This window comes from Rhizobium leguminosarum bv. viciae USDA 2370, assembly GCF_002008365.1.
Taxonomy (GTDB): Bacteria; Pseudomonadota; Alphaproteobacteria; order Rhizobiales; family Rhizobiaceae; genus Rhizobium; species Rhizobium leguminosarum.
Genome location: NZ_MRDL01000036.1, coordinates 115,343 through 229,121, shown reverse-complemented (window position 1 = coordinate 229,121; position 113,779 = coordinate 115,343). Strand labels below are relative to the sequence as shown.

General features: G+C 59.4%; 114 protein-coding genes and 3 pseudogenes (2 of these 117 cut by a window edge). 61 read left to right on the top strand and 56 right to left on the bottom strand.

Features of this window, described 5'->3' with window-relative positions; genetic code table 11:
- The 4 genes in view from BS629_RS16115 to BS629_RS16100 are tightly spaced (at most 7 nt apart) and all read left to right on the top strand, a layout consistent with a single transcriptional unit that may run on beyond the window.
- Positions 1-1,290, top strand: the 3' end of a protein-coding gene (locus tag BS629_RS16115; protein WP_018517010.1) for a trifunctional glycosyltransferase/class I SAM-dependent methyltransferase/polysaccharide deacetylase. 1,713 nt of this gene lie to the left of the window's left edge; 1,290 of the gene's 3,003 nt are visible here — the last part of the coding sequence; its start codon lies beyond the left edge, outside the window; it ends in the stop codon at positions 1,288-1,290.
- A 7-nt stretch (positions 1,291-1,297) separates the two neighbouring features.
- Positions 1,298-2,374, top strand: coding sequence for a glycosyltransferase family 2 protein (locus BS629_RS16110; RefSeq protein WP_018243187.1), 1,077 nt, complete (start codon positions 1,298-1,300; stop codon positions 2,372-2,374).
- Positions 2,367-4,121: an ABC transporter ATP-binding protein gene (locus BS629_RS16105; RefSeq protein ID WP_018243188.1), complete on the top strand. Its 1,755-nt coding sequence runs from the start codon at positions 2,367-2,369 to the stop codon at positions 4,119-4,121. The genes BS629_RS16110 and BS629_RS16105 overlap by 8 nt, the downstream gene beginning before the upstream one ends.
- Positions 4,118-5,242: a glycosyltransferase family 2 protein gene (locus BS629_RS16100; RefSeq protein ID WP_018243189.1), complete on the top strand. Its 1,125-nt coding sequence runs from the start codon at positions 4,118-4,120 to the stop codon at positions 5,240-5,242. Before BS629_RS16105 ends, BS629_RS16100 begins: the two co-directional genes overlap by 4 nt.
- 368 nt (positions 5,243-5,610) lie before the next feature.
- Here the strand turns inward: BS629_RS16100 and BS629_RS38350 are convergent, their stop codons facing one another.
- Positions 5,611-5,931: a hypothetical protein gene (locus tag BS629_RS38350; RefSeq protein ID WP_128408352.1), complete on the bottom strand. Its 321-nt coding sequence runs from the start codon at positions 5,929-5,931 to the stop codon at positions 5,611-5,613.
- Between the two features lie 220 nt (positions 5,932-6,151).
- Here BS629_RS38350 and BS629_RS16095 point away from each other — a divergent pair, with 220 nt between their 5' ends.
- A complete protein-coding gene (locus BS629_RS16095; protein ID WP_032980530.1) occupies positions 6,152-6,358 on the top strand; it encodes a hypothetical protein in 207 nt (68 codons plus the stop codon).
- A 258-nt stretch (positions 6,359-6,616) separates the two neighbouring features.
- Here the strand turns inward: BS629_RS16095 and BS629_RS16090 are convergent, their stop codons facing one another.
- From BS629_RS16090 to BS629_RS16060, 7 genes are all read right to left on the bottom strand, one after another.
- Positions 6,617-6,865 carry a hypothetical protein gene (locus tag BS629_RS16090; protein WP_018243191.1) on the bottom strand — a complete coding sequence of 83 codons (249 nt, stop codon included), beginning with the start codon at positions 6,863-6,865 and terminating at the stop codon, positions 6,617-6,619.
- A 103-nt stretch (positions 6,866-6,968) separates the two neighbouring features.
- Positions 6,969-7,676: a TfuA-like protein gene (locus tag BS629_RS16085; RefSeq protein ID WP_018243192.1), complete on the bottom strand. Its 708-nt coding sequence runs from the start codon at positions 7,674-7,676 to the stop codon at positions 6,969-6,971.
- Positions 7,673-8,866, bottom strand: coding sequence for a YcaO-like family protein (locus BS629_RS16080; protein ID WP_018243193.1), 1,194 nt, complete (start codon positions 8,864-8,866; stop codon positions 7,673-7,675). The genes BS629_RS16085 and BS629_RS16080 overlap by 4 nt, the downstream gene beginning before the upstream one ends.
- A gap of 41 nt (positions 8,867-8,907) precedes the next feature.
- Complete coding sequence (locus tag BS629_RS16075) at positions 8,908-9,120, bottom strand: hypothetical protein (protein ID WP_018243194.1); 213 nt, start codon at positions 9,118-9,120, stop codon at positions 8,908-8,910.
- Positions 9,121-9,140: 20 nt separating this feature from the next.
- Positions 9,141-10,985 (bottom strand): peptide antibiotic resistance protein, encoded by a 1,845-nt coding sequence (locus BS629_RS16070; RefSeq protein ID WP_018243195.1) that lies wholly within the window; start codon positions 10,983-10,985, stop codon positions 9,141-9,143.
- Positions 10,986-10,994: 9 nt separating this feature from the next.
- Positions 10,995-11,420: a helix-turn-helix domain-containing protein gene (locus tag BS629_RS16065; RefSeq protein WP_018243196.1), complete on the bottom strand. Its 426-nt coding sequence runs from the start codon at positions 11,418-11,420 to the stop codon at positions 10,995-10,997.
- Between the two features lie 171 nt (positions 11,421-11,591).
- Positions 11,592-12,284, bottom strand: a complete 693-nt coding sequence (locus BS629_RS16060) for a class I SAM-dependent methyltransferase (RefSeq protein WP_018243197.1) — start codon at positions 12,282-12,284, stop codon at positions 11,592-11,594.
- Positions 12,285-13,021: 737 nt separating this feature from the next.
- Here BS629_RS16060 and BS629_RS16055 point away from each other — a divergent pair.
- On the top strand, positions 13,022-13,912 hold the full coding sequence (locus BS629_RS16055; protein ID WP_018243198.1) for a DUF6030 family protein: 891 nt from the start codon (positions 13,022-13,024) through the stop codon (positions 13,910-13,912).
- A 110-nt stretch (positions 13,913-14,022) separates the two neighbouring features.
- Here BS629_RS16055 and BS629_RS16050 read toward each other — a convergent pair whose 3' ends face one another.
- Positions 14,023-14,466, bottom strand: coding sequence for a hypothetical protein (locus BS629_RS16050; RefSeq protein ID WP_018243199.1), 444 nt, complete (start codon positions 14,464-14,466; stop codon positions 14,023-14,025).
- A gap of 139 nt (positions 14,467-14,605) precedes the next feature.
- On the opposite strand from BS629_RS16050, the gene BS629_RS16045 reads away from it, so the two are divergent.
- From BS629_RS16045 to BS629_RS15990, 13 genes are all read left to right on the top strand, one after another.
- Positions 14,606-15,679: an endo-1,4-beta-xylanase gene (locus tag BS629_RS16045; RefSeq protein ID WP_026188494.1), complete on the top strand. Its 1,074-nt coding sequence runs from the start codon at positions 14,606-14,608 to the stop codon at positions 15,677-15,679.
- Positions 15,680-15,710: 31 nt separating this feature from the next.
- Positions 15,711-16,862: a glycosyltransferase gene (locus tag BS629_RS16040; protein WP_018243201.1), complete on the top strand. Its 1,152-nt coding sequence runs from the start codon at positions 15,711-15,713 to the stop codon at positions 16,860-16,862.
- Complete coding sequence (locus tag BS629_RS16035) at positions 16,862-17,368, top strand: acyltransferase (protein ID WP_018243202.1); 507 nt, start codon at positions 16,862-16,864, stop codon at positions 17,366-17,368. Before BS629_RS16040 ends, BS629_RS16035 begins: the two co-directional genes overlap by 1 nt.
- Positions 17,365-18,267, top strand: coding sequence for an exopolysaccharide glucosyl ketal-pyruvate-transferase (gene pssM, locus BS629_RS16030; RefSeq protein ID WP_018243203.1), 903 nt, complete (start codon positions 17,365-17,367; stop codon positions 18,265-18,267). Before BS629_RS16035 ends, pssM begins: the two co-directional genes overlap by 4 nt.
- Positions 18,268-18,418: 151 nt before the next feature.
- Positions 18,419-19,921 carry a lipopolysaccharide biosynthesis protein gene (locus BS629_RS16025; RefSeq protein ID WP_026188495.1) on the top strand — a complete coding sequence of 501 codons (1,503 nt, stop codon included), beginning with the start codon at positions 18,419-18,421 and terminating at the stop codon, positions 19,919-19,921.
- Between the two features lie 30 nt (positions 19,922-19,951).
- A complete protein-coding gene (locus tag BS629_RS16020; protein WP_018243205.1) occupies positions 19,952-20,983 on the top strand; it encodes a polysaccharide pyruvyl transferase family protein in 1,032 nt (343 codons plus the stop codon).
- An 11-nt stretch (positions 20,984-20,994) separates the two neighbouring features.
- On the top strand, positions 20,995-21,816 hold the full coding sequence (locus BS629_RS16015) for a hypothetical protein (protein WP_018243206.1): 822 nt from the start codon (positions 20,995-20,997) through the stop codon (positions 21,814-21,816).
- A gap of 82 nt (positions 21,817-21,898) precedes the next feature.
- Entirely contained in the window at positions 21,899-22,843 is a 945-nt protein-coding gene (locus BS629_RS16010) for a glycosyltransferase family 2 protein (protein ID WP_018243207.1), read from the top strand.
- Between the two features lie 24 nt (positions 22,844-22,867).
- Complete coding sequence (locus BS629_RS16005) at positions 22,868-23,752, top strand: glycosyltransferase family 2 protein (RefSeq protein ID WP_018243208.1); 885 nt, start codon at positions 22,868-22,870, stop codon at positions 23,750-23,752.
- On the top strand, positions 23,749-24,729 hold the full coding sequence (locus BS629_RS16000; RefSeq protein ID WP_018243209.1) for a glycosyltransferase family A protein: 981 nt from the start codon (positions 23,749-23,751) through the stop codon (positions 24,727-24,729). The genes BS629_RS16005 and BS629_RS16000 overlap by 4 nt, the downstream gene beginning before the upstream one ends.
- Complete coding sequence (locus BS629_RS38345; protein WP_128408350.1) at positions 24,716-24,928, top strand: hypothetical protein; 213 nt, start codon at positions 24,716-24,718, stop codon at positions 24,926-24,928. The genes BS629_RS16000 and BS629_RS38345 overlap by 14 nt, the downstream gene beginning before the upstream one ends.
- 13 nt (positions 24,929-24,941) lie before the next feature.
- Complete coding sequence (locus BS629_RS15995; RefSeq protein WP_018243210.1) at positions 24,942-25,400, top strand: glycosyltransferase family protein; 459 nt, start codon at positions 24,942-24,944, stop codon at positions 25,398-25,400.
- Positions 25,397-25,873: a glycosyltransferase gene (locus tag BS629_RS15990; protein ID WP_018243211.1), complete on the top strand. Its 477-nt coding sequence runs from the start codon at positions 25,397-25,399 to the stop codon at positions 25,871-25,873. The genes BS629_RS15995 and BS629_RS15990 overlap by 4 nt, the downstream gene beginning before the upstream one ends.
- Positions 25,874-25,916: 43 nt before the next feature.
- Here the strand turns inward: BS629_RS15990 and BS629_RS15985 are convergent, their stop codons facing one another.
- The 4 genes from BS629_RS15985 to BS629_RS15970 all read right to left on the bottom strand — a co-directional run bounded on the left by BS629_RS15985 (position 25,917) and on the right by BS629_RS15970 (position 31,957).
- Complete coding sequence (locus tag BS629_RS15985) at positions 25,917-26,612, bottom strand: SGNH/GDSL hydrolase family protein (protein ID WP_018243212.1); 696 nt, start codon at positions 26,610-26,612, stop codon at positions 25,917-25,919.
- Between the two features lie 143 nt (positions 26,613-26,755).
- Positions 26,756-28,063, bottom strand: coding sequence for an HlyD family type I secretion periplasmic adaptor subunit (locus tag BS629_RS15980; protein WP_018243213.1), 1,308 nt, complete (start codon positions 28,061-28,063; stop codon positions 26,756-26,758).
- Between the two features lie 15 nt (positions 28,064-28,078).
- Positions 28,079-29,845, bottom strand: a complete 1,767-nt coding sequence (locus BS629_RS15975) for a type I secretion system permease/ATPase (RefSeq protein WP_018243214.1) — start codon at positions 29,843-29,845, stop codon at positions 28,079-28,081.
- 489 nt (positions 29,846-30,334) lie between these two features.
- Positions 30,335-31,957 carry a right-handed parallel beta-helix repeat-containing protein gene (locus tag BS629_RS15970; protein WP_018243215.1) on the bottom strand — a complete coding sequence of 541 codons (1,623 nt, stop codon included), beginning with the start codon at positions 31,955-31,957 and terminating at the stop codon, positions 30,335-30,337.
- A gap of 688 nt (positions 31,958-32,645) precedes the next feature.
- On the opposite strand from BS629_RS15970, the gene rapA2 reads away from it, so the two are divergent.
- A complete protein-coding gene (gene rapA2 / locus BS629_RS15965) occupies positions 32,646-33,344 on the top strand; it encodes a calcium-binding lectin RapA2 (protein ID WP_018243216.1) in 699 nt (232 codons plus the stop codon).
- 235 nt (positions 33,345-33,579) lie between these two features.
- Here the strand turns inward: rapA2 and BS629_RS15960 are convergent, their stop codons facing one another.
- The 5 genes from BS629_RS15960 to BS629_RS15940 all read right to left on the bottom strand — a co-directional run bounded on the left by BS629_RS15960 (position 33,580) and on the right by BS629_RS15940 (position 40,334).
- On the bottom strand, positions 33,580-34,284 hold the full coding sequence (locus BS629_RS15960; protein WP_018243217.1) for a hypothetical protein: 705 nt from the start codon (positions 34,282-34,284) through the stop codon (positions 33,580-33,582).
- Positions 34,284-36,560 (bottom strand): polysaccharide biosynthesis tyrosine autokinase, encoded by a 2,277-nt coding sequence (locus tag BS629_RS15955; protein ID WP_018243218.1) that lies wholly within the window; start codon positions 36,558-36,560, stop codon positions 34,284-34,286. The genes BS629_RS15960 and BS629_RS15955 overlap by 1 nt, the downstream gene beginning before the upstream one ends.
- Positions 36,561-36,611: 51 nt before the next feature.
- Positions 36,612-37,334 carry a hypothetical protein gene (locus tag BS629_RS15950; protein ID WP_018243219.1) on the bottom strand — a complete coding sequence of 241 codons (723 nt, stop codon included), beginning with the start codon at positions 37,332-37,334 and terminating at the stop codon, positions 36,612-36,614.
- A 74-nt stretch (positions 37,335-37,408) separates the two neighbouring features.
- Positions 37,409-38,620 (bottom strand): SLBB domain-containing protein, encoded by a 1,212-nt coding sequence (locus BS629_RS15945; protein ID WP_032980534.1) that lies wholly within the window; start codon positions 38,618-38,620, stop codon positions 37,409-37,411.
- A 289-nt stretch (positions 38,621-38,909) separates the two neighbouring features.
- Complete coding sequence (locus tag BS629_RS15940; RefSeq protein ID WP_018243221.1) at positions 38,910-40,334, bottom strand: O-antigen ligase family protein; 1,425 nt, start codon at positions 40,332-40,334, stop codon at positions 38,910-38,912.
- 309 nt (positions 40,335-40,643) lie between these two features.
- Here BS629_RS15940 and BS629_RS15935 point away from each other — a divergent pair, with 309 nt between their 5' ends.
- A complete protein-coding gene (locus BS629_RS15935) occupies positions 40,644-41,243 on the top strand; it encodes a transglutaminase-like cysteine peptidase (protein ID WP_026188496.1) in 600 nt (199 codons plus the stop codon).
- 268 nt (positions 41,244-41,511) lie between these two features.
- Entirely contained in the window at positions 41,512-42,840 is a 1,329-nt protein-coding gene (locus tag BS629_RS15930) for a UDP-glucose dehydrogenase family protein (RefSeq protein WP_018243223.1), read from the top strand.
- Positions 42,841-43,006: 166 nt separating this feature from the next.
- On the opposite strand, the gene BS629_RS15925 is transcribed toward BS629_RS15930, so the two are convergent.
- Positions 43,007-43,798: a metallophosphoesterase family protein gene (locus BS629_RS15925; RefSeq protein WP_018243224.1), complete on the bottom strand. Its 792-nt coding sequence runs from the start codon at positions 43,796-43,798 to the stop codon at positions 43,007-43,009.
- A pseudogene (locus BS629_RS40520) lies at positions 43,799-44,098 on the bottom strand (TolC family protein); the annotation flags it as partial.
- A 402-nt stretch (positions 44,099-44,500) separates the two neighbouring features.
- Between BS629_RS40520 and BS629_RS15915 the strand changes: the two are divergent.
- Positions 44,501-44,743 (top strand): KTSC domain-containing protein, encoded by a 243-nt coding sequence (locus BS629_RS15915; RefSeq protein ID WP_012758625.1) that lies wholly within the window; start codon positions 44,501-44,503, stop codon positions 44,741-44,743.
- A gap of 101 nt (positions 44,744-44,844) precedes the next feature.
- Here the strand turns inward: BS629_RS15915 and BS629_RS15910 are convergent, their stop codons facing one another.
- The 3 genes from BS629_RS15910 to ung all read right to left on the bottom strand — a co-directional run bounded on the left by BS629_RS15910 (position 44,845) and on the right by ung (position 47,336).
- Positions 44,845-45,450 carry an alpha/beta hydrolase gene (locus tag BS629_RS15910; protein WP_018243225.1) on the bottom strand — a complete coding sequence of 202 codons (606 nt, stop codon included), beginning with the start codon at positions 45,448-45,450 and terminating at the stop codon, positions 44,845-44,847.
- Between the two features lie 11 nt (positions 45,451-45,461).
- Entirely contained in the window at positions 45,462-46,394 is a 933-nt protein-coding gene (locus BS629_RS15905) for a VOC family protein (RefSeq protein ID WP_018243226.1), read from the bottom strand.
- Between the two features lie 240 nt (positions 46,395-46,634).
- Complete coding sequence (ung, locus tag BS629_RS15900; protein ID WP_018243227.1) at positions 46,635-47,336, bottom strand: uracil-DNA glycosylase; 702 nt, start codon at positions 47,334-47,336, stop codon at positions 46,635-46,637.
- A gap of 239 nt (positions 47,337-47,575) precedes the next feature.
- Between ung and BS629_RS39230 the strand changes: the two are divergent.
- From BS629_RS39230 to BS629_RS15890, 3 genes and pseudogenes are all read left to right on the top strand, one after another.
- Positions 47,576-48,997 (top strand): annotated as a pseudogene (locus tag BS629_RS39230) (phosphomannomutase); the annotation flags it as partial.
- Positions 48,998-49,039: 42 nt separating this feature from the next.
- The gene (locus BS629_RS39225; RefSeq protein WP_018245172.1) at positions 49,040-50,467 is read left to right on the top strand and encodes a mannose-1-phosphate guanylyltransferase/mannose-6-phosphate isomerase; all 1,428 of its coding nucleotides are present in this window, start codon (positions 49,040-49,042) and stop codon (positions 50,465-50,467) included.
- Positions 50,468-50,586: 119 nt separating this feature from the next.
- Complete coding sequence (locus tag BS629_RS15890; RefSeq protein WP_026188498.1) at positions 50,587-50,892, top strand: hypothetical protein; 306 nt, start codon at positions 50,587-50,589, stop codon at positions 50,890-50,892.
- A gap of 37 nt (positions 50,893-50,929) precedes the next feature.
- Here BS629_RS15890 and BS629_RS15885 read toward each other — a convergent pair whose 3' ends face one another.
- Positions 50,930-51,886 (bottom strand): endonuclease/exonuclease/phosphatase family protein, encoded by a 957-nt coding sequence (locus tag BS629_RS15885; protein WP_018243229.1) that lies wholly within the window; start codon positions 51,884-51,886, stop codon positions 50,930-50,932.
- Positions 51,887-52,167: 281 nt separating this feature from the next.
- On the opposite strand from BS629_RS15885, the gene BS629_RS15880 reads away from it, so the two are divergent.
- On the top strand, positions 52,168-53,184 hold the full coding sequence (locus tag BS629_RS15880; RefSeq protein WP_018243230.1) for an NAD-dependent epimerase/dehydratase family protein: 1,017 nt from the start codon (positions 52,168-52,170) through the stop codon (positions 53,182-53,184).
- Positions 53,185-53,317: 133 nt separating this feature from the next.
- On the opposite strand, the gene BS629_RS15875 is transcribed toward BS629_RS15880, so the two are convergent.
- The gene (locus BS629_RS15875) at positions 53,318-53,707 is read right to left on the bottom strand and encodes a hypothetical protein (RefSeq protein WP_018243231.1); all 390 of its coding nucleotides are present in this window, start codon (positions 53,705-53,707) and stop codon (positions 53,318-53,320) included.
- 193 nt (positions 53,708-53,900) lie between these two features.
- Positions 53,901-54,053 carry a hypothetical protein gene (locus tag BS629_RS39220; protein WP_018243232.1) on the bottom strand — a complete coding sequence of 51 codons (153 nt, stop codon included), beginning with the start codon at positions 54,051-54,053 and terminating at the stop codon, positions 53,901-53,903.
- Between the two features lie 518 nt (positions 54,054-54,571).
- On the opposite strand from BS629_RS39220, the gene BS629_RS15870 reads away from it, so the two are divergent.
- The 7 genes from BS629_RS15870 (at position 54,572) to BS629_RS15840 (ending at position 63,035) form a co-directional block, all read left to right on the top strand.
- A complete protein-coding gene (locus tag BS629_RS15870; RefSeq protein WP_018243233.1) occupies positions 54,572-56,662 on the top strand; it encodes a phospholipase D-like domain-containing protein in 2,091 nt (696 codons plus the stop codon).
- 158 nt (positions 56,663-56,820) lie between these two features.
- Positions 56,821-57,522 carry a CerR family C-terminal domain-containing protein gene (locus BS629_RS15865; RefSeq protein ID WP_018243234.1) on the top strand — a complete coding sequence of 234 codons (702 nt, stop codon included), beginning with the start codon at positions 56,821-56,823 and terminating at the stop codon, positions 57,520-57,522.
- Positions 57,519-58,532 carry a secretion protein HlyD gene (gene hlyD / locus BS629_RS15860; RefSeq protein ID WP_018243235.1) on the top strand — a complete coding sequence of 338 codons (1,014 nt, stop codon included), beginning with the start codon at positions 57,519-57,521 and terminating at the stop codon, positions 58,530-58,532. The genes BS629_RS15865 and hlyD overlap by 4 nt, the downstream gene beginning before the upstream one ends.
- Entirely contained in the window at positions 58,529-60,274 is a 1,746-nt protein-coding gene (locus tag BS629_RS15855) for an ATP-binding cassette domain-containing protein (RefSeq protein ID WP_018243236.1), read from the top strand. Before hlyD ends, BS629_RS15855 begins: the two co-directional genes overlap by 4 nt.
- Complete coding sequence (locus BS629_RS15850) at positions 60,271-61,398, top strand: ABC transporter permease (RefSeq protein ID WP_018243237.1); 1,128 nt, start codon at positions 60,271-60,273, stop codon at positions 61,396-61,398. The genes BS629_RS15855 and BS629_RS15850 overlap by 4 nt, the downstream gene beginning before the upstream one ends.
- 1 nt (position 61,399) lies before the next feature.
- Positions 61,400-62,509, top strand: a complete 1,110-nt coding sequence (locus BS629_RS15845) for an ABC transporter permease (RefSeq protein ID WP_018243238.1) — start codon at positions 61,400-61,402, stop codon at positions 62,507-62,509.
- 130 nt (positions 62,510-62,639) lie between these two features.
- Positions 62,640-63,035, top strand: a complete 396-nt coding sequence (locus BS629_RS15840; RefSeq protein WP_018243239.1) for a DUF1236 domain-containing protein — start codon at positions 62,640-62,642, stop codon at positions 63,033-63,035.
- On the opposite strand, the gene BS629_RS15835 is transcribed toward BS629_RS15840, so the two are convergent.
- The 6 genes from BS629_RS15835 to BS629_RS15810 all read right to left on the bottom strand — a co-directional run bounded on the left by BS629_RS15835 (position 63,036) and on the right by BS629_RS15810 (position 67,963).
- Positions 63,036-63,272 (bottom strand): hypothetical protein, encoded by a 237-nt coding sequence (locus BS629_RS15835; RefSeq protein WP_018243240.1) that lies wholly within the window; start codon positions 63,270-63,272, stop codon positions 63,036-63,038.
- A gap of 98 nt (positions 63,273-63,370) precedes the next feature.
- The gene (locus BS629_RS15830; RefSeq protein WP_018517012.1) at positions 63,371-64,906 is read right to left on the bottom strand and encodes a winged helix-turn-helix domain-containing tetratricopeptide repeat protein; all 1,536 of its coding nucleotides are present in this window, start codon (positions 64,904-64,906) and stop codon (positions 63,371-63,373) included.
- Positions 64,907-65,010: 104 nt separating this feature from the next.
- A complete protein-coding gene (locus BS629_RS15825) occupies positions 65,011-66,054 on the bottom strand; it encodes a Gfo/Idh/MocA family protein (protein ID WP_018073767.1) in 1,044 nt (347 codons plus the stop codon).
- Between the two features lie 9 nt (positions 66,055-66,063).
- Positions 66,064-66,849: a ThuA domain-containing protein gene (locus tag BS629_RS15820; protein ID WP_018243242.1), complete on the bottom strand. Its 786-nt coding sequence runs from the start codon at positions 66,847-66,849 to the stop codon at positions 66,064-66,066.
- 191 nt (positions 66,850-67,040) lie between these two features.
- Positions 67,041-67,382: an SMR family transporter gene (locus tag BS629_RS15815; RefSeq protein ID WP_018243243.1), complete on the bottom strand. Its 342-nt coding sequence runs from the start codon at positions 67,380-67,382 to the stop codon at positions 67,041-67,043.
- Between the two features lie 17 nt (positions 67,383-67,399).
- Positions 67,400-67,963, bottom strand: coding sequence for a TetR/AcrR family transcriptional regulator (locus BS629_RS15810; RefSeq protein WP_018243244.1), 564 nt, complete (start codon positions 67,961-67,963; stop codon positions 67,400-67,402).
- A gap of 166 nt (positions 67,964-68,129) precedes the next feature.
- Here BS629_RS15810 and BS629_RS15805 point away from each other — a divergent pair, with 166 nt between their 5' ends.
- Positions 68,130-68,540, top strand: coding sequence for a group II truncated hemoglobin (locus tag BS629_RS15805; RefSeq protein ID WP_026188500.1), 411 nt, complete (start codon positions 68,130-68,132; stop codon positions 68,538-68,540).
- On the top strand, positions 68,537-68,908 hold the full coding sequence (locus BS629_RS15800) for a DUF423 domain-containing protein (RefSeq protein ID WP_018243246.1): 372 nt from the start codon (positions 68,537-68,539) through the stop codon (positions 68,906-68,908). Before BS629_RS15805 ends, BS629_RS15800 begins: the two co-directional genes overlap by 4 nt.
- Positions 68,909-69,004: 96 nt before the next feature.
- Here BS629_RS15800 and BS629_RS15795 read toward each other — a convergent pair.
- From BS629_RS15795 to BS629_RS15770, 6 genes and pseudogenes are all read right to left on the bottom strand, one after another.
- Positions 69,005-69,375: pseudogene (locus BS629_RS15795) on the bottom strand (bleomycin resistance protein).
- Positions 69,372-69,686, bottom strand: coding sequence for a heme-degrading protein HmuQ (gene hmuQ / locus BS629_RS15790; protein ID WP_017994942.1), 315 nt, complete (start codon positions 69,684-69,686; stop codon positions 69,372-69,374). Before hmuQ ends, BS629_RS15795 begins: the two are co-directional and overlap by 4 nt.
- A 9-nt stretch (positions 69,687-69,695) precedes the next feature.
- Positions 69,696-69,968, bottom strand: a complete 273-nt coding sequence (locus BS629_RS15785) for a hypothetical protein (protein ID WP_018243247.1) — start codon at positions 69,966-69,968, stop codon at positions 69,696-69,698.
- A complete protein-coding gene (locus tag BS629_RS15780; RefSeq protein ID WP_018243248.1) occupies positions 69,965-70,372 on the bottom strand; it encodes a DUF2325 domain-containing protein in 408 nt (135 codons plus the stop codon). The genes BS629_RS15785 and BS629_RS15780 overlap by 4 nt, the downstream gene beginning before the upstream one ends.
- A 107-nt stretch (positions 70,373-70,479) precedes the next feature.
- Positions 70,480-71,802, bottom strand: coding sequence for a cell envelope integrity protein TolA (gene tolA / locus BS629_RS15775; protein WP_018517014.1), 1,323 nt, complete (start codon positions 71,800-71,802; stop codon positions 70,480-70,482).
- Between the two features lie 55 nt (positions 71,803-71,857).
- On the bottom strand, positions 71,858-72,280 hold the full coding sequence (locus BS629_RS15770; RefSeq protein WP_026188501.1) for a hypothetical protein: 423 nt from the start codon (positions 72,278-72,280) through the stop codon (positions 71,858-71,860).
- A 176-nt stretch (positions 72,281-72,456) separates the two neighbouring features.
- Between BS629_RS15770 and hemP the strand changes: the two genes are divergently transcribed.
- The 7 genes from hemP (at position 72,457) to BS629_RS15735 (ending at position 77,487) form a co-directional block, all read left to right on the top strand.
- On the top strand, positions 72,457-72,639 hold the full coding sequence (gene hemP, locus BS629_RS15765; RefSeq protein ID WP_012758649.1) for a hemin uptake protein HemP: 183 nt from the start codon (positions 72,457-72,459) through the stop codon (positions 72,637-72,639).
- Between the two features lie 8 nt (positions 72,640-72,647).
- Positions 72,648-73,697, top strand: a complete 1,050-nt coding sequence (locus BS629_RS15760) for a hemin-degrading factor (RefSeq protein ID WP_018243251.1) — start codon at positions 72,648-72,650, stop codon at positions 73,695-73,697.
- An 11-nt stretch (positions 73,698-73,708) separates the two neighbouring features.
- Positions 73,709-74,638, top strand: coding sequence for a heme/hemin ABC transporter substrate-binding protein (locus BS629_RS15755; RefSeq protein WP_018243252.1), 930 nt, complete (start codon positions 73,709-73,711; stop codon positions 74,636-74,638).
- Between the two features lie 2 nt (positions 74,639-74,640).
- Complete coding sequence (locus BS629_RS15750) at positions 74,641-75,753, top strand: FecCD family ABC transporter permease (protein WP_018243253.1); 1,113 nt, start codon at positions 74,641-74,643, stop codon at positions 75,751-75,753.
- 36 nt (positions 75,754-75,789) lie between these two features.
- Positions 75,790-76,584 (top strand): heme ABC transporter ATP-binding protein, encoded by a 795-nt coding sequence (locus BS629_RS15745; RefSeq protein WP_018243254.1) that lies wholly within the window; start codon positions 75,790-75,792, stop codon positions 76,582-76,584.
- A 147-nt stretch (positions 76,585-76,731) separates the two neighbouring features.
- On the top strand, positions 76,732-77,076 hold the full coding sequence (locus tag BS629_RS15740) for a DUF883 family protein (RefSeq protein WP_018243255.1): 345 nt from the start codon (positions 76,732-76,734) through the stop codon (positions 77,074-77,076).
- Positions 77,077-77,085: 9 nt separating this feature from the next.
- Positions 77,086-77,487 (top strand): hypothetical protein, encoded by a 402-nt coding sequence (locus BS629_RS15735; RefSeq protein WP_018243256.1) that lies wholly within the window; start codon positions 77,086-77,088, stop codon positions 77,485-77,487.
- A gap of 250 nt (positions 77,488-77,737) precedes the next feature.
- Here the strand turns inward: BS629_RS15735 and BS629_RS15730 are convergent, their stop codons facing one another.
- Both BS629_RS15730 and BS629_RS15725 read right to left on the bottom strand, forming a co-directional pair.
- A complete protein-coding gene (locus tag BS629_RS15730) occupies positions 77,738-78,295 on the bottom strand; it encodes an RNA polymerase sigma factor (RefSeq protein ID WP_003542247.1) in 558 nt (185 codons plus the stop codon).
- A gap of 10 nt (positions 78,296-78,305) precedes the next feature.
- The gene (locus BS629_RS15725) at positions 78,306-78,512 is read right to left on the bottom strand and encodes a NepR family anti-sigma factor (RefSeq protein ID WP_024319398.1); all 207 of its coding nucleotides are present in this window, start codon (positions 78,510-78,512) and stop codon (positions 78,306-78,308) included.
- Between the two features lie 256 nt (positions 78,513-78,768).
- Here BS629_RS15725 and BS629_RS15720 point away from each other — a divergent pair, with 256 nt between their 5' ends.
- From BS629_RS15720 to preA, 4 genes are all read left to right on the top strand, one after another.
- Positions 78,769-79,563: a response regulator gene (locus BS629_RS15720; RefSeq protein ID WP_018243259.1), complete on the top strand. Its 795-nt coding sequence runs from the start codon at positions 78,769-78,771 to the stop codon at positions 79,561-79,563.
- A 192-nt stretch (positions 79,564-79,755) separates the two neighbouring features.
- The gene (locus tag BS629_RS15715; RefSeq protein WP_018243260.1) at positions 79,756-80,751 is read left to right on the top strand and encodes a sensor histidine kinase; all 996 of its coding nucleotides are present in this window, start codon (positions 79,756-79,758) and stop codon (positions 80,749-80,751) included.
- Positions 80,752-81,158: 407 nt separating this feature from the next.
- Positions 81,159-82,520 (top strand): NAD(P)-dependent oxidoreductase, encoded by a 1,362-nt coding sequence (locus BS629_RS15710; RefSeq protein ID WP_018243261.1) that lies wholly within the window; start codon positions 81,159-81,161, stop codon positions 82,518-82,520.
- A gap of 15 nt (positions 82,521-82,535) precedes the next feature.
- Positions 82,536-83,849, top strand: a complete 1,314-nt coding sequence (gene preA, locus BS629_RS15705) for an NAD-dependent dihydropyrimidine dehydrogenase subunit PreA (protein WP_018243262.1) — start codon at positions 82,536-82,538, stop codon at positions 83,847-83,849.
- A gap of 77 nt (positions 83,850-83,926) precedes the next feature.
- Here the strand turns inward: preA and ftrA are convergent, their stop codons facing one another.
- The gene (gene ftrA, locus BS629_RS15700) at positions 83,927-84,928 is read right to left on the bottom strand and encodes a transcriptional regulator FtrA (RefSeq protein WP_018243263.1); all 1,002 of its coding nucleotides are present in this window, start codon (positions 84,926-84,928) and stop codon (positions 83,927-83,929) included.
- 70 nt (positions 84,929-84,998) lie between these two features.
- Between ftrA and BS629_RS15695 the strand changes: the two genes are divergently transcribed.
- Complete coding sequence (locus tag BS629_RS15695) at positions 84,999-85,409, top strand: rhodanese-like domain-containing protein (RefSeq protein WP_077988304.1); 411 nt, start codon at positions 84,999-85,001, stop codon at positions 85,407-85,409.
- A gap of 113 nt (positions 85,410-85,522) precedes the next feature.
- Here BS629_RS15695 and BS629_RS15690 read toward each other — a convergent pair whose 3' ends face one another.
- On the bottom strand, positions 85,523-86,545 hold the full coding sequence (locus BS629_RS15690) for a zinc-dependent alcohol dehydrogenase family protein (RefSeq protein WP_077988303.1): 1,023 nt from the start codon (positions 86,543-86,545) through the stop codon (positions 85,523-85,525).
- A gap of 102 nt (positions 86,546-86,647) precedes the next feature.
- Between BS629_RS15690 and BS629_RS15685 the strand changes: the two genes are divergently transcribed.
- The 3 genes from BS629_RS15685 (at position 86,648) to BS629_RS15675 (ending at position 90,789) form a co-directional block, all read left to right on the top strand.
- A complete protein-coding gene (locus BS629_RS15685) occupies positions 86,648-87,547 on the top strand; it encodes a LysR family transcriptional regulator (RefSeq protein ID WP_018243266.1) in 900 nt (299 codons plus the stop codon).
- A 141-nt stretch (positions 87,548-87,688) separates the two neighbouring features.
- Positions 87,689-88,225, top strand: coding sequence for a biliverdin-producing heme oxygenase (locus BS629_RS15680; protein WP_026188502.1), 537 nt, complete (start codon positions 87,689-87,691; stop codon positions 88,223-88,225).
- Entirely contained in the window at positions 88,222-90,789 is a 2,568-nt protein-coding gene (locus BS629_RS15675) for an HWE histidine kinase domain-containing protein (RefSeq protein ID WP_077988302.1), read from the top strand. Before BS629_RS15680 ends, BS629_RS15675 begins: the two co-directional genes overlap by 4 nt.
- Positions 90,790-90,794: 5 nt before the next feature.
- On the opposite strand, the gene BS629_RS15670 is transcribed toward BS629_RS15675, so the two are convergent.
- Positions 90,795-91,472 carry a TetR family transcriptional regulator C-terminal domain-containing protein gene (locus BS629_RS15670; RefSeq protein ID WP_018243269.1) on the bottom strand — a complete coding sequence of 226 codons (678 nt, stop codon included), beginning with the start codon at positions 91,470-91,472 and terminating at the stop codon, positions 90,795-90,797.
- 276 nt (positions 91,473-91,748) lie between these two features.
- On the opposite strand from BS629_RS15670, the gene BS629_RS15665 reads away from it, so the two are divergent.
- The 3 genes from BS629_RS15665 to hydA are packed head-to-tail and all read left to right on the top strand — an operon-like array spanning position 91,749 to position 94,731.
- Positions 91,749-93,002, top strand: coding sequence for a Zn-dependent hydrolase (locus tag BS629_RS15665; protein WP_018243270.1), 1,254 nt, complete (start codon positions 91,749-91,751; stop codon positions 93,000-93,002).
- Positions 92,999-93,280 carry a hypothetical protein gene (locus BS629_RS15660; protein ID WP_018243271.1) on the top strand — a complete coding sequence of 94 codons (282 nt, stop codon included), beginning with the start codon at positions 92,999-93,001 and terminating at the stop codon, positions 93,278-93,280. The genes BS629_RS15665 and BS629_RS15660 overlap by 4 nt, the downstream gene beginning before the upstream one ends.
- On the top strand, positions 93,277-94,731 hold the full coding sequence (gene hydA / locus BS629_RS15655; RefSeq protein WP_018243272.1) for a dihydropyrimidinase: 1,455 nt from the start codon (positions 93,277-93,279) through the stop codon (positions 94,729-94,731). The genes BS629_RS15660 and hydA overlap by 4 nt, the downstream gene beginning before the upstream one ends.
- A gap of 58 nt (positions 94,732-94,789) precedes the next feature.
- Here the strand turns inward: hydA and BS629_RS15650 are convergent, their stop codons facing one another.
- The gene (locus BS629_RS15650) at positions 94,790-95,203 is read right to left on the bottom strand and encodes a cupin domain-containing protein (RefSeq protein ID WP_018243273.1); all 414 of its coding nucleotides are present in this window, start codon (positions 95,201-95,203) and stop codon (positions 94,790-94,792) included.
- A gap of 94 nt (positions 95,204-95,297) precedes the next feature.
- Between BS629_RS15650 and BS629_RS15645 the strand changes: the two genes are divergently transcribed.
- From BS629_RS15645 to BS629_RS15615, 7 genes are all read left to right on the top strand, one after another.
- The gene (locus BS629_RS15645) at positions 95,298-96,074 is read left to right on the top strand and encodes an ABC transporter ATP-binding protein (RefSeq protein WP_018446866.1); all 777 of its coding nucleotides are present in this window, start codon (positions 95,298-95,300) and stop codon (positions 96,072-96,074) included.
- Positions 96,075-96,132: 58 nt separating this feature from the next.
- The gene (locus BS629_RS15640; protein ID WP_018243275.1) at positions 96,133-97,062 is read left to right on the top strand and encodes an ABC transporter permease; all 930 of its coding nucleotides are present in this window, start codon (positions 96,133-96,135) and stop codon (positions 97,060-97,062) included.
- Positions 97,059-98,186, top strand: coding sequence for an ABC transporter permease (locus BS629_RS15635; RefSeq protein WP_018243276.1), 1,128 nt, complete (start codon positions 97,059-97,061; stop codon positions 98,184-98,186). The genes BS629_RS15640 and BS629_RS15635 overlap by 4 nt, the downstream gene beginning before the upstream one ends.
- A gap of 59 nt (positions 98,187-98,245) precedes the next feature.
- Positions 98,246-99,217: an ABC transporter substrate-binding protein gene (locus tag BS629_RS15630; protein WP_018243277.1), complete on the top strand. Its 972-nt coding sequence runs from the start codon at positions 98,246-98,248 to the stop codon at positions 99,215-99,217.
- Between the two features lie 613 nt (positions 99,218-99,830).
- A complete protein-coding gene (locus BS629_RS15625) occupies positions 99,831-101,021 on the top strand; it encodes an efflux RND transporter periplasmic adaptor subunit (protein WP_018243278.1) in 1,191 nt (396 codons plus the stop codon).
- A gap of 12 nt (positions 101,022-101,033) precedes the next feature.
- Positions 101,034-104,360, top strand: a complete 3,327-nt coding sequence (locus BS629_RS15620; RefSeq protein WP_018446868.1) for an efflux RND transporter permease subunit — start codon at positions 101,034-101,036, stop codon at positions 104,358-104,360.
- A gap of 167 nt (positions 104,361-104,527) precedes the next feature.
- Positions 104,528-105,211: a Crp/Fnr family transcriptional regulator gene (locus tag BS629_RS15615; RefSeq protein WP_077988301.1), complete on the top strand. Its 684-nt coding sequence runs from the start codon at positions 104,528-104,530 to the stop codon at positions 105,209-105,211.
- 90 nt (positions 105,212-105,301) lie between these two features.
- On the opposite strand, the gene ureG is transcribed toward BS629_RS15615, so the two are convergent.
- From ureG to BS629_RS15555, 12 genes are all read right to left on the bottom strand, one after another.
- The gene (gene ureG / locus BS629_RS15610; RefSeq protein ID WP_003590582.1) at positions 105,302-105,913 is read right to left on the bottom strand and encodes an urease accessory protein UreG; all 612 of its coding nucleotides are present in this window, start codon (positions 105,911-105,913) and stop codon (positions 105,302-105,304) included.
- 90 nt (positions 105,914-106,003) lie between these two features.
- The gene (locus BS629_RS15605; protein WP_018243281.1) at positions 106,004-106,675 is read right to left on the bottom strand and encodes an urease accessory protein UreF; all 672 of its coding nucleotides are present in this window, start codon (positions 106,673-106,675) and stop codon (positions 106,004-106,006) included.
- A 6-nt stretch (positions 106,676-106,681) separates the two neighbouring features.
- Positions 106,682-107,278, bottom strand: coding sequence for an urease accessory protein UreE (gene ureE, locus BS629_RS15600; RefSeq protein ID WP_018243282.1), 597 nt, complete (start codon positions 107,276-107,278; stop codon positions 106,682-106,684).
- A gap of 86 nt (positions 107,279-107,364) precedes the next feature.
- Entirely contained in the window at positions 107,365-108,228 is an 864-nt protein-coding gene (locus BS629_RS15595) for a GGDEF domain-containing protein (protein ID WP_018243283.1), read from the bottom strand.
- Positions 108,229-108,559: 331 nt separating this feature from the next.
- Positions 108,560-109,231 (bottom strand): TIGR02117 family protein, encoded by a 672-nt coding sequence (locus BS629_RS15590; RefSeq protein WP_018243284.1) that lies wholly within the window; start codon positions 109,229-109,231, stop codon positions 108,560-108,562.
- Positions 109,232-109,262: 31 nt separating this feature from the next.
- On the bottom strand, positions 109,263-110,975 hold the full coding sequence (ureC, locus tag BS629_RS15585) for an urease subunit alpha (RefSeq protein ID WP_018243285.1): 1,713 nt from the start codon (positions 110,973-110,975) through the stop codon (positions 109,263-109,265).
- A 3-nt stretch (positions 110,976-110,978) separates the two neighbouring features.
- Entirely contained in the window at positions 110,979-111,602 is a 624-nt protein-coding gene (locus tag BS629_RS15580) for a hypothetical protein (protein ID WP_018243286.1), read from the bottom strand.
- 16 nt (positions 111,603-111,618) lie between these two features.
- Positions 111,619-112,026, bottom strand: coding sequence for a lysozyme inhibitor LprI family protein (locus BS629_RS15575; RefSeq protein ID WP_018243287.1), 408 nt, complete (start codon positions 112,024-112,026; stop codon positions 111,619-111,621).
- 22 nt (positions 112,027-112,048) lie between these two features.
- Complete coding sequence (locus BS629_RS15570) at positions 112,049-112,354, bottom strand: urease subunit beta (protein WP_018243288.1); 306 nt, start codon at positions 112,352-112,354, stop codon at positions 112,049-112,051.
- Positions 112,355-112,364: 10 nt separating this feature from the next.
- Positions 112,365-112,616: a DUF1272 domain-containing protein gene (locus BS629_RS15565; protein WP_018243289.1), complete on the bottom strand. Its 252-nt coding sequence runs from the start codon at positions 112,614-112,616 to the stop codon at positions 112,365-112,367.
- 10 nt (positions 112,617-112,626) lie between these two features.
- On the bottom strand, positions 112,627-112,929 hold the full coding sequence (locus tag BS629_RS15560) for an urease subunit gamma (RefSeq protein WP_018243290.1): 303 nt from the start codon (positions 112,927-112,929) through the stop codon (positions 112,627-112,629).
- Positions 112,930-113,041: 112 nt separating this feature from the next.
- Positions 113,042-113,779 carry the 3' portion of an urease accessory protein UreD gene (locus BS629_RS15555; RefSeq protein ID WP_018517017.1) on the bottom strand. Its footprint extends 84 nt past the window's final position, so 738 of the gene's 822 nt are visible here — the last part of the coding sequence; the start codon falls outside the window, past its right edge — the gene reads right to left on this strand; the stop codon is at positions 113,042-113,044.

Below are 113,779 nucleotides of genomic sequence, written 5' to 3'. Positions count from 1 at the left end.
CTCGCCTGCGCCGAGGGGATCTTTACCGAGAAGCTGGCGCAAAAGGTCGGCCAGCTGACGGCCACGGATATTTCCCAGCGGGCAATCGACCGGGCTGTCGAGCGCTGCCGCGACCATCGCAACGTCGAGCTTCGCGTGCTTGACTTCGTCAAGAGCGACGTTCCGCCCGAACAGGACCTCCTCGTCTGCTCCGAAGTCCTTTACTACATGAAAGACGAGGAGATGCTTGCGGCGGTCTGTCAGAAGATGGCCGCAGCGGTGAAGCCGAACGGCTACCTGATCACTGCCCACGCACATATCCGCCGGGACGAACCCAACCGGACCGGCTTCGATTGGGACAATCCTTTCGGTGTCGGGACGATCAAACAGCTGTTAGCCGCACAAGCTGATCTGGCCTTGGAAGAGACGATCGAAACCGAACTTTACGCCATCCACCGGTTTAGGAAAGGTCCGGTGGCAGATCCTGTCCTGCGGGTCGAGCGGCATGGAACTCCGCTGGACGCGGATGTGGCAAAGCACATCATCTGGGGCCCGGCGGGTACTGAGCGTGGGGCGGCATGGACGACGGAGGTCACGACCTCGGTTCCCATCCTTATGTATCACAGGATCGCAGAGGAAGGACCGGCGGCACTCCAGCGCTTCCGCACGCCGCCGGAGATCTTCCGCAAGCAGATGCAGTTCCTTCGGCGACAGGGTTATTACACGGTGACGGCGCAGACCCTGGCGGGGCTTCTGCGCAGCGGCAAGCCGATCCAGGGCCGGCCCGTCATGCTGACTTTCGACGATGCCTACTCGGATTTCCTGGAGGAGGCCTTCCCGATCCTTGCCGAGAATGATTTCAGCGCTGACGTATTCGTCGTGACCGATAAAGTCGGCGGTCGGTCAGATTGGGATGCTGCCTATGGAGAGCCTGCACCGCTGATGTCGTGGTCGCATATTCAGGAGTTGCACCAGAAGGGCATCAGCTTCGGCTCCCACCTCGCATCCCACACACCAGCCAGTGCGATGGACAACGAAGCCCTGCTGGACGAAGCCATGCGATCGCGCAATGCGCTGCAAAGCCGGCTGGGCAGCTCCGCAGAATCGATCGCACTTCCCTATGGCGGGACAGACTTCAGGGTCCCGGGCATTCTGGCGCTTGCCGGCTACGGGATCGGCTTCACGACACGACCGGCAAAAGCCACATTTTCCGATAATCTCTTCGGTCTGCCACGCCTCGAAGTCCGCGGCGATCGTCCTCTTGAAGCGTTCCCTGAACTGATGGGCCTGCCGGGAGCTTATATCGGATGACTATACCATGACTGGCGTTGCGGCCCCTCTCATCACCGTCGTCATACCGGCTTACAACGCCGAAAAGACGCTTGCCGAAACATTGCAAAGCGTCTCCAGCCAGTCCTATGACAAGCTCGAAATCCTTGTGGTCGACGACGGATCGCGGGACCGTACCTTCGATCTTGCTCGCGACTACAGCCTGACCGATCACCGTGTCCGTGTTCTCCGCCAGGAGAATGGCGGCGTTGCCCGCGCGCGCAACCACGGCATCGAGGACGCGCGCGGCCTTTATATAGCCCCCGTCGATGCCGATGATTTATGGCACCCTCGCAAAATCGAACTCCAGCTCGAGGCGCTAGGGAAATTTCCGGACGGACGCGGAGTCGCTTACAATTGGTATGCGGCGATCGACGAGAACGGCATCATTTTCGGTCATTCGCGACCAGTCCTGCATCAAGGGACTATCTTCGAACCGCTGTTGCGGGAAAATTTCATCGGCAATGGCAGCACACCCTTGATGCCGCGGGCGGACATTCTTCGCTGCGGCGGCTATGACGCCAGCCTGCGCGACAACGGCGCCGAGGGATGTGAGGATCTGAAACTTTATCTGTCCTTGGCCGAAACCTTGCCCTTCGTGTTGGTTCCCGATTTCCTGACCGGTTATCGCTTTACCAAGGGAAATATGTCCAGCAACGCCTACAGGATGCTGAAATCCCACGCCCTGGTCATGGCCCCGATCATCACGCGCTATCCGCAGTTTACGCGCGACATCCAGACAGCCGAGTTCAACACCGCACGCTGGTATTTCAAAAAGGCGTTTCTGGGCAATGACTTTGCCCAGGTCAAACAGCTGGCGCCGATGATGGTCAGAAAATATTCCTCGCGCCTCGTCGTCCATGGAGTACAGCAGGGCTGGCGCCAAGCAAAACGCGTCCTGCGGACGGCAAAGCGCGCCCTCGGCAAGTCTTCGGCGCGGCCGAAAATCCGCCTTGGGAGCGCCCCCCTGCCGCAACCAGGAACAGCATTCAGCGATCGTTTCGCGGCCACGCCTGCCAGGGAGACAATAAGCCTGACCTCTTCGCGGATGGTCGACAATGAATAGGTTTCGAAAGCCACCTTCCGCTATGCCCGCAAGAGCCTACAACCTGGTCGTTGCATCTCGGTTTCGCGAGCTTCGGCAACTCGTACCGGCGCTGCGGCTCAAGATGACGGTGATGATCATCCTGGGAATTCTCACAGGGTTCTCGGAAATGGTCGGCATCACCTTTCTGGTCAGCCTCGTCTTTCTTCTCGGGCAGCAAGGTCCCGTTTCCGGCTCCGCCGTCGCATGGCTTCCAGCGATTTTCGGCGGCATCGACCTCAGTCTTTCGAAGCCTGTCCTGATCGGCATCCTCATCGGCTCCATCCTGTTCCGGATTTTATTGGGATGCGCCAATTCGCTGATTGCAAGCGCAGTGAACCACCGAATTAGCGACCGCATGCGAGACCGCCTCTACGCCAAGGTCTTGACCATACCCTTCCAGCGCTTTCAAGACTATGAGCGCAGCGACCTGATCAACGTCATCGCGACCGAATCCTATGCGGTGTCGTCGGCGCATGCCAGCCTGGTACGTCTGGGGGTGAATTTCGGGACGATTGTGATTTTCGGCGTCGGCATGCTGGTCATGGCCTGGCCGATCGCGTTGCTGGCTCTCGCCTTCGGCTTCATCCATAATTTTGTATTGGGTTTCTTTGCCGGTGCCTACCGCCGTCTCGGTGCCTCTGCACTGGCTGCGGTGGAAGCCTTGACACAGTTGAGCTGGACAACGCTGCAGACTTTGAAGGCCGTCAAAAGCTTCGGCATGGAAAAGCGCCATCAACAACTCTTCGAGGCGCTTTCCAACGACGTCGGCCAGACCTGGCGCCGGTCGGATGGGATGGGAGCGATAACCTCGCTTCTCAGCGAAATGCTGACCTTCGGGGTCATCCTGACGATCATTCTGTCCTCCGAATTCCTGCCGGTCGATTTCAAGGCGGCGCTCTCGGCCACGATCCTTCTCTACAGGCTTCAGCCGCATATCAAGGGATTTGATTCCCAGATTCTCAGCCTTTACGAGATGGAAGCGTCCCTGCAAAACGTCCTGGCCCTGCTTGCAGAGAAGGATGACATCAAGCAGGCATCGCGAGGGGAGAAGGTAAGCCGCCTGGCGGAGGCGATTGTCTTCCACAACGTCTCGTTCGCCTATGAGCGATCGAACGCCCCGGCGGTTGACGACCTCAGCTTCGCAATCAGAGCAGGCGAGACGACGGCTCTGACGGGGCCGAGTGGCTCCGGCAAAACCACCATCCTCAACATGATTCTCGATCTCAACCCGCCGACCCGGGGCCTGATCACGGTCGACGGCAGGGATCTGACAACCATCGACCGGTCCAGCTGGCTGCAACTGCTCTCCGTGTCGGGCCAGGATGTTGAACTGATGGAAGGCACGGTCCTCGACAACATCCGGTTTCGTCGCGATATCTCGGAGCAGGATATCCGCTGGGCGGCCGATGTGGCCTGCGCAACGGAATTCATCAAAGATCTGCCGTATGGCTTTGATGAATGGCTGGGCGACGAGGCGATCCGGCTTTCGGGCGGACAAAGGCAGCGCATAGGTCTGGCGCGTGCGCTCGCCGGCCGGCCTCAGATCCTGCTGCTGGACGAAGCAACAAGCGCACTCGACGAAGAGACCGAGATGCGGGTGTTTTCGGCAATGAAAGAAGACGCCGGCAGAACGCTGATCGTCGTTAGCCATCGGCCCGCTGTGGCCAGGCTGATGAAGAACCGGATCGATCTCCGCCCCCCCACCCCCACATCCAAGCTCGGGTGACAGCCATGGAGATGCCAACCACATCCCGCATTCAAGTGGCCGTTATTATCCCTGCTTATAACGCCAGCCGCTACCTTGCCCACACGCTCCAGTCGGTCAGCAACCAGACCCACAAGGCGCTGGAGATCGTCATCATCGACGACGGTTCGACGGACGACACGGTCTCGATCTGTCGCCGTTTCGCCGCGGGCGACCCAAGGATCCGGATTCTGTCGACCGAAAACCGTGGCGTCGCTGCGGCTCGCAATAGCGGAATAAAAGCATCGAAATCCGCCTATATCGCCTTCCTCGATGCGGACGACATATGGCATCCGACCTATGTCGAAAGAATGCTTGCGGCGCTCCATCCCCTGCCGGACGCCTGGGGCGCGGTGTATGCCCTTCACCGCTTCATCGATACCGAAGGATATTGCACGAGATCCGGTTCGTCGCTGAACGCCCGGGACAGCATTCTCAACCGTCATCTCGTATTCCGCTTCGTCGGCAATGGCAGCGGCTTCATGGTTCGCCGCGCTGTCGTCGACAAGATCGGCGGCTACGATTCAAGCTATGCCAGAAAGGGGATTGGAGGATGCGAGGATTTCGATTTCGAACTCCGCACCGCTGAACATTTCAAGATCGAGACGGTGCCGTTGGGTCTGGTGGGCTATCGCTCGCATTCCGCAGCCATGTCTTCAGACAGGTCGCGGATGGCGCGATCGCTTCTGGCGGTGACCGAGCGATGTATCGCTCGCAATCCCCAGCTTCCGGCTTTTGTCGTCAGCTGCGCCCGCGCGTCGGCGCATCTTTATGCATTTTCAAAATTTGCCGCTCTGAAAGATTGGCCCAGCGCTGCGACCTCGCTCAAACACATTTATCATCATAGCCCTATGGTCGCCTCCGGCGTCCTCGCCAGATTGATCTTTACAAAATCTGACAGAGCCGCACGCAGGGCGTTGTCGAAAATCTGGCCAGCGAGGGAGCAAAAGCAAAAGAATCTGAGGAAATTCGAAGAGATAGACCCGCTTCTGCCCTTGGTCGGCGGTTGGTCTCGCTTCAGAACGAAGACATTGCTCAGCCGCTTATCCGAGATCGATCGGTCTGACGAATGCGCTGCGGCGACCTCATTGCAGGAGGCTTGAATCTGTCGGCTGAACGGCTGTCGACGGCGTTTTCCGCTCGGCCGCTATTGTCGCGCCGAAGAGATCGAGCGCCGTCAAACATCCAAAGGTTTGACACCCCTTCCTTTCCATCAGCCTGGTGACTATCTCACTATTTTGTACTATGAAATTTTATATTGATGTAGAATAGTAATTGCTAAAAAAGAGAGTAATCTAAAGAAAAAAAGAACTACCCCAATAATGATCTTCGACAACGTCGAATTTAACTGAAATCATACCTACGTACAGTGCAGGCATTCCGACTGAATTTCAATCGTCTTATAATTGATGTTTAAATACAACCATTATCTGAAAACAATAAATTTACCTTTTGATAAATTTTATTTCTTCTACTCAATTATCGTTATTGGTTTTATTAGCTCCTTCATTTCACGAGAATCGGCGTTTAGCTTTCGGAGAAATCTCCCGAAAGTTATTTCCCTCCCCCGGTTCTCAACGGTCCGACAACCTGCCGGCACACTGGTGATGTTGTTACGGCCGATGGTCCAATAATCCTGGGCTGGCCGGGCGTGAAAAAGTTGCCGATGCAATTCAACACCGCAGCACGAAACATTAACAACCTGATAAATAAAGTTATTATATAATTCAATACGATCTGGACTGGCCGATTCAGCCAACAGCATTCGGTCTGCCATATCAAGCGTCGGCATATGAGCCTGTCCTTGCGGCGTCAGAAATTCCTATCCTCTTGGCGAGATATGCTTGGGCAAAGTTGGACAGTCGTGATTCAATACATCGGAGGCCCCGACATGTCCCGACCTGTGTCGAAATGGTCGCACCTCGCCAGCGAATTAACCCTTCATAAAGCATTTGCTTGCTCAACTTATAATTTGTGTCATGGTCACTGTAAGTAGCGAGGGAGCCGACCTGATGAGTGATATGGCATCGCAGATTCCGGAATTTGGTTACGATGAGCGCGTGATGATCTGCCGGAAGCAGATCGAAAAGGCGGTCTATCAGTTCATTACAAATACGAAGGTCGAGGGATGCGATCCGGCGGAAGTCGCCATGGCCATCGCAGACATTGCCGACGATTACATTTTGCTGCTGGCCCAGAAGCGCAATTTGACCCATTGAGGTCAATGGATCGGCCGCCGATCGTCCGCACGATGTGTGAGACCCAAAATCGCCGCCGCTTCCGCGTGCGCCCGGCCCAGAACGAGGCGGGCTTCTCCCAACCTACAATTGGCGCCAGCTCACAGATGGATTTCGATTGACCGCTCACTTGCACAGCAACACATGCATAACCCCGAAAATCGATGCCGATTTTCGGGGTTATGCATGTGTTTGAAGTGGTAGTGCGTTCCCAGCGCGTCCGGTCGGACGCATGCCGGCCTAATGGCTTCTCACGCTCACTTGCGGAACCGGGGAGCTCAATTCGGCCAATTCCTTGGTCAAGCCCTCCCCGACCTCCTGCTTCACCGCCTCAAGCGCAAGGTCGAGGCAATTGGTCGCAAACGGCAGTTTGACATCCTGAGAGACCTGTCGCGCATAGGCGATCATCCGCGCCAATGCGACGAGTTCTTCCAGTCCGTCTTCTGCCCCTTGGTCTGCTTTTATCTTGACAACCGATGTCACGCCCATGCCCCATTTCTCCAATGAATTGAAGGAATGATACGCCTGTGGACGTGATCCAGCCCGTGAAAAAAGCGTGACACAACCCTCGGTGACAAATGCCGACTTCAATTCACAATGCAGGGCGCGTGGGGAATGCGGTTTTGTGCAGTTTCCACGGCAAATCTGCATTCGAGCGAATGTCGCGGGCGTCCTGCACGGCTTTCAACAATTCCAAGGCATCGCTGCGTTTTTGATCGACGGCATTCGACAAAAGTGCCGCCAGCAGCCGCGGACGATCCGGCTCGGCCAGCCCTGCACATTGCTCGACGACCGCCCGCCACGTTCGCTTCTTGAAGAATATCACGCTTGCGGCATCTTCGAGCTCTTGACGCAACCCACTGGCCAGCTGCCCGCTATCCTGCATCACATCGAGCGTTGCGCTGACATTGACAAGCGGAACCGTCAGCGGCTTGCTGCCCAGCGCGCTCGGCGCGTGAGTGAGTGCGACGGCGGCATCGTCGACCAGCCGGCCGGTGCGATAGTCTTCGAAAATGCGGCCGATCCCGATCATGCCGAACGAATGGCATTCGGCAGCGCGCAGCGCGCCCATGCTTGCCGCCCCGAGAACCGCGACGCCCAGCGAAAGAGCACGGAGAATTTCCTTGTGCCAGACCGGTGCGGCATATTCGAAGCCGCCGTCGATCAGGCCGATGACATTGGCGCCCTGTTCCACCGCAGCCAAGACATCGCCCTGCGTCGCAGGCGGCAGGACGCCTATGCCCTCGCCGGCAAGCGACGCCGCATCGGGAAGACTGGGCCCTGCGAAAATGATCTTCAAAACCCTATTGCCCTGGCAAGCGCCCTCGTTCCGAACCGCCGGGCGCGCTCCCCCTCCGGATTTTCAAGCTCGGGAATGACAATCTTGACGACACTGAAGGGAAGCGTGTCGTCGCTGAGGCGCACGGCGATCACCGAAGCGATCTGCCTGTTGCGTAGCCGGTCGAGCACATGCTGCAGCAAGTGGGCCAGATCCTGCTGCCCATGTCCTGCCACCCCGTCACGGCCGATGGCGGCAGTGGGCGGTGCCGCAACCGCAGCGAAGGCCTGCCGCATCAGCGGCGGCAAGCATCGTGAGAACGTTGCAGAAGAAATATCGTCCCTGGCTCCGCTGATATAGGTCAGTCGGGATTGCACGGCTTCCGTCACCGCCCGAATGGCCGCGCGCACGGGAAACGGATGCGCGCCGGTGCCGCCGGTTACCTCGACGAGGCGAATCTCCCTGTCGCCGTGAAGAGCCCGACGGCCCGGAATGAGATCCCCAGGGCCCAGCATGGCGGTGAAACAGGGGATCCCGATGTCGCTGGTGATATCGAAGAGCCTGAGCGCCAATCCTGATGTTTCGATCTTGTCGATCAGGCCGCCCAAAGCACCGTCCTTAAAGCCGCGGGGATCGACGCAACCAGCGTAACGATCCGCTTCCGCGCCCACCTGCCACAGCACATGGGCGTCACGCTCGATGCGCTCCAGGACGCCATGAAAGATCGCCTCCTCGGCATTGTTACCCGACGCCAGGCCGTCCGAAGACATCCAGTATCGCGCGTCACGGGTGCGGTCGAGCACCACCGCTTCAAAGGGGACATAAACCTCGTCGCCGGTGAGGATATTGACGCCGGCAACCCATTCCGTCTCCTCGTCCGGTCCGAGATCGGGTTTATGAAGAGCGGTCAGGCAGTTCAGCATGTCGGTCTTGCGTCCCATCGCCTGCAGACGGGAAGAGGTGCCGTGGACGAGATCGACGGAGGGTTCGCCGGCAACCGCCCGTTCGAGGGCTTCCATAACAGTGGATACTTTGGCGTCGATATCGGTCAGGCCCTTTCCCTGGGCAATCACGATCGAACGGGAATTCGGGGCGTATGCGCACCAGACCGGGATTCCGATGTCGTCCAGTCCGGTATGTCGCGCAACCCTGGTAATGCCGAACCCGGCCAAAAGAGGTTCGACGCGGGAAAGGGTTTCCCGCGGCGACATAACCCTCTCGGAATATACGGACCAGTCCGTCAGAAGCCGGCTCAGCCGTCGACGTGACCGGAAAGGGCAACCTGCGCCGACGAAACGGCGACGGCGAGGTCGACGCCCTTCACAAATGTGCCGCCGGCTTTGCGCAGGTCGTTCGCAGTCCCCAAATCCCCCGTCGGATTGAGAGGCTTGACCGTACCCGCACCGAGATCGGCAAGCCAGAGACCCGCCTCGCCGGGTATACCTATAATGACAACTTTGGCCATGTAATGCCCCTAAGTTATTGTTAAAAACCGGCCTTCAATAGGCCCTCCCGATATAGCTCTTTTTGCCAATGTTCCTTGAAGGGGACGATGGCGAGCCACTTCTCGACGTCGAAGACCGGGTTGATGCTTTCGGCCCGTTGCCGATGGAAGAGCGCCCGTTTTCGATCGCCGATCATTGCGCAACTGGCCGCGGCGATGCGATGGGCCGGCGCTTTGTCTTTCATCGCCTCGACATAGGCGATGGCCTCCTCGTACTGTTCCAGGAAAAAACTCGCTCCCGCAGCACACCAGAGATAGGCGTCAGGCGCTATCGGATTGAGCGAAATCGCCTTTTTGATCTTGGCGAGCGCATCGCCGGGGCGGGATGCATGCACGAGCGTGTCGGCATGGCTATAGATGACATCGGCAAAATGCGGGCTGAGTTCTTCCGCCAGATGAAGTGCGGCGACACTGGCATCGACATCGCCGAGATAGAGTTTGGTGACGCCAAGCTCGCGATGGCCCGCCGCCGATGCCGGGTCCCGCTCGATGGCCCGAAGTGCATTCTGTTCCGCCAGATGCAGCAGCTCATTGTTTCCCTGCGCCGTCACGAGCCACTCGCTGGTGAAGGTCCTCGCCAGCCCGGTAAATGACGGAGAAAAATCCGCCTTATGCGACAATGACTGCTTGAACGCCTTCCGTGCCCGGCGGATATGCGGCAATGTCAACTTGCTCATCAGGCTCGAGCCGACCAGATAGGCGTGATAGGCCTCAGGATTGGCCTCGAAACGTAAGCGCTCTTCCTCGTTTTCAGCCAGCTCGCGGGCCACCGACATGGTCAGCTGCTGCGCGATCAGCCGTCTCTGACGCGGCAATATATGGGGCGTCATCGCAAAGCGATTGGCCCAGATAATCTCGTCCGTGGGAAAATAAACCAGCTGGGCGAATAATCCCTCTTCGGAAAGCTTTGTATCCAGAAGATAGGCGATCGAATGACGGGCGACCACGGCAGCCTTCTCGGAGTCGCGGCGGATCTGGCCGGCCGTATGTGGCGCGACGATGGAAATGTTTCTGAGCGCGCAGAGTTCGATAGTGACGTCTTCGATCAGGGCGTTGGCAAGCGCAAGTCCGGCATCGGCATGTTTCGACGTCGGGGGAAGCAGCACCAGGCGAGGCAAGATCAGCGGCATCGGCGATATGCGTTCGATGTCGGCAGGTGTCTCACCGGCCTCTGACCGCTTCACCTGTACCCGGGCATGATCGTCGCCGTTCGGCAATCTCTCATTGAGGGACGAACCGCCAGATAGCCGGTGCAGTAAGGCTCTGACCTGCTCGTCTTTCGGATCCCGTTCGAGGATCTGCAGGGCGGCGCTGGAAATGGTGCGCGTCGCGCCGGGCTTTTGCGCATCCGGCAGCGCATCCAGCAATGCCTGCCGCAATTGCAGCGCCTGCGCGTCCCGTTGCGCCCTGATCCACGCATCTATCAACTTTGTCGCTGGTTTGATATTTCCGATGAACCCGCGCTGGGTCAGTTCGGCGATCGCGTTCAACCGCTCCAGCGGCGAACCGCCGGCGCGAAAAATATCCAGATCGCTGGAAACTACCTGCGTGTTGAGACGAACCGTGGTGGCGGTGAAATCGAAGGGCATTTCGGCGCGTCCGCCGTCTGTCTCGCGGATGCGGGAAAGCAGTTTGCGCAGATTGAGCCGCGCCAGATCAGCTTCGACGTCATTCCATAGAAACTGAGCCAATTCATAGCGGCTGAGTTCATGGCTCGCGCCGGCATAGAGATGGGCCATCATCAACAGGCCCTTGATCGGATAGCGAACCGGATCGCCATTCGTCTCGATCAACCGCAGATCGCCGAATGTCTGCAGATGGAGCACGATACGTCCTCAGCTGTTCATAACCGAATCGTGCAACTCAATGTCGCTTTCAGGCAATCCCGCGGCTGCCAGGCTTTTGGCCAACGCCACCAGCTTTTGCCTGATATTCGGGTCCTCGATGGCGATGAATGCCTTGTTGAGCGCCAGTCCCTCTTTCGAGGACAAAAAGCTGTTCAATTCACTCGTCTCGCCATCGATCGGCCCGGCGCCGCCGTTCTCGAAGAAAAAGCCGACGGGCACGCGAAGAATCTCGGATATGCGCTGAAGACGGCTGGCCCCTATTCTATTCGTTCCTTTTTCGTATTTCTGGATCTGCTGGAAGGTAATGCCCAGAAGTTCGGCCAAGCCGTTCTGGGTCATCCCGAGCGTCTTCCGCCGAACTCTCACGCGATTGCCAACATAGACGTCGATCGAATTCGGCGATTTAGCCTTCATGTGAATAAGTCTCCCGCGTTATCAGCACGCCCAGCTGTATAATGGAGAGTTTAAGCAAGAATGCAACTAAAAGTAAATATTTCGTAAGGGTTTTTTTCAGCAGTGCAGACAGTAAAAGCAACCTGTGGATTATTGCAACGGGCGGCATTTGGCGCGGGTGCGCGCCGTGCTTTATCGCGCACGTCGCAGCGGACGAATGCCGTCCGAAATCAGTGCAGCTCCGACGCCGTGTCTAAGAGGCTTTTGCGCAACAGCGATCATCGACTTGGCGAAAACGGGAATCCTTCCGACATATTCAAAACGAATATTGTCGAAGCCGGCATCCAGCAACAGCGTACGCAGCGTGTTTTTCGACCAGAACTTGATATGCCCATGATCCGTCAACGGCATGAAATGGTCGTCCATTTTCCCCACCGCAGCCAGGGCAAGGTTCTTCAGATAACCATGATAGGGCGTCGAAATCACGGCGATACCGCCCGGCTTGACGAGATCGTACATCGTCGAGGTGAAAGCCTTCGGATCGTAGACATGCTCGACGACCTCCAGGCTGATGACGGCATTGAATGTGCCATATTCCCTGGAAAGCTTGTCATACGCCGAGCCGACATTCAGCGGCAGTTCGGGATAATTGACATTGGCCTTCGCGATGCCATCGCTGGAAGGATCTACGCCGACGACATAATATCCCTTTCCCGCAAGAGCCGCAGCTGCCCCGCCGGTACCGCATCCCAAGTCAAAAACGTCGTTCTCAAGAGCACCGTCGAAATGGCTCTCCAGCACATCGAGCACGGCGGGCAAGATGTAGGAATGCGCGGTGGTCGGTTTGGCGTGAACATAGGTGGTTGCGTCTAGCTCGACGGACATATCCCTTCCCCTCGGCGATTGCGCGGCAAACCCTATCGAAGAATACGTCGAAAATTTGATGAAAATCGCCAAAACCCGTCCGATTCCAAGGATATCCAAAATATAATCTATGGTTTTATAATAAAAATAAAAACTTTTGCGCGAAAATATACAGAGAGTATAATATATACTTATATATCGATAGTTATAATATTGATGATTCAGAAATTATCTAGAATATCCTATCTTAATTATAATAGTAACAAGAATAATCCGTCGAAATCACGCGGAAGCCGAGCTAACGCTGATCGATTCATAGACCGAATGGTGAGATCATTCGCCATCTGCCACCGCGATTGCCCCTAGCTATATTGGAGATTCCCAATCGACATAGGGTTGAAGCGCCTCCGCCGAAATCTGCAGCGCTCCCTTCCTGATGACACACAAAGGTGCCCAATTGCCGACACGAAGCCAAAGATATTTAACGGCTGAATGTATATGGTTGATCTAAAGCGCGTCGCGATCTTTTAGATTCGCTCCTCGCGCTTTCGGTCTTTGATTTTACGCATGTCGTTGTCGCAAAACCGCTGCACACTTTTGCGCGACATGCTTTGGTGCAATTCCAGCAAAAGTGCGCGGCGGTTTGCGTCCGGAATTGCGCAAAAACAAAAAGATAGAGGGTTCCGTGGCTTGGAGAAAAACGGAAATGCTCTAGACCGCCCGATCGAAACCCTTCTCGCACGCCGGAGAAGACAAGCTTGCCCGATACTTCGTCGTCCGCATATGCGAAACAGCCGGTGAGAAAACCGCGGATTCCCGTTGTCTTCTGGTTGCTGCTGACGATTTCCCTCTCGCTGGTTATGGGAACGGTGCTGCTTTCCAACGACATGAAACACTTAAAGACGGTCAGCCACTATTTTGGCTTCGATCTATTTCCCCCTGAGGTTAGGCCGCCGCCGCCCAAAGCTCTTCCCCGTCCGGCGCCTCCAGCCACCTTCGCGCTTCCCTTGCATGTCATTGAACCGCCGGCCGCACAGACCGCGTCGACTTTTCTACGGACATGGCGGATATCCGGCGCCGCAATGTGTGCCGCGCTGCGCAATGCCGGCATCGAAACCACCGATTGGGCGGCGACGAGCTTCAACGCCGATACGTTCGAATGCTTTTTCGAGCAGAGTGGCAAGCGGGAAAAGGATCAGCTCCCGAACTCCATCTTCGTCATCGTTCGCGGCGACGCCGCCGGCACGATCAACAATATGCGCGTGAAGATCGTCAATCCCGAGACCGATCAAAATGGCCAGCTCGATCCCGGCATTCTGCGAATTTTCCAAATCATGCTGCGGCAACCGCAATGGCTCGATTTTCACGAGACCCTGAACGCCATCAAGAACCTGAGGGATATCAAGGAAGACGGCTTCGGAGCCAGTATCAGCTTCACCCGCGAGGTGCTCAATCCCGGGAATTACAATTTCACACTCTCGCTGGACGCGACTTCAGGACCGCAGAAAAGAACGAGAAATTACTTTTCCGGCAGAATATGGCTGCCATTGCCCGACCATGCGGTCGACATCAACAGCGCGCAACCGGAATCAGTCTCCGAGCCTTCCGATGCCGAGGCCCCGGCAGAAAGTCCGGAGCATCGGCATTAGAGCAATTCCAAAGGTGCGCAGCGGCTTCACAGAAATTGTGCAAAAACAAAGAGATAGAGCACTAAAAGGCGGTCATCTTCTAGATTTCTGGCTTCCCGCCGCGCGCCGACTTATCTCGCCATGTAACTTGCATCGTCGTGATCTCTGGCCAGAATCTTGTAAAGCTCTTTCAAACTGTCCGCACTCGGCCGTTCGGTGCTGTCCCCACCCGCCAGGCGCCAGACACGCTCGACATTGAGGTCCTGCGTGACTTGCGCAAGGTCTTCGTTCAGCGAGCGAATGACGATCTCCGATTGACGCAGCCGCCGCGACATTCTGACGAGCGCTGCGAACGGGAGGAAAATGACGCCGATGATGCCGAGAACAAGGGCTGCGAACTGCCGGTCATCGAGGAGCGATAGATCGTTTCGAACGGGCGCCATAAAAAAAACGGCATTTTGAAATGCCATATAAAAATAGCTCATGAGATAGCTGGACCAATCTTCCATCACGAGCGCCCTCCCCGAGCGGTTTATATCTTGGAATATGCTGAAAAGTCTAGCAGACACCAACAATATCCCCTGCGGCGAAAGTATATTTGAGGTTGCATTACTCTGCTGAATTGAACGCGAATCCCGTGATGGATCGGTGCCGACGAGCCTGGCCCTTCAAATTCCACCGCGGACATGAAAAAAGCTAACAGTGAGAGATAGAATGAATAGAAGACGTTTCCTCGCCTCGGTTCCGCTCGCTCTGTTGTATGTTCGTGCGGGCCAGGCCCTAGCGCAGGTGCCTGCCTCTGCAGGGCTGCGCGCCCTCGCCGATAGGAAGTCGTTCCGATTCGGATCGGCAATCGACCTGCAAAACATCAACGATCCAATCGCTTCCGAGATTTACATCGACAACGTCAATTCAATAACGCCGCGAAACGAGCTGAAGTGGAATGCGACGGAAAAGAGACCGGGTGTTTTCAGCTTCGGTAGCGCCGACCGCATGGTTGCATTTGCACGTAAAAACAACATGAGGGTTTATGGCCATACGCTGATTTGGTATCGCGTCCCGGGCTGGGTGTCTGATATCACGGACGCAAAGACCATTCAGGCGGCCATGAACCGTCATATAAAACAGGTTGTCACTCGCTATAAGAACTCGATCGATGCTTGGGATGTGGTGAACGAGCCGTTGGAGTATGATGCAGCGGATCTGCGGGATTGTGTTTTCCGACGCCTTCTTGGCGACGATTATATCCGTATGAGTTTCGACATGGCGCACCAAGCTAATCCCGGCGCGACGCTGGTCCTCAACGAAACGCATCTGGAGAAAAAATCCGACGTGTTCGAACAGAAGCGTGCGCGCGTCCTGAAAATCGTCGAGGATCTCGTCGCCAAAAAAACGCCGATCAATGCGGTAGGGCTGCAGGCGCATTTCCGCCCCGGCCTCGACCGGATCGATCCGGAAGGAATGGGACGCTTCTGCGCGGCGCTGAAGGACATGGGTGTCGGCGTTTTCATCACCGAACTGGATGCGTCCTGCCACTTCCTGAACCGCGACAAAGCCTTCACGCCGGCATCCTACGCCGATATTTTCAGTGACGTGATCACCGTGGCGGCCGAACATGGCGACTTGAAAGGCGTGACAGTATGGGGCATGTCGGAAAAATACGGCGAGCGCGATGAGAAAGCGGCCGATCCCGCTGCGGCTTGCACGAAGCGCGTTAATCTTTACGACGAAAATAATGCGCCAAGAAGTGCGATCGACGGTATCCGGCGGGCAATAGAGGCGATGTGATGCACAAGACAACGGAGACGCGAACAGATTCATGAAAAAAGCCGTTATTTATGTGGAAAAATTTTTGCCTGCCAGCCAGGCGTTTGTTCTCAACCAGGCGGTAGCGTTTCGTTCTTTCGAAGCTGAAATTCTTGCCGGCTCGCGAATTTCTTCGGCGCATACAAAAAAATCCACTGTTCCGGTTCATGACATCCGTCGCTCTCCCATTGCGCGGGCCGGTGAACTGCTACTGAAAATCCCGCAGATCGGCCTTCCCTTCCTCTTTCCTGCGATCGGCAAAGCCGATCTCGTTCACGCCCATTTTGGAAAGAACGGCTATGTCATCGGCCCGCTGGCCCGGGCCGCCGGCAAGCCGCTGATCACGACGTTTCACGGCTTTGACGCCACCTATGGCGGCGATCCGAAAAAGCCGGGCGGCTTCAATCAGGTGCGTTTCTTCGCCAAGGGCCGGAGTGAGATGGCCAGATGGAACAGTTGGAACATCGCCGTTTCCGATTTCATCCGAGACCGGTTGCTGGCACTCGGCTTTCCAGCCGATCGCGTCTATCGCCATCATATCGGCATCGATCTCGATCTCTTCAAAATGGAACCCCGTCCCCGAAAAAAAGGGCGCGTGGTTTCAATTGCCCGCTTCGTCGACTATAAGGGCCATCGTTTCATGATCGATGCGCTTTCGCGTGTGGCTGCCGCCGGCACCCCGGTCGAATTCGTCATGGTCGGCCAGGGTCCCTTGAAGGAGGAAATCGAAGCACTGGCGCGTCGTTCCTTGCCAAGCGTCACGATCCATGAAAATCTGTCGCAGACGGAGATAAGAGATCTGCTCGCCAGTGCGGAGCTTTATCTCCATGGAAGCGTGACCCTCGACAATGGTCACGCCGAAGCTTTCGGCCTCGCAAATCTCGAGGCGGAAGCCGTCGGTACTCCGGTCGTCGCATTTCGCTCGGGAGGCGTCGGCGAAGCGATTGAAGAGGGGAAAACTGGTTATCTCGTGGAGGAGCGGGATGTCGCAGGAATGGCGGACGCGGTCGGAAGACTGCTCAACGACCAGACCCTGTGGACAGCCTTTAGCGCGCGGGCACCGCTTCTGGTGGCCGAGCGCTTCGACTTACGTCGTCAGACGGGGACGCTCGAGGACTATTACAGTTCCGTGCTAGACGAATTTTCCAGCCGGGGTCGGACTTGATGGTGCAGACAGGAAAAAAGCCGAAGTGGGGACTGAACGTATTTCGGCCACTGCGGAACGGATTTGTGAAGGCCAAGTGGCTCTACTATACGAAATTCTGGGGAATGGACATCGATCCGACGGCCAGCTTTTCCTTGAGCGTGCGGTTCGACAAGACCAACCCTAGGGGATTGCATATCGGCGCGGAAACTTACGTCGCCTTTGAGGCGGCGATTCTGACCCACGATCTCACGCGCGGGCTCTATCTTCACACGAGGATCGGCAAGCGCTGCTTCATCGGCGCCCGCAGCATCGTTCTGCCCGGCGTCGAGATCGGCGACGAATGCGTCATCGGCTCGGGCTCGGTAGTGACCAAGAGCGTGCCGCCGCGCTCGCTTGTCGCTGGCAACCCGGCAAAGATAATCCGCAGCGACATCAAGATCATTTCGCGTTACGGACGCATGGCTCGCGAAGAGGACACGGTCTCGCAGATCGTGACGCATTTGCCGACTGGAGAAGCACGATGAAGATGTTTGCCTACCGGGGGAAACACGAGAATTTTGGCGACGAACTGAACCATTGGCTTTGGGAGCGTTTGCTGCCCGGCTTCTTCGACGAGGACGAAAGCCAGCTCTTTCTCGGCATCGGCTCGATCCTCTACGACAATTTCGACCCGAACATGCAGAAGATCGTCTTCGGCTCGGGCTATGGCGGATACACCAACCCGCCGAAGGTCGACGGCAACTGGACGTTCTATTTCGTGCGCGGAAAGAAGACCGCGGAAATCCTCGGCATCGATCCGAGCTACGCCATCGGCGATTCAGGCATCCTCACGCGCAGCTGCTGGGATGCCAAAAGCATCGAGAAGCGTTATCCCGTCTCCTTCATGCCGCATTATGAAAGCGCGATGTACGGCAGCTGGGATAAAGTCTGCGATCTCGCCGGCATCCACTATATCGATCCCCGCTGGTCGGTGGAAAAGGTTCTGACCGAGATCAGCGCATCACATAAGGTCGTCTCCGAGGCGATGCATGGCTGCATCATATCCGATGCGCTGCGCGTTCCTTGGCGGGCGATCCGGCCGATCGCGCCGGGCAATCGCGCCAAGTGGTATGATTGGGCGAGTGCGCTCGATCTGGAGATCGATTTCGATCCGATCGGCCCATCGAACCTTGTTGAAGCCGGAGCGTCGCTGGTCCGGAAAAATACCTACCTGTTGAAGAACATAACGTTCCGCCACCGCCGCATCCGACAGCTAACTGGCAACTATGTCTTCGGGTCGACGGTCAAGACGTTGCAGCGGGTAGCAGAGAAGCCGGGCCAGCTCAGCACAGATGAGTCTATCGTGAAAGCGCACGACAGAATGCTGCTTGAGCTAAACCGACTGAAGCAAGATTTTTCCAAGAAAACGGCAAGCGTTCTGTGAGGTCGCAAACCGGGTTCGTGACGAGGCAACAAGGCATGATGCTTTCTAACTCCATCAACCCCTTCTGCACCAGCAAAAGGGAAATGCATTTTGGTTGGGCGTGCAGTCCAATTAAATGGTCAATGTCCTCGACGTGCGGAGCCGTTCATCTATGAGCAGTGTCACCGACCGACTGATTCAGGGCAGCATGTGGCTGAGTCTGTCCCGCGCCATCGTCAACGGACTTTCGGCACTCAGCACCTTTGTGCTCGCCTGGTATCTCGTGCCGGCTGATTTTGGTCTCGTCGCCATTGCAACGACGATCCAGGTCATCTTGAGTTCGGTGACCGAACTCTCGCTCAATCAGGCGCTTATCCGCCACGAGTCTCCCAGCGAAACGCACTTCAGCGCGGTGTGGACGTTGAGCGTGACGCGAAGCGCTGTTTTGGCGCTGTTGTTTGCCGCCGCGTCCTATCCGATTGCCGAATTTTATAACGAGCCGCGGCTGACGAGCGTGATGCTTGCCTTGAGTTTCAGCCTGCTCTTGAGTGGTCTCGCCAATCCACGCCGCGTCATGCTGCAGCGTGATCTGATCTTCTGGCAGGAGTTCGTACTCAACGTCTCGCAAAAGCTGGTCGGCTTCGTCGTGACGGTGGCAATTGCTGCCATCTACCAGAGTTATTGGGCGCTCGTTATCGGCACCCTCGCCTATCAGGTCACGAATATCATCGTTTCCTACACCGTCCTGCCGTTCTGGCCTCGCATCACCTTTCGTCATGCACGCGAATTGTTTTCGTTCTCGGTGTGGCTGACGGCGGGCCAGATCGTCAACACGCTGAACTGGCGCATCGAATACCTGCTGATCGGCAAGATGCTGGGCGCCACGCAGCTTGGTCATTATACCGTCGGCAACACCCTTTCGACGCTGCCGACGCGCGAGGCGACGGCGCCATTGAACCAGACGATTTACCCGGGCTTTTCGAAGGTCCGCAACGACCCGGTCCGGCTGATCGCAGCCTATCAGCGTGCACAGGCGCTTCTGGCGGCGGTGGCGCTTCCGGCCGGTATCGGCATGGCTGTTGTGGCTGATCCGATGATGCGGCTTGCCTTGGGAGAAAAGTGGGTTCCCGCGATCTTCATCGTACAGGCACTCGCATCGGTCTTTGCCCTGCAGACCCTCGGTTCGCTCGTCCAACCGCTCGGCATGGCAAAGGGCCATACCAAGATGCTGTTCATCCGCGACACGCAGATGCTGGTGGTCCGCGTACCCATCATCATCGCTGGTCTCATGATGGCCGGGCTTCCGGGCGTCGTTTATGCCCGCGTGTTGACGGGCCTGATTTCCACCGTAGTCAATATGCTTCTCGTCAAGCGCTTGATCAATCTGCCATTCTTCCAGCAGCTCGCGGCAAATTTCCGCGCGCTTGCCAGTGTCGCAGTGATGGCTGCCGGCGTCTGGGGATTGTCGCATGTCCTGAACACCCCCACCGACAAATTGGCGCTGGCCCTTCACCTGGCCATCCTCGTCGTCACCGGCGGTATCCTCTATGTCGGTTCCAGCTGTGTCCTTTGGCTCGCAATGAAGAAGCCAAACGGCCCGGAAACCGAAGTTCAGCGTATCGTTGTCAAGTTCCTGTCAAAAGCCAAACGTATTGCCGTACCCAAGTCGGCCTGAAGTTAAACGAACATCAACAAGAGAGGCAGAATGACCAGCCAATCCAGATCGGAGCTGATCTCAAAACTCAACGGCATGATCCATGATTGCCTGAAGGACTATGTCTCGCGCGACGAGCCGCTTGCGATTCTCGACTTTCCCGACATCCGCAATTGCGGCGACTCGGCAATCTGGCTGGGTGAGATGGCCTATCTCAAGGATCGCTTCGGCAAGCGCCCGGACTATGTTTCCAGGCTGTACGACTTCTCCGCCGACGAACTGAAACGGCGAGTACCGACCGGCCCGATTTTCATTCACGGAGGCGGCAATTTCGGCGATATCTGGGTTGCCCACCAGGATTTCCGCGAATCGATCATGGAACGTTTCCCGGATCGGCAGATCATCCAGTTCCCGCAGTCGATCCACTACAGCTCGCCTGAGCGCATCGAGCAATCCAAACGGGCAATCGGGCGCCACAAGAATTTCGTGTTGCTCGTGCGCGACGAAGAATCGAAGGAGTTTTCCGAAAAACACTTCGACTGCACCGTACGACTATGCCCCGACATGGCTTTTGCCATCGGTCCGCTTCCGGAAAGGGCGACACAGATTCCCGTCCTCGCCATGTTGCGGGAGGATGCAGAACGGGTTGGCGGTACCGATCGCACAATTCCTTCCGATATTCCTGTGGAAGACTGGATTACCGAGTCGAAACGGAAGGTCGATATCGCCAAGAAGTTGGGGGTAGCTTCGGCTTATCTCGCATTGAAGCCGAGCGAAGTTGCCTTGCGCAGACTGGACGCTGCGGCACACAACCGTTTCGAGCGCGGCATCAGTCAGATTTCGCGTGCCCGCGCAATCGTGACCGATCGCCTGCACGTCCATATCTGCTCGCTGCTGCTCGGCCGCCCGCATGCCGTGTTGGACAACAGCTATGGAAAGATCCGCCGCTTCATGAATGCTTTCTCCGGCGGAACCGACCTTTCATACAAGGCAACCTCGCTCGAGGACGGAATAGAGTGGGCGCGTCGTCAGGCGGCAAAGGGGCGTGTCGATGCAAAAGAAGCTGTGAGCTTGCGGGCTTAAGGGGGCATTCGATGACACTTGTCACCTTCATTATCCCGGTCCGACATCAGGACAATGCCCGCGATTGGAGCAGGCTGAAGGCAAACCTGACCCAGACCGTGGCCTCCATTTCCAACCAGACCAATGGAGACTGGCGCGGCATCATCGTGGCAAACGAAGGCGCCGATCTGCCTGACCTGCCGGAAAAATTCTCCGCCGTGCGTGTCACCTTTCCGCCGAACGACCTGCATGAGCTCGGAAAGGGCAGCAAGGAAGACTTCCTTGATGCCTTCCGGGCAGACAAAGGCCGTCGCGTTCTGAGCGGCATGCTGAATGCCACCGACAGTCGCTTCTTCATGATTGTCGATGACGACGATTTCGTCAGCTCTCGGATCGTTCAACACGTATCCGACAATCGGGACGCCAACGGATGGACGATCGATCATGGTTATATCTGGGACGATGGCGGCAACTTCCTGTTTGGCCACGACGACTTCAGCCATCTCTGCGGTACCTCGTTGATCATTCGTGCCGATCTCTATGAACTGCCGGAACGTTTCGAGGAGGCTTCGCTCGACTGGATCAAGTCGATGCTGGGCAGCCATGTCCGCATAGCAAGCATCCTTGCCCAGCGGGGCGCGCCGCTAACGAAACTGCCGTTTCGCGGGGCGGTCTATCGGGTCGCCCATGGCGGATCGCATAGTCAGGCACCGAGCCTGCTGCGGCAGTATTTCCTCAACCGCGGTGTGCTCACCAAACCGCGGCGGTGGTTACGCAATCTTCGCAAGCTGAGAGTACTCGGCGAGGGTCACAGGCGCGAGTTTTTCGGCAAGACACGATCAAACCCCGCGTAGGCGCCGAACCGCTCGGACATCGCACAGGCAGTCAAAACATGAAGATCTTCTCTTACGACTTCACCAAGAGGGTTGGTAACTGATGTCGGATCTCTTCGTCAGCGTGCTCTTTTCATCTTACAATGGCGCCAGCCGCCGGCTGCGCCATACTTTGGATTCCTTGGTGCGTCAGGAGCTTCCCCATGATCGATGGGAATTGGTTGCTGTCGACAATAATAGCAATGACGATACGTTTGAGCTTTTGAAATCCTACAGCGAGAAGCTTCCCATCACCATCCTGCAGCAGCGCAAGCCGGGAAAGTCTGGCGCGCTGAATCTGGCTTTGGATCAAATAAAGGGAGATCTCATTGTCTTTACGGACGACGACATACGCGCCGAACCGAACTGGCTGAAAGCGATTGTCGACTGCGCTATCGCCCATCCGGGCTATGGCGTGTTCGGCGGCAGAATCGTCCCCGATTGGGAAAAGGAGCCGAAGGGCCGCTTTATCGATTGGATTCCAATGGGCTCGACTTTCGCGATCGTCGATGAAACGCAAAGCGGACCTTGTGACCCGACGAAAGTCTGGGGTCCCAACACAATCATCCGGCGAGAGTTGCTCGGAACGAGCGTGCGCTACCGGGAAGATATCGGCCCTCTTCCAGGGAAGATATTTGCCATGGGTGAAGATGCGGAAATCATCATTCGACTGGCGGCAAATGGCGCCAAGTCCTATCGATGCGCAGAGGCCGTGGTTCATCACTGGATACCGGCATCAAGTGTCACTGAGGATTGGGTACAGAAACGCGGCGAACGGCTTGGCTATGGCATGCCGGCGCTCTTCCCTGACGAGGTACCTGGAGGGGTGAGACTCAGCGGAGTTCCACTACCGATCTGGATCGAAAGCGCGCAATGGGCATTTCGGGCAGCCATGCTTTATCTCTTGCCGCAATCGAAGAAGCGTTTCTGGGCTATCTGGAAATATTACTACATGCGTGGATATCGTGCTGGAATTCGCCGATATGCGCCCCAGACGCTCGCGCGGTGATCGATTGGCCCAGGAGGCAGTAAATTGAAACTCTCGGTGCTCATCAACAATTTCAATTATGGTCGCTTTTTGCGCCCATGCATCGACAGTGTTTTGTCACAGGCCTACCCCGACTTCGAAGTGGTGGTGGTCGACGACGGATCGACGGACGATTCCCAAGAGATCCTTGCCTCCTACGGTGAACAGATCCTGACGGTATTGAAGGAAAACGGTGGCCAGGCCTCGAGCTTCAACGCGGGTTTTGCGGCCGCAAGCGGTGATGTGCTCTTTCTCCTCGATGCCGATGATGCATTCTTGCCGGGCAAGCTCGCTCGTATAGCCGAAATCTACGACCGCAGCGAGATCGACTGGTGCTTCGACCGGGTGACGACTGAGGAAAGCGACCAGCCTCCAACAGAGCTGCAGGTGACGCTGTTCGACAAGCGGGATACGCTGCGCAGGGGCGGCTTTCCCTCGCTTCCTGTGCCGACATCCGGCTTGAGCTTCCGCCGCGATCTGCTGTCTCAGATCCTGCCAATGTCTGTCGCGAAAGACGTCGTCCTCAGCGACAATTACATCAAGTTTGCAGCCGCCTATCTGGGTCGCGGCGCCATCGTCGAAACACCGCTGACGTTTCAGCGCATTCATGAGTCGAACCGGTACACGGGCACAAGCAGGGCAAAGACGCTGCGCCCACGGATCATGATCGCGACTGGGCTCGAACTGGCACGCCGCTATGACGGGCTGCAGGCACTCGGCAAGAGCCTCGTGGCCGGCGGAATTGCCGAAACGACATCGCTTCTGAAGCTCCGGGGTGAAGCTCGCAACACGGTGGCCGGCGGTCCGTTCGGCGATGCTGCCGCGACCGAAGTGGCCTTGATGGCGGCGCGCAAGCGTTTGGGAAATATGCTGCGGAGAGGACAGTCATGAATCAGCAAAAGACTTTTCCGCATTCATCCGTCGGCACAGAAGTCGGCGCCGCGCCGCTGAGGATCGCCGTCGGCGTGCTGACCTATCGCCGCCTCGACGGGATCGCCAAGCTTCTTGACGTCATGACGCGCCAGGTCAGGCAGCCGGCTCGTCCCTATCATCTCACTATGGTGATCGTCGATAATGATGCGGCCGGCAGCGCAAGGGCCACGGTAGAGAGCTTTGGCCAAACAGGTGCCTACGACCTGATCTACGTCATCGAACAAAATCAGGGCATACCCTTTGCACGCAATCGCGCATTGGATTCAGCGCCTCCCGGCACTGACCTCTTCTGCTTTCTCGACGATGACGAATGGCCGGTCGATGGCTGGCTGGACGCGATGCTGGAGACACGGGAGAAAAACCGCGCCGATTGCGTCTACGGCCCCGTCCAACCGGTCTATCCCGAAAACCCGCCGGAATATTTCATCAAGGCAAGGGTGTTCGAGCGCAAGAAGAACAAGGACGGTCAACGCATTTCTTATGCGGCCTCGAACAACGTCATGTTCGACTATCCCCTAATCCGCTCATGGAATCTGCGTTTTGAAGAGAAGATGCGCTTCACCGGGGGCACGGATTACCTTTTCTTCAACCAAGCCATCCGCCGTGGCATGCAGGTCTTCTGGGCTGACAAGGCGCTTGTCCATGATATCGTTCCGGCCAGCCGGATGACCTGGAAATGGGTATTGCAAAGACAATACCGGCTCGGCAATACCTTCGCAGTCAGCGAGGTCCTGCATGGCAACCTCAAGCGCCGGATCTATCGCGCGGCCTATGGTGCCACGAGAGTCATCCTTGGGCTGGTCATGCTGCCGGCGATCTTGATTTCACCCTATTGGGGCATGCGAGCCCTCACCCATGTTCTGCGCGGCGCGGGCATGGTTAATGGGATTCTCGGCCATGCATACCAGGAATACAAGCCCAATGCCGCGCTCTGATATTTGTTTGCGCGAGCGCCCTTGGAAGAGTTTTGACCCTTATTATGTTCCAGTTGAAAATATCATGAGTGATTGGCTGTCCATGAACTTCAAGGCTTCAATCAACCGGGCCAAAAATGGTACACTTCTATTGAACTATCGTGAGACAATCGCTGTTCGTACAGAACGGTTTTTCGCCCCTATCATCGGTCAAATATAGGAGATGCCTGTCTATGACTGAGAAAAAATTGAAGGTTCTCGCTGCCTCGTCAGGAGGCGGCCACTGGGAGCAACTGATGGCCATGCGCGGCGCATTCGAGGGCTGCGATATCGTCTTTGCAACGACCATCCCGGGACTGCTTGCAAAATACGACATTCGGGACGGACTAGTGCTTCCCGATTGCAGCCGCGACTCGATACCCATGTCGATCAGGTGCTTTTTCAGCGCCTTTTCCATCGTCATCAAGCAGAGGCCCGACGTCGTCATCTCGACCGGTGCCGCGCCCGGGCTTTTTTGCCTGCTTGCCGGCAAATTGACGGGCAAGCGGACGATCTGGATCGATAGCGTCGCCAATGTCGAGAAGCTGTCGCTATCGGGTAAATTGGCCGGCCATATTGCGACGCTCTGGCTCACGCAGTGGCAGCATCTTTCACGGCCGGATGGCCCCCACTACGCAGGAGCTGTCCTTTGATCCTTGTCACCGTCGGAACGCAGCTGCCGTTTGATCGCCTCGTCAAATCTGTCGACACCTTCGCAAAGGAACTGTCCAAACCGGTTCTGGCGCAGATCGGCAAGGGCACCTACACGCCACAGAACATGAAATGGATCAAGAATATCGAGCCCGCGGACTTCGATAGAGTCTTTTTCGATGCAAGTGTCATCGTCTCTCACGCGGGAATTGGCACTGTGCTTACCGCGAAACGTTTTGGAAAGCCGATCATTCTCGTCCCCCGGCAGGCATCCCTCGGCGAGCATAGAAACGATCATCAGCTTGCCACGGTAGGCCAGCTCGCAGGCCGACCGGGTATCTATGTTGCACATACCGATGACGATCTCAGGAGCTATCTGCTCGAAGACCTGGATAGCCCGTCTCACGAAGATTCGTCGGAGGCCGGTCGGGCTTCACTGGTCACCTACCTGAAAAACTATATTGCGGCGGTCTGAACCCTGAGAGCCGTCAGGGACTGTGACGGGCATGAGAGAATTTTCATTCTCCGCAATTGTTGCCGGCGATACGTTTGACGAGTTCGGGCGCGATGATTTTGGAGGCCATGTCAGGCAGAGGATGCACACCATCAGGAATTTCCGTGGCCAGATCATCCGGCGTAAGACGCTCCCAATGCGGCCGGTGGTCGACAAACTCCAGACCACGTTTTTCCGCCTCTGCCTGATGGGCAGAGACATAGCTGTCGACAAAGGGGCGGATTAGCCCCCGCAGCCCCGAAAACGGATTCATGGCCATGACGATGATCCGCGCTTGCGGCAGGCGCTGCCGGAGCTGGTCGAGGATGTCGCCGATATTCTTTCGGCTTTGCGCAAGCGACACGAACCGATGCAATGTCGCATCGTTAGCATAGAGTTCAATCAGGATGATATCCGGCTGCGCGGCAACGACGCGATCAACTTGGGTAAGGGCCCATTGTGACGTCTCGCCGCTCTTTGCAACGCTCTCGACTTTCACGGGCCTTTGCAGGCAGGCTGAAAGCCCTGTCTCGAGAGCGGGCTGCCATCCCCCGCGGGCCGTCAAGGATGTTCCGAAAGCCACTATTTTCAGCGGCTGAGGACTATCGGCATGGCCGTTTTTGACCGCGGAAAACATCACCAGACACGCCAGAAACAGAACCAGTCCACAAGCCGGTCGCCTCGCAGTCGGCGCCGCTCGCCAAAGCAGCAAACACATCATCGGGAGACCTTGCCGCAGACTTGAGACAATTTCGTGAAATGGCCGCTCATGCCCGTTCGAGCAACGTGAAACAATCCAACCTCACCCTGGCGGATGGCTGCTTTGAGACGTCCGGACTTTCAACCACGCGAAACAGCCGCCAATCACTCCTGACGAAATACGTGCTGCATCTGATCGGTCAGCGGCTTCGTCAGATAGGATATGACGGTCCGGTCGCCGATCTTGATAAAGACCTCGGCCGGCATGCCGGGATAGAGCTTTATCGTCTTCATCCTGGCAATGCTTTCAGCTTTCGGCTTGACGCGCAGGGGATAGTAGCTGATGCCCGTGCGCTCATCCTTGACGATATCAGGGGCGATTGAGGTAATCTCACCGCTCACATCAGGCGTCGTGCGTTGATCGAAAGCACTGAAGCGCACATCGACGGACTGACCGACGTGAACCTGGTCAATATCGCGGGTGGCGACTTTCGCCTCGACCGTAAGTTCGTTATTTTCGGGAACGACGAGCATCAACGTCTGACCGGGATCGATGACACCATTGACGGTGTGAACCGAAAGTTCGTGAACTCGCCCAGTCAGCGGCGCGGTAATGTCGAGACGGTGCAGCTGATCGAGTGCGGTTCCGCGGCGCTCTTCATATTCGGCGATCTGTGCCTCGACGTCGGTCAGGTCCTTTGCGATCTCCGAACGACGATCCTCATCCAGCTGGATCGACTGGCGATCGATCTCGATTGCCTTACCCTCGGCCTCGGCCTTTGATGCGATTTCCTGGCCGCTGTTGCCCTGGAGATCGGCGCGTGCGCGCTTGAGCGTATTCAAACGCTGAAGCGTGACGAGACCCTTCTTGTAGAGCGTATCAATGCCCTCAAGCTCCTGTTCGATCAAACCCAAGGCATCGCTGGTGGCGTTGATCTGAACGACCAACCCCTTTACCTGCTCGGCCAGCTGGTCCTTGCGCGATGCCAACTGGCTCTTCATTCCGATAAGCGCCGTCCTGCGACTGTCGAACAATTTCTGCTCACCATCGAGAAGCTTCGCCGCGGAGGTGCTGGATGTCAGATCAGTGATGTTTTCCTCGACCTCGAACGAATCGGCGCCGATCCGTTCCGCCTTCAGACGGGCGCGGCGCGCATAAAGCTGAGCGAGCGTGCTTTCGACAATCGAGAGGTTCGCTCTTGTCGTCGTCCCATCGAGCCGTATCAGCACCTGCCCTGCCGTCACATGGTCGTTTTCGGCGACCAGCAGTTCCGACACGATACCACCTGTCAGGTGCTGGACCTTCTTGACATCGCCGTCAACAACGATCACGCCCTCGCCGATGACTGCGCTCGAAAGCTCTGTCGTCGCCGCCCAACCGCCGATGCCGCAAACGAGGGCTATCGACAACGCACCGACAACGGCAACATGCCGATTGAGGGAGCGTTTCGATTCACTGATAACTTTATTCACAATCTTCCCTCTGGCCTATTCGGCCGCATTGATGCCGTCGACCACGACTTTAAGCTGAGCCACGCGCTCGGCAATCGGCGTGCGCGCCGCTTCCGGCCGGCTGACCCTTGCCAGAACTTCCTCTTTCGGACCGAACGCGATCATCCGGCCATCCTGCATCATCAGCACGAAGTCACAGACCGCCAGAACGCCGGACCGATGTGCGATGACAACGACAATGCCGCCGCGCGCCCGCACGCTCATGATCGCAGCACTCAGCGCCCGCTCGCCTTCTTCATCAAGATTGGAGTTCGGTTCATCGAGCACGACGAGGAATGGTTCGCCGTAAAGCGCTCTTGCAAGCGCGATCCGCTGTCTCTGGCCGGCCGAAAGCGCCGCACCGCCTTCGCCGATTTCGGTTTCGTAACCGTTCGGCAGACGAAGGATAAGATCGTGAACACGCGCCGCCCTCGCTGCGGCAACCACTGCCTCGGGCGACATCTCCTTCGCGAAACGGCAGATATTCTGCGCGACGGTCCCCGAAAAAAGCTCCACATCCTGCGGGAGATAACCGATATGCCGGCCAAGTGCGTCACCGTCCCACTGGTCGAGTGCCGCACCATCAAGGCGAATGGATCCTCTGACGGTCGGCCAGATGCCCATCATCGCCCGCGCCAGCGACGACTTACCCGAGGCACTGTAACCAATGACCCCAAGCGCGCTCCCTGCCCTTAAGCCGAAGCTGACATCGGAGATGACCAGGCGCTGGCCAGCCGGTGGTCCGCTCGCCAGGCCCTCAACAGTGACTTGCTTGGTAGGAGCCGCGAGCGCAAGCGGGGCTGGAATCTCAGGAATGGTTTTCAGCAGGCTCGAAAGCCGCGCCCAGCTCTGCTGAGCAGAAACGAAGCCACGCCAATTTCCGATCGCTGCTTCGACAGGCGCCAGGGCGCGCGAGGTCAATATCGAGCCCGCGATGATAATTCCCGAAGAGGCCTGCCCTTGAATGACCAGGATTGCGCCGGTCGCAAGCGTCCCCGATTGCAGAGCAATACGGAAAATCTTCGACAAGGTCGCATATCCGTTGCCGACATCCGATGCCTGCCGAGTGATCGTCCGGTATTCACTGTTCTTGCGGTCCCAGATTTCGGCCATCGTGCCTGCCATGCCCATGGCGTGGATGACCTCGGAGTTGCGGATCGAGGTCTGCGCGAAGGCATTCCGCATATTTGCGGAGTCAGACTGCTTTTTTGATAGCGTCCGCGTTCCCTGATTGGTCATGAACGTCAGGATGGCGAGAACCAGCGATCCACCGATCGCGATATATCCGATCGCCGGATGAAAGAGGAAACAGATCACGATATAGAACGGCAACCACGGCAGATCGAACATCGCTGTCGGGCCCATACCGGACAGGAAGGTTCTGATCTGGTCGAAGTCGCGCAACGGCTGAAGCCCGTCGCCGCCGATTTTGACCTTCAGCGGAGCCTTGATAAGCGCCCGGAACACACGTCCGTTCACCATCTCGTCAAGTGAACCGGCAACACGCACGAGCATCCTGCTTCGCAGAACCTCGAACGCTCCTTGAAAGGCGTAAAGCATCAACGCAAGTATTGCCAGGGCAGCCAGCGAGGGTATGCTTTTGCTGGGGATGACCCGGTCATACACCTCAAGCATAAAAAATGAACTTGTAAGATAGAGGATATTGATAAGCGCACTTGCTATTCCAATGAAAACAAGCCCCCCCTTGCATTTCCTCAAGGCTTTGGATGGCTCGCTCGCATCCGCTGTTGAACTCTGAAACACGAAAGTAATCCCTCTCTTACCGCATAACCCACAGGCATACATGCCAGCGCACTGCAGCTACGGGTCCATCAAGCCCGATCAATAACACAGCCGCATCTGGATTGTCGGCACCGGTGCCGATCTTCCGCTTGCAAGCTCACACCTATTATATGAATCCCACCGAAAAATGGCCAAGAAATTCCAATTTATAGCGCGCGCGATTTCAGGGGTTCTAACTTGACGCTACGCTAAATATACCGGCCCAAGCAAGTGAAAATCGCAAACCGCCCAATAACGAGCCAAAGGGATAGCCGTGCCGCGTGCATAAACACGATGTTTACTCGGGCATTAACTATATATTCAGTCCATATTTTACTATGAAGATGAACGGCTGAAATATTAGGTCAGCGACCATTCCCCGACTCGACCGCCAGCGAGCACTCATCATCGAGCTTTAATGTCGAGATAAAGCGGCTGGCAAGGCGGCCCCGCCGACCCGTCCCGTCTGACTCAGACCAGCAGATGTGAGCCATGAAATGCATCCACGTTGATGGAGACGCTCAACGAGTCCGTATCGATGTGTGAAGCACCGTCGGAGATCTTGTACTGGAAGGATTCGCTGACGTTACCGCTAATGCCGGCGAGTTTGGCCGCATCGACCGTATAGGTGTAGTCACCATCGCTGTCGACATGGATGACGCCGTATTTCCCGGTCAGCGTCAGCCCATGCTTGTCCACCGCACTGTCACCGAAGCGGCGGAGCAGCACAGTCCCGTTAGAGGCACTGTCGTTTTCGAGGAGATTGCCGTGATAGGCGCTGCCGGTGTCACTCGCGATCTTCAGGTTGTCATGGACGGCGGCGATTCTTGGCGTCACAGCCAGCGGCGCGGTGGATACAAGCTTTTCTGTCACCGCCGCGATAGTCTGCTGCTGTGACGAAACTTCCACATGCACTTCGGAAGCCGCAGCGGTAGCCACGTGCTCGGCAGTCGACGCCGAACTGACATTTGTATCGCCAGCAACGAGACTGTCCTGGCTTTCCAACGCGGCCTGGGCTTGCTCGAGCGTCTGGTTGTCGCTGACGGGAAAGGTATTCGCAGCGATGATGGCAGGCGATATACTGTACGGCGTGACATCGCTGTCTATGATATTGTCATGAAACGAGCCCGATGCAGGCCTGTCGACCTTCAGCGCCGCCGAGGACAGGTCCTCGAACACGTTGTCGTGGACGTCGATATTTTCACGAACGTAAATTGGAGTGCCGGCGGCGCTGATCGACACGCCCCATACGCCATCATGGATGTAATTGCCTGAGATGTCGTAGTTCTTCGTGTCGCCCTGGTCGCCGAGACCGATAGCATAGGACCAGCTATAGCCGCCGTAACCGGAAATATCGTTGTCATGGATGGCAATATTGGTGCCCGCCTGCGCGCTCACCCCGAAGCCGCCCCCAACCAGCGTATTGTCCTCAATCACGGCATTCACCGCCCGCACCAGCGCTATGACGCCCTTTGGAGTAACGGCATCCGTCTGGTCGAGATGATTGCCGCTGATCAGGATATTGCTGCTGTCATTCAACTGGATGGCATCTGCCGTGGTGCCGTGGCTGTTGGTGACGGTGTTGTTGAGAAGGGTGACACCTTTAACCTTTTCCATCCAGATGCCGTCGCCAGTCACGCCGGTGATCGTGCTGTTTTCGATCGTGATGTTCTGGCTGCTCTTGAAATTGACCGAACCGGCCTTGGTGGAACTTCCCGTATTTTCCACTTCGACGTTGCGGACCGTCCAGTTCCAGACGTTTGCTGCGTATATCGCCGCGCCTGATGTGTCCGATATCTTGATGTTTTCGATAACGATATTCGACGCATTTGAAGTGTGGATGCCGTCACCGCTGCTATGGATAACGGGCGCATCGCCAACGCCATAACTGCCGATCGTAATCGGAGCGGCGATGCTGCCAGAGTACTTCAAATCGAACTGTTCGTTGAAAACGCTTCCGGCAGCCAGGAGCACGCTATCGCCGGGATTGAGCTTGAGCGCCTCGACAGCGGAAAGCGTCGCGAAAGGCGACTGTTCGCTCACTCCACTGTTCTGGTTGGATCCTGTTGCCGAATTTACATAGTAGACGGTCACGCCGTGATCTCCCAAAGATACTGGAAAATCTTTTAACCGCGGACCTCTCTCTGCCTGCTAAAATGGAACACTAAAATGCATTCTATCCCGCGATAATTCTTACGCTCCCTAAAAAATACCTTGGTATCCTGAATATTTTGCATTGCAAAAAAAGTTGCGCTGCACAATTATGGAATCTGTTACCTAATCCCGCAGTGGAAATAAGACTATCCTCCAGGCTAGACATATTAATTTTTGAAAATTGCGGCCGGAAAGAAATATTACTTGATAAACATATATGACAAGAACGCGACATCAGTTACTCCGGCAAAAAGCAGGCGCTAGAGCACGCAACGAAACAAAACGGCGATGTCACGCTATAGCCCGTAGTGGTTATATGAAAATCTCATCTGCACATAAGCACCTCCGGGTATTCTTATAAATTGCCCCTGAATAAACATTCTTCCCTCCTGAAGAAATATGAATTCGTATCTGTCGTTTGGCAATTTCACTTATTATTAACGTAATAATCCCCAAGCGTTTCATTGTCTTATGCGAGTTGTAGGTGTGTCATTATTGTACAATACACCCGAAAATGTTCACTTGCTGTTAATTACACCCTTGACTCTCTGTATTAAGATATCCTTAATCGGGCAGCTCGCTAAAGGTCAGAATTGACCTAGCAAAGAACAATTCAAGGAGAGAACTGATGGCTGTTCACGCAACCGACGATAGTGCAACATTCCTGGAAACAGACGCCATTTCAGGAAATCTGCTTTCCAACGATTCATCCGATAATGGACACCTGTTCCTGCGTGCCTTCGATGGCGCAAGCGTTGGCGCCAAGAGCGGCAACAGCCAGATCACCGAGATCCAGGGCGACTACGGCACCTTCTTCGTCAAGCCCGATGGCAGCTACACCTATGTGCTAAGCGATGCTGCCAAGGTCAACTTCACCAATGGTGAGTTGCTCCAGGAGAAGGTTTCGTACAAGATTTCCGACGGCAGCGGTCACACCGATGTCGGCCTGTTCACCCTGAACATCCAGGGCGTAACCCAGGTCAAGCCGATCGCGGTCGACGACCACTACAGCTTCACCGAAGGCGACGCCATCGGTGGCAACGCCTTGGACAACGACATTGCCGGCGACAATGGTCATCTCTTCCTCCGACAGTTCGGCACCACGACCGTAAACGGCGACCCGAGCGCAACCACCGATGTCGCCGGCACGTATGGTACGTTCCATGTCAAGGCCGATGGAACATTCACCTATGATCTGGCAGTAGATGTTGCTCCGGGCGATCACGTCACGGAAACCATCCAGTTCTACAAGATCTCCGACGGCGAAGGCCACACCGACGCCGGTGTCCTGACGCTCAACATCACTGGCGCGGACGCAGAAGTCTGATCGTCAACAGCCAATACAGAACAACGCCCGCCGCATAAGCAGCGGGCGTTGTTTTATGCAAGTTGAGCTCCGGTCAAGAGAATGAGCCGTAGTGTGCAGCTGCCGGCAACCAGATGGACCGCTAACTTCAGCGGTGCTCGGAACTGCCTCCAGAACAGCGCGACGATATTCCAGCGGGCATTGGTTCAGTGCCGTTTTGGAGCTTGGAATTGTCTTTGAAAACCGCCTCGGTGATTTACTTGCTGCAACGCTGCCGGAACCGCGCCGTTGCAGCGTCTCCAACGCTCGTCCAGGTTCGATCGAAGATTGGACGAAGCTGCGGGCTGATCTCTTTTATCGTGGCATTCACCCTGCAACGATCGCCCAGTTTCAGCATGGTCATGAGATCACTGTCGAGCGCGTTCCTTGCCGCGGCAAGTGTTGCATCAGTGAAATCATTCCAGAAATAAAATCGCGTCAGGATCATCACCTGGTCGTGGGGCGCGAGCACGACCGAACGCTTCATCATTCCCGCAACCGCAGCCGGCTCCTCCGCAATTATCGACTGCACGGCCGCAAGGCGAAGCCAAAAATTGCTGTTCGTCGGCATGCACGAAAGCGCATACCGCAAATACTGGCGCGCTCTCGACGCCGCAGCGGCCCAGGCGTCGTAGTTGACATTGACATTCTGCCGATCGAGTTGCGCCAGAACGAGGGTTACGCCAGCAGCCACAATGTCGGATCGGCAATAATGACCGTCAACAACGTCGACACTACGCGACGCGTATTTGGTCACGACATCGTCCGCGACGGTCTCCCCACGCTCGATCCTTTCGGCGACGATCGAGATGCTGGCCGTTCTTATCGAAGCGTACAGCTCGCGACCGGCCAGCACCACAAAGACGACGGTGACGATAACGAAAGCGATCCTGGTAACCGAAACGAACTGACCGCGGAACATCAGCTTTCGGTATAGTATCGCGAATAACGCTTATAATAATACTCGCTCGAACCGAATGTCCGGTAAAGTTTCATCTGCGACGGATCGACCTTGGTCAATATAGTACCGACGCATTTCGCATAGAGTTCGGGCTCGGACAGCAGGGTCGACTGCACGACCTTGCGCGATGTCTTTCCCCACTCGATAACGAAAACCACCGCATCGAGCTTCGAATTGATGGCGCGCGCATCCACAACCGGCGCCAAGGGCGGCAGGTCGACGATAATATAATCGAAGCTTTGACGCGCCGTTTGAAGAAGCTGATCCATGCCGCGCGACGCAAGCAGCTCCGACGAATGTGGAACACGATACCGTGCCACCGTCGGCAAAAATGCGAGCTTTGTTTTGGGATCGAGAAGGATCAGATCCTTGAGCGGACGGCTGTCGACGATCGCCTCGAGCAAGCCGGCCTCGGCATGGCGGCCGATCGCCCGGGTGGCACCGGGATTGCGCATGTCGCCGTCGATAAGCAGGCAACGCGCGCCCTGCATTGCCAGGAGCTTGGCAAAATTGATGGATGTCGTCGACTTCCCCTCGCCGGGCAAGCTCGACACGACGCCGATGACCTTGCAGCGCTGATCGGCAGCACTGAGGTCGATGGCAATCTTGGCGCTTCGAAGCGTCTCGGCAAATGCCGAGAGCGGATGCTCTTCGACATAGGTCGTGGTCTTCCCGCCCCTGGCGATGCTTCGCGGATTGCTGGGATCAACGAGCGTCGGATCGTCGACGTTATTTTCAATCAGCGGCATGACACCGAGAGACTCGACATCGAGCACGTCCCGAACATCATCACCGGTGCGGAAGAACCGATCCCGGAATTCGCGGAAGGCCGCAATACCACTTCCAAATGCACATCCCACGAACATCGCGAAAGCAACGACGAGAGCTCTCTTCGGAGCGCTCGGCTTCGTCGGCTTCTCCGCCGTCGTGATGATGCGCGCAGCGGTAATCGGAAAGCTCTGCTGTTGAATTGCTTCCTGATAGCGTGTCAAGAAGCTCTGATAGAGATTCTTATAGGTATCGCGCGTGCGCTCGAGTTCGCGAAGCTGCACCTGCGTTTCGCCAGCCGATGCGGCAACGCCCGTCGCCTGTGTGACACTGTCGCGCAAAGAATTTTCCCGCGATTTCGCCACCTGCAGCTCGCTTTGGTAGCTCTCGGCGATGCGGTTCAACTCATCGAACATGAGCCTTTTATATTCTTCCATTTCCGCACGAAGCCGAACCGCCTGGACGTGATCGGGACCGAGCCGCGCCTCAATTTCGGTCTCGAGCTTGGAAGCCTCCAGATATTTCTTGCGCAGGTCGTTCGAAATGGAACTGTCGAGCACATCCGTGACGATCGCATCGGTCTGCTTGGCGTCGATGATCGACTTGACGCGTGCATATCTTGCCTCGGCCTTCGCCGTCTCGGCCTGCGCATTGATCAATTGGGTGTTGATCTCGGAAAGCTGCTGCTCGCTAATCAGCGTACCGGATCCGGCCTCAACGAGCCCATGCTCGCTGCGGAATTTCTGAACCGCAAGGTCGGTGTCCAGCGCCTGCTGCCGGAGCTCTTCGATACGCTCCTGCAGCCATTGGCCGGCCCGGCGCGTCGCCTCATATTTCGAATTGAGCTTGTCGACCAGATAAACGTCGGCGATAGCTGCCGCGATATCACGCGCCAGATCGGGTGACTGCGCGGTATAGCTGACATCGAGGACGTAGGACCGGCCGACGCGTTCGACATCGATATTGCCCGCCACAGTCTCGGCAGCGCCTCGCCGCCTCATTTCCGGATCAGGTGCGACGGCTGCGTCATCGGCAAACCACGACCGAAAATTCATGAAGGATTTCATAGTTGAGACAGAAAAAAGCGAGCTTTTCGGTCCCATGAACTCCGGATTGTCGACGAGTTTCAGCTTGTCGACGACGGCATAGGCGATGGTGTCAGACTTCAAAAGCTCGACCTGACTGAGGACAGTACCTTCGTCATCGTCCATCTGGCCGAAAGCCGCCAGCTGGTTGATCACCTGGCTATCGCTGCGGTCGATCAGCACGCTTGTGTCGGCGGTGTAAACAGGCACTGAGGTCAGGACATACACAATGCCCAGAATGGCGAAGGCGAAACCGCACGCCGCAACCATCCGCCACTGTCGGCGGGCGATTGCGATGAGCTTGTCGAAATCGATGAAGTCAGCTTCGTTTCCCGTATCGCGGGAGGGGTCGATACGTGGCGTAAGTTTATCTGGCGATAGCAATTTCGATCTCCAACAAAGGCGTCAAGTGCTAAGATCTACGGGCAATTCCAGCTATTGTATGACCGGGACACTCTGACTCGTCGACTGCGTCGGGTCAGTGGACGACTGTCCTCCCGCTCCTGTGCTAACGATGATCGTAGTCGTGGTCGTGGAACTCGAAGATGAACTATCTGCGCCGGCATTCGAAACCTTCAGCGTGCCGGCGGTCGTCGCGCTGCCGTCAAACGGCGTGCCGTCGTCTGCCCCAGGCCCCGTCTGGCCAATTGACCCATCGTTGCCGATGCCGGATGCGGCGGCTGCAGCACTTCCACCCGGGCCGAGCGCCGCGGTCCCGCCTTCGGCAAGGACCTTTGCAAAGGCGGCAAGCAGCGGCGCGAGATTGGGATCGGCAATCGCCGCGTCGGCAACGGCTTTTTCGATCGCCAGCTTGAACTGCGGATCCGGCACCTGACAGCTGTTTGCGGCCCGCGCCAGACCGGAGCCGATAGCCGCCATCTGTGCGGCACTGGCCTTCTTGGCCTGCTCGATCACCGGCGACAGCGCGTCATTGCTGCTCCCGACCAGAGCGCGAACACGCGATGACAAAACCAACGGATCGGACATGTCGAGCAGAACGGCGGGATTAGCTGAAAATCCACTGATATCGCCGGAAGTCAGACTTGCCGGACCCAAGCAAGCTGCCGCAAAAGCGCTTGAATTCATGCCGGCAAACATCGCGACGACAATTCCGCTATACGCAAGCTTACGATAAACACCAGACCTTGCCATAACCATAGTCCTTCATCAAATCCGCTATATAGGCCGCCGTCATTGATCATTCGAGATCGATGACGGCCCGCCTATTTCAATCAATTTCCAAGATCGTTTACCGCGTTGCGGGTATCATTCGCATCGTCAGCCACGCCGGAAACAGTGGACGATACCGAGTTTACGATGTCAAGGAACTTGACCAATTCAACAGAGTCCGAATTGGAAATATAGATAATATCCTTGTCTTCCATCTTGAATTGCTGAACAGCAAACAGGGTTGCCGGATCGCGAAGATTCGCGCGGATGATCACCGGAACCGTTTCACCCGTAAATCTCGTCGCGTCCACGTGCATCGCTGCAACCGTTTTCTTGGGGACAAGGCGGTAGAGCAGGACCTGAGCCGGATCAGCGCGGTCGTCGCGCAGGCCGCCCGCCTTGGCGATTGCCTCTCCAAGGGTCAGGTCGGATTCTTCGAAATCGAAGCGGCCACTGGTGCCTGCGGCGCCGAGCATAAGATAGGTACGGCGCTCATGATCGATCGAGATCGTATCATCCGGTGCGACATAGATATTTTCGGCCGGGTTCTTCAATAGCGTCGTGTAGGCGACGGTTGCCGTCTTGCCGCGACGCTGCAGCGTCACATTCGTTTCGATATTGTTGGTCGTCAAACCGCCCGCGGCGGAAATGACATCGAGAACACGCTCACCGGCCGGGCTGATCTCGATGCGCTGGGGATTGTTGACATCACCGAGCACGGCAACCTGACTGGAGCGACTTGTCGTGGTCGTAATAACCACCTGCGGCTCGATCGCGCGGCTCGCCAGGCGATCTTCGACGTCCTGCTCCACGGTCTCCTTGAGGCGACCGGCAGCCGGAACCCGACCCGCATAGGGAATTGTGATCGTCCCGTTTCTATCGATGGTCTGCTCTGGCAACGAGATGTAATTGCCAGGTCGGCTACCAGCATCGGACGGAATGAACAGACCGCCGGACTGAGCTTCGAAGATGGCGACCTGAACGACGTCACCGAAACCGAGCGGAATTTCGGGCGCCCCGCCTCGACCACCGCCAAACCCCTTGAAGGAGGTCGGCTGGGGAGCGGAAAAATACGACAGGACGTTCTTGCTGAGATCAATCAGGGCGTAGTCGATACCGACGCGACGCTCCTTCGTTGTCACTTTCACCGAAGCATCCCGATCAACATCTTTGTGATCGGGGCCGGATCTTGGCAACGATGTGCAGCTTGCCAATATAGTCGTTAGCGCTACAACAATGGCGACGCGTGTACTACCGATACGAGAACAACCCATAGAATACCCTGTGTTGACGCCCCTGAAGCTACTGCTCCGCAATCTGACAAAATACAAGACGATCCCCGATCAATAACACTGAAAGCCGATTAACATTCCCCTAACTGTGGCAGGCTGGCAACGCCGAGCCCTTAGCAAGCGAAAAACGACTTCGGTCCGACTTTTCTGGCGTCGCAACAAATCCGAAGGCTGCACCCGCTATAAAATTTCTTGGGTTTCAGAGTCAACCGTTCGCACCTGCACAATCAATCTTTTCCGAAAATCTTATTAAAATCCATCCATTTAAACTTTAAGTGGTTAACGGCTGCTCATATGCCGTGTCCGCCTCTCCGTTGCTGCGCCCGAGGCTTATCGCGACAACCGCACTGAGGAAGGCGGCGTAAAACACCGCAAAACCCGGTATCTGCAGCGAAAAATCGACCGCCGCATGAAGGGCGACCAAAACCGTCGCCGCCAGGCCAAGAAGAACATAGTGCCTCAGACGCCGTCTTTGAGCGAGCCCGCGCCAGAACACCCTGGCAAGCACCGAGAAGGTAAGGACCGCCGTAATCGGGAACAATATTCCGAGGCCCAGAAATCCTTCGAGATAGAAATTGTGTGCGCGGTCGAAGATCCCGAAAATTCCGCAGGCCGGATCGCGGTAGGCAGAAAACACCGTCCGAAAAGTTCCGAGCCCCGTCCCCGTCCACCAATGATCCGAAATGGCACGCCATATGCCCGGCAGGATGCAGAATCGATCATCATCCTCGAGCCGCCGCTCTTGCGCGCGCAAAATCGCCTGGCCTGCAAACATCGTCAGTAACACTACGATGAAAGCAATCGCCGAGAGGAGCTTCAGCATCGAACGCCATCTTGGCGCCGGTCTCAAATGACGCCTCGAGCCGTTCCAATTGATGACGAGCCATGGAAAATAGATGAGAGCGGCAACAAAGGTCGCAAATATCCCGGCGCGAGAGCGGCTCAGCATCAGTGCGGTGAAGCATGCGCATAACAGCAGGATATAGATCCACGATCTCAAGAGAAGCGCGTTTCGGCCCGGCTCGCCGGGCGGATGGTTCGAATAGGCACGGGCAACGTCCCTGACCAGGGTTAGCATGAGCAGCGTTCCAAGCCCGAGGAAGGTCGCTGCGGTATTACGGTTGACGAAGACCGCGGTCAGGCTGTCGAGGTAGGCGTGTTTCTCGACGACGATCAGGATGTTGGGAAACAGCAAAAACTGCAGCAGGCCGAAAACAGCGATGATGCCCGCCGAAAGCCCGAGGCCGGCAAGCACTTTCCTCGCGCGCTGATCGGTATCGCATAAGAGCAGCCCGGTCAGGAACGTGACAAAAGGCAGAGCGACCCAGAGGATCGACGCGAACGTGTCGGCCGGTTCGACGGAGATCGCTGCGTAATTGACACCCGCTAGGTGACGCGCGGCATCCCAAGCGGGATTTGCCAGCCACCGCGAAGGCAGTTCGATCGTCTGAATAAACGTCCATCCTGTCAAAACGATCAATAGAAACAGAGCGATGCCGAACACCCATCTGCTCTGTCTCGGCTCTCCGAACAGCAGTCCCGAGATAATGGCGAGAGCAAACATTCCGATCGCCGCGAAGGCGAAAGCCAGGGGTGTAACACTCCCGAACGGTATGAGCGTCAATATAACGAGGCCGATGAAGGCGAAAAGCAAAACCTCTCGCAAGACCCGCCTATTAATGAGGTGGGAGAACATGTGAATTAATTTACCAGAGTAGGCAGCGACCAAAGCCATTACAACCGAAGAGTTTAATTTACTCGTACAAACATAAGTTGAACATCAAGCACCTGCGTGCTAAAGTGTAACAGAATTCCACATCGTTTAAAATTGTCGCGATAGGTTTAAGCCAATCGAGACAAGGCCCGGCTATGCTCCTTCCAAGCAGCAGAAACGGGACAGATATTCTGCGCCCAATACTTGGCAGATCATCAGATCGCCATGCCATTGACCGAGAAAAAAGGCAAGCCTGATCTCAATCGGTTGCCCTGAACGGGGATTTAACAGATGAAGAAAACATTCGTTACACTTCTGGCGCTGGCCTTTACAGCAGGCAATGCCTGCTCGGCATTTGCCGCCGGTCCCGCAGGTTTCGCCCGCGGCCTGAACGGTAGTTCGGCGGTCAGCTATATCTCCGAAAAAGGCAAGATCATCCCACCCTTCGCCCAGGTATTGTTCTGCGCCCAGAACCCGGCCGAATGCCGTGACAACAATGGGCTCTCGGTCGTTTCGCTCACCGACGAGCAGATGTTGCAGTTGAAAAATGTGAACAGCACGGTTAATCGGACGATGATCGGACGCAACGACTCCAGCAGCGAACTGAACGGCGACGTCTGGAAGGTGAATGTGCGCAGCGGCGACTGCGAAGATTTCGCATTGACCAAACGCAGCCGGCTGATTGCGATGGGCTGGTCGTCGCGCGCGTTGCGGATCGCGACGGCATATACGCCCTCCGGTGAAGGACATGCGGTCCTCGTCGTCAGAACCGACAGGGGCGATCTCGTCCTCGACAACAGGAAAAGCAGCATCAAGAACTGGCGCGATACCGATCTGCGCTGGGACAAGATCCAATCGGGAACAGACCCCTATGTCTGGTACCGGCTATAACAGCCGAGGCACCGACATAGACAGATTGATCCTGTTTCCGGATTGAAGTCGAGCCTGCTCTGACGAGCCGCTCGACTTGTCATATCGCCCACACAAACCTATGTTTTGGCTATCGACGGGGCAGCGTGCGGCAAGCTGCGGTGCCCGGAGTTCGATTTCCGATGTGGGTTTCAGGCGATCTTCGGTATTGTCTTTTCGTCCAGATTAACTATGACGAACTCATGCTGCGACGCAGCATGACGTTCTACTCTAATGATTTGAGGGAAATATGCGCATCACGATGATTGGATCAGGCTATGTCGGCCTCGTTTCAGGCGTTTGCTTTGCGGATTTCGGCCACGACGTCATCTGCGTCGACAAGGATCTGAGTAAGATCGAAGCGCTTCGCGAAGGCCGCATTCCGATCTACGAGCCGGGTCTGGAGCAATTGGTCGCTGAAAACACCAGCACCGGCCGGCTGTCATTTTCGACGGATGTCGGCGAAAGTGTCCGCAGTGCTGACGTCGTGTTCATCGCCGTCGGCACGCCCTCCAGGCGCGGCGACGGCCATGCGGATCTCTCCTATGTCTACGCCGCTGCCCGCGAGATTGCCACCTATGTGGAAGGCTTCACTGTTATCGTCACCAAGTCGACGGTGCCGGTCGGCACGGGAGACGAAGTCGAGCGCATCATGCGCGAAACCAATCCCACGGCGGATGTCGCCGTCGTTTCCAATCCCGAATTCCTGCGCGAAGGCGCCGCCATCGAGGATTTCAAGCGTCCTGACCGTATCGTCGTCGGGCTGAACGACGACCGGGCACGCGAAACCATGACCGAGGTCTATCGCCCGCTTTACCTCAACCAGGCACCCCTGGTCTTCACCACCCGCCGCACCTCGGAACTGATCAAATATGCGGCCAATGCTTTTCTCGCGATGAAGATCACCTTCATCAACGAGATCGCCGATCTCTGCGAACGGGTCGACGCAAACGTTCAGGACGTTTCGCGCGGGATCGGTCTCGATGGCCGTATCGGCTCCAAGTTCCTGCATGCCGGTCCGGGTTACGGCGGCTCGTGCTTCCCCAAAGATACGCTAGCTCTTGCCAAGACGGCGCAGGATTACGATGCGCCGATGCGTCTCATCGAGACGACGATCTCGATCAATGACAACCGCAAGCGGGCGATGGGACGCAAAGTCATTTCGGCCGTCGGCGGAGACATTCGCGGCAAGAAGATCGCAATCCTCGGGCTGACCTTCAAGCCGAACACCGATGACATGCGCGACAGCCCGGCAATCGCAGTCATCCAGACTCTGCAGGACAACGGCGCGCAAGTGGTCGGCTACGACCCCGAGGGCATGGAAAACGCCCGCAAGGTGATCGAGAACATCGAATATGCGAGCGGACCCTACGAAGCGGCGGCTGGTGCGGATGCGCTTGTCATCGTCACCGAATGGAACCAGTTCCGCGCGCTCGATTTCAACCGCCTGAAGCAGTCGATGCGCGCTCCGATCCTGGTCGATCTGCGCAATATCTACCGCAGCGACGAGGTCCGCAAATACGGGTTTACCTATACTGGCATCGGCACCAATCTCTATCAGGATGTGACCAACACCTGAAATAGCCTGCTGAAGAGCTGATCTTCCTGACGCCGCGGAACACAATCCGCGGCGTTTGGTTTTACAGCACCGTCGTCGTTCAGACGCGCAAAGGACGCTCTAACTCTTTCAATCTTCGCATCCTGCTTCCCCAAAAATCGATTCCGATTTTTGGGAAGCAGGATCGCTAGAGGATCCCGACCCGTGTTCCCTTTATCGTCAGCACGGTCAGCCGGCCCGTCGCCGAAACCGCAGTGTCGATACCGATGCGTTGCGGCCCGAATGTCGGTGTTCGCGCCGGGGTATGCCCGTGGATCACGAGGACAGGAAGCTGCGGTCCTTCATCCAGGAAGGGCTGACGGATCCACATGAGGTCGCTGTCTTTCTGCTTTTTGAGGTCGATGCCCGGCTTGATGCCCGCATGAACAAAGAGGACCCTTCCTATCCGCAGCATGATCGGCAGCGATTCCAGGAATTGGATATGTCGTTCGGGTATCATGTTGCGAATGACGCGGGCAATTGTTTCGTTTCCAGCCGCCGACTGCAGCAGATGCTCGATATCGATACCGTATGAGTGCAGCGTCTCCGGTCCGGCAAAGCCGAGCCATTCGAGAATGCGCGCCGGTTTGCGATAGAGCTTCACCAGCTCCGCGTCGTGATTGCCGCACAGGACGAAACGTTGAAATCCCGGCGGCGGGGTCTTGCTCAGGAACTCCAGCACCGCGCTCGAATCAGGCCCGCGATCGACATAATCGCCGAGCATGACGATGAGTTTCGGTCCCGGAATGCGCGCGGCATCCTCCTCGATGCGGCGTTGCGCCTTGACGAGCTCATTATAACATCCGTGAACATCGCTCATCGCGTAGACCGCAGCGAATTCGCCTTCGGCAAACGTCAACCGAGCGCGTCCTTTGCGGTTGCCAGCCAGTATCGGTATCTGTTGTCGCCACGGCCCTAGATAGTTAAACATGTAACCCATTTATGAGACCCGACCGAATGGCGGGTTGTCTGAAATAATCCATCTCTTATCCATCGCTGCAACGGCATGAGGCTCAGTATTCATAAGAAGTTGGCCTGATCGCGGCTCCACCGAAGTTGTAACCGGAACCACCACTTTGGAGGCGACATAGTTCTTCGCCATATGCTGCGCCGCTTGCGCCAAGTTCGCCTGGCCGGTCGCCACCGAACGCTGCACATCAAGCAAGGATGATTGTCCATCCTTGTAGCTCCCGATTGAAAGCGCAAGAGTCTCCTGCGTGGTCTTCACCTGAGCGCGCAGCCGTCCGCCATCGAAAATCGGCAGGTGGGCCCGAACCACCAGGTGGTCAGGCCCGCTCACGCAACTCGCCAACGATAGTAAAGCGACTGTCGCGAGAAACGGCAATTTGTATTCATTCATACTTGGGAGGGTGCTGCGGTTAATATTATGCTATAGTTTGCTATTTAATGGTTAATCCGGCGTTAAAACGGCGATTATTGCGTTTCTCGCGACATTATCGGCTAATATTCCCCAAATGGAGGAGCCGCAGGTATCGGATTTCCACAGGCAAGGCGTCCGAAAAGCTGTGAAAATCAACTATAACGAGAGCCATTACGAAAAAATGAACGTTAAAGAAGATCATGCTTGACGCCCCTGCGGCGCAGCATAATGATGACGCGTTGCGAGTGTGAATGACATTTCTTGATCAGGAATCTCAGATCCAAAACTGCGGGGTGCAAAGTGGAAACTGCGGTTGATTCGAAACTTATCGAGGCGATCACCTACGACGAAGACAGCCGGCATCTACGGGTCTATCTGACCAACGGTCAGAGGCGAGAATATGAAGGCGTTCCCAAGGGCGTCGTCGTCGGGTTGACGATGGCGGAATCACCGGGAAATTTCTACATGAAGGCAATCAGGGGCAAATATCCTCCTCGCCCCTAATGTCCTATCGATCACGATGATAGGATCCTTGTTTCAGCAAAGATGCGGGACCGGCATTTCCGGTCCCGCAATCGTTTTCCCGCCGAGCGGCGGTGCACGCGTCAATAACCGCCGAGGAAATCGCGAACCGCATCGATCTCGAGCGGCGCAATCTCGTGACCGCCGGGATGCCAGACCGTTCTGACCTCCGCCCCTCGGTTTTTCAGATGTTCGGACAGCGCCTCGGTCATGGAAACAGGCGCGATCGGGTCTCGCTGCCCGGCCGTCATCAGCACCTTTCTTCCCGCCAGCGTCGACTGGGCTTCGGGTTGAAACGGAATGAGCGGGTGCATCAGAACCGCGGCATCGAAGATACCCTTCTCGATCAGCACATTGGCAAGAATGTTTGCGCCATTCGAAAAACCCAGGCCGAGAATATCGGAAGCCTGGTACTCGTCCGCGAATGCCTTGACGTAGGCCGCCATCTTCTCCGTCGCCCGGGAAAGGTCGGCCATGTCGTAGACCCCCTCCCCGGTCCGGCGGAAGAACCGCGCCGCGCCATGTTCAGAAACGTCGCCGCGCGGCGAGAGAATCGTCGCTTCGGGCAGCAGGCGCCGACCGAAGTCGAAAAACTGGTTCTCGTCGCCACCGGTGCCGTGCAGTAGAAGCAGGATGGGTTTATCAGGTGCGCCGGCATGCAGCCGGTGCACATATCCAGTTTCGGTCATATCGCCTCTCCCTATGCTTCGAGCGGCTGCAGGTGCTGTTCGAGCAGCGCGCGAAGATGGGCGTGTTGCTGCGGCAATTTCAGTGCTTCGCCGAGATGGGCCGTATCCTCGTCACGGTCGAAGCCGGGCTCATTGGTCGCGACCTCGAACAGCACGCCGCCCGGCGTGCGGAAATAGATCGCCCAGAAATAATCGCGGTCGATCACCGGCGTGACCTGATAGCCGGTGTCCATCAGCGCCTTGCGCACTTCGAGCTGCTTCTCGCGGTTTTCGACGGCAAAGGCGACATGGTGGACCGAGCCGGCGCCGGGAAGCGCGCGGGCAATGTTCGGCATCGTCTCGAGATCGATGCGATGCGCCCCATTGCCGGAGGGCATGATCAGCCGCTTGACGCCGTCCCTTTCCTCGGCAACTTCATAGCCCATGAACTTCAGGAGTTCGGCCGTGGCGCCCTCGTCCCTCAGCCGCATGGCGACGGAGTGGAAGCCGCGAATGGCATGGTCTTCGCTGATGCCGCCATGTGTCCAGGCCTGGCGGGCATCATCCTTGACCTCGACGAGCGCAAAGCCGTCGCCATCAGGCCCGGAGAAGTTCAGCCGCTTTTCGCCGAAACTCTCCTCGACCTTCAGGCCGCCGACACCAAGGGTGGCGAACCGATCGCTCCAGAAGCCGATCGAGCCTTGCGGAACGGAAAACACCGTCGTGCCGACTTCGCCGGTACCGGGGCGGCCCTGCGCCATCTTCGGGAACGGGAAATAGGTCATGACCGTGCCGGGCGCACCGGTCTCGTCACCATAATAGAGGTGATAGACATCAGGCGCGTCGAAGTTCACCGTCTTCTTGACGCGGCGCAGGCCGAGCGCATTGGTGAAAAACTGGTTGTTGGTGCGGGCGTCCTCCGCCATCGACGTGACGTGGTGCAGACCCTTGATCTGATCGAGCATGTGAAACCCCTTTCATGCCCGCCATTGCGGGCTTTCGATGAGGCTAAGATGCGCGCTGAAGCGCCCACAGAACAGACCCGCAGACCAAAACGCATTGTCTTCTTTTAGTGAACGAACACCGACTTGCGTTCACATCTAAAGCATGTCGCGCAAAACTGTGCCGCGGTTTATGCGATAACGACATGCGTAAAAACAAAGAGCTAAAGCGCGTGGAGCGAATCTGAACGATTGCGACGCGCTTTAAGCATCATGGGGATTGGCCGGCAATTGCCAGTCGATCGGCGCGCGCCCGCGCGATTGCAGGAAGGCATTCGCCTTCGAAAAATGCCCGCAGCCGAAAAAGCCGTTATGGGCCGAAAGCGGCGAGGGATGCGGCGCCCTGAGCACAAGATGGCGCGTCGTATCGACGAAGGCGGCCTTGCGCTGAGCATAGGAGCCCCAGAGCATGAAGACGACGGATTCGCATTCATCGTTGACCTTGCGGATGACGGCGTCGGTGAAGCGTTCCCACCCCTTGCCCTGATGGGCAGCCGCCTGCCCTTCCTCGACGGTCAGCACGCTGTTCAGCAGAAGGACGCCCTGTCTTGCCCAATGTTCGAGAAAACCGTGACGTGCCGGTGCTATCCCGAGATCCGTCTCCATTTCCTTGTAGATATTGACGAGGGAGGGCGGTATGCGCACGCCCGGCCGGACACTGAAGCACAGCCCATGGGCTTGCCCGAGTCCATGATAGGGATCCTGGCCGAGGATGACGGCCTTGACGTTGGAGATTGGCGTCAGATCAAGAGCGCGGAAATATTCGCTGCCCTTGGGGAATATCCGCTTGCCGACCTGCTTCTGCGCGATGAGGAAGGATTTGAGCTGTTGCATGTAGGGGCTTGAAAACTCCCCCTCCAGCGCAGCCTTCCAGCTCTCCTCGAGACTGACGGATGTATCGCTCATCTAGGAAAATCCTTCGCATAGGACGAAACAACGGACACACGGTTCTAACAAAATCGATCTACGCTGCAATGCCTGCCGGCTCGGCGATAGGTTTACACCTTGAGAATTCGGTGAGCGAGGATTGCGAGAGGCTGTCCGAGGCACCGTCCTCCGTGTTTAACTATATGATGGCTTCGGTATTTACGCCGGCAGGCGGCCTGAGTAGAACCTTGATTGTGAAATCGGAGTCATGTCTTCCTATGAAATTCGGCACGAGCGGCCTTCGCGGACTTTCAGTGGATCTAAAGGGACATGCCTCCGCCCTTTATGCCACAGCGTTCGGCAAATATCTGATCGGAACTGGTAGGGCCAAAGCTGGCGATGCCATTCTGATCGGCCGCGATTTTCGCGATTCTAGCCCTGAAATCTCGGGAAATTGCGCCGATGCACTCGCTGCGCTCGGCTTCCGGATATTCGACTGCGGCAATGTACCGACACCCGCACTCGCCCTCTATGGTCTCGAGAGCAACGCCGCATGCCTGATGATTACGGGCTCGCATATTCCGGCCGACCGCAACGGCATCAAGTTTTATCGCCCGGACGGCGAGATCGACAAATCGGACGAGGCGGCAATTACCGCATTGGCGACAGAGATCGAGCGGACCGGCGAAGCGGTGGTTCAGGCGCCGGCCGGGACGGAGGAGCATGAAGCGATCTGTCGGCAGCTCTTTTTCGAACGCAATGCCGCCCTGCTTCCGCAAGGCGCGCTGTCCGGCCTGAAGATTGGCGTCTACCAGCACAGCACCGTCGCCCGCGACCTGCTGGTTGACGTTCTCGCCCATTACGGCGCCGAGATCACCGCTCTCGGGCGTTCGGAGAGCTTCATTCCCGTCGACACCGAAGCCGTTTCTGACGAGACGATCACGCTGATGAAGCGCTGGGTGTCCGAGCACAGGTTCGATGCGATCGTCTCGACTGATGGCGACGGCGACCGCCCGCTGGTCGCAGACGAAACCGGCACACCGCTGCGCGGTGACCTACTCGGTCTTGTGGCAGCCAATTTCCTCGGCGCCGGCACGGTGGTGACACCGGTTACCTCCAATTCGGGCATCGAGGCCGCGGGCTCTTTCGCCGTCAGGCGCACCCGCGTCGGCTCGCCCTTCGTCATCGCTGGCATGGAAGAGGCCGTAGCGGCCGGCGAAGATCATGTCATGGGCTTTGAAGCCAATGGCGGGCTGCTGACTGCAACCCCATTCGACATCAACGACAGAGCCGTGCGAGCCCTGCCGACGCGCGATTGTTTTATCCCGATGCTCGCGATCCTCTCGCTCGCTGCCATTCGCAGGCAGCCGCTTTCTGCCGTTGCCGCGTCCTATCACCTGCCCTTTGCCGCGGCCGATCGCCTGGAGAATTTTCCGTTGGAGACGAGTGCCGCGCTGATGGCGCATCTGCGCGCTTCGGAAGAAAATCTCTCGGCTTTCCTGCAGCCGATCGGCGAGGTAGCGACAAAATCCGACATCGACGGACTTCGCGTGACGCTAAGGGATGGCGGGATCATTCATTTCCGCCCGTCCGGCAATGCGCCGGAAATGCGCTGCTACACGGAGGCCGGCAGCGAAGCTGCAGCCCGGGACCTGCTGAATGCAGGGCTCAATCGAATAGGAGACTGGGCAGGCGCCCGGCAACATGCGACGAACAAGCCGTTTATTTCAAGGAACCCGCCTATGACGCAGAAAATCATTCCAGTGATCATGGCCGGCGGCAAAGGCACGCGGCTCTGGCCGCTTTCCCGTGCCACCGCACCGAAACAATTCATCCAGTTTGTCGGCGACAAGACGTTGTTTCAGGAAACTCTCGAACGCGTTTCCGATCCCGAACTCTATGAAGCCCCGATCGTCGTCACCAATGAGGAATTCCGCTTCCTGGTCGCCGAACAGGCTCGCGAGCGCGCCATCCCGCTCGCAGCGATCCTGCTCGAACCGGTCGCCCGCAACACAGCCGCAGCGGTGGCCGCCGCGGCAACGCTTGCCGCCGACCTGTTCGGCAAGCACACCATCATCCAGATGCTCGCCTCGGATCACGAGATTCTTGCCGACAAGAGCTATTTCGATTGCATCCGCATCGCCCGCGATGCCGCTGCCGACGGCAAGCTCGTAACCTTCGGCATCACCCCGACGGAGCCGGCGACGGGTTACGGCTATATCGAGATCGGCGATGCCCTCGAAAACGGTGCACACAAGGTCAAGCGGTTTGTCGAAAAGCCGGCACTTGAGAAGGCCGAGCAGATGCTCGCCGACGGCGGCTTCTACTGGAACTCAGGCATCTTCATGTTCCCGGTGCCGGAACTCATCGCCGAACTCCAGGAATATGCGCCCGATGTGCTGAAGGCGGCCAGCAAGGCCGTTTCGAAAGCAAGCCGCGACCTCGATTTCACCCGCCTCGACGCCGACCATTTCGCCAAGAGCCCCGATATCTCCATCGACTATGCGATCATGGAAAAAACGTCCAAGGCCGCAATCGTCCCCTCGCCGTTCAAATGGTCGGACATGGGTAGCTGGGATGCCGTCTGGAAATCAGGCGCACGCGACGAAAACGGCAACGTCGCCGCCGCCAACACCACCGTCGTCAATACCCGCAACTCGCTCGTCATGACCCATGGCGTTCATCTTGCCGTCCAGGGCATGGATGATGTCGCCGTCATCGCCAGCGAAGACGCCGTCTATGTCGGACCGCTCAAAGACAGCCAGAATGTCGGCCAATTGGTCAAGATGCTGGCCTCTACGTCCGCCACGGCGAAATTCGCCGAAACCCATCCGACATCCTATCGCCCTTGGGGCGGCTATACCTCCATCTTCAACGGCGATCGTTTCCAGGTGAAGCGCATCTTCGTCACGCCGGGCAAGAAGCTGTCGCTTCAAAAACACCACCATCGCTCCGAACACTGGGTCGTCGTCAAGGGAACGGCTGAGGTGACGGTCGGCGAGACCGTGCGGATGCTGCGCGAGAACGAAAGCGTCTATATTCCGCTTGGAGAAGTCCACCGCCTCGCCAACCCCGGCAAGATTCTTCTCGAGCTCATCGAGGTTCAGACGGGCTCCTATCTCGGCGAGGACGACATCATCCGCATCGTCGATGAGTTCGGAAGAACGTAAAATCGCAGCCGGAGCGATGGTCGGGCCTTTTCCGGCGCAACCATCCTCACTGTTGAATTTCCTCTTGGGGTTCTCGTAGAATGGATGTACCGACAGACATGACCGGAGATATCCCCCTGATGCGTACCTTGCCCGTCCTCGCCGGATTTCTTGCAATCATGGTGCCGGGAATGGCGTTTGCCGAAACGGCAAGCATGCGAACCGCAAGCGAGTCGGAAATTCGCCAACACCTGCCCGGTACGTCCGAATTGAAAGAAGGCAAGAACGGCTACGAATATCGCGACGGCAATAAGAATGGCTACAAGATAACCAATGGCCAAGTGTGCGTCCTGTTCCCCAGCAAGAAGACCGATTGCGTCAACGTGAAGACCGACGGCAAGACGTTTCAGATGATCGACAAAAAGGGCGGCCGAACCAGATTCTGATTTGTAGCCGCGGCAAGATTTCCTTGCCCAGGCAATGTCATTTTGCCGGTGAAGTTTCGCCGTCCTTGTCGAGAACGAAGTCGGCGACCAGGCCCGAATGGTTCGAGCCGAGATTATCATTGAGACGTTTCAGCGATGTCAGATGAAGCGGCGCGCGCGCAAATATGTGGTCGATGGCGATCCCGAGCGCGCTGGCGCCGATCGGCCATGTTGCCGGTTCTGGCGTGATCGTTTTCAGCTTCTGCTCACGCAGGAAAGCTTGGATGCTCGGGGCGATCGCCGAGGAGTTGAAATCACCTGACAGCACCAGAGGGCCGTCGATCGAGCCGAGCGCTTTGGCGAGATCTTCCAATTCAGCCATCTGGAAATCGTCGAAATATGGTTTGGTCAGGTGCGCTGAAACCAGATTGATAGTCTCGCCGCCGAAATCGACGCTTGCTATAACAAGCCTGTTTTTTCGCAGACTGCCCATACTTGCGACCTGCCGGCTGACGAACGGTCGTTTGGAGAGCACCAGCGTATCGCATGTATCCTTCCCGGCATCGCAACCGATATGGTAGGGATAGGCCTTGAACAATTGCTGCAGGTGGAACGTCAGCGGCTTGGCTTCGAGCAGATTGACGACATCGGCATTCGACGCGATCACCATGTCGGTGATTTCAGTCGAGTTTTTCCAGTTATCGATCGCGATGTTGAACGACATCAGACGAAAAAGTGGCGGCTTTTTCATCGCTCTGTCGTCCTGCGAGAACTCGCCCAGCATGATGACGCCGTGAGCGGCGAGAAAAAGCGAGGCAAGCAGAAGGATAAAGCCGTAAATCTGCCTTTTGATGCCCAGAACGACGAGACTGGCGGCGACGAACACGACGCCGAGGTGAACCTGAAAGCTGTAGACGAAGGACAGAAGCCAGAAGTTCGTGACATAGCGTAACGACACGATCGCGATGGCAACGGTCAGAAACGCGCAGAGAATCCAATAAATTATATCTCTCATCGATCCTGACCTGCTTCCAGACGACCGGCCGGCCATAACATGCAAGCAATCATGTTGCAATGCAGCATAGCGGCCGAGAGCCGCGGCTGATCGGCAGACGATATCGATGGTCTCGCCCTCATCCGGCAAGGCAGCGGCCGACAGGCCGCCGACAGTAGAGACAGCGCTGTGACCTTCTCTTTCAAAGACCTATCGACTCGGCCTCTTTTTATCTTGTAAGTGGGGTCACTTGATACGGAATCGGCTCTTTGCCGCCGGCAGGGAGCCGAGAAAAGGTGGGAATGCGCTACTTCATTACAGGGACTGCCGGCTTTATCGGTTTTCATCTGGCGAGGCGCCTGCTGCAAGAAGGGCATGACGTCACAGGCTTCGATGGCCTCACTCCCTATTACAACGTCAAGCTCAAGGAGATGCGCCATGCGGCACTCTCCCAGTTTCCGACCTTCAAACCCGTCATCGCGATGCTCGAGGACCGCCCAGCCCTGGAAGCGGCCGTTCTGGAAGCCAAGCCCGACATTCTGATCCACCTCGCCGCACAGGCCGGCGTGCGCTACAGCCTGGAAAATCCAGAGGCCTATCTTCGTTCGAACGTCGAAGGCTCGTGGAACATCATGGAAATCGCGCGGCGCGTCGAAATCCGCCATCTGATGCTGGCCTCGACATCATCGATCTATGGCGCCAATGCGACCGTCCCCTTTCGCGAGACCGATCGCGCCGACGAGCCGCTGACCATCTATGCTGCGACCAAGAAATCGATGGAGCTGATGGCGCATAGCTATGCCCATCTTCACAAGATTCCAACTACGGCATTTCGTTTCTTCACCGTGTATGGTCCGTGGGGCCGGCCCGACATGGCGCTGTTCAAATTCACCAAGAACATGCTTGAAGGCCTACCGATCGAGATCTACGGCGAAGGCAAGATGAGCCGTGACTTCACCTATATCGACGATCTTATTGAAGCGATCGTCAGACTGTCGGCAATCGGCCCGAGTGAGGAAAACCGTCTCGACGACGCGGCTGTCGAAACGCTTTCGCGCCAGGCGCCCTTTCGCGTCGTCAATATTGGCGGAGGCCAGCCGGTCAGCCTGATGGATTTCGTCGAAACGGTAGAAAAGGCGCTCGGCCGTCCTGCCATCCGCAAGATGCTGGCGATGCAAAAGGGTGATGTGCCGCGTACCTTCGCCGCCCCCGATCTGCTCGTCGCACTGACGGGCTACAAGCCCGATACGACCTTGGAGGTCGGCGTCAAGGCCTTCGTCGACTGGTATCTCGACGTGCGCGGTGAGCTCGACACCTAGAGCATTTCCGTTTTTCTTCGAATCACGGAAATGCTCTATCTCTCTGTTTTCACGCAACCGCTGCGCACTTTTGCTGAAATTGCTCTAGGTGCGGACGATCGTAGGTCGGATCGGCCTAAGTTCTGGCTAAGTGTCAGCGAAGAAACGCAACTGCCTGCACGGCCTCGACCGCCGTCGAAAACACGTAACCGACGACGACAACGGTGAGGCTCTGCGAATAGGTCTTGAGCCGGGAGCCCTCGCCCTCGACGATCGCGGGGCTGCGCAGGACGAAAGGAACGCCAGGGCGCACGAAACCGGCGCGTGTCGTCAACGGAACCTCGGGTGAATGGCCGATGGCGGAGGTGTACATCAGATCGCGGGCAAGGCTGGCTGGACCGATGGCGAAGGCCGGCTCGGCAGCGGCGGCGATGGTCAGAGTCAAGGCGATGGCGGCAAGAGTTCTGTGCATGTCGAAGTCCCCGTTTGCTGATCGGCGGGCTTTCGGTTTGCCCGGCTCCAAACGATCGATGCGTCTGTCCACGCCTCGGTCGCTTTCATGAGGCCACTCTACACATCAGTATTTTCAGGGCTTTTAAGCGGATCGGTCAAATTTTACGAAATTTGACTTTCTGTCCGGAAGGGCTCGGGACGCACAAGGAAAAATGTCTGCTGGCCTGCAGGCCAACAACGCAACATCAGAAAACGTGTTGATGACCTGGACGCTGCATCGCAGTCTACAGAATGCGATCCAGCTTCTTGTTGAGGTGCAGGTTCGGCATCAATCCTGCGCTTTGCGCGGCATGATAGGATTCTCGCGCCGCATCGAACGAGATCGACCACATGATGGCGCTGAGCAGCAGCGCGATGATATAAATCTGAATACGCATCGAACCGGCGATACGGAAAGAGCAAGGCAGTTTTGTGTCAAAACATAGCCACAGGAATCACAAAAAGTGGCACTTCTTTTATTTCGCAGTCGGCAGGCAGCAGACATATTAGTGTCGTGAAAATTAGCGATATTGTATCGCTACCTGTTAGCAGCCGACCCCGAGGCTTGGTTCCTCTTCCCACCCCGAGAACCCTGAGAGGTCCGTTCTCCACGGGCCTCTTTGCCTTCTTTCCGGAACAGCTGAGATCGCCAGATCCGATAGACGCTGAACCGCGCATCTCGATCCCAATCAGGCACGCGTCCCGCCATGAGCGATGTCACGTTACTTTAGTATCGTTAGCCTATATGTGTTGAAATGGACTCAACCGACGATAGAGTTGGTTCACTCGAGATCTGGGGTGCGCATGCCTGCAGAGCCAATTGCCCCGGCAACGGGTGGCATGGCAGGCGCATGCGATCTTCATCGTCATGGCGGATGCAATCGTGGTCTGAGCAAACAACGGGCGGGAGGCAGGCATGGGAAGGATTACCAAGGCAGGCGCATGGTGCAACGGCGAGGTCGCCTACCTCGCCTGGATGGCTGACGGCCCGATTGCCGATTGCCTCGGCTTCATGATCACCCGCGTACACGAGACCGGGCCGGAGGCCGGAGCCCGGCGCATCCTGCCGACCTGGATCGCTTTTACCGACCAGTCGAATCCAGACTGGCTGGAGCAGGACAGTTCGGTCTGGCCGATCCAGCAATATCAATGGCGCGACCTGACGCTGCGCCGCTCCCGCGACGAGGCGACCGTTCGGCCGATCGATTTCAGGATTCACTATGAAATTACGCCGCTCGGCCTTGCGGGCCCCGGCCGGAAACCGGTTCCCGCCTCCGACACCGCCCCCTATCGCGATGAAAACGGCAAGCCGCGTTATGTCGGGCCGCCACGGCCGCTCTTTTTTCTGGACGAACCCTTCAAGACCGAGAGCATCGACGTCACCCATGATTTCCCGGGCGGCGGCGCCATCAAGGCGACCTATACCAACGGCATCCTTTCGACGCAGAACCTGCTGCGCCAGCTGGAAAAGGTCCAGGGCGTCAAGCCGGAGAATATTGCCCCCGGCCCGGCGATGCGCATTACCGAAGGCCTGCTGAAGACGCTGAAGGCCCACATCCCGAAAAAGGGCGATCCAATCCGCCTGTTCCTGACCGCCGATGTGCTGAGCTTCCTGACGATGCTGATCGACCGCGCCGAGACGGGCAACGGCGAGCTCTATCTCGCGCTCTACGAGCTGCACGATCCCGAACTGATCGAGCGGCTGACGGCACTGGTCAAGGCCGGCAAGGCGCATGTGATCCTTTCCACCTCGGGCTCGACCGATCTCAACAAGAAGGGCGACCCGCTGCCGAGGAAACTGGTCGTCTGGGACACCGGCAACCATGATGCACGCATCGGCCTCCATGCCGCCGCTCCCGCGGCAGAGCGCATGCAGGATCGCCTCTTCAACAACAACAGCCATATCGGCCACAACAAGTTCGCCGTCTATGTCGAGGGTGGCGTCGCGCGAGCCGTGATGACCGGCAGCACCAACTGGACCGAAACCGGCCTCTGCACCCAGTCGAACAACGTCATCCTGATCGAGGACAAGAATGTCGCCGCCCGTTTCCTCGCCTATTGGAAGCTTCTGCGGGACGATCCGCAACCTGTGGGCGTTCCGCTGACCGTTTCCAACCATGGTGAGACCGCCGAGGGCTTTGCCCCGAGCAAGGGCGTGCAGGGCCCCGCCCTGCGCTTGGCGAATGCCGCGCCGACCGGGCCGGTGACGCTGAAGGACGGAAAGACCACCGTCGAAATCCTGTTTTCACCCAACACCAAGGCGCCGAGCAAGAACAAGACTTCACCGACACCCGTCGATCTCAGCCGCGTCTATTCGCTGATGGAGCATGCCGACAGCGCCATCCTGTTCCTCACCTTCTATCCCGGTGTGCGCGGCGAACAGAACGTCATCGGCCAGGCAGCGGAGCTTGCCGTCAAGCGACCGGACCTGCTCGTCCAGGGCGCGATCAGCAATCCGGCAGCACTGCCGCCGGCAAAACCCGGTGAACCCACAACCTATGTCCATCAGCCGGGTGGCGAGGTCAGGGACCTGCCGCAGCGGGCGATCTGGTGGCCGGACGGCGATACCGGCCGTGTCGTCATGGTGCGCGCAGCGGCCATCTCCGCCCAGTTCGGCGATCTTCGTCCCGAATTGCTGAGCGCCGGCCACGCGATCATCCACGACAAGATCGTCGTCATCGACCCGCTCCATCCTGACAATTGCACTGTCATCACCGGCAGCCACAACTTGGGTTACAAGGCCTCCTACCAGAACGACGAGAACCTGCTGATCGTCCGCGGCAACCAGTCGCTTGCCGTCGCCTATGCGATCCACATTCTCGACGTCTATGACCACTATGTCCTGCGCGCCAAGCTGCAGGAGGAATTGCGCCAGTCGTTGATTGCCACAGGCCGGCCGCCCAAGGCGGAATCGGGTGGCTTCCTCAACGCCAAGGCAAGCTGGCAGGGGCGTTGGTTTGCCCCTGCCAAGGCTCCGTCGAGCCGGGATTACTTCCTAGGCCTCTGATCGCCACCCAAGCATTGCGTCCATCGAATTGAAGACATCCGGATAGCGGATGCCTTCTTCTGGTTCTTGCCTTCGCATCAGCGAAGGCAAGAGTGATAGCGCCGCCTAAAATATATCAATCGATTGACTTATTTCCCTGCCAATGCTATAAAATTGTCATGACCCAAGAACACGACAACCAGCCACCGGCCTCCGCCCGTGCAGAGATCGCACGCCAGAAGATGCTGTCCGCTGCCCTCGACGTCTTCGGCCGCTATGGCTTCGACGGCGCCTCGACGCGCCAGCTCACGGAAGCGGCCGGCGTCAACCTGCAGGCCATCCCCTATTACTTCGGCAGCAAGGAAGGCCTCTACATCGCCACGGCCGAATATCTGATGATGCGGATCAATACGCATGTCGGTGACATGAGGGCGCGCGTCGGCGCGCATCTGTTGGCGCTCGATGCTGCAGGCAAACCGCTTGGTGAAGCTGAGGCCCGCCATTTCCTGACCGAGATTTTGCAGACCATGGTGACGCTGTTTGTCGGCAGGGAATCCGAATCCTGGGCGCGCTTCCTGATCCGCGAGCAGATGGAACCGACGGAAGCCTTCACACGGGTCTATCAGGGCCTCATGCGGCCGATGATTGAGATGGGCCGGCGGCTGATCGGCGCCATCCTTCATGAGGATCCCGCCTCGGAACATGTGCGCCTGCGCACCTTCACCCTTCTCGGCAGCATCCTCGTCTTTCGCGTTGCCCATGCAGCCGTGCTCGCCCAGATGGAGTGGGATGGCGTCGGCCCCGAACAGGTGGAAACCGTGCGCGGCCTGGCCGCAGAGCTGGTCGATGCCATCGGCCCGCTGAATGGAAGTGCAGCATGAAACGCATCCTTCCCATCGCCATCCTTCTTCTCGTTGCGGCAGGGGCCGCCGCCTGGTGGTACGCCCTGCCCCAAAAGCTCGGCTGGTTGCCAGAGGCCAGCCGCGAATTCGTCCTTTACGGCAATGTCGATATCCGTCAGGTCTCGCTCGGCTTCCGTGTCAGCGGCCGCCTCGCCGAACTCCACGCCGACGAAGGCGACGTCATCAAGAGCGGAGACGTTCTCGCAAAGCTCGATGCAGCTCCTTATGAATTCGCGGTCCGCTCGGGCGAGGCCAATGCCGCAGCCCTTCAGGCGACGCTCGACAAGCTGAAGGCCGGTCCGCGGCCGACCGAGATCGCCCAAGCGCGCGCCGCCTATGACGAAAGTCTCGCCGATCTCCGCAATGCCAACCTCGCCTATGACCGCGCCCGCCAGTTGCGCCCGCAGGGCACAATCTCTGAGGCGAGCCTCGACCAGGCGACTGCCGCAAGGGCGATGGCCGCCGCACGCTCCGATTCCGCCAACGAAGCACTGAAACTGCTGCTGGAAGGCTCCCGTGTTGAGGATATCGCCTCCGCCGACGCCCAGTTGAAGGCGGCTCAGGCAACACTCGCCTCCGCCCGCACTTCGCTCGATGATACCGAGCTGCGCGCCCCGAACGACGGCGTCATCCTCTCGCGCGTGCGGGAAAATGGCGCGATCGTTTCGCCGGCGGACACGGTCTTCGTGTTATCTCTGACCGAACCTGTCTGGGTGCGCAGCTATGTCGCCGAGCCTGATCTCGGCCGCATCCATCCCGGCATGAAGGTTTCTGTCGCCTCCGATACGTCGCCCGACAAGCCCTATGAAGGCACGATCGGCTTCATCTCGCCGGTCGCCGAGTTCACCCCGAAATCGGTGGAGACGCCGGAGCTCCGGACCGACCTCGTCTATCGCCTGAGGATCGTCATCGACAAGCCCGGCCCGGATCTGCGCCAAGGCATGCCGGTCACCGTTCGCTTTCCCACGCCGACAGCGGGCGGACAATGAGCGCCGCCGAGACCGGCCGGGACGACAAGCCGCTCGTCCGGATCGACGGCGTCACCAAGCGCTTCGGCACCGCGCCGGCCGCCCTTGACGCCGTCTCCGGCGCGATCGGCGGCGGCGCAATCACCGGCCTCGTCGGCCCTGATGGCGCCGGCAAGACAACGCTGATCCGCCTGATGACCGGTCTGATGTTGCCCGACGTGGGAACGATGGAGGTTCTCGGCTTCGATACGCGCAAAAACGCTGCCGGCATCCAGGCGGCGATCGGCTACATGCCGCAGCGCTTCGGTCTCTATGAGGACCTCTCGGTGCAGGAAAACCTCGATCTCTATGCCGATCTGCGCGGCCTGCCGAAGAGCGAACGAGCAGGCGCCTTCGACGAATTGCTCACCTTCACCGACCTCAAACGCTTCACCGGCAGGCTGGCCGGAAAACTCTCCGGCGGCATGAAGCAGAAGCTCGGCCTTGCCTGCGCGCTTCTGAAGAAGCCGCGCCTGCTGCTGCTCGACGAGCCGGGCGTCGGCGTCGATCCGATCTCGCGCCGCGACCTTTGGAAGATGGTCGAGAACCTGACGAAGGAAGGCATCGGCGTGCTCTGGTCAACCGCTTATCTGGATGAGGCGGAAGCCTGCGATCACGTGCTGCTTTTGAACCAGGGCAAGCTGCTCTTTTCGGGAAAACCGATGGAAATGACCGAGCGCGTCAAGGACCGGGTCTTCAGGGTATCCGATGTCAGCGGCCGCCGCCGGCAGGTGCTCGCCGAACTCCTGCAGGCCGATGGCGTCATCGACGGCGTGATCCAGGGCGAGGCGATCCGCATCGTCGCGGCGAAGGGCAAGAAGCCCGATATCGGCAAGGCGGGCGATGGCGCAACGCTCGCCCCTGCCCCGCCGCGCTTCGAGGATGCCTTCATCGACATGCTGGGCGGCGGTCCCGGCGGCCGCTCGCGGCTGGCAGAGGCGCAGGAGCCAGTGAAGGATGATGGCGATCGGCCGGTGATCGAGGCCAAGGGACTGACCAAGCGCTTCGGTGATTTCACCGCTGCCGATGACATCAGCTTCGATATCCGCCGTGGCGAGATCTTCGGCCTGCTCGGTCCGAACGGCGCCGGCAAGTCCACCACCTTCAAGATGCTCTGTGGCCTGCTGAAGCCGACCGGCGGCGAAGGCCGTGTTGCTGGTTTCGATCTTCGCCGCGATGCCGCCGAAGCCCGCAACCAGCTCGGCTACATGGCGCAGAAGTTCTCGCTCTACGGTGATCTCACAGTCATGCAGAACCTCGAATTCTTCTCTGGTGTCTATGGGCTTCGCGGAAAACACCGGCGCGAGCGCATCGATCTCATGGCCGGCATCTTCGATTTCGGCCGCCATATCGGCCAACCGGCCAAGGACCTACCACTCGGCCTGAAGCAGCGGTTGGCGCTAGCCTGCGCCGTCATGCACGAGCCGCGCGCCCTCTTCCTCGACGAACCGACTTCCGGAGTCGATCCGATTACCCGGCGCGAATTCTGGACGCATATCAATGCGCTGGTCGAAAAGGGCGTCACCGTGCTCGTCACCACCCATTTCATGGACGAGGCGGAATATTGCGACCGCATCTCGCTGATCTACCGCGGCCGCTCGATTGCGCTCGGCTCGCCCGATGAATTGAAGGCCCGGATCGCGACCAAGGAGCAGCCGGACCCGACGATGGAGGATGCCTTCATCGCCCTCGTCCAGCAATCGGAAGCGGAGGATGCCGCATGAGCGCCTCTTCCGGCAGGCTTCGGCGTCTTTCAGCTCTGGTGCGCAAGGAAAGCTTCCAGGCGATCCGCGATCCGAGCAGCATCCTCATCGCCTTCGTGCTGCCGCTGATCCTGCTCTTTCTTTTCGGCTACGGCGTCTCGCTCGATACCACCCGCACGCGCATCGGCCTCGTGACCGAGGAGATGACGCCGCTGACACAGGATCTGTCGGCCAGTTTCCAGGCCTCGCGCTATTTTGATGTCGCCATGGGACGCGACCGGCGTCTGTTCGAGGAAGACCTCGTGCTCGGCAAGGTGCGCGGCATCGTCGTCATTCCGGCCGACTTCACCACGCGCTACACCGCCGGCAACCGCCCCGGTATCCAGGTGATCGTCGACGGCTCCGATCCGAACACCGCGAATTTCGTGCAGAATTATGCCCAGGGCGCCGTCGCCAACTGGGAGCGGCAGAGGCAGGCGGACGTCGCCGTGCAGAGTCCTGCCATCTCGGTCGAGCAACGCTTCTGGTTCAATCCCGAACTGACCAGCCGCAATTTCCTTGTGCCGGGCTCGATCGCAATCGTCATGACGCTGGTCGGCACGCTCCTGACCTCGCTCGTCGTCGCTCGCGAATGGGAGCGCGGCACAATGGAGGCGATGATGGCGACGCCGGTGACGGCGGTCGAGCTGCTCGCAGGCAAGATCCTGCCCTATTTCCTGCTCGGCCTCACCTCGATGACGCTCTGCGTGCTGCTTGCGGTCTTCCTCTTCGGCGTGCCGTTCCGCGGCTCCGTCGCTGCTCTTTACGCATTGTCGGCCGCCTTCCTGATCCCGGCGCTCGGCCAGGGCCTGTTGATCTCGACGGCAACGAAGAACCAGTTCCTCGCCTCGCAGCTGGCGCTGATTACCGCCTTTCTACCGGCCTTTCTGCTGTCTGGCTTCCTCTTCGAGATCAATTCCATGCCGGTGGTGATCCAGTGGATCACCTTCATCGTGCCGGCGCGTTACCTGATCCCCAGCCTGCAGACGGTGTTCCTCGCCGGCGACATCTGGCCGATGTTCCTGCAGGCGATATCGGTCATGCTGACGATCGGCGCCATCATGTTCATGCTTGCCGCCCGCAGCACCAGAAAAAGGATCGGCTGAGATGTGGACAAGGCTTTACGCCCTGATCGTCAAGGAATTGCTTGCCGTCCTGCGCGACCCCAAGGGCCGCGCCATCCTGATCGGCCCGCCGATCGTCCAGCTTCTCGTTTTCTCCTATGCGGCGACGCTCGAGGTCCGCAATGTCGACGTCCTGATCCTCAACCGCGACAGCGGCCACTGGGGCCAGGAACTGATCGAGCGCATCGATGGCTCGCCGACTTTCCGGAAGATCGAGATCGCCTCCAGCCAAGCGGAGGTCCGCGTGGCGATCGACAACCAGACGGCCATTGCCGCCGTCGAGATCGGCCCTGACTTTTCGCGCAATATCGAGGCGGGAGCGCCGGCCGACCTGCAGATGGTGCTTGATGGCCGCCGCTCCAACGCCTCGCAGATCGTCGCGGGCTATCTCTCGCAGATCGGTGCAGCGCTCGCTGCCGAGACCCCGGCCGGCAAACGCGCCGGCGCCGATATCGTGTCGACCGTGCCGCGCAACTGGTTCAATCCGAACCTCACCTACCAATGGTTCATGGTGCCGAACCTGATCGCCAGCATCGCGCTGCTGATCGGCCTGATCGTCACCGCGCTGTCGATCGCCCGCGAACGCGAACTCGGCACCTTCGACCAGCTGATGGTCTCGCCGCTGCGCATCCACGAGATCCTGATCGGCAAGCTGATCCCGCCGATGATGATCGGCCTCTTCCACATCACCGTCTATATCCTGGCCGCAGTCTTCCTCTTCGAAGTGCCGCTGCGCGGCTCGCTCTTCCTGCTTTACGGCAGCGCGATCTTCTATCTCGGCTCGGTCGCCGGCCTTGGCCTCTTCATCTCGGCACTGTCGATGACGCAGCAGCAGGCGATCCTCGGCGCCTTCCTTTTCATGGTTCCGGCCATGCTGCTCTCAGGCTTTGCGACGCCGATCGAGAACATGCCGGGGTGGTTGCAGCCGGTGACCCTGATCAACCCGCTGCGCTATTTCCTGGTGATCGTCAAAGGCGTCTTCCTCAAGGATATTCCGCTGAGCGAGGTGGTGAACCAGACGATCCCGCTGGCGCTGATCGCCACCGTTACGCTCAGCGCCGCCGCCTGGCTCTTCCGCCGGCGGCTGGAATAACGCCTCCCAACCCCGGCTTCAGCCGCCTCACATAATGTGAACCGGCCTTCCAAAGCGTGACTCTCTCCTGCTGGAACCTCGGATTGGCGTGGTCGTTACCCAAACGCAACCCCAGCAAAGGAGAAGCAAAATGTACAAGGTCCTACTTGTCTCCAGCGCCCTTGCGCTGTCGTCACTTGCAACCAATGCGCTCGCTGATGGAGCCGTGACCGGTGCAGCCGGTGGTGCCATCACCGGCGCAATCGTCGGCGGCCCCGTGGGTGCTGCCATTGGCGGCGTGGCCGGTGGTGTCGCCGGTGCCGTTGTCGATCCGCCGCCGCGCGAGGTCGTTACCTATGTCCAGCAGCAGCCGGCCCCGACCGCCTCCGTGGTAGTCCAGGAACCGATCGTCGTCGGCAAGCCGCTTCCGGCAGACGTCGTCGTGACGCCGGTGCCTGACAATCCGAAATATGCCTACACGGTCATCAACAATCAACGCGTGATTGTCGAACCCCGCAGCCACCGTGTGGTGCAGGTCATAGAATAATCAGGCAACCGAAGCCGCCTGTTGCGGCTCGGCAACTTCCGGCCCCGCTTCGGCGGGGCCTTTTTTCGTGCGCTTGCGCCACCTGCCGATCAGCGAGAACAGAACGACAAGGTGCCGTGGCAACTTGGAGCCTTTCCTAGGAAAGGCTCCAAACCCCTGTGGCAGCGCCTCTATCGGAATTCGGTCGCCGTAAAGCTTGCCCTGTTTGAGCGATAGAATATGCATGCTGGAAAGCATGAGCCGATCCTCCATCCTGATTGATGGGATCAGCGTGGCCGAAGCGACGGGGCTGGGTCTTTAAAGTCCGACTAAAAGCTGCAAAAACTTGCAAAAGCCTATAGCCGCGGCCGCATCCCGGCGCGCGCCAGTCCTTCCAGAACCGGCGCAAAACGCAGCGGATCCTTGGCCGGCTGACCCGCCAGAATGCCTTCCAGCGTCACATCAGGTGCCATCGCCTCGAGCGCATGGAGGAACTGGCGCGCCTGCTCCATATTGCCGAGATGCGCATGTGCGGCGATCAACATCCAGTAGGTCGGGTCGAAATGGGCATTGAGCGCCAGCGAACGAGAGGCGTATGAAATTGCCGCCTCGTAATTGCCGCGAAAGAGTTCGGCCATGGCAATGCCCGTCAGCGAAAACCGCGCATCCGGATCGCGGGGTCCCAATTTCACGGCGCGATGCAGTCGCTCGAGCGCCTGTTCGATATCGCCGCAGTGCAAGGCCGCAATGCCGGAGCAGGCCGCGACCAGAAGATCGTTGGGATTGGCGGCAGCGGCGGCCTCCAGCACGGCCATGCCACCTTCGTAATCCTTGCCCGTCTGCAGCAATGCCATGCCGCAATGGGCCATCACGCGGGGATCGCCGGCCGAATGCTGAAGCCCGCGACGGGCAAGGCTGATACATTCCGCCTTGTCGTCCGTCCCGAGCCGTGGCCAACCCATGGTAATGCGATGTTCGAGCGCCCATGCGGCATGGGAAAGCAGCATCGCATTTTCCGGCTCCATGGCGAGCGCTTCCTGCAGCAAGGCATAGGCGGCGGCATTACTTTCGATCGATTCGTCGATGATCGCGGCAAGCGCACGCAGATAGAGATCGTAAACTGCCGGACTGTTCGGCCGGTCACGTCGTGACCTCTGGATTTCGGCGATCTCGATCGCCGGCTCAACGATCGAGGCGACGCGTTCGGTGATATGGTCCTGGAAGGCGAAGATGTGGCTGATGCCGTCTTCAAAATGATCGGCCCAGAGATTGGTCGCGGTCACGCCGTCGACCAGCTGCACATTGATACGCACCTGCCCGCCTTCCCGCCGGATGCTGCCTTCGAGCACGTAGCGTACTCCGAGCTCCGCCGCCACCTGTCGCACATCGATGCTGCGTCCCTTGTAAATAAAGGCGGAATGGCGCGAGACGACCGAAAAGGAGCGGAAGCGCGCAAGGGCGGTGATGATCTCCGTCACCACGCCATCGGCAAAATAATCCTGGTCGACATCGCCACCGAGATTGACGAAGGGAAGAACCGCGACGGAAGGCGGCTGCGGCGCCACGGGCGCCATCCCGGCATCGTCCCGGCGCGGCAGGCGATAACCGACCCTGGGAACCGTGACGATCCACTCCGTGCCATCGGGCCTTGCGCCGAGAATCTTCCTGAGCGTGGCAATCTGAACCGTGAGGTTGCCTTCCTCCACGGCAAGCCCCGGCCAGGCCCTGTCCATCAGATCCGCCTTGGTGACGACGCGGCCCTCAGCCTCCAGCAGCAAACCGAGCAGAGCTGCCGGCCGTGGTCCCGTCGCAATGGACTTCCCTTCCCGCCACAGGCTTCCTGTCACGGGATCGTAAAGGAACGGACCAAAGGAAAGCGTCGAGCTGCCCATGCAGAAGCATAGCGTCAAAATCTCGCAAACGAAAAGCGGATCAACGCGCCGATGCGCTGGATAAGCTGCCGTCGGATGAACGGCGGCCTATCCAGCGGACAGGATCAGACCTTCAGCTCGCGCCGCTCGCGCTCGGTCACCATCGCAAGATCGAGCACCTTCTGCAGGTTGGCGGCGTGGCGGAAGTTCGGATCCGGCTGGATGCCGCTTGCCACGGCCTCGGCAAAACGCTCGTAGTTGGTCGCTACCGGTTCAACCTCGATCTTCGTCCAGGTGGCGGTTTCGACATCCTCGCCGAGGCAGCCATGCAGCTCAGAACCGCTGGGACGATGGATGACCTCAAGGCTGCCCCTCTCGCCATAAATCCGCAGCTTCAACTCGTTCAGATGCCCTGTCGCCCAACGGCTGGCATGGATGACGCCGAGTGCACCATTGGCGAAATCGACAGACATGGTGAAGCTGTCATTGGCATCGAGCAGATATTCGCCGATCTGGCCGCCCGGCGCCTTGTTAAAGGTCTTCAGCCGCGCAAAGACGTGGTCGATGTCGGTCGCCGCACCATAGGCGGCGAAATCGAGGATATGGATGCCGACATCGCCGAGCACGCCGTTCGAGCCATGGCCGGTGGAAAGCCGCCACAGCCAGGTCGATTCTGTGCGCCAGTCGCCCCAGGCGCGCGACACGAGCCAACTCTGGAGATAGGAGGCTTCGACGTGCCTGATCGTGCCGAGCTCGCCGGCGAGCACCATCTCACGGGCGCGCTGCAGCGGCGCGACGTTTCGATAAGTCAGGTTGACCATGTTGATGACGCCGGCTTTTTCGGCCGCCTCTGTCATCTCCAGCGCCTTCGCATAGTTCTCCGCCAGCGGTTTTTCGCAGAAGACGTGCTTGCCGGCGGCAATCAGAGCCATCGTCGTCGGGTGATGGATGCGGTCGGGCGTCACGTTCGTCGCCGCATCGAATTCACCCCAGGCGATCGCCTCCTCCAGTGAAAGAAACCGCTTTTCGATGTTGAACTTGTCGGCGAAGGCCGAAAGCCGCTCAGGATCGGTGTCGACGGCACCGACCACAGTCACGCCGTCGATAAGGGGGAAGCGGGCGAGCTGGTTTTTCGCCATCACCCCGGTGCCAAGAACGAGTAGTCGCATGGATGCTCCTCAGCGGTAACCGGCTTCGCCGGCCTGGTGCAGTTTCGGGCCGCGTTCGACGATCGGCTCCAGTGCTTTTTCTACCGGGACATTTGGAGCGTCGGTGATACCAGTCAACGCCCCCTCAGGGTTATAGGCCCACTTCACGCCGTTGATCAGCACCTTCTGGACATTGACGTCGTGATAGGTCGGATAGGTCTCGTGACCGGGGCGGAAATAGAAGATATTGCCGGCGCCACGGCGCCAGGTCAGGCCCGAGCGAAACACTTCGCCGCCCTGGAACCAGGAGATGAACACCGTTTCGAGCGGCTCCGGCACCGAGAACTGCTCGCCGTACATTTCTTCGTTCTCGAGCTCGAAATGCTCGCCGATGCCTGCTGCGATCGGATGGCGCTGATTGATTGTCCACAGACGCTCGCGTTCACCCGCCTCGCGCCATTTCAGCGCGCAGGGCGTACCCATCAGCCGCTTGAAGATCTTGGAGAAATGCCCCGAATGCAGCACGAGCAGGCCCATGCCTTCCCAGACGCGCTTGGCAACACGCTCGACGACGACGTCGGAGACCGCGCCGTGATCCTTGTGGCCCCACCAGGTCAGCACGTCGGTTTCGGCAAGGCGGGCTTCGCTGAGGCCGTGTTCCGGCTCCTGCAGCGTCGCTGTCGTCGCCGAGATATCGGAATCGGTATTCAGCGCGTTGGCGATCGTCGTGTGCATGCCTTCGGGATAAATATCCCGGACGATGGCATTGGTATTCTCGTGGATATTCTCTCCCCAGACGACGGTGCGAATGGCCATGATGTGCTCCTGTAGAACCTGGAAGTATCGATAGGCGGGAAGGCAGGATTCAAAGCGCTTTGGAAAATGGCGCTGGCTGCGCCTCGTCTCCTCCACGTTCAAAGAACACATAGACCTTTGTCAGTATTTTGACAAAGGGGAAAATTTACCGGCCTGAGGCGGAGAAACGGCCTTAAAATATCACAGCAATATCAATGCGAAACGGATTTCGAGAATAGATTGACGACCACAACGCCCGATATGATCAGCCCGAGCCCGACGACTGCCGGCAGGTCGAGGCGCTGCTTGAAGAAAACCAGACCGACCGAGGAAATCAGCACGATTCCCAAAGCGCTCCAAATCGCATAGGCGATACCGACGGGGATGCTTTTCAGGGTCAGCGACAGGCAATAGAAGGCAGCCGCATAACAGGCGACGACGAGTGCCGTCGGCCCGATGCGGGTGAACTGCTGCGACAGCTGCAGCGCGGTCGTGCCAATGACTTCGAGCACGATGGCTGCAAACAGCAGCCCGTAGACGGCGGCCTGGCTCATGGCGAATCCCTTTCGAATTACTTGCCGGTCAGTTCGACAAGGCGATCGATGAGATCCCGCCTCAGAACGCCGCTGATATCATGGCTTTCCAACGTATCTGCGAACCAAAGTCCGTCGGCGGCGAAACGCACGACTTGTGCGTCGAGGGAGGAGTCTGTGCCGATATATTCCTCCGACCGCGCCTGTACCCATTGGCGCCAGCGAAGACGCAACCGGGGTTCGGCAAGAAGCGCGATCGTCACCTGCGTCCAATTCCTGGAATCGTCGGGACGATCCTTGAGACCGGATACCGCCCTGAGATAGGCGCGGGTGAAGCGGCCCTGCGGCAGCGGATCGCCGCGCATCAGTTCCTCTATATCGGCGTCGAACTTTTCGAGCAGGCTCTCGAACAAGGCGTCGAGCAGCGCATTCTTCGTCGGGAAGTGATGCAGCAGCCCGCCCTTGCTGACGCTGGACGCAGCGGAAACCGCATCGAGCGTGACGGCGGCCATGCCTTCGCTGGCAGCAAGGCGCGCGGCGACCTCCAGCAACTGCTGGCGCACGAGGACGGGCTGCTTCTTGCGATGATGAGCGTTCAACATGCAAATTAAAAGATACCGTCCGGACGGTTTTGTCAAGGAGAATCGGCCACAACCCCTGCCGTGCCTGCATTATGCGCGAAATGCCGCGGCACCTTGATGACAGTTGCGATCATTTTCCGCCCGGTGCATGAAGGGCCTGGGGATTAGGATGGCATGGGATGGTTTCGTGACGGAGAAGATCACCACACTCTATCAGGCGGTCGGCGGCGATCCTGTCGTACGGGCGCTGACGCACCGCTTCTATGAGCTGATGGACACGCTGCCGGAGGCGAGAAACGTGCGCGCCGTGCATCCGCCGAGCCTTACCGGCAGTGAAGAGAAATTCTACGAATATATGAGCGGTTATCTCGGCGGCCCGCCGCTCTATACCGATAAGCGCGGCCATCCGCGCCTGCGCAGCCGCCATTTCGTCGCCGAGATCGGCCCTGTCGAACGCGACGAATGGCTGCTCTGCTTCCGCCGCGCCCTGGACGAGACGATCGCAAGCCAAGCGCTGCGCGATCTCATCTGGGCGCCGGTGGAACGACTCGCCTACCATATGCAGAACAGGGCCCCTGACCACAAGGAACAACCATGAGCTTGAACGCGCGTCTGGAACCGGTGCTCTATCTCTTTGCCGGCCTGTTCGGCGTAGCCGGCGTGGCGCTTGCCGCCCTTGCTGCCCATGGCGGCGGCGAGGCCAATCTTGCGGCATCCGCATCTGCCATGTGCCTTGCCCACGCCCCTGCCCTGCTGGCATTGGCTCTCGGCAGTGCCAGGCTCAGAACCGCCTGGCTGGCCGGTTTCCTGTTGATTGTCGGAACGCTGCTTTTTGCGGGCGATCTCGTCACCCTGCGCTTTACCGGCTCCGGCCTCTTCCCCTATGCCGCGCCGACCGGCGGCTGGGCGATGATGCTTGGCTGGCTGGCCGTTGCGGCAGGCGCTGTCTTCCGCGCCAAGGCATAGAGCATTTCCGTTTTTCCCCGAGCGAGGGAATTTCTCTATGTTTTGTTTTCTCGCAATCCGGACGCAAAACCGCTGCGCACTTTTGCTGGAGTTGCTCTAGTCACGCGGCTGCGGCACACGGCCGAAGCGCAGCAGATTGCCGTGCGGATCATGGATGTAGAACTCTCCATGTTCCATGGCCGCACCTCCATATCGCTCAGGCGCTCGACGCCCTTTTCGCGATATTCCGCGTGGAGGGCGCCGATGCCGCCGCCTCGGAGATAGACGGAGCTGTTCTGGCAAAGCGTGGCATCCTGCGTCCGCCAGAAATGCAGCTCCATGTCGTCGCGCCGCAGGACGAGATAGTCCGCCGCCCGACAGACGATCTCGGTAAAACCGAGCGCATCGCGGTAGAAGGCAAGCGTCTCATCGATATCGAGCGACGGCAGGACCGGCAGAACCTCGATGCGATCCGGCCCTTCGTTCATATGCCGTCGACGACGTTGAAGCCTTCGAAGACTGGCGGTCCCTTGTAGATCGCCTTGTGATCGCCGGCATTGCGGTGCGCTGCACGAAAGCTCTCGGACTTCGTCCAGTTCTGAAAATCCGCCTCGCTTTTCCAGACCGTGTGCGAGGAATAGAGCGTGTAGCCTTCCTCGTCGTTGACCTTGCCGCGCAGCAGGCGGAATTCGACGAAACCGGGCACCTCGGGCAGGCTGGAATCGCGATTGCGCCAGACCGTCTCGAAATCGCCTTCGCTCCCGGTTGCAACCTTGAAGCGGTTCATTGCGATATACATGAAATCTCCTTACGCCTTCCTCTTGCCCGCCCTTGCCGCACGCGAGGGAAAGGCGAGAACATTATCGCCGTTTGCCGCCGCCGGGCCAAGCGGTCTTGTTGCCACCTCTCCGGGCATGCGCGCTTCCCAGGTCGGAAAGAACATCACATTCTGGTAGATCTGCTGGCGTTCGGCATGCTGCTGGAAAAGCTCGTAGAGTTCGGGCACGAGGCCCTCGCCTGTCTGCGCGGCAAGCTTGTGCAGGCCGATCATGGTGAAGCCGTCGGGGCGCTGGTCGTTCATCGGGAATTGTCTCGTTCGTTCATCGTCTGCAGCGCACGCTCCAGGCTGGACTTGCTGCCGTTGCGAAGCGGGATGAAGGCCTTGCCGAACTTCTTGCAGCCGGTCTTCACGCGCAGGCAGGCATCGTGGCTGATACAGTCGATCGGGCAGAACACGCAGTCGACCGAGGGAAGGACGGTATCGATGCGCGAAACCGCTTCGCGTAAGCCGCCGTCGTGATGAATGAGCTCGGCGCCGAAATTGCTGCAGATCTGGCGAAGATGCGCCACCTGGCAGTCACGGCCGCCGACATAGAGGAAACTGCGGCCATCCAGTTTGGATCGCCCAAGGGATGCCTGACCGGCGTCCTCGCCCGCGCTGTCGCGGACCTCCCGGTTCGAACCCTTCTTGCCCTTGCGAGCCATATACCACCCGTTCGCTCGTTGATCGTCACACGATTCCTGCGTGTGCGAGCGGACCTTATTAAACTTGATTTTTAGAGTAAAGTATAAAGTTGATTACTTTTATCATATTATCTAGTGACCTGAACTTCCTGGGTGAAAGTCCAGCTAGGCTTACCCCACTCCGAGGGTAGCGGCGGAAACGGCGCCGCGCGCCGCACACCATCCAGAACAGCTTTATCCAACTCTGCAATACCCGAACTGCGAGCAACAGAAACCGACGCTACCCTGCCTGTTCCGTTAATCGTCAATTGAATCCTTACCGTCATACCGTCGCTCTTGTTTTTGTATTCATCAGGCACGCGAACAGCGCGACGGATCCGCTTCTGTATCTTACCAGGGTAGTTGGCTACGGCAGCACTTCCCATACCATCAGTTCCGCCTGTCGTGGTTGACGTGCCGTCAGTTTGCGGCCCGTGCTGGCCGTTCACCGTGCCCCTCGTCGAGTCCTCACGATCTGAGCCCTCTTTCCCACCAGCAGGCTTGGCCCTCTTCTGAGACTGCTTCTTTTCAACGGGTTTCGGTTTTTCAGCCTTCGGCTTCGGTTTGTCTTCAGGTTCCGGCGACACTTCGACAGTCTTTACTTCTTCCGGCGGAACTGCGGTGGGCTGGACAGCCGTTGGCACTACTTCTTCCGGTACTGTTGCCTGCGCGATATCAGGCATGGGCTGTTCGGGCACAGCCGTTGCCATCGGCTGAGCGACGAAAGATTCTGCAGGGCTCTCGGAGACAAGCACCTCTGGCTCGGCGGCAACAACGGCCTCAGGGGAAACCCGCGTAACTTCCTGCACCGACTGAACGGTCTCCATCGTTTCAGTTTCGACCGGCTGGGCCTGCTCCGGCGGCACGGTCGTGGCATTTAGTTCGGTGGCCTCCTCCGATTGAACTGTATCCGGCTCAACCTCCTCCGAGGCAACTTGCTCGGGCTGGCGCTGTAACTCTGGATCGCCGGCCGATGTCTGGTCAACGTCAGAGTCGCCATACACGACGACGCTGACAGCCTCACCAGCATCTTCAATCGCTTCGTTCGGCGGCGTCGGCATGAACACGCTAAGAGCAACCACCAGACCCGCATGAAAAAAGAACGAACCAATACAAGTCAGCGCCACCCGTCGCCGCACCGGCTTCTTCTCGTCCTCCTGCTTTTCCACCGCCGCATCGATCGGCGGCGCAGGAACGGAGGCTATCGGCTCGGCTTCCGGATGATCGGGAAAGGCGGGTATCTGCGCGAAACGCGCATAGTGGACCACCGCCTCGCCAGCCGGCTGCCGCTGCACATTGCGCAGGTCGGAAAGCTCGTGGCCGGGATGCATGTTATTGTCGTTCAGACTGCCGTCAGCGTCCGGCTCCCCGATGAGCACCTGTCTCGATCTGGACTTCGCTGAAATTGCCATTTGTATGCCTCGGACAGTCTGACCATGCCCGCCGGGATTCATTCCCAGCGTATTCTTAGCCCTCGAAGGGAACGGAAATCTGTGAACGGGTAACAAGACCCTTCATGCATTCGCCCGTCGCCGGGCCGTCGCAGACCGGCGTGTCGTTGATGATGATGCGCGTGACCGTCTCGCACTTCACATTCGGCATATCGAACTGGCGCACGCGCTTCTTGCCCTGCGGCAGATCGCGGAAATCGAGCACGGTGATGCGGTCGACGGCATTCTTGTCGTTGAAGAAAGCGAGCTCGAAGGAGATCTTGCTGATCGGCGCCTGAAGATTGTTCTCGGCGACGAAGGTCATCATGCAGCCCTTTTGCGACGGCGCCAAAGCGTTGAGTTCGACATCCAGCTTGGCGGTTGCGGCATCCTGCGCCTGGCATACGCTTGAAACCGCCATCACCACGCCGGCTGCAACAGCCGCAAACCTAACCGTCATCATCTTCTCCGCCATTGTCGCGAACCGCCGCCAGGCGGCTTCATATCAGCAATCTCAAAAACTTGACTATATTAGTCTCCTATTGCGTCTTTAAAAAACTATGAGTAAGAAAGTCAAGATAATTGTCATCACAACCGGGGACCCTGATCACCGGTCTCGCGGAATTGCCAACTGAAATGATGGTTGAAAAGCCAGATAACTTTAAGCACGTGCCGCTGCAGAGCGAGCCTGCGGCGCAGCACCGGATCGTCGAAAGCGCGGATCTCTTCCGCGGCACGAACGAGATCATGATTAGACACGACGGCTTGGTCTATCGCCTGAAGATCACCCGTCAGGGCAAGCTCATTCTCAATAAGTAGGGTAGGACATGACCGAACAGACAAGACCGGCGCCAGCCGAAATCCGTACGTTTCGCGCCGAGAATCCGAAAATGCGCGAGCGCGATATCGCCGCGCAGCTGAAGATTTCCGAGGCAGCCCTCGTCGCCGCCGAAACCGGCATCAGCGTGACCCGCATCGATGGCAGCGCACTGAAGCTTCTCGAACGCGTGGCCGGCCTCGGCGAAGTGATGGCGCTGTCGCGCAACGAAAGTGCCGTGCACGAGAAGATCGGTGTCTTCGAAAACATCAAGAGCGGTGCGCAGGCCGCGATCGTTCTCGGCGAGAATATCGACCTGCGCATCTTCCCGAGCCGCTGGGAGCATGGTTTCGCCGTATCCAAGAAGGATGGCGACCAGGAGCGCCTCAGCCTGCAATATTTCGACAAAACAGGCAACGCCGTGCACAAGGTGCACCTGCGCCCGAGCTCGAATGTCGAGGCCTATCACGCGATCGTCGCCGAGTTGAAGCTGGAAGACCAATCGCAGGAATTTGTCGAGGCTGAAACCTCGAACGCCGCCGATGATACTGCCGACGTCAGCCGCGACGAACTGCGCGACAACTGGAGCAAGCTCACCGATACGCATCAGTTCTTCGGCATGCTGAAGCGCCTGAAGATCGGCCGCCAGGCGGCGGTGCGCACTGTCGGCGACGACTATGCCTGGAGGCTCGACAACAGCGCAACGGCAGAGATGATGCATGCCTCTGTGAAATCTGGCCTGCCGATCATGTGCTTTGTCGCCAATGACGGCATCGTCCAGATCCATTCCGGCCCGATCTTCAACGTGCAGTCGATGGGCCCGTGGATCAATATCATGGACCCGACTTTCCACCTGCATCTGCGCCAGGATCACATCGCCGAGACCTGGGCCGTGCGCAAGCCGACCACGGACGGCCACGTCACCTCGCTGGAGGCTTACAACGCAGAAGGCGAGATGATCATCCAGTTCTTCGGCAAGCGGCAGGAAGGTTCCGACGAACGCGCCGCATGGCGCGAGATCATGGAAAACCTGCCGCGGGCAGCAAGCGTGGCCGCATAAGGATCGCAACGATGACGATGCGTAACAATCTGCGCCGGATCCGCCCTTGGGAACTGGCCCTGACGGCGGCCGTCATGGCGCTGCCGCTGATCCCGACGGCGCGCCCAATCGAAGGCTTCGCCTTCGTCCGCGCCGCCCACGCTGACGAAAAGAAGCTCGACACCTCGCGCCTGGTTTCGGTCGGTGGCGACATCACCGAGATCGTCTATGCGCTCGGCGAAGAAAGCCGGCTGATTGCCCGCGACACGACGAGCATGTATCCGGAGGCGGCGTTGAAGCTGCCCAACGTCGGTTACATGCGCGCGCTCTCGCCGGAAGGCATCCTCGCCATGAACCCGACGGCGATCATCGCCGTCGACGGTTCAGGCCCGCAGGAGGCGCTGACCGTGCTGAAGAATGCCAGCGTGCCCTTCGAAACCGTGCCGAGCGCCTTTACCCGCGACGGTATCATCGCCAAGATCGACCGTGTCGGCACGCTGCTTGGCGTGCCCGACAAGGCGAAGGCACTTGAAGAAAAGGTCGCGGCCGATCTCGACGCGGCGATCGCCGATGCCGAAAAGCGCCCGGAGGCCGAACGCAAGCGCGTTCTCTTCATCCTCAGCGCCCAGAACGGCCGGATCATGGCATCGGGCACCGGCACGGCCGCCGATGGGATCGTCAAGCTCGCCGGCGCCATCAACGCCGTCGGCGCATTCCCGGGCTATAAGCCGCTGACGGACGAGGCGATCATCGAAGCCAAGCCCGATATCATCCTGATGATGAACCGCGGCGATGGCGCCGGTACCAAGAACGAGGACCTGCTGGCTCAGCCGGCGATCGTGCTGACGCCGGCAGGCGAGAAAAAAGCGATCATCCGAATGGACGGCGTCTACCTGCTCGGCTTCGGCCCGCGCACCGCAGCCGCCGCACGTGAGCTCAACTCGGCGATCTACGGGGGCTGATCATGGCCCTGCCGCAAGCCATGGCGGAACGAAGGCGACCATTCCCGATGGCGGACATCCGCGAAATCAGGCAGGCGGGCGACAGGACGCGGCTCGCCTTGCTGGCGATCGCGCTGCTCGTCGCCGGCTCGGTCTTTTCGATGCTGTTTTCGGTGACGACAGGCGCCTCGGATGCCTCGATCCTCGACGTCATCAGCAACATGGCCGGCTCTGAGACGGCGCTCAGCACGCGTGACCGGATCATCATCTTCGATATCCGCCTGCCCAGGGCGATTCTTGGCTTCCTGATCGGCGCCTCGCTGGCCGTCTCCGGCACGGTGATGCAGGGCCTGTTCCGCAATCCGCTGGCCGATCCCGGCCTGGTCGGCGTCTCCTCCGGCGCAAGCCTCGGCGCGGTCGCGATGATCGTGCTCGGCAGCGGCCTTGCAGCTCCGCTCCAGGCGCTTCTCGGCATCTACGCTCTGCCGGCGGCCGCTTTCGGCGGCGGCCTCGTCACGACGCTACTGCTCTACAGGATCGCCACCCGTCATGGTCAGACCTCGGTTGCGACAATGCTGCTTGCCGGCATCGCGCTCGGTGCGCTCGCCCTCGCCATAACAGGCTTGCTGATCTACATGGCCAACGACCAGCAGCTGCGCGACCTGACCTTCTGGAGCATGGGCTCGCTTGCCGGCGCCACATGGACGAAGATCGCTGCCGCCAGCCCGATCATCCTGTTGTCCTTCACCGCCCTGCCCTTCATGGCCCGCGGCCTCAATGCCATCACGCTCGGCGAGGCGGCCGCCTTTCATATGGGCGTGCCGGTGCAGCGGCTGAAGAATGTCGCGATCGTCGGCGTCGCCGCGGCGACCGGCGCGTCCGTCGCCGTCAGCGGCGGTATCGGTTTCGTCGGGATCGTCGTGCCGCATATCCTGCGTATGGCGATCGGCCCCGACCATCGTTTCCTGCTGCCGGCCGCAGCACTGCTCGGCGGCTCTCTGCTGATCTTCGCGGATGTCCTGGCGCGCACCCTGGTTGCCCCGGCCGAACTGCCGATCGGCATCATCACCGCGGCGGTCGGCGGCCCGTTCTTCCTATGGATCCTGCTGAGGCAGCGTTCGCGCCTTGCCCTGTGAGTGACCCCGGTGAGTGACCCCGTGAGTGACATTTAGATGATCGAAGTTTCCGGCGTCTCCGTGCGCCTTTCCGGCAAGACCATCATCAGCGACGTCGCCTTCACGGCAAAGGCCGGCGAACTGACGGCGATTGCCGGGCCGAACGGCTCCGGTAAGACGACGACGATGAAAGCCATCTCCGGCGAACTTGCCTATGGCGGCTCGGTGCGCATCGGCGGCGACGAGGTGAAGGGGCTGAAACCCTGGCAGCTTGCCGCCATTCGTGGTGTGCTGCCGCAGGCGAGCACCATCTCCTTTCCCTTTACCGTGCGCGAGATCGTCCGCATGGGCCTGACATCAGGCCTCAACCTGCATCCCGACAAGGCCGAGCAGACGGCCGCCGCAGCACTAGCCTCCGTCGACTTGACCGGCTTCGAAGGCCGTTTCTATCAGGAGCTCTCCGGCGGCGAGCAGCAGCGTGTGCAGCTTGCCCGCGTTCTCTGCCAGATCGCCGAGCCCGTCGTCGACGGTAAGCCCTGCTGGCTACTGCTCGACGAACCGGTCTCGAGCCTCGACATCAGCCACCAGTTGACCATCATGACGCTCGCGCGCAATTTCTGCGAACGCGGCGGCGGTGTCATCGCCGTCATGCACGATCTCAATCTGACGGCGCTCTTTGCCGACCGCATCGTGCTGATGAAATCCGGCCGGCTCGCGGCCGCCGGCAGCATCGTTGAGGTGCTGACGGACGAAACGATGCTCTCGGTCTTCGGTTGCGCGCTGCGCATCAACCAAGTGCCGGCCGACGGTACGCCCTTCGTGCTCGCCCACAGTGCCGTTTCCCGCCCCTGAGCACTGCTCCGGCGGAACTTTTGATCGTCCGGCACGTTTTTGGCATGATCTGGGTCAATGCCGGGCGATATCATTCATGCAACGGACGGTGGTGACCCTCGTGCGAAACAGGCGGGCTTGCGCGCGCCCCAGCCAATGGAGACAGCCATGAGCTATTCTATCTTCCAGTCCGCCCGCAGCCGCCGCAACGGCACCTTCCACAATCTGGAATCCGGCATCGAGGAGCAGATCGAGGCGCTGCGCGATGAACTCGCGGAACTGACGCGCCTCGTCGGCAAGAGCTCGCGCCACCAAGGCGAGAAAATCCGCAGCCAGGCCGGCGCCGGCTACGAAGAACTGCTTGGCCGCAGCGAGGATCTGCTGCGCGAATTGCAGCACGGCTATGAGCGCGGCGCGACGGAAATGCGCGATACCGTACGCAAGCATCCGCTGGCAACCATCGGCGCCGCAGCCGCTTTCGGCCTTGCCATCGCCTTCCTCGCCCGGCGCTGAGGAAGCGCGATGCTGTTTTCGATCCTCAGCCTGCTGACGGGCGCAAGCGTGCACCGGACCGTTGTGCGCGCCAAGCGCAATAGCATCTTCATTGCGCTTGCCGTGCTCTTCCTTCTCACCGCCTACGCGCTGGCCGTCACCGCAGGCGCCATCTGGCTCGCCGCCATCTACGGCCCAGTCGGGGCTGCCCTCTTCCTGGCCGCCTGCGCGCTGCTGATCGCCATCATCGCCCTGGTCGCGATGTCGATCATCAACACCCGGGAAGCACGCCGCGCCCGTGAACGCCGTGCTGCGGTGGAATCGCTGGCAACGGTCGGGCTCGGCCTGATCCGCGCCCAGCCGCTCCTAACCGCCGGTGTTCTGGCAGCAATCGTCGCAGCCAATCTGGTGGGCTCGAAGCGCGACGATTGATTGAGGGACTCGCTCTATGCGTACTCGCTACGAAAATGGAGAGAGTGAACACTTTCCCCCTCACATACGAGCGGAAAATTAGGCAAGGACGCCATCTCACGCTCCCTCATCCGGTGCGTGTCACAGGAATGAGGGAGCGTGAGGTAGTTGCCTTGAACAGCTATCCACGACTTGGATACGCGCCCTTCTCCCAAAACAAAAAAGCCGGCGCCCCGAGGGGCGACCGGCTTTCCTCCAAATATAACTCTTGTCAGAACGCGAAGGCCTTCGACGTTAGCGGCGCCGAGGTGGCGTCGGGGCCAAAATCAGCCTCGCCAGATATCTGCAGCAACTCCTGCAGCCGCTGGCGGGCCCGGTTGACGCGGCTCTTGATGGTGCCCACGGCACAGCCACAGATTTCGGCCGCCTCCTCGTAGGAAAAACCCGAGGCGCCGACGAGAATGATCGCCTCGCGTTGATCCGGCGGCAGCTGGTCGAGTGCCTTCTTGAAGTCCTGCAGATCGAGAGCGCCATATTGCGAGGGGTGCATCGCCATCGATTCAGTGAACAGCCCGTCGCTGTCCTGCACTTCGCGGCCGCTCTTGCGCATCTGGCTGTAGAGTTCGTTGCGCAGGATCGTAAAGAGCCAGGCCTTCATATTGGTGCCCATCTCGAAATGATCCTGTTTGGCCCAGGCTTTCATGATGGTGTCCTGGACGAGATCGTCGGCACGGTCGTGCCGCCCGATGAGCGAGATTGCGAAAGCGCGAAGACTTGGGAGTGCCGCCAGCAATTCCCGCTTGAAGCTGGGTTGCGATTTATCTTCCATGCGGGCGATCCTATTCGGCCATCTTGGCAGAAGCCATCATTTCAGCATGGTCGAGCTTTTCGAGAAGGTCGAGAAAACGATCGGGGATCGCCTCATCCTGTGCGGCCGCATAAAGCGACCTCAGCCTGACGCCGATCTGATTGTTCGGGTCCAAGATGTCGCTTGCCCGCAGCTCCAGCTTTCGCTGATCGGCTGCTTCTTTCTTGCGTGTAGTCATCAATTCGTCTTCTCGCCGGTTGTCTGTTCGCGGGGCGTGGATGGGATCAATCACAATTTCAACCATCGACATCGAACGTTCGATTGTCGATGTCGCTGGTATTTGCCGCTGCATGGGTCAAAACGCTACGCCCTTTCTTCGTCGGCTGGAATAATGCGGCGCGACGAAAAAAGTTCCTGCCATTCCGGAACTTTTTTACCAAGGCGGCGTTAACCGCTCATTGAAGCCAATGCCGGCCTGTATGCAGGAGCCATGAATGACACTTTCTACTCGGATTGCGCCGCACCTTCCTTATCTGCGCCGCTATTCCCGCGCCCTTACCGGCACTCAGACTTCGGGCGACGCTTACGTCGCCGCCGTTCTCGAAGCCATCATCGCCGATCTGTCGATTTTCCCGGATACGGCGAATGACCGGGTCGCACTCTACAAACTGTTCACGCAACTGTTTGGTTCCACCGCAGTCCAGATTCCAGAGCCGACCTCGCCCTATGCCTGGGAGCAACGCGCCACGCTGAACCTTGCCAAGGTTTCGCCGCGCGCCCGTCAGGCCTTCCTGCTCGCCTCCGTAGAGAATTTCCGCGTCGCTGAAATCGCCGAAATCCTGGAAACCGAAGAACAGGATGTCATGCATCTGCTCGACGTGGCGTCGCAGGAGATTTCCCGTCAGGTCGCAACCGATATCATGATCATCGAGGACGAACCGCTGATCGCCATGGATATCGAGCAGATGGTCGAGAGCCTCGGCCATCGCGTCACCGGCATTGCCCGTACGCATGCCGAGGCCGTGGCGCTCTACAACAAGACCAAGCCGAGCATGGTGCTGGCCGACATCCAGCTTGCCGACGGCAGCTCCGGTATCGACGCAGTCAACGACATCCTCAAGACGTCGAGCGTGCCGGTGATCTTCATCACCGCTTTCCCGGAACGGCTTCTGACCGGCGAGCGCCCGGAACCGACTTTCCTTGTCACCAAGCCCTTCAATCCCGACATGGTCAAGGCACTGATCAGCCAAGCGCTTTTCTTCAATGAATCGACCAGAGTAGCCGCCTGAGACGCAATTTTCCGGCCTTCGGAACCAAATCGCCAAAGCAGGCGTTCCGGTGCTACCGGGACGCTCCGGTGGCTTTAACGGTTTTTGCAGCGCTTTGTTCTAGAGTTGGCAGGCGGTGTCTGTAAGGGCGCTCCCTTCAGCGACGTTCAAGATGTCACAAGGAAAGGCGGCCGCGTGAATACGACTGAACCATTGTCCGGCATGCCTTTCACCTTCGAGGGCAAAGCCGCAATGATGGAACGCGCGCTCGGCAGCGCCGGGATTTCGATCCTCTGCCAGGACGCCCGGCTGTCGATCTTTTACGCCGAAAATCTGCCGCCGCATTTCGCAGCGCTCTTTATGCCCGGCGGCAGCGACGCCGCCCTTTTCGGCGACGCCCATGGGCGATATCTGACCGCGCTGAAACACAAGGTGCTGGAAACCGGCATCCCCAACAATGCCGAAGTTGAGATCGACGTCGACGGCGAAAGGCGCACGTATGAACTGAAGATCCAGCGCACCGGCGAACGCGGCGTACATGGACTTCTGTCCGTCATGACTGAAGTCACCGAAAGCCGGCATCGCGAAAAAGTTCTGAAATCGCTGCTGCGCGAACTCTCGCACCGCTCGAAAAACCTTCTCGCCATCATCCAGGGCATTGCCACGCAGACGGCGCGCAACACGCTCTCTCTCGACAGCTTCCTCCTCAAGTTCCGCGGACGGCTGCAATCACTTTCCAACTCGCAGGACCTGATCACGGATTCCAGCTGGCGCGGCGCCTACCTCTTCGAACTCGCCGAAAAGCAGTTCGCCCCCTATTGGCCGGAGACGGCCGGCTCCATGCCGATCTATGGCATCAACGCTCACCTGACACCGAATGCTGCCGTGCATCTCGGGCTCGCCCTCCACGAACTCATCGTCAACTCCGCCTCCTTTGGCGCGATATCAGGCGGCGCCGCCTCCATCACGCTGAATTGCCGCGAAGCCATGATCAACGACAGGAAGGCAATCGAAGTCGCCTGGGCGGAAGTTCTGCACGATCAGTCGGAAGTCCACGAATTCAGCGACAACAGCTTCGGCCGCACCGTGCTGGAGCGTGTCGTGCCATCGTCGGTCAATGGCAAAGCGGAGTTGAACCTCGTTCCCGGCCGCATTGAATATCGTCTGACCATTCCGGAAACCGAATTCGAGATCTTCAAGCGAGTGTGAAAGCCCTGGAGACAATCGAGAACGAAAAACAGCCGGTGCGAGGGCGGCGCACCGGCTGTCTTCACTCACCGGGAGGGGACCGTGAGTACGTCCGGATAGTGGGTTGGGGGCGCGCATGTTGGGTCGATGCGATCACCATCCGGATATCGCAATAACGACGACATCAAACTTTGGTTCCCTGCCATCCGAAAAAAATTCGACTTTTTTGAATCTTTTTTCGGATGCCCTTCCCTCGTCGCGCGTTCAGCCGTTTTACCGATGCAGGCCGAATAAATTCTTCTAGCAAAAACAGCGGATTACTGGCGTGACAGCGAGAGAAAATCGTCAAAATTTTACCGTTTGATAAATTTTTAAACCTGAGTTACGCTTTCCCTCACAGGCCGTTTACCAATAATGAGGGAACTTCAATGGAACGACTGGAAACTGGGATTCATGCCGGCCGGCTTTCGCCCGCCGAGTATGAGGCTAATTTTTCCGATCTTCATCCGCGCCTCGACAATCACGAGGCGCTGGTCGCCGCCGACCGCTGTTATTTCTGTTATGACGCGCCGTGCATGACGGCCTGTCCCACCTCGATCGACATTCCGCTGTTCATCCGCCAAATTTCGACCGGCAATCCGATCGGCTCGGCAAAGACGATCTTCGACCAGAACATCCTCGGCGGCATGTGCGCCCGCGTCTGTCCCACCGAAGAACTCTGCGAACAGGCCTGTGTGCGCAACACGGCCGAGGAGCGGCCCGTCGAGATCGGTCGCCTGCAGCGTTATGCGACCGATGCCGCCATGCAGGCCGGCAAGCAGTTCTATGCCCGGGCCGAACCGACCGGAAAGACGATCGCCGTTGTCGGCGCAGGCCCAGCCGGCCTTGCCGCCGCCCATCGCCTGGCCGTCAAGGGCCATTCCGTCACTATCTATGATGCCAGGGAAAAATCCGGCGGCCTCAACGAATACGGCATCGCCACTTACAAGACCGTCGACGACTTCGCCCAGAAGGAAGTCGATTACGTCCTCTCGATCGGCGGCATCGAGGTCCGGCATGGGCAGCGTCTCGGCCGCGATTTCTCGCTTTCCGATCTGGAAGCGCAATATGATGGCGTCTTCCTCGGTATCGGCCTTGCCGGCGTCAACGCGCTGCGCATCGAGGGCGAGAACCTCGCAGGCGTCGACGACGCCGTCGATTTCATCGCGGCTCTCCGTCAGGCCGAAAACAAGAGCGAAATCGCCGTCGGCCGCCGCGTCGTCGTCCTTGGCGGCGGCATGACGGCGATCGACGCCGCCGTGCAGGCAAAGCTGCTCGGCGCCGAGGAGGTGACGATCTGTTACCGCCGTGGCAAGGAACACATGAACGCCTCCGAATTCGAGCAGGATCTGGCTAGCTCTAAGGGTGTCATCATCCGCCACTGGCTGGCGCCGAAATCGATCCTGTCACAGGACGGCAAAGTCGCCGCCATCGAGGTGGAATATACGAGGATTCTCGAAGGCCGCCTGGTCGGCACCGGCGAAACCGGTGTCATTGCCGCCGACCAGATCTTCAAGGCGATCGGTCAGACCTTTGACGCCTCTGGACTCGGTTCGTTGCGCATGGAATCCGGCCGCATCGCCGTCGATGGCGACGGCCATACCTCGCTCGACCGCGTCTGGGCGGGCGGCGACTGCGTCTTCGGCGGTGAAGATCTCACGGTTTCCGCCGTCGCCCACGGTCGCGACGCGGCTGAATCCATCCATCGTGCCCTGTCCGCAGCAGCCGCTCCGGCTGTCGCGGTTGCTTGAAGGGGAGAATGAACAATGGCTGATCTCCGCAATAATTTCGTCGGTATTAAATCCCCGAACCCGTTCTGGCTGGCGTCTGCGCCGCCGACCGACAAGGCCTACAATGTCGAGCGCGCCTTCAAGGCCGGCTGGGGCGGCGTGGTCTGGAAGACGCTGGGCGAGGAAGGCCCGCCCGTCGTCAACGTCAACGGCCCGCGCTACGGCGCGATCTGGGGCGCCGACCGCCGCCTGCTCGGTCTGAACAATATCGAGCTCATCACCGACCGCGACCTCTACACCAACCTGCGCGAAATGAAGCAGGTGAAGATGAACTGGCCGGACCGGGCACTGATCGCCTCGATCATGGTACCCTGCGAGGAGCAGGCCTGGAAGGCGATCCTACCCTTGGTCGAAGAGACCGGCGCCGACGGCATCGAGCTCAATTTCGGCTGTCCGCACGGCATGTCGGAGCGCGGCATGGGGTCGGCGGTCGGCCAGGTGCCGGAATATATCGAGATGGTCGTGCGCTGGTGCAAGCAGTACACCCGCATGCCCGTCATCACCAAGCTGACTCCCAACATCACCGATGTCCGCCGTCCCGCCCGCGCCGCCAAGGCCGGCGGCACCGATGCCGTGTCGCTGATCAACACGATCAATTCGATCGTCTCCGTCGATCTCGACAACTTCGCCCCCAACCCGACGGTCGGCGGCAAGGGCAGCCATGGTGGTTATTGCGGCCCGGCGGTAAAGCCGATCGCGCTCAACATGGTGGCCGAGATCGCCCGTGATCCCGAAACCTACGGCCTGCCGATCTCGGGCATCGGCGGCATCACCACCTGGCGGGACGCGGCCGAATTCCTCGTACTCGGGGCCGGCAACGTTCAGGTCTGCACGGCGGCGATGACCTACGGCTTCAAGATCGTCCAGGAGATGATCACTGGCCTCTCCGACTGGATGGACGAAAAAGGCCATCGCAGCCTCGACGACATTACCGGGCGCGCCGTCCCCAACGTCACCGACTGGCAGTATCTGAACCTCAACTACATCGCCAAGGCGAAGATCGACCAGGACGCCTGCATCAAATGCGGCCGCTGCTACATCGCCTGCGAGGATACCTCGCACCAGGCGATCACCAACTTCGTCGATGGCGCGCGTCATTTCGAGGTGATGGACGAGGAGTGCGTCGGCTGCAATCTCTGCGTCAGCGTCTGTCCGGTCGAGAACTGCATCACCATGGAGCAGCTTCCCGCCGGCACTCTCGACAAGCGCACCGGCCGCGTCGTCGACCCCAACTACGCCAACTGGACGACGCACCCGAACAACCCGATGGCGCGCCAGGCGGCGGAGTAAGGATCTGCACCGCCGCGGAAAAGATCGATCCGCGGCGTTGCAATCTTGCCGGCAACGTTCGAAAGCGTCAGGCCAGTCTACCCGCCGAATGACTTCCGATAGGCATTGGGACTCGTCCCCAGACGCCTGCGGAAATGATGGCGCATCGTCGCCAGTGTTCCAAAGCCGCTGGCGGCGGCGATATCGTCGAGCGAAACGGCAAGCTCCCTCTCCAGCAGATCGCGGGCATGCCGCAGCCGCTCCGTGAGCAACCATTCGCCGACGCTGACACCCGTTGTCGCTTCGAAGCGCCGCTGGAAGGTGCGCATGCTCATGCCGGCTCTTTTCGCAAGCAGGCTGATCGGCTGGTCCTCGGACAGGCTTTCGCGCATCCATTCGATCAGCGGCCCCAAGCGGATGCCCTCGCGCTCCTCGGGAACCGGCGCGTGAATGAACTGCGCCTGTCCGCCTTCGCGGTGCGGCGGCACGACGAGCCGTCTTGCCACGCTGTTTGCAGCCTCCGAACCGAAATCGCCGCGCACCACATGCAGGCAAAGATCAATGCCGGCGGCACTCCCCGCCGCCGTCAGCAGGCTGCCTTCATCCATGTAGAGAACGTCGGCATCAAGCCTGATGTCGGGATAACGTGCGGCGATCGAGGCGACATAGCGCCAATGTGTCGTCGCCCTGCGGTTGGCAAGCAGCCCCGATCCGGCAAGAACCGCAACGCCCGAGCAGAGCGACATGATGCGCGCGCCACGCTGATGCGCTGCCCTGAGCGCTGCGCCGAGTGGTGCCGGTACCGGCGCATCGATTGCCCGCCAGCCGGGCACGACGATCAGGTCCGCCTCATCGAGCACCTCCAGGCCCTTGTCGACCGCGACCGTCAGTCCTCCCGCAGCGCGAAGCGGCCCCGGCTCGATGGCGCAGACGGAGAAGCGATACCAATCCTCACCCATCTCCGGGCGCGGCAGGCCGAAGACCTCGTAGGCGATGCCGAATTCGAAGGTGCAGAGCCCGTCATAGGCAAGCGCTGCGACCAGCGGTCCTTTCGTCTGCTGTGGCGATGAGTTTGGCATGATCTTTACGCTGTCAGTCATGATGGCCAATTTCGCAAAGCTTTAGCATCGGCGATACCAGGCGGCAATTCGAACCCAAGAGGAAATCGCAATGCCAAGCCCTGTCGCAGAAATCCCCGCCGCCGCCGCTGAAATCGCCGCCGCCCATTTTGGAGCCAAGCTTGCCTTCAAGACTGATTGCTCCGATGTTCACGCCGCCTTTGCGTCGGGCAAGGTCGATTTCGTTCTGCTCGACGCGCGCTCGCCGACGCTCTTTGCACAGTCCCACGTTCCCGGCGCCCTCAACCTGCCGCATGGCAAGATGACTGCGCACCGCATGTCGGCCTGGCCCTCCGACACGCTTTTCGTCGTCTATTGCGCCGGCCCGCATTGCAACGGCGCGGATAAAGCCGCACTTCGCCTCTCCCGCCTCGGCCTGTCGGTGAAACTGATGATCGGCGGCATGACCGGCTGGGCCGATGAAGGCTTCGCCTTCGAAGAGGGCGTCCCCGCTGCCGCCTGATCAGCCTCCCTTCTCCGCCTACAGCGCCGCGTGTCTTTTCAGACGCGCGGCGCTGTAGCACTTTGAATTGCTGCATAATTTTATGCAGCAGGCAGAAGGGCAAATCGCTACCGTCAGAACTCGACGACCACCTTGCCGAAAGGCCCGCGATAGAGATGATCGAGCGCCTCAGGGAATTCGTCGAAGGCATAGCGCTTGTCGATCACGGGCTTCAGCCCGGTCTGGTCGATTGCCCGCACCAGGTCTTCGAGCGCACGGCGATGGCCGACAGAAATGCCCTGGACAACAGGCGCCTTGAGCAGCAGCGGGCCGGCCGGGCCGGAAACCTCGAACCCCTCGAGCACGCCGATAACGGAAATACGGCCATTGATCGCCACCGCCTTCAGCGCCTGGTCGAGATGCGGGCCGCCGACGATCTCAAGCACGTGATCGGCGCCATAGCCGCCGGTCAACTGATAGAGTTGCTCAACCCAGTCGCCCTCATGGCGGTTGATCACGTGATCTGCGCCCAGCGCAGCGGCGCGCCCGAGCTTCTCGGCGCTGCCTGATGTGATGAAGACCACCGCGCCGTGCGCCTTGGCGATCTGCAGACCGAAGAGCGCCACGCCGCCGGTGCCGTGCACCAGCACCTTGTCGCCGGCCTTCAGACCGCCGCGTTCGATCAGTGAGAACCAGGCAGTCAGCCCGGCGCAGGGCAAGGTGCTTGCCTGCGCCGCATCGAGCGTCTCAGGCGCGCGTGAATACCATTCCTCCGACAGCACAGTATATTGCGAGAGCACGCCAGGATAGAAGCCGCCGCGTGTCTTGTAGGGTGGCGTGCGCGCATCGCCCAACCCGCGTCCGTCGATCCAGTCGGGCGAAAACGTCGAAATGACCCGATCGCCCGGCTTGAAACGGCTGACTTCGGGTCCGACCGCCTCGACGACCCCCGCCATATCGGAAGCCGGGACGAAGGGAAATTGCAGCGGCAACCCCATGCCGCTCTCCAGCACCAGCCGGTCGCGGAAATTGAGCGAGACGGCTTCCGTCCGGACCAGAACTTTGTTTCCCGAAATCGGCTCGAGCCTCCGCTCGCCGATCGTCACCTGGCGCTCCGGTCCGATCGTGTCGATCTGCCATTGCCGTGTTGTCTGCATTGTCTTGCTCCTTGTCCATTGCAGGGAGCCGAAACCATATCGTTGAATATTTCGCACCAGTTGCGATATTAATTCTCCAGAATGGTTCCAAGAAGGAAACAAATGGAACAGTTGAAGGGTATCTCGATCTTTGTCGAAGCCGTCGAGGCAGGTGGCTTTTCGGCCGCTGCCGAGCGGCTTCATCTCACGCGTTCGGCGGTCGGCAAGACCATCGCGCGGCTGGAACAGCGTCTCGGCGTGCGGCTTTTCAACCGTACGACGCGCATGCAGAGCCTGACCGAGGAAGGCCGCTTCTTCTACGAGCGCTGCCTGCGGGCGGTCGAGGAAATCCGCCTGGGCGAAGCCATGTTGGAATCCGGCCGGCGCGATGTGCGCGGCCGATTGCGCATCTCGATGCCCGTGCTCTTCGGCCGCCATTGCATCTCGCCGATTCTCGCACGCCTGCTCGATGAACATCCGAACCTCGAACTCGACCTTTCCTTCAACGACCGCATCGTCGACCTGCTCGAGGACGGCTTCGATCTTGTGATCCGCAACGGACCGCTGAAGGACAATCCGGATCTGATGGCCCGGGCGATCGCCCGCCAGCGCATGACCGTCTGCGCATCGCCCGCCTATCTGGAAAAACATGGCGCACCGCAGACAGTCTTCGATATTCCCCAGCATGAAGGCATCGTCTACAGGCGGGGCGACGATGACAAGGGTTGGATCTTTCCGACTGCAGCCGATCCCGGGCGGCGGCTGGCGCCAAAGGCGCGACTGCGGCTCGACGACCTCGCTTCGATTTCCGATGCGGCCGTCGCCGGGCGCGGTCTTGCCTGGCTGCCCTGCTGGCTGGTCCGTGAGGAGGTGCTGGCGGGCCGGCTCATTCAGGTGTTGAAGCATGAACCGGCCAATGTCTTCGATGCCCATGCCGTTTGGCTGCGCTCCCCGGTGATGCTGCCGAAGGTGCGGCTCGCGATTGATACGCTCGCCGCGGGGCTGCCGGCAATGATGGGCTGAAGCGCTCGCCACGCGTCTGCGAGCGGCGAGAAACCCATGTTATTCCTAGGCGTTTCTCTGGAAATAACGCGATGCCGCAGTATATCCGCTAGTTCGTCGTCCCTTTTGGGCGGCGGCCATATCACTCGGAAAAACGTCAGCATGTCACTTCGCAGCGCCCTCCGCGCACAAACTGCAGATTGCCACGCCGCGGTCGACACCCTCTTCGGCAGTTTCAACCTCTCACGCACCCAGGATTACAAAGCGTTCCTGCGCGCGCATGCCCGGGTCGTACCATCAGTCGAACATGCGCTTGAGGAAGCCGGAATCAACAGCCTGCTGCCGGACTGGCCGGAACGAAGACGCGCGCATCTGCTGGCCGCCGATATAAGGGAACTCGATGATCGATTGCCCGTACCGCTTCCGCGACCGGCATTGCGCTGCGAAGCGGCAGTCTGGGGTGCCGCCTATGTCCTTGAGGGCTCCAAGCTCGGCGGCGCGCTGCTCGCCAAGGCCGTGCCTGACCACTTGCCCAGCAGCTACTTGAGCCCGCAAGGGCCGAAGGGCGCCATGCGGCTTTTCATGGATCGTCTTGACGCGAGCAAGGTGGACGATCCCGGTGCTGCTGTCGCCGCAGCCCGCGATGTCTTCGATCTCTTCCTCAAAGCGGGGCAAGTCGAACTGGAAGCCGTCCCATGAGCGGCACGCACGAACCCGTCGATCTCACCAATTGCGACCGTGAGCCGATCCACCAGCTCGGCTCGGTCCAGCCCTTCGGCTTTCTCTTGGCGGTATCCTCAGACTGGATTGTCATCCGCGCCTCCGCAAATCTGGCGGAGTTTCTCGGAGTGACAGAGGCCAATGCGCTCGGCCGTCCCGTTATCTCTCTGATCAGCCCCGAAGCACTCCACGCAATCCGCAACAAACTTACCACGCTGCGCGGTTCCGACGTCGTCGAGCGTATTTTCGGCATTGCTCTGACGCCCGATCAAAACAGTTTCGACCTTGCCGTGCATCTGAACGAAGGTCAGGTCATCATCGAAGGCGAGCGCTGCCAGGAAGACCGGCACGACGCTGCGTCGCTCTCCATGCGCAGCATGATGTCCCGCCTCGATCACACGGAAACACTGGAAGCTTTCTTCCGCGAAGGCGCAAGACAGGCGCGGGCGCTCACCGGCTTCGATCGGGTCATGGTCTACCGTTTCGACGAAAGCGGTTCCGGCGAAGTGGTGGCGGAAGCCGCCCGGGCCGGCATCGGATCGTTCCTCGGGCTGCACTATCCGGCTTCCGACATTCCGGTTCAGGCGCGCGCGCTTTATCTGCGCAACCTGTTCCGCATCATTGCCGATGTCGACGCCGTCCCGGTCCCGATCCTGCCGCCGCTCGACGAGCACGGCCAGCCGCTCGACCTCTCCATGTCGGTCTTGCGTTCAGTCTCGCCGATCCATATCGAATATCTGAAAAATATGGGCGTTGGCGCCTCGCTTTCCATATCGATCGTCGTCGACGGGAAGCTTTGGGGGCTATTTGCCTGCCATCACTACGGTCCACGTCTGCCTTCGGCCCAAAGCCGCTCCACCGCCGAACTCTTCGGCCAGATGTTTGCCTCGCGCCTTGAAAGCCGCGAACGGCGACTGGCTCTCGATTACGAGACCAAGGCGCGCCGCATCGCCGACCGGCTTCTCACCTCCGTCGCAGACAATGCCAGCCTGCTCGACGATCCGGCTTGGCTGATCGAGGCGCTCGCCGACGCCATTCCTGCCGACGGGATCGGCGTCTGGATCAACGGCCGGCTGGCACTTGCCGGCATCGGGCCGGATGAGAGAAGTTTCGCAGCCCTCGTCCGACACCTCAACCGCAACGCCGCCGGCCGCATCTACGCCGTGGACAGGCTCGCGGAAACCTATCCGGATCTTGAGGTCGACGATGCGGTGGCAGGCATGCTCGCCATCCCGATCTCACGATCGCCGCGCGATTATGTCGTGCTTTTCCGTCAGGAATTGGTGCGCACCGTTCGCTGGGGCGGCGACCCGCACAAGCCGGTGGAATACGGGCCCAATGGCCCGCGGCTGACACCGCGCAAGAGTTTCGAGGCCTGGTCGGAACTGGTGCGTGGCCGCTCCCTCCCCTTCACGGAAGCAGAGCGCCGTGTCGCCGAAACCATCCGCGTCACATTGATCGAGGTGGTGTTGCGCCTCACCGACGAGGTCAGCATGGCGCGCCAGACGGCAAACGAGCGTCAGGAATTGCTGATCGCCGAGCTGAACCACCGCGTCCGCAACATATTGAGCCTCATCACCGGCATCATTCGGCAGTCGCAGGCAACGTCGGTCAGCCTTGGCGATTACATTCGCCAGCTCGAGGGCCGCATCCAGTCGCTCGCCCGCGCCCATGACCAGATCACCCGCGATCATTGGGCGCCCGCTTCGCTCCGGCAATCGCTGCTGGCAGAGACCGCCGCCTATCTGGGGAAAAATGCGCAACGCATTCAGATGGGCGGCGAGGACGTGCTGCTGGAACCGCAGGCTTTTTCCACCGCCGCCCTTGTCTTCCATGAGCTGATGACCAACAGCGCCAAATATGGCAGCCTTTCCGGTACCGGCAGCGGCACGGTCCAACTCCGCTGGCATCGCGACGACGAGGGTAATCTGCGCATTGGCTGGCGCGAAAAGGATGGCCCGCCCGTCGTCGAACCCAAACGTCATGGCTTCGGTTCGACCATCATCCGCCGCTCGATCCCCTATGACCTTGGCGGCAAGGCGGAGGTCCGCTACGTCGAGGATGGGCTCGAGGCCGATTTCTCTATTCCGGCGCGACATGTCGTCGGCCCGACGAGCGAACGGTCAAATCCGCTTCCCGTCGGAGCGACCGGACGCAAGACGATTCCCGACGATCAGCCGCTCTCCGGCCTGAACGTGCTACTGGTGGAAAATAATCTGATCATCGCCATGGATGGCGAAGACATCCTGCGCCGCCTGGGCGCCGACGTAGCAACGGCACCAAGTGTCACTGAGGCGATGGAAATTCTCGCCGGCCAGTCCTTCGATCTGGCGCTTCTCGATGTCAATCTTGGCGATGAGACGAGTTTCGGGATTGCCGACCGGCTGGCAGCCGATGGCGTGCCCTTCGTTTTTGCCACGGGGTATGGGGAAGGCATCGCCCAGGCAAACAGCCACTCGGACGCGCCTGTGCTACAGAAGCCTTATACGATGGAAGGCGTGACGGATATTCTTGCCCGGGTGCCGCTTCCGAGGAGAGAGTAAAACTCTCAGCCGCCAAGGGGATCCGGTCGCAGCCCGCCGATGAAGAGCTGTTCCAGAAACCGCGCCGCATCCTCGAAACGCCCTTCGCCGGAATGTTCCTGCCCCAGCACGGCACGCACCTGGACGTCGAAATCGGCGTAATGTTGCGTCGTCGACCAGATGGAGAAGATCAGGTGGTAGGGATCGCATTTGACGATCTTGCCGGCTTTCGCCCAGGCGCGGATGACCTCGGCTTTCTCATCGACCAACTCCTTCAGCGGCCCCTTCAGCTCGTCCTCGATATGCGGCGCGCCCTGCAGCACCTCATTGGCGAAGAGCCGGCTTTCGCGCGGAAAGTCGCGCGCCATTTCCAGCTTGCGACGGATGTAGCTACGGATTTCCGCTTCGGGATTGCCCTCGGCGTCGAAGGCCCGTAACGGCTCCAGCCAGGTGTAGAGCACCCGGTCGATCAGCGCCCGGTGCATGGCTTCCTTGGTGCGGAAGTAATAGAGCAGGTTGGGTTTCGACATGCCGGCCACTTCGGCGATCTGGTCGATGGTCGAGCCGCGGAAGCCGCTTGCCGAAAACACGTCGAGCGCCGCTTCCAGGATCTGCTCTTCCTTCTCCTCCTGGATTCGCGTCCGCCTCAGGGTTTTCGCTGCTCTCGGTATGGTCACAGGCTGTCGTTTCCCCTTGAAATTCAACTTCTTCGCTCAAATTTGGGTTGGGGACGACCCTCGCCGCGTCCTTGAGCAACTGCCCGCATTTTTATCAGCAATTTTCGTGATTTTCGTCTTGAGCCCGGCGGTGGAAGTTGTAATGTTTACCAATCGGTCAAATTATCCGTCAGATGCAAAACAAAGGCAACTGGCGATTTTCCGGCACTCGACAAAACCAATAAGGGGGCGCAGGAAAGGACCACGGGAACAGGCGGGCATGCCTCTTTGCATGACTGCCGCAAACAGGTGAGGGCATAAAGAATGGTGGCAGCACCAGGCGAGAACATGCGCGTCAATGGCGACCGTCTCTGGGACAGTCTCATGGACATGGCGAAGATCGGCCCCGGCATCGCTGGCGGCAACAATCGCCAGACGCTGACGGATGCCGATGCGCAGGGCCGCAGCCTTTTCAAAAAATGGTGTGACGATGCCGGTTTGACCATGGGTATCGACCGCATGGGCACGATGTTCGCCACCCGCCCGGGCACCGATCCCGATGCCCTGCCCGTCTATGTCGGTTCGCATCTCGACACCCAGCCGACCGGCGGCAAATATGACGGTGTGCTCGGCGTGCTTGCGGCCCTCGAAGTCGTCCGCACCATGAACGATCTCGGCATCAAGACCAAACATCCGATCGTCGTTACCAACTGGACGAATGAGGAAGGCGCGCGTTTTGCCCCTGCCATGCTGGCGTCAGGCGTTTTCGCCGGGGTGCACAGCCTTGACTTTGCCTATAACCGCAGGGACCCCGACGGCAATCTGTTCGGCGACGAACTGAAGCGCATCGGCTGGGTCGGCGATGAAGAAGTGGGCGCCCGCAAGATGCACGCCTATTTCGAATATCACATCGAGCAGGGGCCTATTCTCGAAGCCGAGGAAAAGCAGATCGGCGTCGTCACCCATTGCCAGGGCCTCTGGTGGCTGGAATTCACGCTGACCGGCAAGGAAGCCCATACCGGTTCGACACCGATGAACCTGCGCGTCAATGCCGGTCTCGCCATGGCCCGCATTCTGGAAATGGTCCAGGACGTGGCGATGGGCGAACAGCCAGGCGCCGTCGGCGGCGTCGGACAGGTATTCTTCTCGCCGAATTCGCGCAACGTGCTGCCCGGCAAAGTGGTCTTCACCGTCGACATCCGCTCGCCTGACAAGGAGAAGCTTGATCGCATGCGGGCAAAGATCGAGGCGAAGGCGCCTGAGATCACCGATGCGCTCGGTGTCGGCTGTTCCATCGAAGCGATCGGCCACTTCGAGCCGATCACCTTCGATCCGAAACTGGTCACGTCGGTGCGCGAAGCCGCCGAGCGGCTCGGCTATAGCCACATGAACATCATCTCCGGCGCCGGCCACGACGCCTGCTGGGCCGCCAAGGTGGCCCCTGCGACGATGGTCATGTGCCCCTGCGTCGGCGGGCTCTCGCACAACGAGGCGGAGGAAATCTCCAAGGAATGGGCGACGGCCGGAGCCGATGTGTTGTTCCATGCGGTGGTCGAGACGGCGGAGATCGTTACGTGACAACCGATCCGGACGCAGATCTGGACAGCATGAGCCACACCGACCTGTTGTCGGCGGCACGCGTCATGCGCCAGACGATCCGCATCCATCGGGATACGTCGGGACACGAACTCTGTTGGCATCATCCCGATTTGTGGGCGCTCCTGCCTGATACCCCGATTGGTGGTCAGATCGTGCCCGATTGGCCTCAATTCATGCGCGGCTGCATCCGCTACCGCCAGTCATTGGATAACCAGCTTGCGCAGGCACCGCGCAGCCACAGGGAGTTCGGAGAATGAGCACAGTCATCAAAAACGGCACCATCGTCACTGCCGACCTCACCTACAAAGCCGACGTCAAGATCGACGGCGGCAAGATCATCGAGATCGGGCCGAACCTCTCGGGCGACGAGACGCTGGATGCGACCGGCTGTTACGTCATGCCGGGCGGCATCGATCCGCACACGCATCTCGAAATGCCCTTCATGGGCACCTATTCCTCCGACGATTTCGAAAGCGGCACGCGCGCCGCCCTTTCCGGCGGCACGACGATGGTGGTCGATTTCGCCCTGCCCGCCCCCGGCCAGTCGCTGCTCGAGGCGCTGACCATGTGGGACAACAAATCGACCCGCGCCAATTGCGACTATTCCTTCCACATGGCGGTCACCTGGTGGAGCGAGCAGGTCTTCAAGGAGATGGAGACCATCGTCCGCGACAAGGGCATCAACACCTTCAAGCACTTCATGGCCTACAAGGGCGCGCTGATGGTGGACGATGACGAGATGTTCGCGTCGTTCCAGCGCTGCGCCGAACTCGGCGCTCTGCCGCTGGTGCACGCCGAAAACGGCGACGTCGTCGCCTCGATGTCGGCAAAGCTGCTCGCCGAGGGCAATAACGGCCCCGAGGCGCATGCCTATTCCCGCCCGGCCGAGGTGGAAGGCGAAGCCACCAACCGCGCCATCATGATCGCCGATATGGCCGGTTGCCCGGTCTATATCGTCCACACCTCCTGCGAACAGGCACACGAGGCGATCCGCCGCGCCCGCGCCAAAGGCATGCGTGTCTATGGCGAACCGCTGATCCAGCACCTGACGCTCGACGAGAGCGAATATTCCAATCCCGACTGGGATCATGCGGCTCGCCGGGTGATGTCGCCACCCTTCCGCAACAAGCAGCATCAGGACTCGCTTTGGGCAGGCCTTGCCTCCGGCTCGCTGCAGGTGGTCGCCACCGACCATTGCGCCTTCACCACGGCGCAGAAGCGCTTCGGCGTCGGCGATTTCACCAAGATCCCGAACGGCACCGGCGGCCTCGAAGACCGCATGCCGATGCTCTGGACGCATGGCGTCAACACCGGCCGGCTGACGATGAACGAATTCGTCGCCGTCACCTCGACCAACATCGCCAAGATTCTCAACATCTATCCGAAGAAGGGCGCGATCCTTGTCGGCGCCGATGCCGACATCGTCGTCTGGGACCCGCAACGTTCCAAGACCATTTCGTCCAAGGCCCAGCAGTCGGCGATCGACTACAACGTCTTCGAAGGCAAGGAAGTAACCGGCCTGCCCCGCTACACGCTGACACGCGGCGTCGTGGCGATCGAGGAAGGCGCGATCAAGACCCGCGAGGGCCACGGCGAATTCGTCAGGCGCGAACCGGTCACGGCTGTCAGCAAGGCGCTTTCCCAGTGGAAGGACATCACCGCGCCGCGCAAGGTGACTCGCAGCGGCATTCCGGCAAGCGGCGTATGACGATGGCGCATGACGATACGGCCATCAATCGGAGACCGCTTCCTCTATGCCAATGACCTCACGCCGGCACCAAAGCGTCCAACTCCGGCAGAAGCACGACGCTTTCCTGCTCGTTCGGATCGGTGCGCGCGATGATCGCCGTGCACGGCGTGCTGCTGAGGTTCGCCGGCAGGTGCGGCACACCGGCCGGGATATAGAAAAGTTCGCCGGCATGGACGATGACGTGATGCTCAAGTTCGTCTCCGTACCAGGTATGGGCCTCGCCGGAGAGCATGTAGATCGCCGTCTCGTGCGCCTCGTGCAGATGCGCCTTGGCGCGCACGCCCGGCGGGATCGTCAGAAGGTGCATGCAGATACCCTTGGCGCCGACCGTCTCGGCGGCGATGCCTGCGAAATAGCTGAGCCCCTGCTTGCCGTCATAGGCATGATTGGGGCGAACGATGTGGCAGGTGGGCTTTGATGTCGCGTCCATCCTCATCCTCCATGGAGTGTGTCGTCGATAAAACCGGCGGTAATGATAACATGCAAACCGCGCTCCCGCGGGGAAAACAAGACTGGTCGCATTGATGCAAGCACCCTCCGTCGTATCCGCCAAGGATCTCTGTCTCACCTACCAGGCGAATGACGGCCCGGTGCGTGCACTGAGCAATGTCAATCTCGACGTCCGCAAGGGCGATTTCGTTTCTTTCATCGGTCCATCGGGCTGCGGCAAGACCACTTTCCTGCGTGTCATCGCCGATCTCGAAAAGAGCACTTCGGGCGAGATTTCGATCAATGGCATGACGCCGGAGGAAGCCCGCAAGGCCCGTGCCTATGGCTATGTCTTCCAGGCGCCGGCGCTCTATCCCTGGCGCACCATCGAAAACAACATCGCCCTGCCGCTGGAGATCATGGGCTATTCCAGCGCCGACCGGACGAGGCGCGTCGCCGAAGCGCTCGATCTCGTCAGTCTTTCGGGCTTCGAGAAGAAATTCCCCTGGCAGCTTTCCGGCGGCATGCAGCAGCGCGCCTCGATCGCCCGTGCGCTCGCCTTCGACGCCGACCTGCTGTTGATGGACGAGCCCTTCGGCGCCCTGGACGAGATCGTGCGCGACCATCTGAACGAAGAGCTGCTGAAACTCTGGACCCGCACCAACAAGACAATCTGCTTCGTCACTCATTCCATCCCCGAGGCGGTCTATCTCTCGACCAAGATCGTGGTGATGTCTCCGCGCCCGGGCCGCGTGACCGATATCATCGACTCGACCCTGCCGGCCGAGCGCCCGCTCGACATCCGCGAAACTCCCGAGTTCCTGGAGATTGCCCATCGCGTCCGCGAAGGGCTGAGGACGGGGCACGCATGAGGAATAGGGGTTTGATTTCCGGGCTCTGCAGGCTCAACACCACATGGGAGCGAATCCCATGAAAGCCGACACCCTCAAGGACAAGATCGTCCCCGTCACCACCATCCTGCTGGCGCTCGTCGTCATCTGGTATGTCGCCGCCATCCTCATGAACGCGCCGTTCCAGCGCGACATGGACGGCCGCGCCGGCGCCACACCTTCGACCCTCGAATTCATCGGCAAGACGCTCGCCCAGCCGAAGCCGATCCTGCCGGCGCCGCACCAGGTGGCGCAGAACGTCTACGAGAACACCTTCCTGCGCAGCCTTTCGAGCAACCGCAGCCTCGTCTATCACAGCTGGGTAACGCTCTCCTCCACTCTGCTCGGATTCGGCTTCGGCATGCTGCTCGGCATCCTTCTCGCCGTATTGATCGTCCATAACCGCGCCATGGACCGCTCGCTGATGCCCTGGCTGGTGGCGAGCCAGACCATACCGATCCTCGCCATCGCGCCGATGATCGTCATCATCTCTTATAACGTGCTGACCGGCGACAATGCCGTTGCACATCTCCTCAATCTCGATTCCGACGCCTCCCGCCTCGTCTCGAAGGCGCTGATCTCCACCTACCTCTCCTTCTTTCCGGTCGCCGTCGGCATGGTGAAGGGTCTGCGTTCGCCCGAGATCATGCATCTCGACCTGATGCGCACCTACTATGCCAGCCCGATGCAGACCTTCTGGAAGCTGCGCGTTCCCGCGTCGATCCCTTTCCTCTTCACCTCGATGAAGGTTGCGATCGCCGCCAGCCTCGTCGGCGCCATCGTCGGGGAGTTGCCGACGGGTGCTGTCGCCGGCATCGGCTCGAAGCTGCTCGCCGGCTCCTATTACAGCCAGACCATCGATATCTGGGCGGCACTTGTCGCCGGATCGCTGCTGGCCGGCATCCTGGTTGCGATTGTCGGCGTTGCGGCGAAAATCGTCGACCGCGCCATGGGCGGGAGGCCGGCATGAGACATCTGACCTTCTCCTGGCAAGGCGTGGTTGCTCTCCTCCTCTGCATCGGGGCACTGACGGCCCTGCCGCTCCTGGCCGAGGGCGCGACGCGACCCCTCACCGACGGCACGGCAAGCCTCATCTTCATCATCGTCATCGCGGCTGCCCTGCTGTCCCTAGCGCCGCAACCGCCGGCCTATCGAGCCACCGTGCTGTTTATCGGCGCGCATGGCGCCGCCTGGATGCTGCTTTCCGCTCTTTCCGGCAACGAGGGCGCAGGGACGCGGGCTTTCTTCCTACTGCTCTTCGCCTGCTGGCTGCTTGCCTGGCGATGCGTCACCGAGCTGTCGAAACTGCAGCCCGTCACCACTTTCGGCAAGTCGACACTGCAGTTGCTGATCCCGGCGATCTTCGGCGCCTGGATCCTCATTCTCTGGGAGGCGGTCACGCGTGGCGCCGGCGTTCCCTTCATCCTGCTGCCGCCACCGAGCGCCATCGGCGCGCGGTTCATGGCGTCGCTGCCGATCCTCGGCGCGGACGTCAGGCAGACGATCTTCAAGGCGGTGCTGATCGGTTATATCGTCGGCTGCCTCAGTGGCTTCGTCGTCGCGGTGCTCGCCGACCGCATCGCCTTCTTGCGCCGCGGCCTTCTGCCGATCGGCAACATGGTTTCGGCCCTGCCGATCATCGGCGTCGCCCCTGTCATGGTCATGTGGTTCGGCTTCGACTGGCCGTCGAAGGCCGCCGTCGTCATCATCATGACCTTCTTCCCGATGCTGGTGAATACCGTCGCCGGCCTTGCCGCCTCCGGCAGCATGGAGCGCGACCTGATGCGCACCTATGCCTCAGGCTATTGGCAGACGCTGCTGAAGCTCAGGCTTCCAGCGGCAATGCCCTTCATTTTCAACGCACTGAAGATCAACTCGACGCTGGCGCTGATTGGTGCCATCGTTGCGGAATTCTTCGGAACGCCGATCGTCGGCATGGGCTTCCGCATCTCCACCGAGATCGGCCGCATGAATGTCGACATGGTCTGGGCGGAAATCGCCGTCGCGGCGCTGGCCGGCTCGATCTTCTATGGCATCATCGCCCTGACCGAACGGGCGGTGACGTTCTGGCATCCGTCTATCCGTGGTGGCTAGGCGCGCACGGGCTCCAGAAACGGATCCCGGGCATAACTTCAGAGGGTAAGGATAAGAAAATGAGAAAGTTGATGGTTGCAATGATGGCGAGCGCGATGTCGCTTGCATCGGCCCATGCCATGGCCGCCGACAAGGTGGTGCTGCAGCTGAAATGGGTCACGCAGAGCCAGTTCGGCGGTTACTACGTCGCCAAGGACAAGGGCTTCTATAAGGAGGAAGGCCTCGACGTCGACATCAAGCCAGGCGGCCCCGATATCGCCCCCGAGCAGGTGATCGCCGGCGGCGGCGCCGATGTCATCGTCGACTGGATGGGCGGCGCCCTGGTTGCCCGCGAAAAGGGCGTTCCGCTCGTCAACATCGCCCAGCCCTACCAGAAGGCTGGCCTGGAAATGGTCTGCCGCAAGGACGGCCCGATCAAGACCGAAGCCGACTTCAAGGGCCACACGCTCGGCGTCTGGTTCTTCGGCAACGAGTATCCCTTCTTCGCCTGGATGAACAAGCTCGGCCTGTCCACAGAAGGCGGTCCGAACGGCGTCACCGTGCTGAAGCAGAGCTTCGATGTGCAGCCGCTCGTCCAGAAGCAGGCCGACTGCATCTCCGTCATGACCTATAACGAATACTGGCAGGCGATCGATGCCGGCTTCAAGCCGGAAGAACTGACGGTCTTCAATTACACTGAAATGGGCAACGACCTTCTTGAAGACGGCCTCTATGCCATGGAAGACAAGCTGAAGGACCCGGCCTTCAAGGAGAAGATGGTCAAGTTCGTCCGCGCTTCGATGAAGGGCTGGAAATATGCCACCGAGAATCCCGACGAAGCCGCCGAGATCGTCATGGACAATGGCGGCCAGGACGACAACCATCAGAAGCGCATGATGGGTGAAGTCGCCAAGCTGGTCGGCGACAGCTCCGGCAAGCTGGATGAGGCGCTCTATGCCCGCACGGCAAAGGCGCTGCTCGACCAGAAGATCATCAGCAAGGAGCCATCAGGCGCCTGGACGCACGACATCACCGACGCCGCTTCCAAGTAGTTTCGGCAAGATGCTAAGCGAAACGCGCGGGAGTTTTCCCGCGCGTTTTATCTTTTTCTAAAGCGCGTCGCGATCTTTCAATTTCGCTTGTTGCGCTTTAGGTCTTTGTTTTTACGCATGTCGATATCGCAAAACCGCTGCACACTTTTGCGCGACATGCTCTGGAGCATGATGCCGAAAAGTGTACGCGGGTTTCGGACGACATCGTGCTCTATTTATTTGATTTGGATGGTGATTCAGATTTGAGGCCGGTCGACCTAAATCATCAGCAGCCGGCAACCGAAAAAAATCCCTTGCAACTGTCGCATTTATCGGGCGTCAAACGTCTTAGAGATAGAGGCGCGATCAATCTTCGTAATGTTGACATAACCTTGCGGTGATTGATTGACGTCAGAATGGTAATTATTATCGCCTAATGGGGAATTGTTTTCTGCCGGACTTGTAGATCGAGCAAATCGATACCACCTACAAACCGAATTTGCCGACGAGGGATGAAGACGGCAAAGGATCGGCGGATACCTCTGAGAATGCAGGAAGGGCAGTGGCCTGATCGCGCGCTGAGTGGCAGACGCTCGAGTTCGGCCAACCTTATCATAAGATTGGACGAAGACGCATGGCACGCAAGCCGATTGGAATTCTAGGCGCCTTTACTCTTTTTGCAGCGGTACTTGCTGCATCTACCGCATTATCGCAGGAAGCGCCGGTCGCAAAACCGCAGCAGAACCTGCCGGCGATCGTCGTCACCACGGCGGTGAACCGCACCCTCGTCGACCGTGTCATCGGCACAGGAACGGTCAAGCCCGTCGAGGAAGTCTATATCCAGCCGCAGGTCGAAGGCCTCTCGATTCGCACGCTGAAAGCCGATGTCGGCGACAAGGTTCAGGCGGAAAGCACGCTGGCGACGCTCAACGATGACGCACTGGTCTTGGAAAAGAGCCAGATGATGGCGACGAAGGCCAAGGGCGAGGCAAGCCTCGCCCAGCTGCGCGCCCAGCTCATCGAGGCGCAGGCCAATGCCGAACAGGCAAGGCAGCAGCAGGCCCGCGCCCAGGAAATGGGCAAGAAGGGCACCGTTTCCACCGCCCAGGTCGAACAGGCCGATGCGACTGCCGCCGCAGCCAATGCCCGCGTCGTCTCCGCCGAACAGGCGATCGAGGTCTCCGAAGCGGATCTCAAGGTCTTCGACAGCCAGATCGCCGATGCAGATTTGAAGCTGGCGCGCACCGATGTGAAGACGCCGGTCGCCGGCACGGTCTCGGCAAAGAACGCCAAGGTCGGCGCCATTGCCGCTGGCAATGGCGATCCGCTGTTCACCATCATCCGCGATGGCGATATCGAGCTTGTCGCTGAGGTCGCCGAAAGCGATGTTGTCAGGATCATGGCCGGCCAAAAGGCAACAATTTCGCTTTCCGGCAGCCGCGACAAGCTTTCGGGCGCCGTCCGCCTGGTTTCGCCGACTGTCGATCCGGTTACCCGCCTTGGCCTCGTCCATATCTCCATCGACGATGACAGCAAGGCGCGTTCCGGCATGTATGGCAGCGCCGAGATCATCGTGCGCGAGACGCAAGGCGTAGCGCTTCCCCTGACCGCGGTACTCACCGGCAACGAAGGTTCCTCCGCCCGCAAAGTCGAGGACGGCGTGGTGAAATTCGCCAAGATCGAGACCGGCATCCAGGACGGCGCCTATGTCGAGGTCATCAATGGATTGAAGACCGGCGACGAGGTCGTGGCCAAGGCGGGCGCTTACGTCCGCGACGGCGACCACATCACGCCGGTGCGTGAACAGCTCCCGGCTTCCAACTAAAGAGACCATCCGATGAATTTTTCAGCCTGGTCCATTCGAAATCCCATTGCGCCGCTGCTGGCCTTCTGCCTGCTGGTGTTCATCGGCATGCAGTCCTTTAATTCGCTGCCGATCACGCGTTTTCCAAATATCGACGTGCCGCTCGTCTCGATCAGCGTGACGCAGAGCGGCGCTTCGCCGGCTGAACTCGAAATGCAGGTGACGAAGGAGATTGAAGACGCAGTCGCCTCCATCACCGGCATCGACGAAATCCAGTCGACGGTGACCGACGGCAGCTCGCAAACCAACGTCATGTTCCGGATGGAAGTGCCGACCGAACAGGCCGTACAGGACACCAAGGATGCGATCGACCGCATCCGCAGCGATCTGCCGGCGACGGCCGAAGCACCGATCGTCTCCAAGGTCGATGTCGAGGGACAGGCGATCCAGACCTTCGCCGTTTCCTCGCCTGCCATGTCGCTGGAAGAACTTTCCTGGTTCGTCGACGATACGATCAAGCGTTCACTGCAGGGCCAGGCCGGCATCGGCCGTGTCGACCGTTACGGCGGTGCAGAGCGCGAAGTACGCATCGAACTCACCCCTGACAAGCTCAATGCCTACGGCATCACCGCCGCGAGCGTGAACCAGCAGCTGCGCGGCACCAACATCGACCTCGGCTCAGGCCGTGGCCAGGTGGCGGGCAGCGAACAGGCGATCCGTGTTCTCGGCGACGCCCGCAACGTCGCCGACCTCGCCAACACGACGATCGGCCTGCCGAACGGCCGCTTCGTCAAACTGTCCGATCTCGGCGTCATCAAGGACACCTATGAGGAGCCGAAATCCTTCTCGCGCTTCAACGATACGCCGGTCGTTACCTTCGGCGTTTTCCGCTCCAAGGGCGCCAGTGAGGTCAGCGTCGCCGAAACCGTGGCGCAGAACCTCGACAAGGTGCGGGCCGAAAACCCCAATGTGAAGATCGAACTGATCGACGATTCGGTCTATTTCACCTACGGCAACTATGAAGCCGCCATTCATACGCTCCTCGAAGGTGCGCTGCTCGCCGTCATCGTCGTCCTCCTGTTCCTCAGGAACTGGCGTGCGACCCTGATCTCTGCAATCGCCCTTCCGCTGTCTGCGATCCCGACCTTCTGGGTCATGGACATGATGGGCTTTTCGCTGAACCTCGTCAGCTTCCTCGCTCTGACGCTGGCCACCGGTATCCTTGTCGACGATGCGATCGTCGAAATCGAAAACATTGCCCGCCACATCAAGATGGGCAAGACGCCCTATCGAGCGGCGATCGAGGCGGCTGACGAAATCGGCCTTGCCGTCATCGCCACCACCTTCACCATCATCGCCGTTTTCGTGCCTGTTTCCTTCATGCCGGGCATTCCGGGCCAGTACTTCATCCAGTTCGGTCTGACCGTCGCCTTCTCCGTCTTCTTCTCGCTGATGGTCGCGCGACTGATCACCCCGATGATGGCCGCTTATCTGATGCGCGCCGAAGACGGCATGGAAGACCATCACGACAATGACAGCCTGCTGATGCGGGGATACACCCGTCTCATACGTGGCACGACTGGACGCTGGTACACGCGGTATGCAACGCTGATTGTCGCGTTCGCTTTCCTGGTCGGCTCCGTTTTGCTGCTGATGCAGGTTCCCGGCAGCTTCCTGCCGCCGGAAGATGCCTCACGCATCGTTCTCTCCGTCGAGCTGCCGCCCAATGCGCGCCTTGACGACACCGAGAAGACGACGGATGCGATCTATGACAGGGTCAAGGACATCAATGGCGTCGAAAGCGTCTTCGTCCTCGGCGGCGCGTCGCCGAAGGGTGATCTCGAACTGCGCCGTGCGACCATCACGCTGGCACTCGACAAGCTCGACCAATCGCTGGTCAAGAAGATGGTCAACGACGTGCTCGGCCATATCCCCGTCATTGGCCCGAAACTGCCGAAGGTGGAGGTCCACGGCCGTGAACGCCCGCAATGGGATATCGAAAAGGAAGTCTTCGCCAAGCTGCGCGATATTCCCGACGTCCGGATCCTGAAGCTCAATGACCGCGGCGAACGCGACCTCTCCTTCAACTTCCTTTCCAAGAACGACAAGGACCTGAACGACGCCGTAGGCATTCTGGAATCCAAGCTGCGCGCCGATCCGCTGCTTGCCAATGTCAGCGCCGACGGCTCCCTGCCCCGTCCGGAGCTGCAGGTTCACCCGCGCATGGATGAGGCGGCCCGCCTCGGCATTACGCCGCAGCAGATCTCCGAGACGATCCGCGTCGCCACCATCGGCGATGTCGATGCCGCCCTTGCCAAGATCTCGCTCGACGATCGCCAGATCCCGATCCGCGTTCAGGCCGCACTCGACATGCGTCGCGATCTGGCGGCCATCCGGACATTGAAGATCCAGACCGCCAGCGGCGGCACCGTTCCGCTCGCGAGCGTCGCCAATATCGACTATTCGGAAGGCGTAAGCTCGATCAAGCGCAACAACCGCAACCGCGTCGTCTCGATCGGCTCCGACCTGCCGCAGGGCGTAGCACTCGACACGGCTTCGGCCCGCTTCCGTCAGATCGTCAACGACGCCAATATCCCGGCCACGGTGCACCTTGCCGAAAGCGGCGACACCAAGGTGCAGACCGAGATGCAGCAGAGCTTCGTCAACGCCATGTTGATGGGCCTGCTGCTGGTGCTGACGGTGCTGATCCTGCTCTTCAAGGACGTGATCCAGCCCTTCACCATCCTGTTCTCACTGCCGCTCGCCATTGGCGGCGTCGCAGCCGGCCTGATCCTCACCAGCAATCCGCTGTCGATGCCTGTCATGATCGGCATCCTCATGCTGATGGGTGTCGTCACCAAGAACGCCATCCTGCTGGTCGATTTCGCAATCGAGATGCGCCATCAGGGCATGCCTCGTGTCGAGGCCATGGTCGAAGCCGGCCGCAAGCGCGCCCGGCCGATCATCATGACCTCGATCGCCATGTCGGCGGGCATGCTGCCTTCCGCGCTTGGTGTCGGCGAAGGCGGCTCGTTCCGCGCGCCGATGGCAATTGCAGTGATCGGCGGCATCATCGTTTCGACCGTACTCTCGCTCGTCGTCGTGCCCTCCTTCTTCCTGATCATGGACGACCTGTCCCGCCTGCTCGGCTGGGCTTTCGGCCGCCTGGTCGGCAGGAAGGACGAGGAGGAGCTGCCGCTGTCGCGCGAGGATCTCACCCGCGTCACCCGCGAGAACCGCAGCGAAATCGACTCGCTGGAGGAGCGTCTGACCGCAATCGAAAAGCCGGAAGGCAAGCGCAAGAGCGCCAAGGGCAACGACACCAACGTGCTGCGCCTGCCGCCCTTCGCGGCGGAATAGGCAAAGCCCAGGAAATGAACGGGCCGGGAGCGATCTCCCGGCCCGTTTCGTTTTTGCTGTTCACTTCTGGCGATTGACCGAAATCAAATCCACCGCCATCTCCTTCCCGTATTTTGCCCGGCATGCACATGGAATTGGAAAGACCGGCCATATCAGGAGACCGGGAGATGAACAGGACGCTGACATTCAACGGCCAAGAGGCCGCTGTGCTCGCCAAGGCCGCCCTCATGGCCGGGCTCGACCGCAACGAGGCTGAAGCCCTGCGCGCCTGCGCCACCGTTCGCCTCTGCGACCCGCATGACGTTCTCATCGAGGAGGCCGACAAGGCGGCCTATTTCTATTGCGTGCTGAGCGGTTATGTCAGGCTCTATCGTCGCAACGGCGACGGCAGGCAGGCCGATATCCGCATCTGCGAGCCCGGCGACAGCTTCGCGGAATGCCTGATCCACGCCGACGAAACCTATCACTACGGCGCGCAAGCAATGGATCATGCCGTGCTGGCGTGCTTTGATATCGCAAAGGTTCGGCTGTTGCTGGAGGAGCGGCCGCGGATCGGCAAGGCGATCACGCGCAGCCTGTCACTGCATCTGATCTCGATGATGGAATGCCTGGCAAGCGACCGCATGCAGACCGCGCCGCAGCGCGTGGCGCATTATCTGCTGACCCACTGCGCCGAGAACGGTGCGGCCGCTTCGCTGCGGCTGCCCTTTCCGAGAAACCTGCTCGCCCGCAAGCTTGGCCTCGCACCGGAGGCGCTCTCGCGCGCCTTCTCGACGTTGAAGACGAAAGGTGTCACGGTGCGCGGCCGGACGATCGCCATCAGCGACGTCAACCTGCTCCGACGGATCTAACCGTCAGAGCATGATGCCGAAAAGTGTGAGCGGTTTTCGGACGATATCATCCTCTAATTCTTCGACTTTGATCCGGCCTAAAATCTGGATCTAGAGACCGCCCTGCTCCCTGAGGAAGCTGACGATCGAGCTGACACCGTCGCCGCGCTTCATGTCGGAGAAGACGAAGGGGCGCGAAGCGCGCATGCGCGTCGCATCCCGGTCCATCACCTCGAGATCGGCGCCGACATAAGGCGCCAGATCCTTCTTGTTGATGACGAGCAGGTCCGACCGGGTGATACCAGGCCCGCCCTTGCGCGGGATTTCCTCGCCCTGGCAAACGGAAATGACATAGATGGTGATATCGGCAAGATCGGGCGAAAAGGTCGCCGCCAGATTGTCGCCGCCGGATTCGATGAAGACGACGTCGAGATCGGGAATCCGCTGGTTCAGGCCGGCGATCGCCTGCAAATTGATCGTCGCATCCTCGCGAATGGCTGTATGCGGGCAGCCGCCCGTTTCGACACCGACGATGCGGTCCGAAGGCAATGCCTGCATCCGCACCAGCGCCTCGGCATCCTCTGTCGTGTAGATATCGTTGGTGACGACGGCGACAGAATAGTCGTCGCGCATCGCCTTGCAGAGCTTTTCGGTCAGCGCCGTCTTGCCCGAGCCGACCGGCCCGCCGATGCCGACACGCAAAGGTCCGTTTCTTGATTTCATATGCCTTACTCCAATCGAACCTTGATGATAGCGAAGCCGCCCGCCGGCGCCACCGTCAAATGACGCAGCCACAGCGATAATTTCAGACAATCACGAACGGAACAGCCGCGTCGCCTGCGTCTCGTGGCGCAGGCTGGCAATATCGGCCTGCACCGTCGCCGAACCCAGATCGTCAAGCGCCGAGGCTGCCGCCCGCCGGGCGACCTCCGCGATATGGTCTTCCAGACCGGCAAGAACGGCGAGGCCATCCCTTTGCCCGGCGACACCGAGGCGGATGCCGGATGAAACCGCTTGTGAGACATAGGCATGCAGAAAGGCGGCGAGCGCCTTCTCGGGCATTATGCCATGGGCGCCTGTAACCGCCCCGACCGCAATGGGATAAGCGACCTTGTCAGGTAGCCGCTCGAACACCCCGTCCGGCCAGGCCCGCGCCGCTGCGAGGAAAGCCTCGCCGAGCAGCATCGTTTCCTGATGCCGCTCGCGTGATCCGGCCAGCGCCTCGGCGAGTGCAGCGACTTCGGCAAGGCGTGCGGGCTGTGCCTGTTGCCTATGGCTTTCGGCCAGAAGCACCGCATCGTTCCAGGCCGAACCATTGCCGACCAGCGTGCCGATCCAGGCCGCAAGCGAGGCCGCATCCGTAACGAGCCCATCGGCCACCGCTCGCTCCAGCCCGCCCGAATAGGCAAAGCCGCCGATCGGAAAGGCTGGTGACAGCCATGCCGTCAGGCGCAGCAATGCCTGCAGCTCGCGATCCCTGGTCATCAAGGCTCAGTCGTGCTTGTGGTCATGATCATGGCCGCGATCGTGGCGGTGCTCATGCTCATGCTCGTAGCCATGTTCGTGATCATGGTCATGGCTGTGACTATGATCATGCCCGTGGTCATCCCCGTGGTCATGATTGTGATCGTGATCATGCCCATGCGAATGCCCGCCTTGGGAATGATAGGCGCCCCGCGCCGGCTGGAACGGCTCGTCGATCTCGAGGACGACGGCGCCGAGGCCCTGCAGCATGGTGCGGATGACATGATCGCGGAGGATGACGATGCGGTCTTCCTCGATCTGAGCGGCAAGATGCCGGTTGCCGAGATGCCAGGCGAGCTCGACCAGATGGGTGCGGTCGCGACCGCGGATTTCGAAAAGTTTCTCGTCGGCGGCGAGGATCTCGATCAGTTCGCCGTCGTCGCGCACCAGCAGGTCGCCATTGGCGAAAAGCACCGGATCCTTGAGATCGAGCATGACCATCTCGCCATTTTCCAGATGCAGCAGCTTGCGGCGAAGATGGCGCAGATCATGCGGCAGCTTGACCTGGGCGATGGGGTGAGAGGAAGGGGTTCCGGCGGGAAGATAGGAGGTGACGCGCTGCATGACATGTCCGTTTTTCTGAGAGGACGACCATGCAAAATAGCTCTTCCCGATGCAAGCACCAATGGCCTTTCGTCCGGCTTCGGCTTTTATATTCCGTAAGCCTGCATCACGTTGTCGCTCTCCGGGCCTCTTTTCTCGCCATCGACGCCGTTATCGACGAGCCCGTGCCAGGCGTGATGAAGACCTTCCCGTTCATGTACGACGCGATTGCGCCCGAGCGCCTTGGCGAGATAGAGCGCCCGGTCGGCGGAGGCATAGACCGCCTGCTTGTGGCGCCCGGTGACCAGATCGGCAACACCGCCGGAAACGGTGATGCGGATCTCGTGCCCCTCGGCCTTAATGGCGCCGCTAGCGATCCGAGCCCGGACACCCTCGATCCGCTCCATCCGCGCCTCCAGAGGTTCGCCAGAGACGATGACGCCGAACTCCTCGCCCCCCAGGCGTGCGACGACGGCCATCTCATCGAAGGCGGATGTCAGCATGGCCGAAACCGCGATGATGACGGCATCGCCGCAACCGTGGCCAAAGCGGTCGTTGATCGCCTTGAAACGATCGACGTCGAAAATTACCAGCGACGCGTTGCTATCGACGTTATCGAGTGCCTCAGTAAAGGCACGCCGGTTGAGTAGTCCCGAAAGCGTATCCGTGCGGCTCAGCTTTTCGAATTCCGCCCGCGAGAGCGCAAGATCGCGCATGGCAAAGCCGGCAAACAGCGACAGCATGCCGGAAACCGTGCCGCCGATCAGCCAGGAAAAGATCGCACTGAAGCCAATTGCATGTGCGAGCGTCACCGGCAAAAGTCCGAGAAGATCGAGCGACGGCATCGTCAGCGCAATAATGACGCCGGAGAGAATGACGGCAAGAAAGCTCATCTTCAGGGCGAAGACATAGACGTTCCTGCGGTATTGAAGATCGCCAAAATCGGCCTGCAGCGAAATCCAGTTTCTCATGAGAATCAACCTTCTTGCCCGGCGTTTCAAGGCATTGATAAGAGCCCAATTGCTGCGGGGTTCTTAATCAACTCGTTAAAATTCGAGCCACTTTGGACGATTCGGTGGACAGAATTTTTCTAGCAGTGGATGCAGCTTTCCAATCCCTGAATCGAACACTATAGAAATACATTTAAACTATTGATATTAAACGGATTTATCCAATTGTGCAGTGCCGTTGTTCCAGAATGGTTTAACTGGGGAAAATAGCGATTTTTTCACCGATTTTTACAACCAGATGGAGAGTGCTCTTCACAATTCACTTTAAGAGCGGGATGGCCCGACGGTTGCTTCAATTGTAGACAGCAACAGACAATCGCAATGCTTGTGGAAACGGGTTCCATAAGCCGGTTCGAAGCCCGGCCGAGCGGAGGGCAGCGGCAGTCCAGGTATTGCAGCCGAAGAGCGCATTGAAGTATCCCTTGGCCTCGAAGAACCGATCGATCTCGCCGTAGCCCGCATCCGGGATCGGCACGACCGCGCCCGCGTCGCGCACGAAACTGTCCGAGATAAAGTCGCGCAACTTCGCCAATTGATCCTCACTGACATCGAATGCCGCGACGTTGGACTGCGGTTCGGTGATATGACCGGCAAGGTCCACATGCAGCACTGAACGGTCGATCGTCAGCGCGCGCAGCACCGGCAGTGCTTTCAGTTCCGCCCATGTGGGCGTTTCCAGATAGAAAGCACGACCGCCCCAGCCGATAATGAGCCACTCCGCATTCGGATGGGCGAGCGGAAAATCGGTATTACCGAGGAAGGAAAAGGCAGCCCGCGTCTCCTCGTCGAGCGGAATGGCAATATCGGTATGGATTGGTCCCGACAGCAGAAGAATCCGATGTGTCACTGCGACGGACGACGCCTTGACCGGCGCAATCAGCGGCCGGGGAATGAAGGTTCCGCAGGCCACCAAAAGCACAAGCAGGAATACGATCCGCAACAACCAGCGGATACCTGTCCTCATCGGAACCGCCCGTTGCACATCGGACGTGGGTCTAGAACAGGAAATAGCGCTGCGCCATCGGCAGCACCGTCGCCGGCTCGCAAGTCAGCAATTCCCCGTTCGCCCTGACCTCATAGGTTTCCGGATCGACCTCGATCTCGGGTGTAAGGTCGTTGTGGATCATCGATGCCTTGGAGATGCCGCCGCGCGTATTTTTCACCGCGACCAGTTCCTTGGCGACGCCGAGCCGGCCCTTCAGGCCGGCATCGAGCGACGCCTGGCTGACGAAGGTGACGGAGGAATTGGTGAGGCTCTTGCCGTAGGAGGCAAACATCGGCCGGTAGTGCACCGGTTGCGGCGTCGGGATCGAAGCGTTTGGATCACCCATCGGCGCGGCCGCGATCGAGCCCCCGAGCAGCACCATGTCGGGCTTCACGCCGAAGAAGGCCGGATTCCACAGCACGAGGTCGGCACGTTTGCCGACTTCGACCGAGCCGATCTCACGGCTGAGGCCATGGGCTATCGCCGGGTTGATCGTGTATTTGGCGATATAGCGGCGGACGCGGAAATTGTCGTTGTCACCCTTCTCCTCCTTCAGCCGGCCGCGCTGACGCTTCATCTTGTCGGCCGTCTGCCAGGTGCGGATCGCCACTTCGCCGACGCGGCCCATCGCCTGGCTGTCGGACGAAATGATCGAGAAGGCGCCGATATCGTGCAGAATATCTTCGGCAGCGATTGTTTCCTTGCGGATGCGGCTTTCGGCAAAGGCGATGTCTTCGGGAATCGACGGCGACAGATGGTGGCAGACCATCAGCATGTCGAGATGCTCGGCGATCGTATTGACCGTATAGGGACGCGTCGGATTGGTCGACGACGGAATGACGTTCGGCTGGCCGCAGATCTTGATGATGTCAGGCGCGTGGCCGCCGCCCGCCCCTTCCGTGTGGAAGGCATGGATGGTGCGGCCCTTGATGGCCCCGATCGTATCCTCGACGAAGCCGCTTTCGTTCAGCGTATCGGTGTGGATCATCACCTGCACGTCGTATTCGTCGGCGACCGACAGGCAGCAGTCGATGGCGCCTGGTGTCGTGCCCCAATCCTCGTGCAGCTTCAGCGAGGTGGCGCCGGCCAGCACCATTTCGGTCAGCGCCCCCGGCAGCGAGGCATTGCCCTTGCCGGCAAAGGCAAGGTTCATCGGAAAGGCGTCGGCCGCCTCGATCATGCGCGCGAGATGCCAGGGACCGGGCGTGCAGGTGGTGGCAAGCGTGCCGTGCGCCGGTCCCGTGCCGCCGCCGAGCATGCAGGTCATGCCGCTCATCAGCGCTTCCTCGATCTGCTGCGGCGCGATGAAATGGATATGGCTGTCCATGCCGCCGGCGGTGATAATTTTGCCTTCGGCGGCGATCGCCTCCGTGCCCGGGCCGACGATGATATTGACGCCAGGCTGCATGTCGGGATTGCCCGCCTTGCCGATCGCAACGATGCGCCCGTCCTTGAGCCCGATATCGGCTTTGTAGATGCCCGAATGATCAACGATCACCGCATTGGTGATGACCGTGTCGACCGCGCCATCCGCCCGCGTCACCTGGCTCTGGCCCATGCCGTCGCGGATCACCTTGCCGCCGCCGAACTTCACCTCCTCGCCATAGGTGGTGAAATCCTTCTCGATCTCGATGAAAAGCTCCGTATCGGCAAGGCGCACCTTATCGCCGGTGGTCGGTCCGAACATGCCGGCATAGGCGGCGCGCGAGATCTTATAGGGCATCCATCAGGCTCCTTGGGAGGAAGAAACAGGTGTATCTCCGCCAAGCCGCGTGAGGCGGCCGGCGGCAATATAACTATCGACAAGCTGTCGTTCGGCCGCAAATGGGTGCCATTCCCAGCCTGAGTGGCCGAAGCCGGCAAGCGTCACCTCGGCCTCGGCATATGTGTTCAAAACCTCGGCAATGACGATCATGCCACTGCTCGGCACGACATAGGGCGCCGGAGCAAAGGCCGAAAGCGAGGCATCGACGGCCTCGTGAACCGATTTGCCGATGACGATGTGCGCCTTGTCGGTGTCGACGCAGAAGGCGCTGAACTCATCGGTGTAGTCGTCGCAGAAATCGTCGAGTTCCGGATGCGAGACGGCAAGCGGCGCCCGCATCGCCGCGAACTTTTCCGGGTCGCGCACGCTCCAGATTTCGCCAGCCGAAACGACGCCGGGATGGGCGCGCCACTCAAGCGAACCGAGCATCGCCTTCGCCGGACGGCCGGTATTGCAGACCGCGACGGCATCCGTGCGCCGGCCGCCGGTGTCATAGGAGCGGCAATCGTTGAAGCGGACGACGAAATCGGCGGCATCGATGATGCCTGCCTCTGCCTCCGCGATCTCACCATTGCCGACGATCATGATCTTCCTGATCACCTTAATTGCTCATCGTGTCTTCGAGCTCTTTAAGCTCTTTTGTACGTTTGTCCGTGATGTTGGCGAGACATCCGGCGACCAGCATCGGCTCCATCGTGCCGCCGCGGGCCTGAAAGCCGAAGGCGTCGCATTCGGCGTCCCGATAATCGATCCAGGCGCGCTGCGCCTTGACCAGCGCCTGCTCTGCGCCCTTCATATCGCCGTCGAGATCCTTGTCGATCGCCACCATCGCGGCCCGGGTCTTCTTGTATTGCGCATTCAGCACCTTGTCGGCGGCCTCATGGCGCGCCGCCTCGCAGCCAGTCATGTCCGATTGCGTCTTAGGATTGTTGCAATCGATATCCTGAGCGGAGGCCGCACCTGCCGTCAGCAACATCGCCGCCCCGACGAGGCAGACATTCAAACGCATGCATTCCTCCAGCCTATTGTTCTTAAAGCTTACCCATCACCAGCTGACGGAAGCCATAGACCTCGCGCTTGCCGGAAAGTGGGATCAGCGTCACCGAGCGCGTTTGCCCCGGCTCGAAGCGCACGGCCGTTCCCGCCGGAATATCGAGCCGCTTGCCATGCGCCGCCGCGCGATCGAAGGAAAGCCCGGCATTGGTCTCGGCGAAATGATAGTGGCTGCCGACCTGCACCGGTCGGTCGCCTGTATTGGAAACCTCCAGCGTCACCGTCTGCGCGCCGGCATTCAGTTCGATGTCGCCGCTTGCGGCAATGATCTCACCTGGAATCATCTCGTCCTCCTTAAGCCGCCTTGGGCGCACAGCCCTCGGCCTTCAGCACACGCTTCCTCGAAGCCGGATTTTTAGCAAGCATGGCCGCCGGCCGAATAGGTCTCGCGACGAGATTACCGCCGCAGTTCGGGCAGACACCCTTCAACACACCGTTCACGCAATCCGCGCAGAAAGTGCATTCATAGGTGCAGATCCGTGCCTCAGTGCTATCAGGCAGCAGATCCTTGTCGCAGCATTCGCAATTGGGCCTGAGCTCGAGCATTCCTATCTCCTCACCGGATCGGCTCGTGCACGGTGACGAGCTTGGTTCCATCCGGGAACGTCGCCTCCACCTGCACGTCGTGGATCATCTCGGCAACGCCCTCCATCACCTGGGAGCGGCCGATCACATGGGCGCCGGCTTCCATCAGCTCGGCAACCGGGCGACCGTCGCGAGCGCCTTCGACGACGAAATCGCTGATCAACGCGATCGCTTCGGGATAGTTCAGCTTGACGCCGCGCTCCAGCCGCCGGCGTGCCACCATCGCCGCCATTGATATCAACAGCTTGTCTTTTTCTCTCGGAGTGAGGTTCATTGCTTGCCCATCTGCTTCATGCCTGGAACAGGATGATCCTGTTCTACATTAAAGAGTTAGAGTATGACGTCGCCCGAAAACCGCTCACACTTTTCGGCATCATGCTCTAGATTCATAGATTCCAGACTTTCGGCACAGGCGCACCATTTCGCAAGGCGGAAATGACCGGGATCAGGATTTTTCTGAGTGAGAAGCCGTCGGCTGCCGCAAGGCGGACAACGAGCTTGCCGTCCCAGGCGCTCGCACCGCCCATCGATCCTTCGACGAGCGGCCGGACTTTGCCAAGATAGGCTTCCGAAAGCGGCCCGGCATAAAGCAGCGTCGCAAACGCCACCTGCCCGCCGAGCACGGCCTGGCGCGCGGCAAGGGCCGCTACGCCGTCGGACAACCTCAGTTCTTCGGCATGGATCAACCGCCCCGAGCGGCGGATGCGCCAGCGGTCGCGAAACAACCCGGTCTCCACCGTCTCACCCATTGCCTTGCGGCCGAGCAGCACGGCTTCGACGGCCAGAAATTCGGAGTCTTCGTCAAGATCGACATCCAAGCGGCGGGAAAGCGCTGCCCGGTCGAAGAGGATCGTTTCCTGCGGCAGCCAGTCGACACGGGCTTGAGCTCCAACCTCGATGCTGGTCGTCACCTCGGCGGTACCGGCCGATGCCTTGTAGATCTTCTCGCAAGCCTGGGTGGTAACGTCGATGCGCGTGCCGGCGCCGGCATCAACGCTCCAGTCCATCCGGTCGCCGCCCGTCAGTCCGCCTGCTGTGTTGATGATGACTGCTTCCATCGAGGCATCGAAGGTATCCGGCAGGCGGATCTTCGCCGCCCCTTCCTGATAGAGTTCACGAATGCG

Excerpts from the sequence above, each read along its gene's own strand:
- BS629_RS15690 (WP_077988303.1), bottom strand. The coding sequence starts at position 86,545 with ATGCAGACAACACGGCAATGGCAGATCGACACGATCGGACCGGAGCGC.
- BS629_RS15840 (WP_018243239.1), top strand. The coding sequence starts at position 62,640 with ATGTACAAGGTCCTACTTGTCTCCAGCGCCCTTGCGCTGTCGTCACTT.
- BS629_RS15565 (WP_018243289.1), bottom strand. The coding sequence starts at position 112,616 with ATGCTCGAGCTCAGGCCCAATTGCGAATGCTGCGACAAGGATCTGCTG.
- BS629_RS15880 (WP_018243230.1), top strand. The coding sequence starts at position 52,168 with ATGCGCTACTTCATTACAGGGACTGCCGGCTTTATCGGTTTTCATCTG.
- BS629_RS15830 (WP_018517012.1), bottom strand. The coding sequence starts at position 64,906 with ATGGGCAGCTCGACGCTTTCCTTTGGTCCGTTCCTTTACGATCCCGTG.
- BS629_RS39220 (WP_018243232.1), bottom strand. The coding sequence starts at position 54,053 with ATGCGTATTCAGATTTATATCATCGCGCTGCTGCTCAGCGCCATCATG.
- preA (WP_018243262.1), top strand. The coding sequence starts at position 82,536 with ATGGCTGATCTCCGCAATAATTTCGTCGGTATTAAATCCCCGAACCCG.
- BS629_RS15995 (WP_018243210.1), top strand. The coding sequence starts at position 24,942 with ATGACTGAGAAAAAATTGAAGGTTCTCGCTGCCTCGTCAGGAGGCGGC.
- BS629_RS15785 (WP_018243247.1), bottom strand. The coding sequence starts at position 69,968 with ATGAACGACCAGCGCCCCGACGGCTTCACCATGATCGGCCTGCACAAG.
- BS629_RS15710 (WP_018243261.1), top strand. The coding sequence starts at position 81,159 with ATGGAACGACTGGAAACTGGGATTCATGCCGGCCGGCTTTCGCCCGCC.
- BS629_RS15645 (WP_018446866.1), top strand. The coding sequence starts at position 95,298 with ATGCAAGCACCCTCCGTCGTATCCGCCAAGGATCTCTGTCTCACCTAC.
- BS629_RS16015 (WP_018243206.1), top strand. The coding sequence starts at position 20,995 with ATGACACTTGTCACCTTCATTATCCCGGTCCGACATCAGGACAATGCC.
- BS629_RS15930 (WP_018243223.1), top strand. The coding sequence starts at position 41,512 with ATGCGCATCACGATGATTGGATCAGGCTATGTCGGCCTCGTTTCAGGC.
- BS629_RS16065 (WP_018243196.1), bottom strand. The coding sequence starts at position 11,420 with ATGAAGGCTAAATCGCCGAATTCGATCGACGTCTATGTTGGCAATCGC.
- BS629_RS15650 (WP_018243273.1), bottom strand. The coding sequence starts at position 95,203 with ATGGACGCGACATCAAAGCCCACCTGCCACATCGTTCGCCCCAATCAT.
- BS629_RS15890 (WP_026188498.1), top strand. The coding sequence starts at position 50,587 with ATGCGTACCTTGCCCGTCCTCGCCGGATTTCTTGCAATCATGGTGCCG.
- BS629_RS16080 (WP_018243193.1), bottom strand. The coding sequence starts at position 8,866 with ATGTCGCCGCGGGAAACCCTTTCCCGCGTCGAACCTCTTTTGGCCGGG.
- BS629_RS38350 (WP_128408352.1), bottom strand. The coding sequence starts at position 5,931 with ATGCCGACGCTTGATATGGCAGACCGAATGCTGTTGGCTGAATCGGCC.
- BS629_RS15575 (WP_018243287.1), bottom strand. The coding sequence starts at position 112,026 with ATGCGTTTGAATGTCTGCCTCGTCGGGGCGGCGATGTTGCTGACGGCA.
- BS629_RS15745 (WP_018243254.1), top strand. The coding sequence starts at position 75,790 with ATGATCGAAGTTTCCGGCGTCTCCGTGCGCCTTTCCGGCAAGACCATC.
- BS629_RS15570 (WP_018243288.1), bottom strand. The coding sequence starts at position 112,354 with ATGATTCCAGGTGAGATCATTGCCGCAAGCGGCGACATCGAACTGAAT.
- BS629_RS15865 (WP_018243234.1), top strand. The coding sequence starts at position 56,821 with ATGACCCAAGAACACGACAACCAGCCACCGGCCTCCGCCCGTGCAGAG.
- BS629_RS16040 (WP_018243201.1), top strand. The coding sequence starts at position 15,711 with ATGAAAAAAGCCGTTATTTATGTGGAAAAATTTTTGCCTGCCAGCCAG.
- BS629_RS15640 (WP_018243275.1), top strand. The coding sequence starts at position 96,133 with ATGAAAGCCGACACCCTCAAGGACAAGATCGTCCCCGTCACCACCATC.
- BS629_RS15740 (WP_018243255.1), top strand. The coding sequence starts at position 76,732 with ATGAGCTATTCTATCTTCCAGTCCGCCCGCAGCCGCCGCAACGGCACC.
- BS629_RS16060 (WP_018243197.1), bottom strand. The coding sequence starts at position 12,284 with ATGTCCGTCGAGCTAGACGCAACCACCTATGTTCACGCCAAACCGACC.
- BS629_RS15925 (WP_018243224.1), bottom strand. The coding sequence starts at position 43,798 with ATGGGTTACATGTTTAACTATCTAGGGCCGTGGCGACAACAGATACCG.
- BS629_RS16105 (WP_018243188.1), top strand. The coding sequence starts at position 2,367 with ATGAATAGGTTTCGAAAGCCACCTTCCGCTATGCCCGCAAGAGCCTAC.
- BS629_RS16075 (WP_018243194.1), bottom strand. The coding sequence starts at position 9,120 with ATGGCCAAAGTTGTCATTATAGGTATACCCGGCGAGGCGGGTCTCTGG.
- BS629_RS15945 (WP_032980534.1), bottom strand. The coding sequence starts at position 38,620 with ATGGGTTGTTCTCGTATCGGTAGTACACGCGTCGCCATTGTTGTAGCG.
- BS629_RS15595 (WP_018243283.1), bottom strand. The coding sequence starts at position 108,228 with ATGAGAAACTGGATTTCGCTGCAGGCCGATTTTGGCGATCTTCAATAC.
- BS629_RS16020 (WP_018243205.1), top strand. The coding sequence starts at position 19,952 with ATGACCAGCCAATCCAGATCGGAGCTGATCTCAAAACTCAACGGCATG.
- BS629_RS16110 (WP_018243187.1), top strand. The coding sequence starts at position 1,298 with ATGACTGGCGTTGCGGCCCCTCTCATCACCGTCGTCATACCGGCTTAC.
- BS629_RS15755 (WP_018243252.1), top strand. The coding sequence starts at position 73,709 with ATGACGATGCGTAACAATCTGCGCCGGATCCGCCCTTGGGAACTGGCC.
- BS629_RS15800 (WP_018243246.1), top strand. The coding sequence starts at position 68,537 with ATGAGCTTGAACGCGCGTCTGGAACCGGTGCTCTATCTCTTTGCCGGC.
- BS629_RS16090 (WP_018243191.1), bottom strand. The coding sequence starts at position 6,865 with ATGGGCGTGACATCGGTTGTCAAGATAAAAGCAGACCAAGGGGCAGAA.
- hydA (WP_018243272.1), top strand. The coding sequence starts at position 93,277 with ATGAGCACAGTCATCAAAAACGGCACCATCGTCACTGCCGACCTCACC.
- BS629_RS15760 (WP_018243251.1), top strand. The coding sequence starts at position 72,648 with ATGACCGAACAGACAAGACCGGCGCCAGCCGAAATCCGTACGTTTCGC.
- BS629_RS15685 (WP_018243266.1), top strand. The coding sequence starts at position 86,648 with ATGGAACAGTTGAAGGGTATCTCGATCTTTGTCGAAGCCGTCGAGGCA.
- BS629_RS15885 (WP_018243229.1), bottom strand. The coding sequence starts at position 51,886 with ATGAGAGATATAATTTATTGGATTCTCTGCGCGTTTCTGACCGTTGCC.
- BS629_RS15935 (WP_026188496.1), top strand. The coding sequence starts at position 40,644 with ATGAAGAAAACATTCGTTACACTTCTGGCGCTGGCCTTTACAGCAGGC.
- BS629_RS15850 (WP_018243237.1), top strand. The coding sequence starts at position 60,271 with ATGAGCGCCTCTTCCGGCAGGCTTCGGCGTCTTTCAGCTCTGGTGCGC.
- BS629_RS15985 (WP_018243212.1), bottom strand. The coding sequence starts at position 26,612 with ATGATGTGTTTGCTGCTTTGGCGAGCGGCGCCGACTGCGAGGCGACCG.
- BS629_RS39225 (WP_018245172.1), top strand. The coding sequence starts at position 49,040 with ATGACGCAGAAAATCATTCCAGTGATCATGGCCGGCGGCAAAGGCACG.
- BS629_RS15725 (WP_024319398.1), bottom strand. The coding sequence starts at position 78,512 with ATGACTACACGCAAGAAAGAAGCAGCCGATCAGCGAAAGCTGGAGCTG.
- ung (WP_018243227.1), bottom strand. The coding sequence starts at position 47,336 with ATGAGCGATACATCCGTCAGTCTCGAGGAGAGCTGGAAGGCTGCGCTG.
- rapA2 (WP_018243216.1), top strand. The coding sequence starts at position 32,646 with ATGGCTGTTCACGCAACCGACGATAGTGCAACATTCCTGGAAACAGAC.
- BS629_RS16000 (WP_018243209.1), top strand. The coding sequence starts at position 23,749 with ATGAATCAGCAAAAGACTTTTCCGCATTCATCCGTCGGCACAGAAGTC.
- BS629_RS15810 (WP_018243244.1), bottom strand. The coding sequence starts at position 67,963 with ATGTTGAACGCTCATCATCGCAAGAAGCAGCCCGTCCTCGTGCGCCAG.
- BS629_RS15680 (WP_026188502.1), top strand. The coding sequence starts at position 87,689 with ATGTCACTTCGCAGCGCCCTCCGCGCACAAACTGCAGATTGCCACGCC.
- BS629_RS15750 (WP_018243253.1), top strand. The coding sequence starts at position 74,641 with ATGGCCCTGCCGCAAGCCATGGCGGAACGAAGGCGACCATTCCCGATG.
- BS629_RS15815 (WP_018243243.1), bottom strand. The coding sequence starts at position 67,382 with ATGAGCCAGGCCGCCGTCTACGGGCTGCTGTTTGCAGCCATCGTGCTC.
- BS629_RS15820 (WP_018243242.1), bottom strand. The coding sequence starts at position 66,849 with ATGGCCATTCGCACCGTCGTCTGGGGAGAGAATATCCACGAGAATACC.
- BS629_RS15835 (WP_018243240.1), bottom strand. The coding sequence starts at position 63,272 with ATGCTTTCCAGCATGCATATTCTATCGCTCAAACAGGGCAAGCTTTAC.
- pssM (WP_018243203.1), top strand. The coding sequence starts at position 17,365 with ATGAAGATGTTTGCCTACCGGGGGAAACACGAGAATTTTGGCGACGAA.
- BS629_RS15675 (WP_077988302.1), top strand. The coding sequence starts at position 88,222 with ATGAGCGGCACGCACGAACCCGTCGATCTCACCAATTGCGACCGTGAG.
- BS629_RS16035 (WP_018243202.1), top strand. The coding sequence starts at position 16,862 with ATGGTGCAGACAGGAAAAAAGCCGAAGTGGGGACTGAACGTATTTCGG.
- BS629_RS15580 (WP_018243286.1), bottom strand. The coding sequence starts at position 111,602 with ATGATCGTCGGCAATGGTGAGATCGCGGAGGCAGAGGCAGGCATCATC.
- BS629_RS15730 (WP_003542247.1), bottom strand. The coding sequence starts at position 78,295 with ATGGAAGATAAATCGCAACCCAGCTTCAAGCGGGAATTGCTGGCGGCA.
- BS629_RS15605 (WP_018243281.1), bottom strand. The coding sequence starts at position 106,675 with ATGACCAGGGATCGCGAGCTGCAGGCATTGCTGCGCCTGACGGCATGG.
- BS629_RS15695 (WP_077988304.1), top strand. The coding sequence starts at position 84,999 with ATGCCAAGCCCTGTCGCAGAAATCCCCGCCGCCGCCGCTGAAATCGCC.
- BS629_RS15950 (WP_018243219.1), bottom strand. The coding sequence starts at position 37,334 with ATGGTTATGGCAAGGTCTGGTGTTTATCGTAAGCTTGCGTATAGCGGA.
- BS629_RS15620 (WP_018446868.1), top strand. The coding sequence starts at position 101,034 with ATGAATTTTTCAGCCTGGTCCATTCGAAATCCCATTGCGCCGCTGCTG.
- ftrA (WP_018243263.1), bottom strand. The coding sequence starts at position 84,928 with ATGACTGACAGCGTAAAGATCATGCCAAACTCATCGCCACAGCAGACG.
- BS629_RS16045 (WP_026188494.1), top strand. The coding sequence starts at position 14,606 with ATGAATAGAAGACGTTTCCTCGCCTCGGTTCCGCTCGCTCTGTTGTAT.
- BS629_RS15630 (WP_018243277.1), top strand. The coding sequence starts at position 98,246 with ATGAGAAAGTTGATGGTTGCAATGATGGCGAGCGCGATGTCGCTTGCA.
- BS629_RS15905 (WP_018243226.1), bottom strand. The coding sequence starts at position 46,394 with ATGCTCGATCAGATCAAGGGTCTGCACCACGTCACGTCGATGGCGGAG.
- BS629_RS15560 (WP_018243290.1), bottom strand. The coding sequence starts at position 112,929 with ATGAACCTCACTCCGAGAGAAAAAGACAAGCTGTTGATATCAATGGCG.
- hlyD (WP_018243235.1), top strand. The coding sequence starts at position 57,519 with ATGAAACGCATCCTTCCCATCGCCATCCTTCTTCTCGTTGCGGCAGGG.
- BS629_RS38345 (WP_128408350.1), top strand. The coding sequence starts at position 24,716 with ATGCCGCGCTCTGATATTTGTTTGCGCGAGCGCCCTTGGAAGAGTTTT.
- BS629_RS15770 (WP_026188501.1), bottom strand. The coding sequence starts at position 72,280 with ATGACGGTTAGGTTTGCGGCTGTTGCAGCCGGCGTGGTGATGGCGGTT.
- ureG (WP_003590582.1), bottom strand. The coding sequence starts at position 105,913 with ATGAAATCAAGAAACGGACCTTTGCGTGTCGGCATCGGCGGGCCGGTC.
- BS629_RS15635 (WP_018243276.1), top strand. The coding sequence starts at position 97,059 with ATGAGACATCTGACCTTCTCCTGGCAAGGCGTGGTTGCTCTCCTCCTC.
- BS629_RS15845 (WP_018243238.1), top strand. The coding sequence starts at position 61,400 with ATGTGGACAAGGCTTTACGCCCTGATCGTCAAGGAATTGCTTGCCGTC.
- BS629_RS15825 (WP_018073767.1), bottom strand. The coding sequence starts at position 66,054 with ATGCGACTACTCGTTCTTGGCACCGGGGTGATGGCGAAAAACCAGCTC.
- BS629_RS15625 (WP_018243278.1), top strand. The coding sequence starts at position 99,831 with ATGGCACGCAAGCCGATTGGAATTCTAGGCGCCTTTACTCTTTTTGCA.
- ureE (WP_018243282.1), bottom strand. The coding sequence starts at position 107,278 with ATGCAGCGCGTCACCTCCTATCTTCCCGCCGGAACCCCTTCCTCTCAC.
- BS629_RS15910 (WP_018243225.1), bottom strand. The coding sequence starts at position 45,450 with ATGACCGAAACTGGATATGTGCACCGGCTGCATGCCGGCGCACCTGAT.
- tolA (WP_018517014.1), bottom strand. The coding sequence starts at position 71,802 with ATGGCAATTTCAGCGAAGTCCAGATCGAGACAGGTGCTCATCGGGGAG.
- BS629_RS15855 (WP_018243236.1), top strand. The coding sequence starts at position 58,529 with ATGAGCGCCGCCGAGACCGGCCGGGACGACAAGCCGCTCGTCCGGATC.
- BS629_RS15665 (WP_018243270.1), top strand. The coding sequence starts at position 91,749 with ATGGTGGCAGCACCAGGCGAGAACATGCGCGTCAATGGCGACCGTCTC.
- ureC (WP_018243285.1), bottom strand. The coding sequence starts at position 110,975 with ATGCCCTATAAGATCTCGCGCGCCGCCTATGCCGGCATGTTCGGACCG.
- hemP (WP_012758649.1), top strand. The coding sequence starts at position 72,457 with ATGATGGTTGAAAAGCCAGATAACTTTAAGCACGTGCCGCTGCAGAGC.
- BS629_RS15735 (WP_018243256.1), top strand. The coding sequence starts at position 77,086 with ATGCTGTTTTCGATCCTCAGCCTGCTGACGGGCGCAAGCGTGCACCGG.
- BS629_RS15780 (WP_018243248.1), bottom strand. The coding sequence starts at position 70,372 with ATGGCTCGCAAGGGCAAGAAGGGTTCGAACCGGGAGGTCCGCGACAGC.
- hmuQ (WP_017994942.1), bottom strand. The coding sequence starts at position 69,686 with ATGTATATCGCAATGAACCGCTTCAAGGTTGCAACCGGGAGCGAAGGC.
- BS629_RS15720 (WP_018243259.1), top strand. The coding sequence starts at position 78,769 with ATGACACTTTCTACTCGGATTGCGCCGCACCTTCCTTATCTGCGCCGC.
- BS629_RS15615 (WP_077988301.1), top strand. The coding sequence starts at position 104,528 with ATGAACAGGACGCTGACATTCAACGGCCAAGAGGCCGCTGTGCTCGCC.
- BS629_RS15590 (WP_018243284.1), bottom strand. The coding sequence starts at position 109,231 with ATGAGGACAGGTATCCGCTGGTTGTTGCGGATCGTATTCCTGCTTGTG.
- BS629_RS16025 (WP_026188495.1), top strand. The coding sequence starts at position 18,419 with ATGAGCAGTGTCACCGACCGACTGATTCAGGGCAGCATGTGGCTGAGT.
- BS629_RS16095 (WP_032980530.1), top strand. The coding sequence starts at position 6,152 with ATGAGTGATATGGCATCGCAGATTCCGGAATTTGGTTACGATGAGCGC.
- BS629_RS16010 (WP_018243207.1), top strand. The coding sequence starts at position 21,899 with ATGTCGGATCTCTTCGTCAGCGTGCTCTTTTCATCTTACAATGGCGCC.
- BS629_RS15940 (WP_018243221.1), bottom strand. The coding sequence starts at position 40,334 with ATGTTCTCCCACCTCATTAATAGGCGGGTCTTGCGAGAGGTTTTGCTT.
- BS629_RS15960 (WP_018243217.1), bottom strand. The coding sequence starts at position 34,284 with ATGTTCCGCGGTCAGTTCGTTTCGGTTACCAGGATCGCTTTCGTTATC.
- BS629_RS15870 (WP_018243233.1), top strand. The coding sequence starts at position 54,572 with ATGGGAAGGATTACCAAGGCAGGCGCATGGTGCAACGGCGAGGTCGCC.